The organism is Clostridium punense (assembly GCF_017874425.1).
GTDB classification, from domain to species: domain Bacteria; phylum Bacillota; class Clostridia; order Clostridiales; family Clostridiaceae; genus Clostridium_J; species Clostridium_J punense.
On sequence record NZ_JAGGLL010000022.1, the window covers coordinates 1 to 83,803 of the forward strand.

Genomic DNA, 83,803 nt, shown 5'->3' on the forward strand with positions numbered 1-83,803 from the left:
TTTTTTTACACAAACTCTCAAAAGCAACAATTCCAAGGCCTTCCAGGCATTTTGCTAGCGCAAAAAAAGTTGAATTTCCTATATAATAAAAAAAGATTGGCATTAAACCAATCCTGAAATTCTAACTATAATCTCTCAAAAATAAAAAAATGGCTCCGCGAAGAGGATTCGAACCTCCAACCTATCGGTTAACAGCCGAGTGCTCCACCGTTGAGCTATCGCGGAATATTATGCCTTACAAGATATATTATATCAACTTTCTCAAAAATTACAACACTTTTTTGAAACTTTTTTTATATTTTTTATAGCATTTTTCTATATCTGTTATAATTACAGAAATATCCCCCTACTTATCACTAAAGGACTCACTAAACCCTGTTATGATGATTTATAATTCACAAATCGCTACGGTCTTTTGTTATATATGTTTTAGTTACTATAATAAGCTAGCTACATATAGCTTCTCCAGATAAAGAGAGTTTATTCATCCTAAAAAAATTAAAGGGAACCAAGATGGTTGTCATATAACTAACCCCTATCTTCGGTTCCCTTCTTAGAATAACAGCTTAATTACTTAGCTACTATTTTATACTATTGTATTGGTTTCATTGTTGGGAATAAGATTACATCTCTTATTGAATAAGAGTCTGTTAAGAACATTACTATTCTATCTATTCCTATTCCAAGACCTCCAGTTGGTGGCATACCAACTTCAAGAGCATTCATGAACTCTTCATCTATCATGTATGCTTCATCATCTCCAAGTTCTCTTTCTCTTAATTGTTGCATAAATCTATCTCTTTGAACTATTGGATCATTAAGTTCTGAGTAAGCATTACATATTTCTCTTCCATAGATGAAACCTTCAAATCTCTCAGTAAACTCATCATTACCACGCTTTTTCTTTGTAAGTGGTGATATTTCTACAGGATAGTCGCAAAGGAAGGTTGGCTGAATTAAATGCTCTTCTGCATATTCTTCAAATAAAGCATTCAATACATCTGCCTTTGTACAATCTTTTAATTCTTTTTTGAATTCTAAGTGTTTTTCTTTAGCAATAACTCTAGCATCTTCATCAGTTTTAACTTGTGTAAAGTCTACTCCAGCATACTCCTTAACAGCATCTACCATAGTGATTCTTCTCCATGGTGGAGTAAGGTCTAATTCTGTTCCTTGGTATGTAATTTTAGTTGTACCATGAACCTTCATACATACATGAGCTATTAAATCTTCAGTAATTTTCATCATATCATTATAATCAGCATAAGCTTCGTAAAGTTCTATCATTGTAAACTCTGGGTTATGTCTTATATCAATTCCTTCATTTCTGAAGTTTTTACCCATATCATAAACTTTTTCAAAACCACCAACTATACATCTTTTTAGATATAACTCAGTAGCAATCCTTAAGTACATATCTATATCTAATGCATTGTGGTGAGTAGTAAATGGTCTTGCCGCAGCTCCACCAGCTATAGGCGAAAGAATAGGAGTTTCAACCTCTAAATATCCTCTACTATCAAGGAACTCTCTGATACCACTGATTATTTTTATTCTCTTCATGAAAGTATCTCTAACCTCTTGGTTCATAACTAGATCTACTTCCCTTTGTCTATATTTTAAGTCAGGATTTTTTAATCCATGCCACTTTTCAGGTAGTGGTTTTAAAGATTTTGCTATAAGCTGAACATCAGTAGCCTTTACAGATATTTCTCCAGTTTTTGTTCTGAAAACTTTTCCTGTTACTGATAAGAAATCCCCAATGTCAAAAGTCTTAGCATCTTTAAATTGCTCTTCTCCAACGCCATCTAATCTTATATAAACTTGAATTTTTCCGTATCTATCGTGAACATCACAGAATCCAGCTTTACCTTGGATCCTCTTGGACATAAGTCTTCCTGCTATAGTAACAGTTTTTTCTTCTCCAGAAGCTTCCATAGCTTCAAACTCTTCTTTAGCCTGCTGAGAAGTATGAGTTCTTTCAACTTTGTACACATCAAATGGATCTTTTCCTTCAGCTTGTAATTCTGCAAGCTTTTGTCTTCTAATCCTTACTTGTTCATTAAACTCAGCTTCTTGATGTTGTTCATTTTCAACTTCTAGCTCAGGTACATTTACATTGTTTTCTCCTGTAGACATCTAAATTCCTCCTATGCTCTTTTTATTTCTAACACTTCATACTTGTTTATTCCATCTGGAACAACAACCTCTACTATCTCTCCCACTTTTTTACCTACAAGGGCCTTACCTACTGGTGACTCATTAGATATTTTATTTTCCATTGGATCAGCTTCTGCAGAACCAACAATATGATATTCTTCTATCTCATCAAACTCATAGTCTTTAACTCTAACTACTGCACCAATGCTAACTACATCTTTTTCTATTTCACTTTCATCAACTACCGATGCATTTCTAAGCATATTTTCAAGTTGAATTATTCTTCCTTCAACAAAGGCCTGCTCATTTTTAGCTTCATCATATTCCGAGTTCTCACTTAAATCTCCATATCCTAAAGCAACCTTAATCTTTTCAGTTATTTCTTTTCTTTTAACGGTTTTTAAGTATTCTAATTCTTCCTCAAGCTTCTTTATTCCCTCATAAGTCATTACATATTTTTTAGAATCGCTCATTTTTCTCTCCCCTTTAATTATATAATAAAGCTACATTTTCAATAGAAATTTCATTGAGACCATGTAAAACTTAATTTAAAATGAATCAATTTTGGTTACTTTAAAATCTATTTAAAAATGATATACCTCTATGATTTCTTTAATATTATACTTTATAAAATAAATTATTTATTCTTTCTTTTAAATGCTTTAAGTTATTATAAAACACACTTACTGCATTGTCAATAATAGGTAAGGGAAACTCTAGAAATTACCCTCGCCCTCTATTAGAGAACTTTTATAGTCATTCAAAATTCCTAATACATCTTCATATTCAGTTGAGGAATTAACTCTATCCTTTATTTCAGTACAATATCTTAAACCTTTAATGTACCAAGCAATATGTTTCCTCATTTCTCTAACAGCCTTTATTTCTTCAAAGTACTTCATGGCTAATTCAAGATGCAAAATACACATATTTACCTTATCTATTGGAGAAGGTTCTATAATAGCCTTACCCTGTAAACCCTGCTGTATTTGCTTAAATATCCAAGGATTACCCATAGCACCCCTAGCTACCATTATTCCATCACAATCAGTGTATTCTTTTAATTTCAGAGCAGCCTCAGCAGAAAATACGTCTCCATTACCTATTACAGGAATACTAACGCCTTCCTTAACCTTTTTTATTATATCCCAATCCGCTTTACCTTCATACATCTGTTCCCTAGTTCTTCCATGAACAGCAATGGCATCCGCTCCCGCTTCTTCTAAAGCTTTACCAAACTCCACCGCATTAACATTATTCTCATCGAAACCCTTTCTAAACTTCACTGTCACAGGTTTCTTTGATACCTTTTTCATTTCTCTTACTATTTCAGCTGCAAGCTTAGGATTTCTCATCAATGCTGAGCCTTCTCCATTTTTAACTATCTTTGGTACAGGACATCCCATATTCACATCTACAATACATATATCTTCCATAGTATTAAAAACTTCACAAGCATGCGCCATAATCTTAGGATCACTCCCGAAAATCTGAAGCGCCACTGGCTTTTCCTCTTCTGATATCCTCATCAGACTTTCGGTGTTCTTACTATTATAAAACAATCCTTTAGCACTAACCATTTCTGTGTATACTAGACCACAGCCCATCTCTTTACAAATTCCTCTAAAGGCAATATCTGTTACACCAGCCATAGGAGCTAAGGATACTTCATTTTCAAAATAAAGACTCCCTATTTTCATTTTCTCACCTATTCTTTAGTCTTTTTAGAGTAATCTTATTAATAAGTTACATTTATCTTTCTAAGTATTATTACAGTTAAGTCTTTATTTTAAGCACAGCAACAATTGCCAAAAACTTAGAAATCTATCACTACTAACTTAAAATCCTTCTACTTAATCAGCTTTACAATTAATCACGCTTTTCCAAGATTAGTATTCAGTATACCCATTTTAGAAAGCAACTTGCTTTATTTCAAACACGATTTTATTATATATAAGTAATAATACTACTAGTATAAAGTTATTATTACAAATTTATCACTCTATATTTTTTTGATAAATTATTCTTAAGCCATCTAAGGTTAAGAATGGTTCAACTTTATCAATAGTATTTGAATCTTTAGCAATTAACTTAGCTAGTCCTCCAGTTGCAACAACTATTGGCACTTCTTCTCCTTTAGCTTGCATTTCCTTTTTCATCTTATCAACTATATAGTCCACTTGACCAATATAACCATAAATTATTCCGGCTTGCATACTAGCTATTGTATTTTTACATATTACGGTATCAGGTTTAACTAGTTCTACCCTTGGAAGCTTTGCTGCTCTTTCAAACAATGCTTCTGAGGATATTTTTATTCCTGGACAAATAGTTCCACCTAAATAATCTCCATTTTTTGCTATAGCACAAAAGGTTGTAGCCGTTCCAAAGTCAATTATAATCAGCGCCTTTTTATAAGTATCATAAGCTGCTACAGCATTGACAATCCTATCGGCTCCAACTTCTTTGGGATTATCATATTTTATATTAATTCCGGTTTTAACCCCCGGTCCAACAATTATTGGAGTAGTATTAAAATATTTTCTTATCATATGTTCTAAGGAGTACATAATATTAGGTACTACAGAAGAAATTATTACCCCTTCTATACTCTTCATATCTACTCCACTTTGATAAAACAGTTGAGTTACCTGTATTGCATACTCATCAGCAGTTCTTTTATAGTCTGTAGACAATCTCCATTCAACTAGTAATTTTTTTTCCTGATAAATACCCAGTACAATATTTGTGTTTCCAACATCTAAAACTAATATCATTTCAATTCACCCCTATATAATTAAAAGCAGCTATTAAGCTGCTTTTAAAAACTAACTGTTCATTTAAAATATCAATTTAATTGTAACAAGTAAATCTCATTTGTCAAGTTGCTTATATCATTACCTTAGCCAGTAATTGTGGATTAAACTTTCTATATTGAGATTTTCTCCCTTTAAGCATACTTTAAACTTAAATTGATAAAACAATCTACTTATATAGTCGTATACTAATAACCGTACTTAAAACTAAAATACTCCACTCCCCCATTTGCATAAACAAATATATTAATCACCGCTCTTTGAAGAAAGTTAAAATTACTTGTGGTTTCTAAACTTAAAAGTCTCTGATGCCACAACTTTGCAATTATCTTTTAAGCCAAAATTTAATTTTTCTATAATTAAATCCATTTATCTAAAATATTTTTTAAGTCAAAATTCTTTATGTATATTAAAGTGTCTACTCTACTGCCCACTGTTTTTCCGAATTTATTATGTCTATTATATCTACTTCATCTTTAAAAATATTAAATACTTCTTGTTTAATAGTACCTTCTCTTTCATTATATAAAAGATCCATATATAGCTTCTTTAGTGCATTTTCACTATTGGTTATTCTCTTGTTCCTTAAAACTTGCTCCTTGTGGCTACGGTTTTCTTTATACATTTTAACTACCTCCTTAAGAGTTTTTCTAAAGTCCAAATGTGGTTATTGTGCCTTTCAATGAGTGTCTTTACTGTATCATACTTAGGCGTATTTTCAACAGTTTTTAAGTATTCCTCATACTGATTAATCAGTAAGGTTTCCTTCTCTATAAGAGAAGTTATTACAGAAGCTTTCTTTGGAATCATATTAGTAGCACCTCCTTTTCTCATATACTATCCATAAAAAAAGAGTCTATACTTGCTAAAGCCTAGTATAAACTCTTTTAAAAGATTATTAACATTTGAACAAAATTTGCTCTTTAACTTAACCACCGAAAAGTGACAGCAGAACTCCTGCCGCTATTGCACTACCAATAACTCCAGCTACATTAGGGCCCATGGCATTCATCAATAAAAAGTTACTTGGATCTGCCTTTTGCCCCTCTATTTGAGACACCCTGGCTGCCATAGGTACTGCTGAAACTCCAGCAGACCCTATAAGAGGATTAATTTTCCCCTTTGTAATCTTGCACATAATCTTACCAATAACAAGTCCTCCAAAGGTTGCAAAGGCGAAAGCGAGAACACCTAAGCATATTATTTTTATTGTGTCTACCCTTACAAATACGTCTGCTTTTGCAGTTGCCCCTACTGAGAGTCCTAAAAATATAGTTATTATATTAATCAAGGCATTTTGAGCTGTATCAGTTAATCTTCCAACTACTCCTGATTCTCTAAATAGGTTACCAAGCATCAACATTCCTATAAGAGAAATTAAAGAGGGAATAAACAAAACAACTAAAATAGTAACTAATACAGGAAATACTATTTTTTCTATTCTTTTTACTTGTCTTAATTGTCCCATCTTTATTTTTCTTTCTTCCTCTGTTGTCATCAATCTCATAATTGGCGGTTGAATAACTGGCACTAAAGCCATATATGAGTAAGCTGCAACTGCAATTGGACCAAGCAAATGTGGCGCTAATTTATTTGTTAAGAATATTGCTGTTGGTCCATCTGCTCCACCTATAATCCCTATTGATGATGCTTCTTGTGGTGTAAATCCTAAAAGAATAGCCACAGTATAAGCAAAGAATATTCCGAACTGTGCACCAGCTCCCATAAGAACACTGGAAGGGTTGGCTAATAATGGACCGAAGTCCGTCATAGCTCCAACACCTAGGAATATAAGGGGAGGGAATATCTCCCATTTTACCCCTCTCGAAAGATAATGTAATAATCCACCCGGCTCTCCATTTACTGGTGCTGCCATAATATCTACTACTGGTAGGTTAGTAAGGAGCATTCCAAAGGCTATTGGAAGTAATAGTAATGGTTCAAACTCCTTTCCAATAGCAAGATATATTAATACTAAAGAAATACCAATCATAATTAGCTCATTACCCTGTATGTTAGCAAAACCTGAAGTACTTATCAAATCCTTTAATACGTCAAAAACATTCATTAAACAACCTCCTACTCTTCAACATATTATTTAAAGCTAAATCTAAACTAGTCCCTAAAATGTTGAATAAAATTAATCCATTTAGCATTTACTTCACCATAGCTAAACTCACCTCAATACTCAAGTAATGATGAAATTTATTAATAAGCTATACGTTAAATAAATGCCTTACTTTGTAAGAAACCAAGGCTATGACTTAAACTATATCTAAGCATCCCTTGGTTTCCTTAATGTTTTTATATATGAATAAGTAGCTTATCAACTTATAATTCTAAATAGAAAGTTAAACTCCCCACTTAGTCTGTCTAAGTTTTTTATTTTATTATTTTCCAAGTTTTTAAAACTAATTTAGACTTTTCAAATCTAAATTAAATGCATTATTAGGATATTACAACAAGTAAATCTCCTGAGTTAACTGCTGCACCCTTTGCTACATTTACTTGAGCTACTGTTCCATCTACTGGAGACATAATTTCGTTTTCCATTTTCATTGCTTCTAATACTACTAGTACATCACCTTTTTTAATTGTAGCACCTTCTGTAACATTAACCTTAACTATAGTTCCAGGCATTGGGCACTCAATTTTCTCTCCTGAAGCATTAGTTGCTTTTGCAGCTGGCTTTGGTGCTTCAACTGGAGCTGGCGCTGGTGCTGCCGTTTGTTGTGGTGCTGCTACAGGCTGCTGAACAGCAACTGGAGCTGGTGTTGGGGCTACTGGTTGTGTAAATTCCCCTTTAACTTCCTCCACCTCTACTTGGTATGTATTCCCATTAACAGTAACATTATATCTTTTCATAATCTAATCCTCCCTAATTATTTAACTTCTCACCTATAGAAGTTTTCTGCCAATTCGAGCTTAAAGTATTTACTCTCTTTATACTTTTAATATTTAATCCTGATGCCGGTACATCGAGGTCTGCAGATAGTGCCGCTATTATTGCCGCTACTATTTCATATTCTTTGCTCATATCTATAACTTCTACAACTTCTTCTATTTTTTCTTCTTTCGCTACATTTAAGCTTTCACTTTTTTCCTCATTAGAGTCTTTTCTCACTCCTAATAAAAAGCTTTGAGATCTAATTACAAGCCATAGTATTATTAAAATTGAAAATACTATGATCATAGCAACAAAAGAAACATTTAGTGAAGAAGCAAATTTGCTTGCTATCGATTCATTCATGTTAATCCCTCCCTAAACTAATGTGCTTCCGTGTTTTTTAGGGTAGTTTAACTCTCTCTTACTTTGCAGCATATCTAATATTGCAAATACTCTTTGCTTAGTTTCATTTGGATTAATAATATCATCAACTAATCCTAACTCTGCTGCTTTAAATGGGCTAACTACTTCCTCCATATATCTTTCTACTACTTCTTTCTCTTTCACCTTTGGATCTGGTGAAGACATTATTTCAGCTCTATACATAATCTTTATCTGGTCCTCTGGATTAGTTAGAGAAATTTTTGCACTCGGCCAAGCAAGAGTAACATCAAAAGCAGCTTCTTTTCCTGCTAATGCTACATAACCAGCTCCATTAGCTTCTCCAATTATAAGTGAAACCTTTGGCACAGTTGCATCTATTAAACTATAAAGTAACTTACCTGCATTTCTTCCAAGCCCTTTTCTTTCTTCTTCAAGACTTACAGCAAAACCATTAGTATCTACTAAAGATAAAACAGGAATGTTGAAGCTGTCACATAATCTAACAAAGCTAGCCACTTTCATGATTCCCTCATTAGTTATCTTTGATTTTACAAAACTATTCCATATTGCTCCTACAGTTAATCCATTTATTTTAATTAACCCAGTTTTAAAACTTTCAACGAATTCTCTATTCACTTCTAAAATACTGCCTTCATCAGCAAGATTACTTATGATTGTATCCATTGAATAATTATCATTAGCTACCATTTCATCTAAATTAGCTTTTGAAAGATTTAAATTGTTATCTTCTTCTCCAAGCCATGGTGCTTCTAGATTGTTACTTGGTAAATAATTAATTATAGTTCTTCCGATTTCAAAAGCTTCCTCTTCATTTTCAGCTAAGAAATTGGCATTTCCACTTTTGCTTCCATAATTTCCATCGCTAAACATGGATGAATCTATGTATCTTTCTTCCATAGAACCTATTTTCTCACCAGTATTAACTCCAATTTCTCCAATATTATTAACAGCTACAGTAAAATCAGTCATTGTAGCTCCAAGTGCTGCTATTCCATAGCATGGTCCGCATATAATTGAAATTTGTGGAATAACTCCATTAAGTTTTCCTATTCTTTTTAATACCATTCCATAAGAAGATAAAAGCTCTATGCCTTCACTTAGTTTAGCACCTATAGAATCTATTATTTGAATTACTGGAGCTCCCATTTTTCCTGCATGGTCAAGTAAATTACATATCTTCTTAGCCATAGCTTTATTAAAAGCTCCACCCTCAACAGTGTAGTCATAACTATAAACATAAACTAATTTTCCATCTACAGTTCCATAGCCTGTAACCACTGCTGCATCTCCTGAAACTAAGGCACCTAACTCTATAAAAGAACCTCCATCTAATAATAGGGCAATTCTCTCTCTTGCTGTAATTTTATTTAAATTATGTTGCATTTGGATTTTTTCATTTCCTCCGCCTTGGTGTGCTTTATCCCTAATTGAATGGAACACTTCAAGTTTATTCATTTCATTGCCTCCTGACTTTTATTACTTTTTCCCTGTATAATAATAGCATAATTTCTGGTATTTGTACATAAGATTGCAAGTTTAACTTCATTTTTCTGTGAATTCCTTTATTTATGTAGAGGTCGTAAATATAAAAAATCACATTTGAAATCTACTTAACCACTTATTTTCTAATCCTTTAAAATAACTTTTATTTATTATTTATCCATTCTTAATTTTTGCATATCCCAATAATTTATACCTAAAACTAAATTATTAAGTTAAAATACAAATTCGTCTTTCTCCTCTAATAGAAAGTATGTATACATTTTATTCGAATAAGCTTCAATTAATTGTACTTTTTAGGATATGCCATAAATGTTTCCACTCTTAGTATCTTATCAAAGTTTCTTCTGCCCCAAAATGTTACTCCTATATAAATGTTACTCCATAAAACAAAAGAGACTAATAAAAAGTAATTAAAACCTTTTAATATAGTCTCTTTGAAAACTTATTATTTTTTTATTTTTATATTAAAATAATCCATAGATAGTTCCATCTTCTTCAATATCTATCTTTGCAGCTGATGGTACCTTTGGAAGTCCTGGCATAGTCATTATAGTACCAGTTAACGCTACAACAAAACCAGCTCCATTAGAAAGCTTAACTTCTTTAACCGATATATTAAACCCTGTTGGTCTTCCTAGTAAACCTGGATTGTCCGAAAGAGAATTTTGCGTCTTAGCAACACAAATTGGAACTTTATGAAGCCCTAATCTCTCTATTTCCCCAATTTGCTTTTTCGCAGCTGGTGAAAACTCTACACCATCTGCTCCATATATTTCTTTAGCAATAGTTTCTATTTTTTCTTTAATACTTAAATTCTCATCATATAAAACCTTGAAATTACTCTTCTCAGTTTCTATAGTTTTAAGAACTTTGTTAGCAAGGTCCTGTCCACCTAATGCTCCCTTTTCCCATACTTCTGTAAGAGAAACTTCTACCCCTAAGGACTCACAGAAGCCTTGAACAAATCCAACTTCTTCATCACTGTCAGAAATAAATTTATTTATAGCTACTACCACAGGAACGCCATATTTTTTTACATTTTCAATTTGCTTTTCTAAATTTACAATCCCTTTAGCTAAAGCTTCTACATTTGGAACATTTAAGCTATCTTTTTTAACTCCACCATGATGCTTAAGAGCTCTAATGGTGGCAACTATCACTGCACAGCTTGGCTTTAATCCTCCAAATCTACACTTTATATCAAAGAACTTTTCTGCACCTAAATCTGCCCCAAACCCTGCTTCTGTAACCACATAATCTCCAAGCTTTAAAGCCATTTTAGTAGCAAGTATACTATTGCAGCCATGAGCAATATTAGCAAAAGGTCCTCCATGGATTATTGCAGGTGTATTATCAAGAGTTTGTACAAGATTTGGCTTAATTGCATCTTTCATTAAAGTAGCCATTGCTCCTTGAACCTTTAAATCCTTACAGTATACTGGATTTCCATCTAAATCATAGGCTACTAGTATACGTCCAAATCTCTCTTTTAAATCCATTAAATCTTTTGAAAGACATAATATAGCCATAACCTCTGAAGCTACCGTAATAGTAAATCCATCTTCTCTTAAGAAGCCATTTGGTGTTCCTCCTAAGCCTACTACAATACTTCTCAATGCTCTATCATTCATGTCTAAAACTCTCTTGAAAATAATTCTTCTTGAATCAATTCTAAGTTCATTGCCTTGATGTATGTGATTATCTATAGCTGCCGAAAGAAGGTTGTTAGCTGCTGTTATTGCATGCATATCCCCCGTAAAATGAAGATTGATATCTTCCATTGGAACTACTTGAGCATACCCACCTCCAGCTGCTCCTCCCTTTACTCCAAATACTGGACCTAAAGAAGGTTCTCTTAAAGCAATTACTGCATTTTTTCCTATGCTGCATAATGCTTGTCCAAGCCCTATTGTAACAGTAGATTTTCCTTCTCCTGCTGGTGTAGGGTTTATAGCTGTAACTAAAATAAGTTTTCCATCTTCTTTGCTTTCATTTCTTTTTAATACATCCAAAGAAATTTTCCCTTTGTATTTTCCATAAAGTTCAATATCATCTTCTGTTAAACCAATACTTGTACCAACCTCTAATATTGGTTTCATTTTAGCCTTTTGTGCTATTTCAATATCACTAAACATCTGTGCATCCTCCTAAACTTAATAAATTTTAAAGCTTGCTCATGAATTTTTCAATATTCACAATATATCTAATGTGAGTTCCCTCACCAATTAGCCCTTTTCCGTCCCATACCTGAACCGAAAATAATATCTTTTTCCCGTCTATATTATCCACCACAGCTTCACACCTTACTTTACTTCCTACAGGTGTAGCTTTTAAATGCTTTATACACACCTCAGTCCCTACAGTAGTATACCCATAACTCAAGTGCAAATCCACAGCACTTTTAGCTGTATTTTCCATAAGTGCAATCATAGCAGGTGTTGCGTAAACCTCTATGCCTGTGGCACCATATTTACTTGCAGCCTCATTTTCGCTAACAACCTTTTCTATAATAGCACTAATACCTTCCCTTAATTTATTCCCCATACCCTTAAGCTCCTAACTTTGAATTGTGAACCTTCTGAATGTTAATGTCATAATCTGTTAATTAACTATTTTATTATATCACAATTTTAAAACTAGAGTACACACTTGTAGAAGTAGGTTTAACGACTTTTTTCGAGTCTACATCCCTCGTCCTCGTTAAACGAACATTTTTCTCATATTTTTATTTTTTGTTCGTATTTATTTCTTGCACTTTTCTTCTCTTAATTTTCTCACATTGCCACCATTCATCAAATTTACTAAACTACTAAATCTCCAAATTTAATTTGATTTATTATAAAATAAAATCTATTTTCTACTTCAACATTTAAACTATTACTTTGAATATAAGGATTCTTGAAAATAGATAGAAAAGCTGAACTTGATGTAAGTGTATAGATTATTTAAATTGCAAATAATTTTAGATTTAAAAATATGCCAAGTATTAAGTTTACTTACCAATATAGTTCTCCTCAGTGGAAGTTTAATTTATTCAACCTGCCCCCCCTCAATAGAACCAGAGTATGATTCATGTATAAGTTAAATTTTAACTCCTATTTCTATAGCATAAAAAAACTCCCATACAGAATGTATAGGAGTCCATTATTATTGATTGTTTTCTTGATTATTCTCTTCCATAGAAACTTCTTCATTTATACTATCTATGGATGCACCATCAATAACTTTCATGTTATCTTTTATTAAGTTCTCCGAAGTCGGAACAGCTTCAAGAGAGTTTTCTAAACCTTCTCTTGCTTTCTCAGAGCTATCTTTTATAAGCTTATCAACTGCAATTTCATCAAGAGACTTGCCTTCCATAATAGCATTAAATTCTTCAGCAGTAAGCTTCTCTTTTTCCAATAATGCTTTAGCTACATCATGTAACTTATCAATATTTTCATTAAGAATTTTTTCTGCTCTTTGGTAAGCCTCAGTAATTAGTCCTCTAATTTCTCTATCAATAGTTGAAGCTACTTCATCTGAGAAGTCTCTAGCTCTTCCAATATCTCTTCCTAAGAATACTTCACTATCATCCTTACCAAAGGATATTGGTCCTAGTACATCGCTCATACCATATTCCATAACCATCTTCTTAGCTATAGATGTAGTTCTATCAATATCATTTTTAGCTCCAGTACTGATTTCTTTTAATATAATAGCTTCAGCTACTCTACCACCTAAAAGACCAACCATTTCATCCTTTAGTTTAGATCTAGAAGTATAAGAAGTATCTTCATCTGGTAAATGTAGAGTATAACCTCCAGCCATTCCTCTTGGAATTATGCTTATTTCATGAACAGCATATGAGTTTGGAAGGTACTTAGAAACTACAGCATGACCTGCTTCGTGATAAGCTGTTAATCTCTTATCCTTATCACTTATAACTCTTGATTTTTTCTCTGGTCCTGCAATTACTCTTGTAATAGCTTCTTCAAGCTCTACCATATCAATAACTTTTTTACGATTTCTAACGGTTAAAAGTGCTGATTCATTCAATAAGTTTTCAAGGTCTGCTCCCGTAAAACCTGGAGTTCTCTTAGCTAGTATATCAAGTTTAACTTCTGAACTTAAAGGCTTATTTCTTGAATGAACCTTTAATATTTCTTCTCTTCCCTTAACATCAGGTGCACCTACTACAATTTGTCTATCAAATCTTCCAGCTCTTAATAGTGCAGGGTCAAGAATATCTGGTCTATTTGTTGCAGCTACCATAATAATTCCTTCATTAACTCCAAAACCATCCATCTCAACTAAAAGTTGGTTTAAAGTTTGCTCTCTTTCATCATGTCCGCCACCAAGTCCTGCACCTCTTTGTCTTCCTACTGCATCAATCTCATCTATAAAGATAATACAAGGTGCATTTTTTTTAGCTTGCTCAAATAAGTCTCTAACTCTTGAAGCTCCTACTCCTACAAACATTTCAACAAAGTCTGAACCAGATATGCTAAAGAATGGAACTCCCGCTTCACCAGCTACTGCTTTTGCAAGCAGAGTTTTTCCTGTTCCTGGAGGTCCAACTAAAAGTATTCCTTTAGGAATTCTTGCTCCAACTTCTATATATCTCTTTGGACTCTTTAAAAAGTCTACTACTTCTTCAAGTTCTGCCTTTTCTTCATCAGCTCCAGCCACGTCATTGAAGGTTACCTTTTTCTTATCTGGAGTAGCCATTTTGGCTCTGCTTTTACCAAAGTTCATAACTCCACGGCCGCCACCGCCACCGCCACTTGATTGGTTCATGAACATGGCCCAAAACACCACTACTACTAAAATCAGAAGCAAGCTAGGTAAGAAATTTAACCACACTGGAATTGAAGTTGGTGGTGTATAGTTCTCTCTTAGATTTTCATTTGGATATTGCCTAACAATATCTAAATATCTTTCTCTAATTATATTTACACTAAACTGTGTTCCATCATCTAGTTTACCAACTAAAGTTCTCTCAGTATCTGATAATTTAACTTCAGTCACCTTTTTATCTTTCATATAAGTTTCAAATTCTTTTACGTCAATGGATTTAACATTTCCAGCTCCATCAAATAGGGTAAGGGCAGAAAAAATTACCAATATTAAAACTAGTAACCATACTGTTGCGCTAGAAAATTTTTTCATTTAAGGTCCCCCTCTCTTTCTAGTAATTATTTTACTTAAAAATTCTAACATAGGAAATTTTGGTTTACAACAATATATTAGGATTAATACATTATTTTAGGCATTTGAAAATAAATAACAAGTCAAAGATGTGAAGGATATTTTGGGTTCACAAGCAAGCTTGTGCGGCAAGGAAACAGGTTCCGCAGATAGTAGAGCTATCTAAGGGTTCTGTTGACGCAGTATAACTCAAAATAGACAAACATACTGACTTATTTATTTTTTGAAAATGCCTTATGTAAATTATTTCTTATAAACCTTCTCATCTAAAATTCCTACAAAGGGCAGATTTCTATAGTTTTCTGCATAATCAAGTCCATAACCCACAAGGAAGTAGTCTGGTACATCAAAGCCTAGGTATTTAACCTGCAATTCTTCCTTTCTTCTTTCTGGTTTATTAAGCAAACATGCTATTTCTAAACTATTAGGGTTTCTAGCTGATAAATACTTCATTAAGTATTTTAAGGTAATTCCAGAGTCTATGATATCCTCAACGATTAGCACATCCTTACCTTTTATTTCAAAATCTAAGTCCTTTATAATTTTAACGATCCCCGAAGATTCAGTAGCATCCCCATAGCTAGATACTGCCATAAAATCCATTTTACAAGGGATTTTTATCTCCTTCATTAAATCTGACATAAAGAACACTGAGCCCTTAAGGATTCCTAGAACTATTAAATCCTTTCCTCTGTAGTCCTCAGTAATCTTAGCTCCCATAACTTTAACTTTTTCTTTAATAACTTCTTCACTTAGAAGAACTTCTTTGATTTGGTTATTCATAAACTTCCTGCCTTTCCACCTTGAATGTATCAATATTATTTTTTATGTCAATACATCTTACTTCTAATATATTATTAGTATGTTTATCAATTTTAAATTTATCACTAACTCTGTACCCAATAATCCAACTTATTTCTTCTTCAAAACATAAAAGAGGAATTAAATCTCTTTTTTCTCTAGGAATTTTCAAATCCATAAAAATATCTTTAAGCTTTTTACTTCCTTTCATTCCTAAAGGTGAAAATCTATCTCCTTCTTTTCTAAATCTTATCACAACATTACCTTTTATTTTATCATAATCAAAGTACTTTAGTGTATCTCCACTTTTAATCTTTGAATAATCACGGTTTTTTATTACTGTTAAAATAAATTTTTTATTAATTTCATCAATAATATTTTCCCCTATATGTAGACTTATTGACATGTCTTCATTTTCATTTAAGTTTTTTAGTTCATTGTTGCATAATTTAAAATTAATATCCTTACTTTCCCCACTCTTGAAATTCATAGACTCTAGTCTATTATCTCTTATTTTTTTTACTTCCTTTTGTAAATGTATATCTTTGTACACATTTGAGCAAATTATGCCACCAGGAAGCCTAGTAAATTTCCCTGTGGTAGTTTTTTGTATGTCTAAAACATTTTCTACGTGCTTGCTTTCTAAATTATATAAATCTCCTTTAACCTTTAAAACAGCCTTTCTTAGCAATCTATTAAGAAGTGCAGGATGAAGGTTAAAAGCATCCTTATATATTATAACCTTTTCCTCAGTAACGTCACAGTACTTTTGAAAATTTTTAGAAGATTCTTCCTCCAAATAATCACTATCTGTACTTAACAATGCTGCCATTCTACTTAAAGTATTAATAATATCATCATTAAAGTTGTTTTCTATGTAAGGAATTAGTTCAAGTCTTATTTTATTTCTTGTATATATGCTTTCAAGGTTTGTCTTATCTATTCTTACAGGAAGATTATTCTCACTACAATACTCTTCTATTTCTCTTCTACTAGTTTGTATTAGAGGTCTTATAAAAATATGTCCCCTTACAGGTTTTATTCCTACCAGACCTTCCACTCCACTACCTCTCATAATTCTCATTAACACAGTTTCCGCTTGGTCATTCAAATTATGGGCTAATGCAATTTTATTTCCTTTTAAATCTCTTATAAGTTCCTGAAAAAACTCATATCTTGCTTCTCTCCCAGCCATCTCATGAGATATATTCTTTTCTTTAGAAACTCTATCTATATCTACAGCCCTCGAGAAAAATTCAATGTTATACTTTTCACAAAACTTCCTGCTAGCTCTTTCGTCATTATCTGAGTCTTCACCTCTTAACATGTGATTAACATGAGCCGCATAAAGAGTTAATTCATATTGTTCCCTAAGCATATAAAGGCTATGAAGAAGGCTCATAGAATCTGGACCTCCAGATAAAGCTACAATAACTTTATCTCCTTTATTAAGCATATTATATTTTTCTATTGTATTAGTAACTTTTTTCAGCATGGAAACACTTCCTATAATATATTTTTTAACACATAATACCATAAACACTATGAAAATTAAATATTATTATACAAAATTAAATTTTATTATATTATTCATTTTATTCTTAGTAAAATTCCCAATATGTATTAAACTATATCAATTTTATGTATGTATTAGAATACTTTATCACTAAAACTTAAAAATAAAATACGTTTTCACATATTTTTTATAAGCAGTCTCGCTCAAGTTAAATCATTTTTAAAGTCCTTCTTCTAAATTAACTTATTTATTATTAGATAAATATTACCCACAAATAAAATCACTATCTAAAACCTTAGTTTTGGATAGTGATTTTAATCATACCTTTTCAATGTGCTTATTTCTAATATTAAGCCGCAGCACCATAAATCTTTGAAACCACTACTGTCATATCATCCTTAACTTTATTGCCACTCAACTTTTTAGCCTCAGCAATAATTCCTTCTGCTAAATCTCTTGGAGTTAGACCATCGTTTCTACAAATATAATCTAAAACCCAATCTACCTTACCACAACTTTCATCATCATAGTCAAGAACACCATCACTAAGCATAACAACTATGTCTCCGTGCTTAAGTGTCTTCTTATGAACTTCAATGTCAGCCTTATCTAAAATTCCAATGGGTAGTGTTTTCGATTTTATAATATCTACAGTATCATCACTTTTAATTATACTAGCTACTGCTCCAACTTTCATAAAGTCAATCTCTCCAGTATATAAATCAATACTACTCAAATCTACCGTAGAAAACTTTTCTTCTTCAGAAAACTTTAGAGTCATTATAGAATTTACTGTATTAATAGCTGTTGTTTTACTAAAGCCAGCGCCAGTAAACTTTTCAATAAGTTCCACAGCCGCTTCACTCTCACGCCCTGCTTGTGGCCCCGAACCCATACCATCACTTAATACTACCATGTAACTTCCATCCTTAACTCTCCCAAAACTAAAGCTATCCCCATAAGTAGTTTGTCCATCTTTACATTGTCTTGCTGCATAGGTTTTAACTTGAAACTTAGTAGCTTCTTCAAAAGTAGCTGTGCAATGTTTGGTTACTGGATCAATTCTACAACCATCATCTTTAAACATCATAACTTTTCCTAGACTGTCGTTTATAAGAGGTAACATAGTTTTTACACAAATTCCTATTCCATCACAGCTTTTGGTAGTAAGCTGAATAGTCAGTCTCCCTTTTTTATCATTAATACAAAATACATCATTGTATTCTATACCATGTTTATCTAACATTCTCATAATATTTTTTTCTGATTCCTTGTCCTCTTTTAAATCAGTAGCAAACTCATCTACAATTTCCTCTACTGACTTAGCCATATTGTTAAATTGATTTGCTAATAACTCTCTTCCTTCAGCCAATCTGCTTCTCCACATTTCACTAATAATGTATTTATTTACAATATCCTCAGCATTTCTAATTAATGATGCCTTTTTTATGCATTTTCTTTCAAGCTCCTGAGGAAATTCTCCCCCACCACTTTGCACTACCTCTAGAAGATCCCCAAAAGCAGAATAGGTATGGTGCATTTCTCTATTCCAACAAATGCAATTGGTGTTACAACTTCCGCAAACCCTATTAGCAAGATTTTCAATTAATGCACTGCTCTTACTCTTCATATCTAATTTGTCATTATCAGCTAAATTATTTAGTATACTAGACATATTTATAAGAACTTCGGAAAACTGATCTAATCTATCAACAAATATACCTCTTATTTTATCTACATAGTTTTGGTCAATTGACTGACCTTTTTTCTCACTATCAACTTCATTAACTATCATTTCATAAATTTTTTCAGGTATTGCTAAAAAGGCAACAGCTGCAATTACTGCTTCTATAATCATTAACTGAGTATTTCCTTCAAGACTATAACTTACAGTATATATCTTCATTATTGCAAATACCACTAAGGAAGAAAGAAGAGTGAGAAGTTTTCCACCTTCTTTAAATAATCCTCCAACTAATCCACAAATCCCTAACATACTTGCATAAACAAATATAGTGTTGTTTGACATTCCAACTATTACTCCCATAGATATACCTGAAGCTGCACCTACCGTTGAGCCGCAAACATAACTAATCCCTAGTACAATAAGTAGGCTAAATATGTTTAATAGGGAAATTCCAAAAACATTTATGTTCCACATTCCTGCTACCATAAAAGAAGCTAATATACTCATAGAAATAAGTTCTTCATTGGAAAACAAATGTTTTGTCTTTACTTCTCTAAAGCATCCAACACTATAATCTATAATAAAATACACTGGGACAATACAAAGTGACTCAATAAAAGTTACTCCTAAAGCCATTAGTGTACTGTATTCTCTTATAAAAAAGTTATAACCTAAAATGGTTACCAAAGTCACAAAACCTAAAAGCATTCTCTCTGTAGATTTCTTTAGAAAACTATTTGTTATTATAGCTACTAAGGTTATAGTAGGAACTAAGGTTATATACATAAAGGTATTATCTAAAGTACCTCTAAGTGTTATATATCCTAGAATAGTTCCTAAAGATGTTATCAAAGATAATCTATTATCTTCCATTAAGAGTACCACTGCTAAAAATGCCACACCAAAGGGTGCTGATTTATTAATAAGCATGGTTCTACTAATTAAAATAGACATTACCAAAAAGGTAATACTTTTTGCCAAAACCCTATTGTAAGCTTCTGACTGGTTCTTCTTAACTTCCTTTGATTTATTAATTCTTTCATATGCCTTTAACTCTGCTCCGTATTGCATAAAATAATCACCCACCCCTTTAAATTACAACTTCATTATAACAAAGGTTATTGGTAATAAATGTCATTTCATGTGGTCAGTTTCCAAAAACTGTATGACAATAAATTGTAATTTTTTTACATATAATTATTTTTATGCGCTTCTTTATTTTTCCATTTTATTACAGAACACTACTTATCAAAGGTTTTTCATTAAAAGTTATTAACATCCAATAATGAGTTAATAAAAATTTGTTGATAACTTCTGTGAATAATTCTGTCGGTATATAATTTTTTTAAGTTTTTCATGATGAAAACTTATTTTATAAAACTTGAAAACTATGCATATACTATTAATTTAGACTACTATATATAATTTTAATTAGCGAAAGACTAAAAATACTTATTTCCAATATTTAACCTATTTGAGGATCAATGTCTTTTATTATATAAACTGCTTATCTTTGGTTATACAAGAAAAATTAAAAAACTCACAACTAAAGTTGTGAGTTTTTGTTTGGTAGCGGAAATAGGACTTGAACCTACGACACTTCGGGTATGAACCGAATGCTCTAGCCAGCTGAGCTATTCCGCCATGTATGGTTGCGGGGGCAGGACTTGAACCTACGACCTTCGGGTTATGAGCCCGACGAGCTACCAGCTGCTCCACCCCGCGACATTTGGTACTGAAGACCGGAATCGAACCGGTACGGTGTTTAACCACCGCAGGATTTTAAGTCCTGTGCGTCTGCCTGTTCCGCCACTTCAGCATATTAAAGGCAATTAGAATTATGGTTGCGGGGGCAGGACTTGAACCTACGACCTTCGGGTTATGAGCCCGACGAGCTACCAGCTGCTCCACCCCGCGATATTTTGGTGCTGAAGACCGGAATCGAACCGGTACGGTGTTTAACCACCGCAGGATTTTAAGTCCTGTGCGTCTGCCTGTTCCGCCACTTCAGCAATTCATTTACAGTAACAGTAGTTACCGTGACTTCCTACATTGTAGGATATATAAAACTTTCAACCAAATATATTGATTAGAAATATGGTAGCGGAAATAGGACTTGAACCTACGACACTTCGGGTATGAACCGAATGCTCTAGCCAGCTGAGCTATTCCGCCATGTTGGTTGCGGGGGCAGGACTTGAACCTACGACCTTCGGGTTATGAGCCCGACGAGCTACCAGCTGCTCCACCCCGCGATATTTGGTGCTGAAGACCGGAATCGAACCGGTACGGTGTTTAACCACCGCAGGATTTTAAGTCCTGTGCGTCTGCCTGTTCCGCCACTTCAGCTAGTTTTATGTTTCCGTCACCTCTCAGCGACAATATTTATTATAAGTCATAGCATCATATCTGTCAACACTTTTTTATAGTTTTTATTTTATTTAAAAATTACTAGGGAAAACCTCTGATTTTCCTTACTTTTCACAAGTTAATGCTATAGAAATAACCTATTTTATTACCTTATAAGTTTTCTTAGTCTAAAATAAACTTATTTAAAAACTTGTAAATTTCAGAAATACTATAATTATAACTTTTAAGACTAGAAACTTTAGCAGAATGTTTCTTATATAATTCAAGTCTTTATTCAGAATCCCCATCCAATCATACATGATGAGAACTCATTTTATTCATCATAAAACCTTAGGTTAACTGTTGTCGTTATACTGTTAAGCTAAAATCACATCGTGTAGCCTTATGCTATTAATATTATAAAAGTCAAAAGAGTGCTAAAGATTAGCACTCTTAATATGAAAATTGAATCAGGCATCTGATAATAAATAATAAGTCAAAGATGTGAAGGATATTTTGAGTTAGACTAGGAAACAGGTTTCTTAGATAGTGGAACTATCTAAGGGTTCTGTTGACGCCGTATAACGCAAAATAGACCATCATACTGACTTATTTATTTTTTGAAGATGCCTTAATAACTTGAACCTTTTTTACTATATCCACGACCTTTTCCATCTTGATGTTTCTTTAGGTCTTGGAATCTTTCTTCGCTATCTTTTAAAAACTTAGACATCCTATCCTCAAAGCTTCCTGCTGAAGAAACTTTAGTTTTCTCTTTTTCCCAATCAATTTCTACTGGTTTTACAGATTTCTTAGGAACTCCTGCCTGTTTTATGGATAGGCTCATTTTACCGTTATCATCCACAGATATAATCTTAACTTTAACTATATCTTCTTCTTTTAAATGATCTCTAACATTTTTAACGAAAACATCTGATACCTCAGAGATGTGAACTAATCCTGTTTTACCCTCCACTTCAACAAAAGCACCAAAATTAGTTATATTGACTACTTTACCTTCTACAATACTTCCAGCCTTTAAGGTCATATTAAAAAGACTCCTCCTTAAAATTAGATGATTATATAATTATATATAATGACATAGTTAGAATTAATTTGCTAACTTATCAAAATAACTTTATTTATTTCCACTGTTATTAATTACAGGAGTCTCTCCTTCTTTTATTAGCCCTAACTTTTCTCTTGCTAACTTCTCAATATATTTATCACTTTGAGATAATTTAACTTCATCCTGTAATTTCGAATTTTCTTCCTTAGCTTTTTGAAGCTCCACAGTGTGTTTTTTAAGTTCAACTTTTTGTTTGTGCATAATAATTTGCTGATTTATAAGAGTATAACAAACATATCCACCAATTAATAGTAATAACAAGTTTTTTTTCTTAAACTTCTTCATTTCATCACTCATCCTTCTTTCAAATGAATGAGTTAACTTAGGTACCCAAGTCAAGTGACTTTTGTGCACCTTATTACTAAATGTTAAACTCATAAGTATATTTTAATTTGTATTCTACATTTGTTCAAGCTATTTTATATTATTATTTTTAATTTTTTCTGAGTATTTTATAAAAACATACCCTTAACGGATAAGTTATAATGTAAAATCCTATTCTAATTGTTGTAAATAGAAATATCAATAGCCTATGAAGGGTTTTAACAAAACCTTTACTAATGAGCTTTAAATATATTAACAATCCAAAGGCGATATAAACAAAAACATTAAAACTCATATATGCATAGCTTGTGTACATCATAAAAACGAAGATAATAATTCCTGTTAGAATCCAAAATAACAAATCTTCTACAGCAGTGATAAACTTATTTAAACTTTCAAAACCCCTTAATATTCTGTATATGTCAAATAAGGTTCCTATGAGCATGCCCCCTAATAAACTAAACACAAATAGGTTTACCTGCTGTGACATAGAAAAAATCATAGCTTACCTACCTAAACAATCTAGCAATTATGCCATTTTGTTTTCTGTGTTTTTTCTCTTCAGTGGTATAAACAATGTACCCAATATTACCGCTAATTATTACGTCTCCATTTTGTACGTCTAGCTTGTTCATTTTTAACTCTTCACCACGGATGTCCATATTACCTAATACAGTTTTAAGTAGTATTTGCTCATCATTAAAGCTTATAATTTCTGTAACTCCATCAAGACTCATTTTCTTTCTATTTTCTAAAGCCAAAAAACTTTTCTTATTTTCAACCTTTACCTCTTTATTCTGTTCCATATTATCCTCCTCACAAAATAACGTACTAAAACATAGTAGGCTCTCTGAAGGCTTTAAAGGAGATTTATCTCTTATTTATCTTTAAAAGCCTTAAGGAAACCAAGGCAGGTTGGTATTAAAAATTACTCTTTAGAATTGGTTTCCTCTAATAAAAAATATATGCAAGGAGGAAAATTTTATGACTACTCTGTATCTTCTTCTCCTGAAATTATTTCATACATGTTTTTTGCATTTTCTTTAGTTACATGAGCAGCTATATTAACTATTTTTGCTCTAAGAGTTTGTTTTGCAAATTGAATTTGAATGATATCTCCTTCATTGACTACAGTCCCTGCTTTTGCTACCTTGTCATTAATAGAAACTCTTCCACTTTCGCAAACCTCTTTAGCAACAGTTCTTCTTTTTATTATTCTTGAAACCTTTAAATATTTATCTAGTCTCATAATCATCACCCCAATAAACTTATTATACTATTTAAAATCAAAATAATTCATAAATTTTTATAAAGAATCAAAATGGAATTTACATCAATACACGACCTACACCTGTTCTTATAAGTCCTTAATAAAATTAAATTTCACTTTAATATTACATAATAGAATAAACTATAATTTTATAAAGAAAAAAACCTAGATAAAAATCCAGGCTTTTTAAAAATTTAAGACTATTTGTTTACTATGTCCTTAAATTCTTTTCCTGCTTTAAATACTGGAACCTTTGAAGCTGGGATTTGTATTTCCTCTTTAGTTCTTGGGTTTCTTCCAGTTCTTGCAGCTCTTTCTCTAGTCTCGAAAGTTCCAAATCCAACTAATTGAACCTTCTCACCTTTTGCTAATGCTTCCTCAACGCTGTCTATGAAAGCTTTTAAGAAAGTTTCAGTTTCCTTTTTAGTTAGACCAGATTTTTCTGCCATGCTTGTTACTAATTCTGACTTATTCACTATGGTACCTCCTTAATCTTAACTGCAATGTCTAAATTCTAATGTTTAACCACCTAAATACAAACATCGCATATAGAATATCTAATAGCATATTCTTCAAGTAGTTTAAAAATCCTTCTAATCAGCTATAGTTTTAACAAATTTTTGCTAAATTAAACATTTTTTGCTTCATTCCACAACTGATCCATTTGTTCTAGGGTCATATCTTTAAGATTTAACCCTTTTTTTATCGCAGTTTCCTCTATATATTGGAAACGTTTGATAAATTTATCTATAGTATAATTTACTGCAAACTCAGGGTCAATGTCAAGGAGTCTAGCAACATTTACCGTTGCAAAAATTAAATCTCCAACTTCTTCTTGTATTTTTGCCTCATTATTAGTTTTATATACATCTCTTACCTCTTGCAGTTCCTCCAGAACCTTCTCCATTGCAGGGGCTACATCAGCCCAGTCAAAACCCACCTTGGCAGCTTTCTTTTGAACCTTTTCTGCTCTTAAAAGTCCCGGAAAATTTTTAGGTACATGTTTCAAGGTATCAGTATAAGTTTTAAAATCTTTTTCTTTTCCTTTAATCTCTTCCCAGTTAGTTAATACTTCATCACTGTCACTAACCTGTACATCTCCAAAAACATGAGGATGCCTTGATATCATTTTTTCCGTTATTCCTTTAATTATGTCATTTATATTAAAGTATCCCTCTTCTTTTCCAATTTGACCATGGAACACCACTTGTAGAAGCACATCCCCTAGCTCTTCTACTAGCTTTGTATCATCTTCTTCATCTATGGCTTCTAACACTTCATAACATTCCTCAATTAGATACCTTTTCAATGATTCATGGGTTTGCTCATAGTCCCACGGACATCCATCTTCTCCCCTAAGTACTTCCATAACCTTTAATAAATCATAAAAATCCTTAGTGTTATCTAAATCCTTAGGGATGTATATAGAGGTTAAGTAATCTATATCCTCTTGTCTGTCTAAATCATAAAGTTTTATTTTCCTTATGCTTTCAAGCCCCTTAACTCCAGCTGCTCTAACAAAGTATATATCCGTATCATCTTTATAATATTCTAATAGAGCAAGCTTTGTTTCCGATGCTATAAGAGGATTATAAACTTGAGTAATTATAAGTCCCAATCTTTTATCCATAACTTGATTTGCAATATCAAAGGCATCAACTATTTTTATACCTTCTATAGGATCAATTTTTAAACTTTCCATTACAGCATCAATAAAGCTTACTGCTGGAAGTATTTCTGTTTCTATACCTGTAGCCTCACATTCCTTTAGAAGTAAAGTCACAGACTTTTCAGCTACTAATGGATGGCCAGGAACAGCATAAACTAGCTCTTCGCAGGTATTATGTTTATCTATAATATCCTTTGAAATAGCACTATATACTTCATCAAAAGAATCAAACCTCTCGTAAAAAGAATCATATGTATCAAACACTACTCCTAATGACTTTAAATAATCCACGTTAGGATGCTTCTCAGTTCTTAAAAGTACCTTATGAGAAGACTTTAATAGTTCTAACGTCCCTATGGTAAGTGCATCCTTTGCCCCTGGCCCTAGACCTACTATTTTAATCATACTGTATCGCTCCTTATATCCTTGGTATTGTAAATGTTATTCATAACTCTACTGCATATGTTTATGTAAATACATAAACATATATTAATGATTTAATTGTAATTTAAAATAAAGTAAGCTACCTTTAATTTAGAACAAATTATTATTTGTTGCTATAAACAAATATATACGTAAATAAGTATATGCGAATTCTCTAGTGAAGCTTATCAATAAAAAAAATCTTAAGGGAACCAAGGCAGAGCCTATATGAGTTAACTACTGACTTTAGTTCCCTATATACAGTTGAATCTTTAATATATAAATTTTAAACCATCTTAAAACCAAAATAACCTAGTGTAAAAACAAAGTCTAGCCTAACTTTACTACACATTTTTCAAAGCTAAGTTTTATTTGTATCTAAATACTTTACTAATTTAAAAACAAAACCTATTTGTTAATTAGATCTTTAATGAGAGTTAAATAGAGTATAATCTTAAGTTTACAAAAACTAAGTTAATGCCTCATAAATTTTCCTCTTATATCCTCCATTGAGAATACTCCTAAAATTATTATTAGCACAGAAAATACTGCTACCCCCACTATTATGGAAACCAAGCAGGAAATTCCATTACTCATTGTATAATTATAGACATTATTATAGCTAAATACAACAAGAATTATCATAATTAGGGATGCCATCAAAGGCTTTAATAAAACCTCTAGAAGACTAAATTTGATTTTTAAAATTTTAGAGACTTGTATATAATTTAGTAGTGCAGTGGTAATATATCCAAAAATAGTCCCTATAACTGCTCCATATATATTTACATTGCTTTGTGCCACAAATACGTAAGATAGTATAACCTTTACGATACAACCTACTCCAAGATTATACACAGGAAGCATGTATCTTCCACAGCTTTGTAAAAGCGATGTAGTAGTTTGAGTAATTATTATAAAAGGTATTGATATAGATAAGAATTTAAGTATTTCAAATCCAGCCACATCCTTCATAAATACTAAGGCCATTATTGGTTTTGCTAAAAAATATAAACCTAAAAAGCTTGGAATTCCTATTACAAAGGATAGCTTATAAACCATTTCCACTCTTCTTTTTAATTCTACAGTTCTAAAAGTAGCATAAGCCTCTGAAACTATAGGAACTAACGCTGCACAAAGAGCCATAGATACTGCTAAAGGTATATTCTGTAGAGTTACAGCCTTTCCAGTAAGCTGCCCATACAAAACTGCACTATCTTGAGCCGAGTAACCTGCAACCAAAAGTCTCTGTGGAACTACTACTGAATCTATTAATGACATTATCGTTCCTACTGCTGCTCCAATGGATACTGGAAGTGCTGCTTGAGCTATAAGCGGGATCATGCTATTACCTCTTTTTCTCGGAAGCTTAGGAAACTCCTTTCTAACCCTAATATAATTTATCATAAGATATAAACTCCCTAGCATCCCTCCAACTACTGTACCAAAAGCCGCTCCTCCTGCTGCATATTCTATGCCCTTTGGTACTAATAGATATGCAAATAAAACTCCACATACAACTCTCCCAATTTGTTCAACAATTTGAGAAATTCCTGTATAGGTCATATTTTGCATTCCCTGAAAAAAACCCCTAAGAGTACACATAATGCAAACAAATATTGGTGCAATAGAAATAACCATAAAAGAATAATAGGACTTAGAATCCCATTTTAAAGCTGTTATTATTCCCTTTGAGAAAAATAGCATTATCATTGATGCTACAGCTCCAATAGGAATCATAATCATAAGTGTTTCTTTCAATATTTGCTTTACAGCATGTACATCATTTTTAGCATTAAATTCAGCAATAAGCTTTGACATAGCAATTGGAACTCCAGATGCCAAAGCAACAAAAGTCATGTAAAGTGGGTAGGACATTTGATAATAGCCCATACCTTGATCCCCAATTAAAGCCTGTAAGGGTATTCTAAAAAATAATCCTAAAAACCTAGCAAATATAGTAGCTGCACCTAAAATCATTGTTCCTTTTATTAAAGACTGCCTTTTCATATACTCCCCCCATAAAAGCAAGCTCTATTTTATATAGTGAAAGGCTTGCCTATATTATAAATATTTATTTTATAGAGGGTTTATTACTGATATAGGAATCTAGGATGAAAATTTATTTTATTTCCCTTCAAAACGCTTTAAAGTAGCCCATGTGAGTTTCTTATGAAAGTTAAATTTTCACTTTAGTTCACAATAGATTTACTGATGAATAAATTGATTTCGAACCAGGAACTCCAAATACAAATAAATACAGATAATTATTTTTCTAGGAATATAAGAGTATAATAAAATTAAAAATCTATTAAATTTATATTAAATTGTTTATTATAATAACTTTTGGATAATATTGAAAAGGGAAAGAAAATAGATGGACTTAAAAATGTACAATAATCATTTTTTCTTCACTCTTTAATTCAAGTCGCTATTTGGATAAAAACTTGAAATTAAAGAGTAATGGCGTAGCTACGCCACGCCATTACTCTTCCATCTGTTTTCCTAGGAATGCAGATGCTGTTTCAGCTAGTTTTAGTTCTAAGTCTCCAAATTTCACACTACTATCCTTAGAAACTATCATAACAGCTCCAATAGCATCTCCTCCTGCCATTATAGGTGCTATAACCTGTGAGTTATATAATGTTTCATCCTCATCACTGTAAAGTGGTACTGACTTTTCTGAACCTTCCCCTAGTATAACTGCCTTACGACTATTCATTATTTTTTCAAGTTCAGAACTTACTTTTTTCTCTAAATATTCTTTTTTAGGACTACCGCTTACAGATATTATATTATCCTTATCACTTATGATTACTATGTGTCCTATGGTTTGCTGTAGTGCTTCACTATACTCTTTAGAGAATTCACTTAATTCTTCTATTGGTGAATACTTCTTAAGAATTACACCACCCTCTCTATCAGTGAATATTTCAAGAGGATCTCCTTCTCTTATTCTAAGAGTTCTTCTTATTTCCTTAGGAATTACAACACGACCTAGGTCATCTATACGTCTTACTATACCAGTTGCCTTCATTTACTAATTCCTCCTTAACTCACTAAACTTATACTAGTGCTATTATTATCTTTCTTAATTCCAAATTTTATACACATTAGTAAAACTTTAATTAAAAAGAAATTTAATTAACCATTTGATAATTCTCCAAAATAAAGAAACTGTCCCTAATATAATTAAAAAACTCTAATTCCAAGGTTTTGATTTCATTATTTTCCATTGAAAAGTTTAAATTTTCTATAAAAAAATAAAGAAGCTACTTATAATGTATAAATATACACTATGAGTAGCTTCTTTGTTGATTATTTAATTATTTTAGTTTATCGTCATAAACTGTAATTTTAGCTTCATCTTGCCATTTTTTCATAGTATCCTGCCAAGTTTGATATTTCTTTTGATCCGATAAAGACGTTTTAATTTGCTCCTTAACATCTTCAAACTTTTTAACAGGGTATTCTTCTTTATCTAGAGCTTTAATAACATGATACCCAAACTGTGTTTGTATTGGCATCTTTGTATATTCACCCTTTGGTACACTAATAGCTGCTAACATGAATGTTTTGTCATATTGTTTAGTATCATATTCAATCCAACCTAACTCTCCGCCATTGTCCTTAGTACCATCAGTACCTTTTTCCTTAGCAAGAGCTGCAAAGTCTTCACCCTTATTTAATCTCTCAATAATTGCTTTAGCTTCATCTTCAGTTTTAACTAAAATATGAGCAGGTTTAATTCTGTTTGGTTTTTCTGTATATTTTGTTTGGTTTGTATCATAGTCTTGCTTAACTTCTTCATCAGTTGCAGCAACATCCTTAACTACATGCTCATAAACAATATTTGTTATAACAGAAGGTCTTAACTCTTTTAAAAGACTTTCTTCTGTCATTTTAGCTTGTGTTAAAGCTTCTTTAAACTTATCTTCATTCTCAAAAGAGGTTTTTATGTCTGCAAGTTGCTTTTGAACTTCTTCATTAATCTTCTCTTCACTAGGCATGATTTTAAGTTCTTCAGCTTTTTTCTTTATGATTATATCATTTACCATAGTATCTAAGATATTTGTTCTTTGTTCAGCTAAATATTGCTTCGCTTGATCATTAGTTTCATAGCCTTCTCCAAACTGGGCTTTCACATTTTCAAGTACTGGCGCAAGCTGCTCATCCACTTGACCTCTTGTAATTTTTTTATTATAAACCTTAGCTACCACAGTTTTGTTTACACCTTCTGGTGTTTTCTCAACAACTCCACATCCTACTGCTGATAGAGCCGTAGCAGTTATTAAAGCTGCAGCTATAACCTTTTTCACGTTTCTCAATTTTTTATCCCCCATTCTGGCTATTTTCTATTATAATACATTGTAGCATAAAACAACTGTTATTGTACACACCAACTATAGAGAAACCACTTCAACATTGTAATTTTTTCCCATTGGAATATTTTTTACTAACACTCTACACAAAATCAAATTGCTGTAAATATATAAATTGCTTAAAATATCAATAGGTTTTCAGATTCAAAAACATGTCCATTACTGAACTTTTTTATCTATAAGTGTTAATTGTATACAATGTATATGCATAACATACATTATTTTATGCTTTTACTATGACAGTGCAGTGACAAAGTTATGAACTTTTTATTAACTTGTTTAGTTATTGTTTAATTTCACCTTTTACAGCAGCTCTCATATCCTTAACAATTTGAATTAAATGCTTTAAAACAACCTCTTTCTTTATTCCCTTAAACTTCCACCCCAAGACAGGGGTATCACCCATTTTAAAGGCAATTTCTTTTCTATATTTTTCTAAAACAGTTTTTACTAGTTCTGGAGTAAGATAAGTTTTATTTTGGAAGGTAATAAGAATCTCACTTCCTGTTTCTTTAATCTCAACTATACCAATTTCCTTTGCAAGAGCTCTTACATAGGCTATATCCATAAGATTATATACAGTATTTGGTATATCCGAAAATCTATCTTCTATTTCCTCTTGAAGTTCCATCATATACTCATAAGAATCAATTGAAGCAATTTTTTTATACACTTCAATCTTTTGAGTCTCATCTACAATATAACTACTTGGAATATAAGCGTCAATCTTAATGTCTACTGTAGTTTCAATAGGTTCATTATCAATATCACCTTTAATAAGTTTTACCGCATCCTCAAGCATTCTACAATATAAATCATATCCAACTGTAGCCATATGTCCATGTTGTGCTGAGCCCATAATATTGCCCGCTCCTCTTATTTCAAGGTCCCTCATAGCAATTTTAAATCCTGAACCAAGTTCTGTAAAATCCTTAATTGCCTTAAGTCTTTTCTCTGCTACTTCTGTTAAAACCTTATCCTTCATATAGGTAAAGTAGGCATACGCAATTCTATTAGTTCTACCAACTCTTCCTCTTAGCTGATAAAGTTGAGAAAGCCCCATCTTATCGGCATCATAAATGATCATAGTATTAGCATTTTGAATATCTATGCCCGTCTCAATTATAGTTGTACAAACTAACATATCATACTTTTTATCAATAAAATCTAGTATAATTTTCTCTAGCTCTCTTTCCGTCATTTGCCCATGAGCTACTGCAATTCTAGCTTCTGGAGCTAACTTAGATAGGTAACTAGCCATATCATTTATAGTTTCTACTCTGTTATAAACAAAAAACACCTGTCCATCTCTATTTAATTCTCTCATAATTGCATCTCTTATTAACTGATCATTGAATTCAACCACATAGGTTTGAACAGGATATCTCTCCTCTGGTGGCGTTTCAATAACACTTATATCCCTAACTCCAGTTAAAGACATATGTAGAGTTCTTGGAATTGGTGTTGCAGAAAGAGTTAATACATCTATATTTTTCTTTAAATCTTTGACTTTTTCTTTATGGGTTACTCCAAATCTTTGCTCCTCGTCAATAACTAAAAGACCTAAATCTTTAAACACTACATCTTTTTGAAGAATTCTATGAGTTCCAATTAAAATGTCCACATTCCCTTCCTTTAAAGCCTTTAACGTAGCTTTAACTTGAGCCGGCGTCCTAAATCTACTTATCATCTCTACCCTTACTGGAAAATCAGAAAATCTTTTTTTCATATTTTTATAATGCTGCTCTGCAAGAATTGTAGTAGGTACAAGCATTGCTACCTGCTTACTATCCATAACACATTTAAAAGCAGCTCTTATAGCAACTTCAGTCTTTCCATAACCTACATCTCCACAAAGAAGTCTATCCATAGGCTTATTGCTCTCCATATCCTTTTTTATATCCTCTATGGAGGTTAACTGATCTGGAGTTTCCTCATAAGGAAACTCTTCTTCAAATTGCTTTTGCCAAACAGTATCCTCTGAATATTTATGTCCTTTTAAAGTAGCACGAATTGCATAAAGCTTAACTAGGTCTTCTGCAATATCCTCAATGGATTTTTTAACCTTATTCTTAGCTTTAATCCACTCACTGCCCCCTAGTTTATTGACCTTAGGAGCCTTTCCTTCACTTCCAATATATTTTTGAACCATGTCAAGCTGCTCAGCAGGCACGTATAAAGTATCCCCTGAGTTATAAGAAAGTTCTAAAAAATCCTTTTTATGCCCTTGAACCTCTAGTTGTTTAATTCCTTTATATATACCTATTCCATGATTAACATGAACTACATAGTCCCCAAGTTTAAGTTCTGTAAAGCTCTTAATCTTTCCAACACCTTTTTTATTTCCTCGTCTTACTGACTTTCTTTTAGATTGTCCAAAGACCTCACTGTCAGATATTACACAAACCTTAAGCTCTGGGTATTCAAAACCTTTGGATGCATTTCCAAAAGTAACTACCACTTCCCCCTGAGCAATACTAGAAACAACATCTCTATAAGTAGCCTCAATGCCCCTATCTCTAAGAGTATCAATAAGCCTTTCCCCTCTTGTTCTAGTGCCTGAGAGAATTAAAGTTCTATAATTCCTAGCCTTTTTGTCCTTAATATCCTCAATAAGTAAATCTAATTGTCCATGATAATCATGAATGGTTATTTGAGAAAAAGCAGCAATAGTTCTTGGCGCTAAATGCTTAGTTGTTTTAGTGATAGCTTCTAAAGTCATAACCTTGCTTAATTCTAATTCTTCAATAATTCTATCCTTGGAAAGTAGTAATTCTCCTTGTTTTGGAAGGATGTTACCCCTTTTTAAAAAATTCTCATAATTTTCACTGAACTCAAACTGCACACTTTCAAGCTTTCCAACACACCTTTGAACATCATCTATAACCACAAAACAGTTTTTCATATAATCAAACAAAGTTGAGGTTTTATCATAAAAATAGCTAATATAACTATCTATAGTCTCAAAAGACCAGGTTTCTTTTAAAAGCTCTAGATTATTATTAATGGTAGAAGTTAACCTTTCTATGGCTTCCTTATCTTTTTTCTTTTTAAAGCCTTCTATACTAGAATTAAAATCTTCTTTTATACTAGTATAAGCCTTATCTATGTGGTGATTTGTTAGGATGACTTCCTTTGCTGGAAAAACTTCTATAGTTTGTACCTTTTCGATACTTCTTTGGGTATCAGTATTAAAGGTTCTTATAGAATCAACCTCATCATCAAATAACTCAATTCTAAAAGGAAGTCCACTTGTTGGAGGATAGATATCAATAATTCCTCCCCTTATTGAAAACTGACCTTTAGTATCTACTACTTCATTTCTTTCATATCCTGCTTCAATAAGTCTTTGAGATAACTCTCTTATATCAATTATGTCCTCCACAGAAATATTAAAGCTATGACTAGTAAAAAGCTCTACCGGAGCATAAGTTGAAGCTAAAGCTTCAGCTGAGGTGACAATTACCTTTTGCCCTTCTTCTAACATCTTTTTTATAACCTTTAATCTTTCCCACCTTAAATCACCTGATATGGCATCTACATTGTAAAACACCACTTCTTTTGTAGGAAAATAGTAGACATCGTTAAGATAAAAAGACAAATCCTCATAGATATTTTTAGCCTCCACATCACTATGGGTAACCACTAACATTTTTTCATTTATTTCATTTAAAACCCCATAAAGCAGATAACTTTTAGAGGACTCAGAAAGACCATAAACACCAATAGGATACTTCCTATTGTCTATGGCCTTAGAAATCTCTTTAAATTGTTCACTTAGAGTTAGGGGTGTCATTAAACCCTTTAATCTCAAACTTACCACCTCTCAAAATTAAGCATCTTCAAAAAATAAATAAGTCAATCTGCTCGCCTATTTTGTGCTATACTGCGTCAACAGAACCCTTTGATAGCCCCACTATCTGCGGAACCTGTTTCTTTGTCTATCACAAAATAGCCTTCACATCTTTGACTTGTTATTTATTTTCAGATGCCTTATCTAAACTAATAGCAATTACTCCGCTTTAAAGCCATTAAACTTATTCATAGCCTCAGAAACGCCTTCTTTAACTATAACTTCTATAGCTTCTATAGATGCTTTAAATACATTTTCAACCAATGCTCTTTCTTCCTTTGAAAATCTTCCAAGAACAAAAGGAATTAAATCTTCTTTTGGTTGTCCAACTCCCACTTTAATTCTAGGAAATACATCAGTGGATAAATGCATAATAATATTTTTTATTCCGTTATGCCCCCCTGCACTACCTTTTCTCCTTATTCTTAAAGTTCCTGGTTCCAAGCTTATATCATCATAAACTACTATTATCTTATCATTAGGAATTTTATAAAAATCACATATTTCCCTTACGCTCTCACCACTTAAATTCATAAAGGTTTGAGGCTTTAGAAATAGCACCTTTTCTCCATTTATTATGGTTTCCCAATATATACCTTTAAATTTTGTCCTGCTAGGCCCAAAATTATACTTATCTTTACATAAATCAATTACATCAAATCCTACATTATGTCTTGTCTTATCATATTTATCTCCTGGATTTCCTAGTCCAACTACTAAATACATCCTATTTCTACCTCCAAACTTCTACGTTTTACTTTCTGTATATAAATTATAATTATCCCACTAAACTAAGTTTCACCTATAATATCTATGGTAAAACAAAATATATTTTATTAAGTTTATAAGAATAACCCTGAATATTCAATTATAATTTATACAAGGTACATATTCTGATTTATCAATTATTATTTTTCAACTCATATTATATATTATACTATAGTGGAACAAAATCAAGGCTTAACTTTTTTCTAAACTATTACTTGATAATTGTAGTAACCTTGTTCGCTGCAACTTATCATATTACTCTTAAATAAAAATAGCATACATAGTGCTTCAGTCAGTAAGGATGTTCTCACTCTTTCAAAAACTGTATAATTTCCATATGCTGCAGTTTCCATATTTTTCCTACTCGTATTCACAAAATTGAAATAGATATTTACCGTAAAATATTTAGAAAATAAATACATTTCACACTTGACTGCCAATTCCACATATTGTATACTACACTTGTTGAATATAAAATTAGTGGAGGTATTAACATGTCACTTAAGCATGGTTTATTGGGACTTTTGAATTATGGACCTATGACAGGATATGAGTTGGATAAGGCGTTTAGAGTCTCTCTTTCGTTTTTCTGGCAAGCAAAAACCAGCCAAATTTATCGTGAATTGGATGCTATGGAGCTCTGTGGCTGGTTGACCAGTGAGCGCATTATCCAGAGTGAAAAACCAAATAAAAGAGTCTATACCATAACAAACAGCGGTAAGGAAGCACTCGCCGATTGGCTATCCCTACCAGGATCAGATATTGACCACGCCATGCGTGTTAAAAGCGCATTTCTAATGCGAGTATTTTTTGCCGGAGAAACAAGCACTGAACAAGCTCTAAAAATGCTTCGTTCATACCGAGAAAATTGCCTTGAAAGAATTAAAGGAATGAACGATGCCTATGAAGCAATCTCCGAATACGGAATGGTCATAAGCAATAATAAAAAGTCAAAATACTGGGAGATTGTAGCACTTTATGGAGATGTATTTTTTGACGCAGGACTTGCTTGGGCGGATAAAGCAATCGCTCTTTTAGAGGAGGAAAAGTGATGAGAATTTTAGTTTTGAACGGTTCTCCTAGAGGTGAATCCAGTAACACTATGCACCTTACGCGTGCATTTTTGGACGGCGCACAATGGCAGGATGCAGAAATTATAGATGTAACAAAATCTGACGTGAAGCCCTGTTTGGGGTGCTTCACTTGCTGGAATAAGACTCCTGGAAAGTGCGTCATAGATGACTCAATGAATGTAATTCTTTCCAAAATCATGGCTGCTGATGTGATCATTTGGTCCTTTCCTTTATATTATTTTAACATTCCTGGGGGCCTTAAAAACCTCATTGACAGACAGCTTCCACTTGAACTGCCATTTATGGCGAAAGATACTGAGAGCGGAGGCCATCCATCTCGCTATGATTTAGCGCATCAAAAACATATCGTCATTTCTACTTGCGGCTTTTGGACAGTAAAAGGAAATTATGATGCCATAATCCCAATGTTTGATCGCCTGTGGGGAAGAGGAAATTACACCCCAATTCTTTGTAGCCAGGGAGAATTGTTTAGCATACCGGAACTGAAAAACCGCACAAATACCTATCTTGAGATTGTTCATCGCGCAGGGGCAGAATATGCTACTGGAAGAATTCATCCCAAGACACAAACGCAGCTTTCAGAGCCGTTATATCCACAGGATGTATTTGAAAAAATGGCAGATGCTTCTTGGACAGTTACTAAAAGTCAAGATTCAGAAATTTTGCCAGATGACAGCCTTAACTTTACAACGCAAATGGCAGCTCTATATATTCCAGATGGCGCGAAACGTGTGCTAGAGTTTTATTACAACGACATTGATAAGTCTTATCAAATACTGATGACAAAGCAAGGAGCTACAGTTGTAACCGACGATTTCAAACCCTATACCACAAAAATTGAAACACCATACACACTCTGGCGCTCCATATCTCGCGGGGAAATTTCTGGACAAGATGCCCTGTATCAGGGACTTTATAAAGTTCTTGGTGATTTTAGCTTGATGCTTAAATGGGATGATCTTTTTGGCTCCTCAGTTCCTCCTAATGACACCAATGTATCTCCTAAGTGTAAAACCAACATGACGATTCTTCTCTTTCCGTGGATTGTAATCTGGGTAGCAATAGCTATAAATCCCACTTTCGGTGCTTTATTTGGAATTGTCACGGCGTCATGCATTCCATTATTATGGCTTAAATTTCGTTCAGTGGCTTATGAGCAAATCAGCATCCCAATTGTCATCGGGCTTTCATTGTCAGTTTTATTTGGTGCGAGTACAAGACTTATCATCTCTAGTAGCTATTTAATCTTTGGGCTGATGTGGACAATTGGCGCATTTCCTAAAATACCACTAACCGCATATTACAGTGCAGCGCGCTACGGTGAAGAAAGAGCCTTTGCAAACCCCCTTTTTATAACTACAAACCGCATATTGACCGTTGCTTGGGGGATACTATATCTTGTTACACCGATTTGGACTTATATTCTAATGGGCACAAGTTTTTCGCCCTACATAGGTCTAATCAATTCTGTACTACCTGCGTTGATGGGCGTGTTTACATCATGGTTCCAAAAATGGTACCCTGCACGATGGGCGAGAGGATAAAAGCCGAAGAAAACGAGCAAGGAAAAGTTTTCACCTGCTCGTTTTGCTATGTTGATTTTTATTATAGCTTCCATACAGTAATGACTTGATGGTGTTAGCACAACTAGTAGGAAGGTCAAAAGCTTTTTATGTGTACATCCTTATCAGAGAATGCCTAAATCATACTACTTTTATTTCTTCACACCATTTACTTTAATATCTAAACCTCTGTAATATCCATTTCTAAATATTTTACAGGTAACTACCTCCTCAGCGGCGATCCTCTTTATGGCTTTATCCATATCTTTAATGTACTTTATCTTTTCACCATTAAACTCTACAATTATGTCAGTAGGTCTCAATCCCGCTTCATAGGCTTCACTTTCCTTGCTTACTTCCTTTACATAAACTCCCTGGATTCCTTCTTGAGTTTTAGGCCGCGCCTCCTCAGCATAGATTCCTAAAACTGTTCTAAGTAAACTTTCTCCATTAAGTATTTCACTTGCAAATTGCTTTGCATCCTCTACGGTCATGTAAAAACTACTCTTAATAGTTCCCTTAGAATGGTTCATTTCAATACTGTTAATACCGATGAGTTCTCCTTTAGTATTACACAAAGCCCCACCACTATTAATTGAACTTGGAAGAATAGTTGTTTGAATAATATTCAAGGCTGAATGTACTCCAGTGCTTTTATCCACTGTGATTAATGGTTCACTGATACTTAATACAGTTCCTTGCTTTATATTTTCATGAAAAGCCCTTCCCATAGGGTTTCCTATACTTAAGACTTCACTACCTTGTTCCAACCCTACTGCACTACCCATTTTAATAGGTTGTAAAGTTTCCGCTTGAATCTTTATCACAGCTAGATCATAGGTGTTATTAACTCCAATAATACTTGCATCATAGACCAAATCATTATAAAGTTTAACCTTTATGGATTTAGCTCCATCTACTACATGCTGGTTAGTTAGGATATAGCCGCCCTCTTTAAATATAATTCCCGAGCCACTATCTATTTCCATAGGCCTATCAGTTTCTCCAACGACTTTAACAATTGCTACTATGGATTTTGATACTTTATTTGCTATTTCGTTATAGTTCCCTTCGCCGTTAGTACTAGTTATGGAATTATCAATATTTTCAGCCATGTGTTTTTTTGACACTGTAGTATTATTTATAAAAAAAGCAGTGCATACTCCTGAAATAGCGGCTACAACTAAATACAATATAGTAAAAACTATAAACCTTTTTTTGTAACTTTTCTTTTTCTTATTAAATTTGATTTTGCCACTATAATCTTCTTCTCTGCTATTTGATTCTTTAAAGCTATCCACAGTGTCACCTCACTAAAATACCTTCATAAATTTGTATGGTTTATGCTTTCTTTCCCAAAGTCAATGTAAAAGTAAACATAACTCCATTATCTTTATTTTCAACCCATATTTCCTCATCAAATAAGGCAATAATTTTTTTCACAATGGAAAGCCCAAGTCCTGTGCTAACCTTTTGAGTTCTTGACTTATCTCCCTTGTAAAATCTATCCCATATATGTTTTATGTCTTCCTCAGGTATAGCCGGCCCTTCGTTGAATATGGATACAAATGCTTTCTTTCCCTTACTTCTGCAAGATATAGTAACTAAACCACCTTCATCTGCATACTTAATAGCATTATCTAAGAGATTGGTTATTACCTGCATAATTTTATCTTCATCTGCCATAGCAATAAGTTCATCCTCTTCAAAGAATACTTGAACATTAAGCTTTTTATCTTTAACCCTTGCTTCGTTTCTAAGTATACAAAGTCTTACTACTTCATTTATGTCTAAGGCTCTCATTTGAAGCTTAAACTTTCCTGACTCTACTGCAGAAAGGTCTAGAAGCTCATTGATAAGCCTAGTAAGTCTTTGAATTTCTTCATAGGCAATTTTTAGATAGTATTCTTCTTTTTCCTTTGGAATAACACCATCTAAAATTCCGCCAATAAATCCCTTTATAGAAGTAATAGGTGATCTTAATTCATGAGATACATTAGAAAGAAACTCTTTTCTGTTTTGCTCCACCTTCTCCAAGGAATCCGCCATTACATTGAAAGATTCTGCAAATTCACCAATTTCATCGTGGGATTGAACTACAACCCTTTTATTTACATCACCTGCAGCTATTTTTCTAGCAACTACATTCATTTCCGAAATAGGGTTTACAATTATTTTTTGTATAAAATAGTAAATTACAATACTTGATACAATAACTGCTATAACTGTAGAAACCCAAATAATTTTAAATACATTGCTTAATGATTTATTAAGAGTTGACATAGATATATTAATAATTGCAGCTCCATTAAACTTGCTGTCTTTCCCTTTAATTGGTTCTCCTAATACATAAAATTTCTCATCAAAGTTATCATAATTGTTAAGGGTTTGAAAGTGCATTCCTTGACTCAAATTATCTAATTGATCAACAAAAAGCTGCTTACCTATAAACCCCTTAAACTTATTAGAAGTAATCACATATACATACCCATTTCTATCAAGAAGTAGTATATCTTCATTAATGTATCCTGAAATAAATCTCATGGAACCATTTAATTCCTCATAAGGTATTGCCCCTTCTATATACTCATTGGCAAGTCCTTCAATTATAGTAATTTGATTGCTTAACTGTTCTTTTCTATTTTTAATAAAATAATCTTGAATCCAAAAGGATAAAAAAGCCGCTATAATGGTAAGACTGATGGAAATAATTATAGTATAAGTTATTACCATTTTAGTGAACAAGCTGTTTTTAACCATTATTTCACCTCGAATTTATAGCCTACACCCCAAACTGTTTCTAATTGCCAAGTATCCCCACCTGCAATTTTTTCTCTTAACCTTTTTATGTGAACATCCACTGTTCTAGAATCTCCTGGATAGTCATAACCCCAAACCTCGCATAAAAGCTGCTCTCTTGTGAAAACTCTATTTTTATTGCTTGCAAGGTAATATAAAAGTTCAAACTCCTTAGGTGGCATTTTTATTTCATTGCCTTTATAAGTTACATTGTAAGAATTTACATCAATAACCAGATTATCAAAGGATAAGGTTTCCTTATTATCTACTTCAGAAGTGTATCTTCTAAGCACTGCTTTAACCCTAGCCATAAGCTCCTTAGGCTCAAAAGGCTTAACTATATAGTCATCTGCCCCTAATTCTAGGCCTAAAACCTTGTCAAAGGTTTCTCCCTTTGCAGTTATCATAATAACTGGAGTTTCATGCTCTTTCCTAATCCACTTTAATACATCTATTCCATCCATATATGGAAGCATTACATCTAGAAGAACTAAATCTGGTTTAAAAGCCATAAACATCTCTTGAGCTTCTCTTCCATCATTTGCAACTCTAGTTGTATAGCCTGCACTTTCTAAGTACATTTTTAACACTTCAGATATATTTTTATCGTCATCCACAACTAATACTTTTCCAATAGTACCTTCCATTTTAAATCCTCCACTCAAATAAAAAATTTTATACAAACTTAACACTATCTTCTATTTTACACCATTTTTACTTTGTATTATATAATAATACAAAACAAATTTGAGAAATTTTCTGTAAAATTAATATAATTTACAAAATATTTATAAAAAACATGGGCTACAACTAATGCAACCCATGTTTTTTTATAAATATAAGCTTCCATTATGAAAACCCATTCTATTCATCTAAAAGAGCCCTAAGGAAACTATGATAGTTTATACTCATAAATTAAGTCTTAATCTTTGTTTCCCATATATATTTCAAAATTCTTAATCAAATAATTTACTTACAGATACATCTTCATAAATTCTCTTAATTGCTTCTGCAAAAATTGGAGCTACAGATAAAATTTTGATTTTATCTATTGCTTTTTCTTCTGGTAAATGAATTGTATCAAGCATTACTAATTGTTTTATAGCTGACACTTCTATTCTTTCAATAGCAGGGCCTGATAGCACAGCATGAGTACAGCAAGCATAAACTTCCTTAGCTCCCATTTTAACTAGTGCATTAGCTCCGTTACAGATAGTTCCAGCTGTATCAATCATATCGTCTATTAAGATAACTCTCTTACCTTTAATATCTCCTATAACATTCATTACCTCTGCAACGTTTGCTTTTGGTCTTCTCTTATCTATAATTGCTATTGGTGCATTTAATCTATCAGCAAATTTTCTAGCTCTAGTTACACTTCCAAGGTCTGGAGAAACAACAACTACATCATCTTGATCAGCAAAGCCACTCTCTACAAAGTAATTACTTAGTATTGGTGCTCCCATTAAGTTATCTACTGGAATGTTAAAATAACCTTGAATTTGAGCTGCATGTAAATCCATAGTTAAAACTCTGTCAGCTCCAGCAGCAGTAATTAAGTCAGCTACTAACTTAGCAGTGATTGGATCTCTTGCCTTAGCTTTTCTATCTTGTCTTGCATAGCCATAATAAGGCATAACTGCTGTAACTCTTCCTACAGATGCTCTTTTAAACGCATCAATCATTATTAATAACTCCATTAAGTTATCATTAACTGGCGCACTTGTTGGTTGAATTACAAACACATCAAGTCCTCTAACAGTTTCCGCAATATTTACAGATATCTCTCCATCACTAAAAGTCCCAACTTGAGATTCACCAATTTTAAGTCCTAATCTGTCTGCAATGTCCTGAGCTAGCTTTGGGTAAGAGTTACCTGTGAAGATTTTAATGTTTTTTCCATGAGTTATCATTATGTATAGTCCTCCTATTTGTTTTTATTTCCTTTCCCTATGTAAACCAAGCAGGGGAACCTAATCCCCGCTATTTTTTATCTTTTATTATACTTATCATAGACCCAGTTTTCTTTGTTAACCTGTTTTGCTCTTGCAATGGCAAGGGAGCCTTTAGGTACCTTGTGAGTAATTGTAGAGCCTGCTCCGATATAAGTATCATCTTCTAAAACTACTGGAGATACAAGGTTTGAATTACATCCAATAAATACCTTGTTTCCTATAACTGTTTTATTCTTATGCTTACCATCATAGTTTACAATTACTGTACCACAACCAAAGTTGCAATCGGTGCCTACTTCTGCGTCTCCTATATAAGTTAAGTGTGATACCTTTGTACCATCTCCTATAGTGGATTTCTTAATTTCTACGAAGTCCCCTATCCTTGCATTTTTACCAATATTAGAATCTGGTCTTATATATGCAAAAGGACCTACTGTAGTATTCTCTCCAATATTGCTATCTAGAACTACTGAATTTTGCACTGTAACATTGCTCTCAATAACAGAATTATCAATCCTGTTATTTGGATATAAGGTACAACCATCTTTAATTACTGTATCTCCTTGAAGTACATTTCCTGGATAAATAACAGTATCTCTTCCTATTTTTACGTTCCAATCTATATAAGTAGATTTTGGATCAATGATTATTGCTCCATTTTCCATATGCTTCTTGTTGATTCTTTCTCTCATAATAATTTCTGCTGTTGCTAATTCTACCTTTGAATTTACTGCAGTAATTTCCTCTACTGGTACATCTATTGCTCCAACCTTTTTACCCTCTTTTTTAAGAATCTCTATTACATCAGTTAAATAGTATTCCCCTTGATTGTTGTTGTTATTAAGTTTTGATAGAGTATTTAAAAGGTTTTGGATATCAAAACAATACATACCTGAGTTAATTTCCTGAACTTTTACTTCTGCAGGAGTACAATCTTTAAACTCTACTATCTTCTCCACTTCTCCATTGGCGTTTCTGATAATTCTACCATATTTTGCAGGCTCTTCCATAATAGAAGTTAAAATTGTAGCACTATACTCACCTTCTTCATGAAAATTCACTAGGTTACCTACAGTACTTTCAGTAATAAGTGGACCATCTCCTACAAAAATTGCTACGGAACCACTTTTTCCTTTTAAAAATTCTTCTGCACACATTACTGCGTGGCCAGTGCCTAATTGGTCTTCTTGAACAGAATAACTAATATTCCTGCTCTTAGTACCTTTTCTTACCTTTTCTGCACCTTTACCAATTACTACATTTACATCTTCTATATTGCAACTTCTTATATTATCTATTACATGGTTTATCATTTCCTTACCACACACTTTGTGTAGTACCTTTGGTGTATCAGAATTCATTCTTTTTCCTTCACCAGCTGCTAAAATAATAGCACATTTATACAATCTCAACACCTCTTTAACGAATAATATATAGCATTGTATCCAAATTATTAGCCATGAACATATATAACATACTTCTTTATTATATTTTATGTGACAAACTTTTTCAATAACTGGAGGCTTTATTAGAAAATTCAATTAACAGTGGCTTAATTTTATTTTGTTCGTATTACTTTCAAATTTGAATAAGTAAGAACTAAAAGTCAAGAGAAAATAAGTATTAAGTAATAAGTACTAAGTAAGAGTAAATACTTAAAAAGCACGGCTAAAACCCATACACAACTTTTTCAATTTTATCCATAACATTGCTTTTTCACTTTTCCTCTTAACTCCTTTTTTCTTGTTCAATTATCTTGATTATTGAACAATAAAAAAAGGAGATGAACACTCCTTTTTTCTTAGTTTCCTATTTCATCTACTAAAGGCTCATCATTCTTAACTTTCTCATACTCATCAAGAATTGCCTTTTGTATTTTCTCTCTAGTTTCAGTATTGATTGGATGTGCTATGTCCTTAAATTCTCCATCTGGAGTCTTTCTGCTTGGCATAGCGATAAAATTTCCATTTTGTCCTTCTATAACTTTTATATCGTGAACAACAAATTCATTATCTAAAGTTATAGACACGATAGCTTTCATCTTTCCTTCGCTAGCTATCTTTCTTATTCTTACATCAGTAATTTGCATGTATCCCACCTCCAAGATGTTGTTGACTTACTTATTCTCCATTTCCAATGAAAATCCTTCTAATATTCTGAAAAATTTAATATTTTAAGTCAATTTACCACATAAATTTATCGACATTTATGCAATATTATTCCATAACACGTTTTCTTTTGCCTTTCCTATCAAAAAATGTATATATTTTTTATTTATATAAGTTGCATTATTAATTTAAAGTCATAAAACCTCTCTAACGCAACTTAAACTTAAGTTATCTACTAACACCTAAGTATTGATTTAGATAATTCTTATGAAGCTATTTCCTTTAATAAAAACCGTTCTTTTCTCTCCCGCCCCAAACTAAAAGGGAACTTAAGCAGAATTATACATAAAGTAAATTCTGCTTAAGCTCCCTATAATTATGCATCTTTAGCCGGACTAACTATGGCCATTCCCTCTTCATCTATTCCTGAAAACTCCACTAAGGAAACGTAATCTTTTACAAGTTTATCCTTCATTTCTACATTGTCAATTAAAAAGCCACAACCTAAAAGTTCGCTGTCGAATTCGTTTAACAACTCTTTTATGCCCTTAGCTGTTCCTCCTGCTCTCATAAAATCATCAATAAAAATACACTTGCTGTTTTTATTCATTGATTTTCGTGAAAGAGACATAGTTTGAAGTCTATTACTTGAACCTGATACGTAATTAATACTTACTGTAGTTCCTTCTGTAAACTTAGTGTCATGTCTTACTGTAACTAGCTGTATTCCTAATTGTTTTGCTACTTCATAAGCAAGTGGGATACCTTTAGTTTCTATAGTAACAACATAATCCACCTCTAAATGCGAAAACTTTGAAGCTAGTGCTACCGCTGCATTGTGTATTAGCTGTGGATTGTAAGCAATGTCTGTAATATATAAAAAGTTTCCTGGAATCACTCTCCACTTTTCTCTAAGTGCATTGCAAAGCTCCTCTAAAAGTCCGTCTTTTTCATTATCTGATATGTTATTTATAAACTTAACACCACCGGCAGCTCCTGCTACGGTTTCAACCTTTCCCATAGATAACTCTTCTAATATTTCTCTAACTATTACTATATCTTCACTAACTGTTGATTTTGCAGCATTAAACAATTCTGTAAAAGTACTCAAATTCACTACTGTATTAGGGTTCTCTGTTAAAATCTTAGTAATTCCAACTACCCTTTCATTCCTGCTAAATTTATCCTTATCTTTTCCCATGGCTATACAAAACCTTTCCAATCTTTATTATTGTTTTATACGAAGAGAATCATAATTAATATTCATCTTATATCTAACCATACCTTGATTCTCACAAGGCTTTTTATAATGAAAAAATAAAATTTCATTACTAAAGCCTATATATAAATAAAAATATTCCTATTTGTTGTTTAGCTAATTAATTATTGCGAATATCCTAAATGTTCATTACCTATTTTATAGTTTTTTCCTTCACTTTACAATTACTTTCGAAAAGTATATTTTAAATTTATTATGTACTTAAGTACTAGGATATAAACCTGAACTTATTTATTTTTAGTAAAAGATGGCTACCTGAAGATATATCTTTAGATAGCCATCTTTTACCTATACAAAATTTCATCTTTATATGAAACCAAAATTAAGACTTAACATACACCTTGAACTCACCTTGGTTCCCTTAAAACCTATATAAAATGAAGCATACAATCCTTTATTTCATGCTTTTTATCTTAAATATACTTTTTATTAAATAATGAACAAGTTCATTTTGTTAACAACTTTGGAAGCAGCTTTTAACTGCCACCAAAGTACATTTTCTAGGCTCAGCAACTGCCACTTTAGAGGATGGCAGACTTGAAGCATCCAAAATGTTGTTAAAGTATATGGCAAGCCACATAGTGGTCTTTCTCTATTTCTCTAAGTTTCGGAAGTTCTTCACTACAAATCTTTTTCGCATATTTGCATCTTGGTGCAAATCTACACCCTGGTTTTGGATTTATGGGGCTAGTTACTTCCCCCTCTAAAGGTATTTGAACCTTAGATTTCCCCACTATTGGGTCTGCAATTGGGATAGCAGATAGTAAGGCTTGAGTATATGGATGAAGCGGCCTTTCGTATAAGTCATTACTTCCACCTAGTTCAACTAAAGTTCCTAGATACATAACTCCTACCCTATCAGATATATGCCTTACCATAGATAGGTCATGAGCAATAAAAAGGTAGGTTAAGCCCATTTCCTTCTGTAAATCTATTAGTAGGTTTACTACTTGAGCTTGAATGGAAACATCTAGGGCTGAAATAGGTTCATCACACACTATAAACTCTGGGTTTATGGCAAGAGCTCTAGCTATACCTATCCTTTGCCTTTGTCCTCCTGAAAACTCATGAGGAAATCTTTGAGCATGCTCAGAATTTAAGCCAACCTTATCTAGCATTTCTTGTATTTTATCTGTTCTTTCTTTACCCTTGTAAAGTCCATGAATGTCAATTCCTTCAGCTATTATATCACCAACTGTCATTCTAGGATTTAGTGATGCATAGGGATCTTGGAATATTATTTGAGCTTTCTTTGAGAAACTTCTAAGTTCCTTAGGATTAAGAGAATGAATATCTCGTCCCTCATAGATAACCTCTCCACCAGTGGCAGAATATAGTCCTAAAATAGTCTTTCCACAGGTGGTCTTCCCACAACCGGACTCCCCTACTAGTCCTAAAGTTTCACCTTTTCTTATATAAAAGCTTACATCATCAACGGCATTTAGTGTAGCTTTTCTTCCAACCTTAAAATACTTCTTTAGATTTTTAACTTCTAACAATATATCATTAGGCTTTTTATCTTCCATTACTCAACACCCCCTGGTCTAAGTGGAGATTCTACCTTTGGAGCCTTTGGATGCATAAGCCAGCAGGACACTGCGTGAGTATCGCTAAGCTGTGTTGACTGAGGCATCTCTTCAAGACAAGCCTCCATACAATAATTACATCTTGCTGCAAAAGGACATCCAACTGGTGGCTTTAATAGGTCTGGTGGTGTTCCACTAATTGAATATAGTGAAGCTTTGTTCTTTGAATTTAACTGTGGTGCTGATTTTATAAGCGCCCAAGTATAAGGATGTTTAGAATTAAAGAATATTTCCTCTGTAGTACCACTTTCAACTATAAGCCCTGAATACATAACCTGCACTCTATCTGCCACAGTAGCAACCAAGCCCAAGTCATGAGTAATCATTATTATTGAAGTTCCAAACTTATTTTGAAGATCCTTCATAAGCCCCATTATTTGTGCTTGTATAGTAACATCTAATGCTGTAGTAGGTTCATCTGCAATTAATATTTTAGGATTGCAGGCAAGAGCTATAGCTATGGATACTCTTTGTCTCATTCCTCCTGAGAATTGATGAGGATACTGATTTGCTCTCTTTTCAGCATTAGGTATTCTAACTAGCTCAAGGATTTTTACAGCTTCTTTTAAAGCCTCATTTTTACTTAAACCTCTATGAATTATCAAACTCTCTGCAATTTGATGACCTATTTTAGTAGTTGGATTTAAAGAGGTCATAGGGTCTTGAAATATCATACTTATTTCGCCACCTCTTAAATCAGTGAGTTCTCTTTTACTCATTTTAAGTATATCTTTTCCGTCAAAATTAATCTCTGATCCCTTTTTGATTTCCCCTGGCGGAGTTTGAATTAATCTTAAGATAGCCTTTGAAGTAACTGTTTTCCCGCAGCCTGACTCTCCAACTATAGCTAAAGTCTCAGCTTTATCTAAATGAAAGCTTATCCCTCTTACAGATTGAACCTCTCCAGCATAGGTATGATAAGAAACCTTTAAATTATTAACTTCTAATAACTTTTCCATATGTGTACCCCCTTATTGACGAAGCTTTGGATCTAGAGCATCTCTTAACCCATCTCCAAGCAAGTTGAAGCATAACATTGTTAAGCTTATGAGTATTGCTGGGAATAATAACTGATATGGATGGAATAAGAATGTTGTCCTAGCATCTGCAGCTAAGGCACCCCAACTGGTACTAGGTGGTTGAATTCCAAGTCCTACAAAGCTTAGGAACGCTTCAGTAAAGATTAACCCTGGAATTTCCATAGTAAGTACAACTATAACAATGCTCATGATATTTGGAATAACATGTTTTGCAATAATTCTAAAGGGTTTTGCCCCTAAAGCTTTAGCTGCTGCTACATATTCAAGTTCTTTTATTTGAAGTACCTGACCTCTAACCATTCTGGCAGTTCCAATCCAACCCGTTATGGTTATGGCAATAATTAAGGAAATGAGCCCTGGCTTTAGTAGAAGTGAGATAAGGATTATAACTACCATGTCTGGTATACATCCTATGATTTCTATAATTCTCATCATTATATTATCTACAACTCCACCAAAGTACCCTGCTACCCCTCCATATACTAAACCAATTAATATATCGATTATGGCTCCAACTATTCCAATGATAATTGAAACTCTACCTCCTACCCAAATACGAGCAAACAAATCTCTTCCAACACTATCGGTTCCAAACCAATGCTCTGCATTAGGTCTTACATTTCTAGCCTTGGCATCAATTGCCGCAAAATCAAATTTAGCTATATAAGGTCCTATTACTGTCATTATTGCAATTATGATTAGTAAAACTAATGCTATCATGGCTACTTTATTTTGCTTTAATCTTCTTCTAGCATCTTGCCAATAACTCATACTAGGACGATTAATCTTTTCACTATTTAAATTGTTACATCCTATGATTACCAGTTTTTCTGAACTCATTTCAGACATACCATTACCCCCTATCTTTATTTCCTTGAACTCTGATTCTTGGATCTACTAGGCCATATATAATATCAACTATTAAAAGAGAGAATATATACAGAGCTGATATTAAAATGGTTTGACCCATTATCATCATATAATCCTTTGATGATACTGAGGTAACGTAATATTGTCCAAAACCCGGAATAGAGAAAATGGTTTCAATTACAAAGGCTCCTGTGAATATCATTGCAATTTGTGGACCTAAAATTGTAATAGCCGGAAGAATTGCATTTCTTATGATATGCTTCCAAACTAGCGAAATATCTGAAACACCCTTTGCTTTTGCAGTTAAGATATAGTCTTGATTTATTACATCAAGGGTACTAGACCTCATGTATCTTGCATAAACAGCCACAGAACGTAAGCCTAAGGCTATTGCTGGTAAAATCGTATATTTAAAGCCTTCATACCCCTGTATTGGGAACCACTTAAGCTTAAAGCCAAAGAAAAACTGAAGCAAGGCTGCAAATACAAAGCCAGGTATTGCAACTCCAAGAAGTGCTATAACCATAACAATATAATCTGGGTATCTTCCTCTGTTAAAAGCAGCAATTACTCCTAAAGCTATTCCTAAAGTTACCCCTAAAACTAAGCCCTCAGCCCCAATCTTCGCTGAGATCGGTGCATTTTTAACAATAATATCCTTAACAGTTCTTCCGGGGTGGTCAAAAGATTCTCCTAAATCAAAGTGAGTTACAATTCCTTTCAAGTAGTAAACATATTGTTCTGGTAGTGATTTATTTAGCCCATATTTTTCATAGTAATTTTGTTTAACCTGTTCGTTTAACTTTTCAACCTTATCTCCTAATGGATCTCCAGGTATGGCATGCATAAGTACGAAGGTAATTGTGATAATAACCCAGAGTGTGAAAACCATATATATTAATCTTTTAAATATATACTTTAACAAGCACATCCTCCCCCTCTTCTATATGAAGATATTGCAGCAGAGATTTTCTGCTGCAATACAAGAAATTCTATTTAGATCTACCTTCGATGTAAGCGTATTTCAACTCACAAATACTTCCAAAAGTAGGTCTCATAACACCTTTAACATATTTATATTGGAATTCACTATGCTTATTAAATACTGTAGGAGCAATAGTTGCATCTTCATAAACTAAAAGTTTTTCAGCATCTTTGAAATATTGTAATCTTTGTTTTTGGTCTGAAGTTGAACTAGCTTTATCCATTAACTCATCATATTTCTTATTTGCCCAACCAGTATTGTAGTTTGGTCTAGTTGTATACCACATGTTCATGAAAGTTGATGGGTCATTGTAATCCCCAATCCATGCAAGGTTAGATAATTCATAATCTAAAGCCTTAATTCTATCTCTCTTAACCTTACTTTCAACTGTATCAATTGCAATGTTTACACCTAATGCCTTTTGAAGCATTTGTTGATAAACCTCTGCATTTTTCTTGCCTAATGCTGAAGTGTTTCCAACTATATAGTGAACTGTGTATTTAGATGGATCTGTATCTCCTCCAAGCTCTTTTAACCCTTCAATTAAATAAGCCTTAGGATCTTTAATTTCTTTTTGTAATTCACTAACAGGGTCAAAGCCAGAAGCTTTTCTAAACTCTTCTCCATTTAATTGTAATCTTAATGGCACCCAACCTGTTGCAGGCACTGCTGCTCCATCATTAATCATATCAACAATTTGTTGTCTATCTAAAGCAACTGAGAAGGCTCTTCTAACCTTTGCATTGCTGAAAAGCTTTACTCCATTTATAGTTGCAGTTTGGTTAAAGTGGAAATAGGAAGTACTAGGCTCAATATTTTCTAGAAGGTCCATCTTTCCTGTAGCATTAAATTTTTCCTTCCAGTCTTGTTTAGTTACGTTAGCCATATCAAGACCACCATTGTATAATTCTTGCATTTCCGCTTCTTCTTCTTTTATAACTTTAATATTAACTGTGTTTAATTTAACTTTGTCTTTATCATAGTAATTTTCATTCTTTTCAAGTACTATCTTACTATCATGAACCCACTCTTTTAGTTTGAATGGTCCACAAGAAAGTAATGTACCTGCATCTGCGCCGTAGTTTTTAGCATTTTTTTCAACCATATCTTGTCTTTGTGGCATGAATAAAGTGAAATAAGTCAAATTCATAAAATAAGGAGTAGGCTTCTCAAGAGTAATTACTAAGGTATTATCATCTGGTGTTGTAATTCCCACATCCTCTTTTTTACCTGTTCCACCATTGTAAGCTGAAGCTCCCTTAATCATGTCTATTAACTGAACATAAGTAGCTCCTGTAGCAGGTTCTAAAGTTCTCATCAAGGAGTAAGCGTAATCCTTTGATGTAACCTTCTTGCCATCTTCCCAATTAAAATCTCTTAAGTGGAAAGTATAAGTAAGTCCGTCTTGTGATACATCCCATTTTGTAGCCCCTGCTGGTTTAATAACATCATTTCCTTTTTCATCCTGTTCAACTCTAGTTAAAGCTTCCATTGTGTCAGTTAAAACCATTCCTCCGTAAGTATCATCGTTGATGGATGGGTCCAAACTTCTTACATCGGATATGAAGCAGTAATTTAAAGTTTGATCCTTATCAATTCCACCCTCAACCTTCTTTGGATCATCTTTTCCACAGCCTGATAGAACTGTAGAAACTGCAATTAACGTAGCAGTAAGTAAAGTAAGTACTTTTTTGCTCTTCATTTAAAATCCTCCTTCAACATACATTAAATTTAAGCTGGTAGAAAGTATATTTCTGCCAGAGGTGAGCATATTTAAAATTTGTAAAAAATTGTTTTAAAGCATTTTTATAAATATATTCAATTTTCTTTTCTTAATTCCAAAATTTTTATGACATTCCTGTTAATAATTTACATTAAACTAGTTTTCGGCATATAAGAGGATTTATATATAGAGCTTTAGAATAAAAAAATCGATAATTTTAGTCAAAGGAATTTTCATAAAATTCACCACAAACCTTTTTATTATGAAACTTATTCTCCATTTTAAAAGCCATTATATATTTATATGAAATTAATGAGGCGATACTAAATTTTTTTGCAAATAAAAAAAAGGTTACCTGAAACTTTGTTCAGATAACCTTTCATTTTTACTTTGCCTCTTCCACAACTGTGTAATGAGCCTTTCTTTCCCAAGCTTCTAAGCTAAGCATTATAGCTGAAGCAATTATACATATGATTCCAACAATCTTCCAACCACCTTCGATGTTGGTGAAGTTTAAGATTCTTCCCATTCCAATAGGTCCTAGAGTATGACCTGCCCCAAAAATTATTGGAAGTACAGCACTCATTCTTCCTCTGTGTGAAGCTGGTGTATGATTTGCTATAAAAGGTGATGTACTAATAGCAAGTACAATTTCACCCAAGGTAAAGATGATTACACTTATAAAAAAATGTGGAAGGGCATTAAAGAAACCAAGCATACCAAAACCTATAGCATACAATAACCCTCCATAGACATTCTTTCTAATGCTTTTAACATTTTGTAGTAAATAGGTTATTACAGGTGTGCACACTATTACTACTACACCATTAAGTCCAGAAAGTAGTCCAAAGAATTTTGCCTTTCCCTCTGGATATAGTTCTAACACATGTAGAGGCATTAAAAAGGACCATTGAGAGTAAGAAAAGTTAAACCAAAATACTATAAGTGCAAAATAAATAAGTATCGGCCTTTTTCTAAGCACGGAAAATATTGAGCCTTCCTCTCTTCTTTCTAAGATTCTGCTTTCATCTTTAATTTCTTCCTTAGTCTTATGAATAGTTTCTTTTATGAAGAATGTAATTATTCCAAGAGAGATTAAAGCTGTAATAGCATCACCTATAAATACTAAATGTAAATTCTTTTCATAAAGGATTCCTCCAATAACTGGCCCTACAGCAAAACCTAAGTTCCACCCCATGTATGCTAAGGAGTAAGCTCCTTCCCTATTTTCATTAGTGGTTATATCTGCCAATAAAGAGTCATGGGCAGGTCCCGCTGCCACCATACAAGCCCCTGCTAGCATTATAGTGTAAACCATAGTAATACTAGGCTCCATAAAACTACAAGATATATAAAGTAACGCAGCAAGGAAATCAAATACCACTATAACCTTTTTTCTTCCAATGGTATCCGCAAGTTTACCTCCAATTATGGAAGCTGGCAGATATAAAAGACCTGAAGCACTAATATAAGCTCCTGTCATTTCATCTGATAGGCCTATGCTGTCCTTTAATATAATTGTTAATAAGGGCATAACAAAACACCCTAAGGCATTTACAACTTTTGAAAGGAATATTATATAAACCTCCTTAGGTAGCCCCATGTAAGGTTTTAATAGTCTTCTCAAAGCTTTCTTTAATCCTGTCATATTCTCATCACTCCTTTAAAGTTCTCCATTATCTGTTATAAAGTTATAAAACTCTAAGTTAGATTTATTTATGTTAATAATCAGCTAATTAATCCTCACTAAACACCTAAATCATCGTCTCCTAGTATTTACTAAGTAAGGTAAACTATATATGTTGCCTTAATATTTAGAGCAAAACTTCTACCAATTCATAAATCTACTTTAGCTTTCTGTATCTCCAAAGACATAGATAATGTATAATAACAATTTTATAAGGCATCTGAAAATAAATAATAAGTCAAAGATGTGAAAGCTATTTTCCGTTCACAAGCAAGCTTGTGTTCACAAGCAAGCTTGTGCCGACAAGGAAACAGGTTCCGCAGATAGTGGAGCTATCAAAGGGTTCTGTTGACGCAGTATAGCACAAAATAGATGCGCAGATTGACTTATCTATTTTTTGAAGATGCCTAAAATAAAAAAGCCATAAAATCTCCTATGTACCTTTACCATAGAAACATTTCATGACTTTCCAATTTACATTTTTAATAAGCAGAATTATTCTAAACCTATTTAGGCTTACTTTTTAACTCACTTAAACTTAATCTTATTAACACACTGTGTTTTTAAGACTTTATAAAAATTAAAAAAGTCATAGGGCTACAACAACCCCATGACTGAAAAAGCTAAATTAATTATAAAACCCGCTCATGAAGGCAGTGCACATTATTAAGTAATACATCATAATTCTTCTTATTAAAATTTAAAATACTCATTAGTCACAACCTCCTTTTTAGAAAATTTACAATAATATAAATATACTATATTTTTACAACTAAGTCAATTTAGTTTTTACATTTTTTTCTTCTATTTCTGCTTACCTTCATAATTTATTCTTTGTTTCAAGTTTTTCTATTCTGTTTCTACTTATTTATAACAGCTTGTGCCTCTTTTTCTTCTCTTTTGCTCTCTTCTTTCTTTTCCTCTGATAAGCCACAAGGTTCTTTATTTACTAACCATATGCCCAAACAAACTAGAACTAGTGCAATTAAGTTTTTAATTTCTAGTATGTTTTCACCTAAAAAGATAGCTGAAAGTATAGCTCCAAAAATAGGAACTAAAAAATTATAAACTGATACGGAACCAACTTTATTATATTTTAATAGTAAAGACCATAAAGAAAAGGCCACGGAGGATAATACAGCCATGTAAAGAAGTAATACAGAGGCTGTTAGAGTAAAGTGAGTAACCCGTCCCCCACTAACTAAACCTAAAGTCATTAAGAAAATTCCTCCTAAAAATAAGCTACATCCTGTAACTATCATTACATCTAAGGTTTTAGTTAATTTCTTACCATAAATTGCTGCAGAAGAAAATATTAATGCAGCAATTATTATGAAGCCATCCCCAGTAAAATTGAAGGACAACTTCAGTAAGTCAATACTAAAGTTTACTATCATAACTCCTAAAAAACCTATAGTAGAACCTATAATTTTTTCTTTACTAAGCTTGTCATTATGATATATATAATGGGCTAAAATTACACTAAAAAAAGTTCCTATGGAATTTAATATGGATCCCTTTACCCCTGTAGTATTAGCAAGCCCTATATAGAAAAAGATATATTGAAGGGTAGTTTGAGTAATACCTAAAATGAGTACCCTAGAAAAATCCTTTGAAGATAGAGAAAAAATTCTTTTACCAGAAATTTGCGCAGCTAAAAGTACAATGAACCCAGCTAAGGTAAATCTATATCCTGCAAAAACAATTTTAGATGGAATATCTGAAGCTGCTATGCTAAATAAGGTATATCCACTTTTCACTGCTGGATATGCACTTCCCCATAATAAACAACATAGGGCTGCAATAATCGCAACCACTCTTTTATCCCTAAAAACCTTATCCTTATCCAATCCCCCGCCCCCTTTTATTTTATATATTCATTATATTATCGAATTTCTTTAATATCAAAGTATTTTTTTCACTATTATGTATTTTTTGCAATAAAACAGCAACTAAACTATAAATTTAGTTGCTGTTTTTTCGACAGTATTTTTAAATTTCCTGTACATCTATAACCTTAGCTACATAATCATCCATACCCGAGGTTGCTAGCACGGTCAAGGTTTTACTTCCATTGATCTTAGCCACATAGCCCTGTGCCTCATTTGCATCAGAAGCTTCATCTCTAATAACCTCAATACCGTTCTTATTTCCCACCTCGTACTCTTCCAATATATTAGCAATTTTTCTTTCTACCTGCCCAGTAGGGCATTCCATTACTTTTAGTCTTTCTATGGCATTTTTTAAGTTTTCCATATGTTTACCTCCGTTATGCGAAATTCTATCAATAGTATAGTGTTTCCCATATAAGAAGAATTACTTAAGCATTTATCAATTTCTATTATTATCTTGTTGAAGATAATCTTTAAATAGAGTAATAAAATCTTTCAATCTTATTTTGCTTGAGACTTGTTTTTAGGGAAATTCTTCTTCCCCACCATTATAAACAAGGAGTAATCAACTTCTTGTCCTTCAATTGCTTTCTTTCCATTAAAGAAAACCTTATAGGTTATATCCTCTAACCCTACTTTATTAAGTAGACTTTTAAGCTCCATTTCTTCAAAGCCATTATGCCCACTAAAATCCTTTTCATTCTTATGGAAAGTTCCGTCATCCTTAGTTAAATCTACAATGCATAAGTATCCGCCATCATTTAGCATGGCTCTCAAGTTTTTTAGGGTTTTCTCTAAATCATTAATATGATGAAGCACCATAGAAGTATAAATTACATCATACTTTTCTTTAAGAGGTTCATTATTTATATCTTTCTCATATGCAATCATGTTGGTTGCATTGTAATCTTTTATTTTTGAGTTAACTACCTGAATCATACCTTTAGAGGTGTCAACAAGAGTTACATGTTTAAACTCTTGATAGAGATTAAAACTAATAAGTCCTGTGCCACAGCCAAACTCCAAAGCAGCATATTGCTTATTTATTGGAACAGTGTTTTTTATTTCCTGCGCAATAATTTTTGCTCTACCCACTCTATATTCATCATCCCACGTTAATGCTCTTTTATCAAAATTCATAATTTTACTCCTTTTTACAAATATTAATATATCTATCCTCCTCTGCTAATATTCAAGGGGGATAATCATAATTTTAATGATGTGCAAACCTTCTCACCTTAGTTTATACATAAACTAATAGAATAATTTAAAAGTACCCTGTACTCATGTTTTTCATTATTTATTATATCTTATAACTAAATGAAATTGAATATAATACCAAATCATTTCCAATATAAACCCTATATCCACTATTACCATAATTACTTGTTTACTTTCAGTTATAGCCCTAATATGTTACTATTTAACTGTAAAGTACTTGTACTATGGGAATATATTGTAATGTATAGAAAAGGGGGAGAAAACTTGATGAACGATATATTTATTAACCTCTTATTACTTGTAGCCGCAACCTTTGTCAGTGGTCATTTGTTAAAGGATATATCTGAAGATATTATTAATAGTTTAATTGGGAAAATCGTATTAGGTATTGGTGGAGGATTACTAGGCATTTTAATGATGATATATACCATTAAGATACAAGATACTACAACCTTACTCGACTTAAGAGTATTTGCAATTATGATGGTTTCATATATAGGTGGGCTAATTCCTACCATTGTTTGTGGAATTATTATGTGGATATTTCGTACAACACACTTTGGTGTAAGCATATCTTCTGGAGTTTTTCTAATACAGGTAATACTATATATAATATGCTTTTTTATAATTGATAAGAAAAATAAAGACTTTTTAAAAAGGTGGATTCTAAAAACTCTTACTTCTCTATTTATTTTAATTACTTTTTTTGCTTACCTATTAAAGGATGTAGAAAATGTGATTACGATACTTTTTTTATTTTCTTTGGTTATTATATTTGTTGCTATACTAGAATATTACCTGCTGGAGTATGTTCGTAGTTCTAATGAACTATATAGGAAATATAAAAAGGATTCTACGAAAGACTTTCTAACTGGACTCTATAATACAAGGCAATTCGACTCCATGTTAAATACTTCCTTTGAAAGAACACTGGAAAATAAAGAGAGGTTATCCTGCCTAATGATAGATATTGATCACTTTAAAAAGGTTAATGATACCTATGGCCACCCTATAGGCGATATTGTGCTCAGTGAAGTTGCAAAGGTCATAAGAAATACGGCTAGGAGCATTGATGTTGTTGGTAGAATTGGTGGTGAAGAGTTCTGTGCTCTACTTACAAATTGTCCTAAAGATTATGCTATGGAAGTAGCTTTAAGAATAAAAACGGCAATTGAAAATTACCATATTCCAATTGGAGAAGGTAAATTTATAAAGGTTACTGTATCTGTGGGAGTTTCCTCATATCCTGAGACATTAACTAATTTGAATGACTTAAAAGAGCAGGCTGATGTAGCTCTTTACAATGCAAAGCGAAGTGGTCGAAATAGAGTTTGTGTTAATGATTTTTGTAAAGATTCTTAGACCATGTTATAGGGAACTAAAATCAAGACTTAATTTATATATTGCTTTTACTTTGCTTCCTATAAAGGTTTTAAAAGATGAAATTTCACCATGTAAGTTTATAAAAACATAAGGCATTTGAAAATAAATAACAAGCCAAACATACTGACTTATTTATTTTTTTAAATGCTTAAATATAAATAATAAAAGTATGCTAGTTTCTTAGGGTCTCCATACCTACTAACTTAACAGAGTTAACTGGTATGGGCACCCTATGATTTTTTCTAGCATACTTTTTTATAAAAACAACAACTAAAAACATATATTTCTTTAATTGCATGCCACTAATTTTGCCATTGGATTACTTCTTGTAAACTCATTAACTTCTTCTATGTTTCTTGCTTTAAAAATAAGCTTTCCCCCATTTTTATTTAAGACTCCTCCACAAAGAAAATGCTTAGAGGCTTCCTTCATTGTATTCTCTATAAAAGACATTCCTTCAAGTCCTTGTCCATCCGCTTTGTACTTTAACTCTATTAAAAAATCTACGTTACCCATTTTCTATTCCCCCTAGTTTGTTTCCACAATTAACTATTTACAGTATATCGAACAATTGTTCGCATGTCAATAGCAATCATAAAATTTTATTTTGGTATTGTTAATTTTACTAGCTTGTCTTACAATACAATATGTATGCTTAGAGGATAAAAAATATTACTAAAAAATTTTAATTATTAAAATTTTAGTGGACCACTCTAGTGTATATAATATAATTTCAAATAATATTTCACTAAACCAGCTAATAAGGAAATGTATCAATAAAAATCTAGTACTAACTTTATTACTTTTAATTTTAGTTACATAAGAGAATTAAATTATCCTATAAACACTAAGTTTTTATTTTTCTAAGAACTTAGTTCAGATTCAATTTAAAATTACATACCTATAACTAAGGAGGATATTTTTATGGGAAGAAAATCTTCAACAATGCCAATCTTTGCTGGTATCACTGCATCTTCTATCTTTGGACTTAGCTTTATGTTTTCTAGTGTAGCCTTAAAAATAGTGGATACTTTCACTTTGCTTTCCTTTAGATTTTTATTAGCTTTCGCTATCATGTCTATATTGGTACTAACAAAGGTTATAAAAGTAGATTACAGTGGTAAAAACCTTAAATCGCTTTTTATTCTTGGATTAATGCAGCCAATAATCTATTTTATCTTTGAAACCTATGGAATCAAAAATTCCTCTAGTTCTATCGCCGGAGTAGTAATTGCCCTAATTCCCATAACTGTAGCTGTTTTTTCAGCTTACTTTCTTAAAGAAAGGCCAACTTCACTTCAATGGATGTTTATCATTACTTCCGTTGTAGGTGTAATTTTCATCATACTAATGGGAGGAAACTCATCTGGTTCAGTAAATTTAATAGGTTTCTTATGTTTACTTATAGCAGTAATTTCTGCTACAGTATTTAACCTTCTATCAAGAAAGCTTTCTAAGGAATTTACTCCTATAGAAATTACTTATTATATGATGGGGCTTGGCGCTATAACTTTTACTTTAATGTCAATAATTCAACATATAACCAAAGGAACTCTAGCACAGTTTTTTCAGCCCCTTGGAAATAAAAGCTTTGTAATTGCTTTACTATATCTTGGAATACTGTCGTCTATAATTGCTTTCTTATTTATCAATTACTCTTTATCGAAACTTGAAGCTTCTAAGTCTGCAATTCTTGGAAACTTTTCAACTATAGTTTCTATAATTGCTGGTGTAGTATTTTTAAAAGAAGACTTTAGGTTTTTCCACTTGATTGGTTCTGCCCTAATCCTTATAGGTGTTTTTGGAACTAACTATATTGGAAGCAAAATTCCTAAAGAAACTCTTGATATAACTACTGAAGATAAAACCTTATAAAGTAAAACAACTCCTCATGACTTTTTATCCATGAGGAGTTTTCTATAAGCTGCATTATATAATTATATATCTATTGCTCCCTCTCACTAGCTATTTTAAGGTTTTCTGGTACAAAACCTTCTTCTGAGTATTTGTAAGTGATTTCAAATTGTGTTAGAGATGAATTTGGATTTGTTCTTGCATCAACTTTTGTCTTAATTTTATTGTTCTCTAAATAGTGAGTTATAAAAGTACCATATGTTAAATTTTTAAACTCTTCCTCCGCAGTGCTACTAGCTTTATCCTCTAAAGAATAACTAAAATCTTCTCCATTTAAGGAAAATACCACTTTATCAGAAGACAAATATGTTTTAACATTATTCTTTGTTACCTCCACAGGATCATCAACCTTCACCTCATCCATAGTTTCTAAATCTACAACATGTATCTTTTGTTCGAGGAATCCAGTGCCATATCCCGTTGTAACTATAGTAGCTAGTTCTTCTTTGCCATCATCATTCAAGTCACAAAGCTGCATATTCGGTGTCTTCATCACACTCTTCCAATTAAATTCCTTATCTACTCCATCCTTATGAAGTAAAAACCTATCGTAACCTGCTTTTTCTCCATCTTTGCCAAGTAAGTAAATATTCCTATCTGGCATATTTCCAATAACTTTGTAACCTTCCGGAATTTTAAAGGAGTCAGCAGCTACCGCCTTAGTTTCTGTTATTGAAGAACTACTTAATTGAGTTTTACTTTGGCAGCCTGTAATGATTACTGTTGCTGCACCAAATGCCATGAGTACTTTTAAGCTTTTTTTCATCTTTGTCACCCCTATAACTCTTTAGTCATGAACAAGCTTCTTTAAACAAGTTCATTCTTAAATAAAACTTTGAAAAAACTTAACCTAAAATAATATAATATCTATTTAATCTTTATTGTTTTATAATAGGGTAAAGCTTATACTTCCAAAGCATCATTAATTTTCCACACTTTATAGTTATATGGGTGTTTTTACTTTATATTCTATTTTGCTAGGTTCTCTAAATTAATTTAAAAGTTGTTCACAAACGCTCCTTTTGCACTCAATGCTCCCTTTAAAATAATAATGTTAATTATTTAAACTTAATATAGTAAGAGACTCATATCATCGGAAACATATATTACTGATGAACTTTGTTCTTATTTATTACTACTATAATTAAATTAATTACTCCTACTACTATAAACAAACAGCCTACTACATAATAGTATTTTAAATAACTAGAACTTGTACCAGCAATTTCGAATACTCCCTTAAGGAAACTAGCAAAATTTAATGTAGCCACTCCTGAATTGTGCATATTGAAAAACCCTCGAAACCCATGGTTTCCATTAATATGAGGAAAAAGCATATTAATTATCAAATAAAAAAGTGCTCCTCCTAGTAGTGGATATAAAAACATCCAAGTCATAGCTGGTGAATCAACTCCATGTCCAAAGATATCATAAATCTTATCTGCAATTATAGCCACTAGGGATAAAACTACATATACCCATATTATTTTTGCAAATTGTTTTTTACTATTTCCCTTATTAATATCCAACATAGACAATGTCACTCACCTTTCTTTCTCCAATACTCTTACCGCTAGTAGGATTGTTTATAACTTCTCCATTAAAATACATAGTTGAAGATCCTCCACCATCTAAATTATAAGCAGTGGTACAGTTTCTCTCCTTAAACTCCTGAGCAAGTTGGAGAAGGGAAAGTCCTTCACTATCGCTAGTTCGTCCATCTGATACAATTACAACATAATGAAGCTTAGAAATCTGTCCAATTGCAGTTCTTGGATTACTTGACATAGCTTGCCCCACTTCACTAGAGCTGTTTACAACAATATTCCCATTCTCTACAAGTCCAGGACCAAAGGATAATACCTGCCATGCTCCTTTATTACTTAATGAATCTAAAGCCACTTCACTCTCAGCGACAACTGATAAATTTCCCTCCTTGTCTATAACTAGTGCTTCATTATCACCACTTCTAGCTATATTTCTGTAGGATATACCATTACGCAGTACATATCCACCATCTCTAAAGCCATAAAAATCCCCATTTACAGCAAAGATAGCCTTATTACTTTCGGCTATATCTGAGGTTGTAGCAGTTATGTTTCTTCCATAGGTATTATTTGCAAGAGCAGTTTTTAAGTACTCAGCATTAGAGATCTGTATATCTGCAACATATATATTTGAATTGTATTTTCGTACAGTTTCAATAGTAATTTTAATATTTTCATCTACATAAGATTTGTCCGTAATTGTTGCTGTTTCCTGAGTTTCTGATTTCATTGAACTATCCTTTGTTGAGGATTTAGAGTTTGAAGTCGACGGTGTTGATCCGATAGTTTTTGATTCAGTTGCCTTTGCTGAAATATTTGTTATTGACTTTGGTAGCACAAAAGTGTCTACGAGTGTAAAGGTAATAGCTCCAGTAAGTATGATTGAATACAACGCTGCCCACCTATAGGGCTTAGATAAAATTTTTTTCATTTCCTCTTTCATCCTTTCTTTTTTAATGTACAAATCTATTTTTAAGCCACAATTTCTAGCTTAATAACTTTTAGAACTTTTGTTAAAAAATATTTAAAAAGTCCCTAAGTTTTTATTTAGGCATCTTCAAAAAATAAATAAGTCAATCTGCTCGTCTATTTTGTGCTATACTGCGTCAGCAGAACCCTTTGATAGCTCTACTATCTGAGGAACCTGTTTCCTTCTCTGCACAAGCTTGCTTGTGAACACAAGCTTGCTTGTGAACACAAAATAGCCTTCACATCTTTGACTTGTTATTTATTTTCAGATGCCTTACCAAATACAAATTTTCTTTGAGACCAGTAACTGAAAAAGAAAATTGTTATTTCAGTTAAAATTTTAGCTAAGAATAAAGATAGTCCTACGACGCTGTAATATATATCAATTACTCCATAGTTTAAAAGCATTATAATGGCCACAAGTATAAAATACCTAGGGAGGGAAGTTTTAATAGATACATGCTTTAACTTTGAAAATACATAAAGTTTATTTACTGTGTAATTAAATATTGCACTGCAAATTCTTGCTCCTACTACTGCTAGAAATAAATTTGAAGTAAAAAGCTGTATTAGTCCTAAAAGTAGAAAATCAAGTACTCCTGATAGAAGAGAAGACATACTGAATTTAATAATAGGTAGATAAACCTTTAAAGAATCCTTTAAGGGGTGAAAATGAGAAGATTTATTTTCTTCTATATACACTGTGTCTATATCAATCTCATAAAAGTTGTAACCAGCGGAGGAGGCCCCCAAGAGCATATTCATTTCATATTCAAATCTATCACCAGAAATCTCACAAAGCCAAGGTAGCATTTTCATCGAAAAGCCACGAAGACCTGTTTGGGTATCATGAACCTTAGTGCCACTAGCAAAAGAAAATATAAATCTTGTTACACTATTCCCAAGCCTACTACGTAGAGGAACCTTTCCAACAAATCTTCTAGTTCCAAGCATTAAAGAATCCTTGTGCTCTTTTATAGCCTCTGCAACTCTTATAATATCCCTTGGTAAGTGTTGTCCATCGCAGTCGGCAGTAACAACTCCAGTAACTTCTTTAGTTTGCTCTATATATTTAAAGCCAGTTTTTAAGGCAGCTCCCTTTCCTCTGTTTCTCTCATGGGTTAAAATAGTACAACCAAGACTGGAAACTTCATCAAATATATGTTTATATTTTTCCCCACTGCCATCATCTACTACTACAAAGCCATATTCACACTGATCCTTTAAATCTCTTACTAACTTAATTAATTTTTCACTAGGCTCATAGGCTGGGATTAAAACTATCATAACTTGCCCTCCTCCACTTTTATCTATGAGCTTATTTTATAAAATCAACCTTAAACATACCTTAAATAAACTTTCTGATGAAAACAGGTTGCTGTAAAACTAATACTTATTAAATTAAGACAAAAACCCTGCATAGTAGAGAGCTAGTCTCCATTATGCAGGGTTATAATATTAAGTTGAGTTATAAAAGTTAATATTAGATTTATTGGCTTGAATTTATAGAAGTTTTTCTATTTCTTAAACTCTTCAAGATCATAGTAATCTATAAATTTCAAAACTTTATCTAAACTCGCAGTACTATTTACCCAGATATCTGGAGTAAATCCATTTAACTCAAAGTTATCAATATCAGGACAAACATAAACTCCTGAAGGAACATTTAACCTAATATTGGAATTTTGCAGTTTATACCTGATAGGGTTGTAGGTAATGTTGGCTCCATTAGTATTTGTTCCTACTAATATTACATTTTTCATATTACAAAGTCTTCTTATAAATCCTTCTCCTGATGAAGCCACATTAGTATCTATTAACGCAATTATCAATTTATCATTATCTGCTAAAGCTGTATCAACTTCAAACTTGCTTTCAAACACGAATCTATCAAGATTATTACTATAGTCAGTGTTATCCCCATAGAAGTATTTTCTTTGAGATAAAACGGGTTCACTATATAATTCACCCATTACACGTTTTTCAGTATTAGGTATGCCCATTTTTTCAGTAATTCTATTTAATGCTAAAAATGCACCGCCATAATTACCTCTCAAATCCATCACAGTTATGTTATATTCCTTCAACTTATCTTTTGTTTCGTTTATTTTTGTAACCGCTATATTCTCATCAATCTTATTAAAGTTTACCACAGGAATATTATTGCTCATGTCAAGACTAAAGCAATCTTTGAAGTCATAGTTAACTTCCTTTTCCGTTTTAAAGTTTACAGTGTCCTCAAATTTTTCACCTTTACTTTCATAAGAAATTTTTATTGGCAATTCAGGTGTTTCCACAGTATACTTATAACTTTGTTTCATATATTCTAGCTTTACTTTGCTCCATGTAGTAAATCCTAACTCATATGTTAGCTTTCCTTCCTCATTTATAGTAAGCTTAAGATAATCTTCAAGGTTATCTTTTGAGTCTACTGATTTTAAATAGTATTTTTTATTATTACTAACTTTATATATTCCTTTATCATCTCTAAGAAAAGGCTCTTCTTCATAAGAATAATATAAATTTAACTCATCTTCTTCGCCAATTTGGAAATGGCCATCCTTTATAAAAGTTAAATTACTTCTCAACAACTTAACAAAATCTCCATTACTTATTTCCTTAGAAGTATTTATTTTATCAGTTATTTCTTCTTTTGCTTTATTAAAGGTAGTATCCCCTCCAAAGTAATTGTAAAGAGAATAGGAAGACTTAAGCAATTTAAAAAAGGATTCTACATCTGTTATAGCTTCATTTCTTGTTAATAACTTACTCTCCTCAAAAGGCTTCATATCTTTACTTGGAAGCATAGCTTCTATTTCTCCTTCTTTAAATACCACCTTATCTCTAGAAGGATTACCAGTATACTTATTAATATCAGGTAAAGGCTTTTTATGAAATGCCTCTCTATTTTCATTTATATTTTTCAATAAACCTTTAAATTCTTCCTCCTTTGCTAGAGGTTTTTCATGACACCCTGTAATAATACTCATTGATAAAATAAGCATTGCTGCTAGAACTTTTTTTATCCTCATCATTATATAAAATACTCCCATACCCTTATTTGTTTATATGTATATAAATTTTATTACTTAGATATGAGTGCTCTCTTATTTTTTTATTATAAGTTTTCTTGAGAAAATTCTTATGTTATAAAAGTACGTTGTATTCACAATTCGTCAATTATCCAGGGATTCTTATTGTTAACAATAAGAATTGTTAACAATAAGAAGAAAATCCTATACAGCTTCAACTGCATAGGATTTTTCTTAGTTAGTTTTTACAGGCTTACTTACTTGAATTTTCACTGCTGAAGATTGTGGTGGAATTGAAAATGTCATTGCTGGATTAAGTTCTATAAAAACATTATCCCCTTTTTCAAATTTAATCTCATTAACCTCTTTACCACAGCTTGTGGCAAGCTTAGTATCCTTAGAAACAACTGCAACTAGTTCCTGTGGAAATACATCACAGCTTTTTAAGTAACCTTTAACTAATAACATCGTATTCTCTTGCTTAGAGTCCATAGTTACCTCTACTATTTCTCCAAGAAACATATTATTAGGAGCAGACCTTGCAAATGCAGTCACTGTAAAAACCATTATGAAAATTGCTGCTAAGCTAATGATTCTTTTAACTTTCATAATTAAATTCACTCCTCAGATAGTTTATTTTCAATATTAGCCTTCTCTATAATTAAAAACCTATGCATTGTAATTTAAGTGAATTATAGAGTACCTACTGAGACAAATTAGTAATTACTCTCTTTTAAGTTTTACTTTATAAATTCACTTTATTATTTTATAATATATTTATACTAAATTTTGAATATTTGCAATTATATAACTTATCAATTTAGAAGGTGGTTAATATTAATGAATAGTAAAAAACTAAAGGTCTCTATTTTTTCAGGTGTTTTTTTAGTAGCCATGCTGTTAGGTATATATTCCCTTGGTGATATTAAATACTCAACTAAAGGCGGCCTTTCCTATGAAGAAAAGAAAGCAGATGTAAAATACTTAATGGATTTTCTTGAGAAAACTTATCCTTACTTTGATGAAGTAAAGGAAGTTACTGGACAAGACCTTTTGAAGGAAAAAGATAAAATAGTAAGCTCTATTTCTAAAACTTCATCAGATGATGAATTTTATAAAGAAATCAGTGAGCTATTTCAAAGATTTACCTATGGAAGAACGGAACTTAACATTCCTACTAATAAATATGACAGTGAGTACACTTACTTATATGAAGGTCCAAAAACTTCAAACAACACTAATCCAGAAAAACTCAAGGAAATCACTTCAAAGTGGGAAGCTATTCAAAAGGAATATAGAGATAATTTATCTAAATCTCAATATACTTGTAACATTGCTGCTTCCTATGTTAATGGAGGTTATTATATAGTCATGAGTCAAACTCCTGAAGTTCATGTTGGTGATGAGGTAATTAGCATAAATAGTATGTCTGTAGAAGAATATGGAAAAACCTCCTTATTTAATGGTAAGTATTATAAATATAATAAAGTTTACGATTATGACTATGAAAAATATATATTTCCCTCTCCCTTTGAACTCAAAAATAGTCCACCTAAAGAAGCTGTTATAAAAAATTCCTTAGGGGAAGAAAAAAAGGTTGAAGTTGTTCCTTTTGATCCTGAAAAACCAATGTTAGAAGATGGCTTTAAAGCTTTTCGAGGAAATTCTGTTTTAAATACTGAGGATAAGGTTCAAGGGAAATTCTTAAATACTTTTGAAGATAATAAGGTTATGGCTTTAAACTTCTCTGCAATTGGTGGAGATACTGAGTATATGAATTCTCCAGAAGGAATGAATAAGTTGTTATCAAAAATAAGTGAAAGTGATTATCTTGTACTAGACCTTAGATTAGGCTATAGTTTTCAATTAATACAGGATATATTATCCTTTGTTTTGCCTGAGGATGTGAGTTATTATGATTATAAAATAGTAGCTAAAAATGAAGTCAATAATGCCTATATTGATTATTACAAAGGTGGAACTCATCCTTCTGTAACTGAAGTTACATCTTCTACAGGTTCCTTAGAAAAATTGTATCCTTTATCTAAATATCAGATTTTTAAAGATAAAAAAGTTGACCTTAAGGGAATGAATAAATATAAGGGAAAGGTTTTTATTTTACATGATAAGTCTATTAATGTAGATTCCATTAATGAATTACTTAAAGAAGTGGTAGACCATAACTATTGTACCCTTATAGCTAATGGAAAGTTTGCCTTAATGGATTATCCTGGCAGTTCCTTTGCTATCTCCACAGTTCTTCCAAATTCTAACCTTTCTATCACAGTTCAAAATGCAAGATTAGTAGATGAAAATGGAACTTATGTTGGTAAAGTAGTTGTGACGCCACAAGTAATAATAAAGGATGATACCCTAAAAAAAATAGATAATCTAAAAAAAGGCGAGGGCTATTTTTTGAAAATGGGACAAGAAGATAAATATACTAACAAAGATGAATATTTTAATGAAGTGATGAAGTTAATAAAATAACTAAATGGATTAAAACTCTTATCAGGGAAATCTTAGTGTCATGGTGCTAAGCTTTCCCTGTATTTATTTAGCTATTCTTATTAAGCCTCTCCTCTTACTTGTCTATATATACTTCATTACTTATGATAATCAGTTTCTTATTACAGGTTTTATAATTAATGTACTCTTTTATTAAGTAACTCTTTGGAGGCTTAGGTAATGACACTGTCCTCTTTCCTATTAATTAAAGTCTAGCTTTAAAAGAAATATAAGGTGAAAAAATCCGCTTTTGCAAAGTTTAATGATGCACATAGTTTATTATTTTTTAATATATATATACATATATTTGTAATTTGCATTTTATTACATTAAAAGGTGGTTGGGTTAATGAGTACTAAAAAATTAAAGTTTCTAATCCTATTAGTGATTTTCTTTGTGGTTTTACTATTGGGGCTCTATTCTTTTGGTGACATTAAATATTCATCTAAAGGCGGGCTTTCTTATGCTGAAAAGAAAGCAGATGCAGAATATTTGATGAGCTTTCTCGAGAAAACTTATCCTTACTTTGATGAAGTAAAGGCAACTACAGGACAAGATCTTCTTAAAGAAAAAAGTAAAATAATAAATTCAATTTCAAAAACCTCCTCGGACAAAGAATTTTATTTCCAGATAAAAAAAGTCCTTAGAAGATTTCTTTATGGGCAAATTAATCTGGGCACAGATAGCAAAAGTGATTCCTACCTTCATTTAGATAAAGTCCTTGAGAATCAAAGGAAGGGTTATTTTGATAAACTGAGTGTAGCAAAACAAAAGTGGGCTCCTATTCAAACGGAATATATAGACAGTTTAAGTAAATCCTTTAAATACACTTGTAATATAGATGCAATGTATATCAATGGAAATTATTATATAACTATGAGCCAAAATCCAGAAGTTCACCTTGGTGATGAAGTAGTTGGTGTAAATGGTATGCCTGTAGAGGAATATTTAAAAACTATTCCAAGTGATAAGATGTTTACCTTCTATGATTATACTCGTGATAAATATGTAGCTCACCACCTATTTTGTTTTGAAAATCATATTCCCCAAAATGTAATTATTAAAAATAGCAATGATGAAGAAAAGAAGGTACCCATTGCTTCTTATACCTCTACAGAACCAGTATTAGAGGATGGGTTCAAGTCCGTTGGAACTAATTCTACACCTGCTAGAAATAATAAAGACCAAAGTAATTTCTTAAATATCTTTGCGGAAAATAAAATAGTCGCTTTAAATTTTTCTCAGCTTAGTGACGATGCTAATAATGCAGAAGAACTAGATAAATTATTTACCGTACTAGATGAAAATGATTATGTGGTCCTAGATCTTAGGGGAAATTCTAAGGAATCCTTAGCAAGAGATATTCTAACTTTTGTATTGCCTATGAACTCAAACTGTTCAAATTACAACATAATGGAGAAAAATGAAATTAATGATGCTTTCATTGAGCATTACAGAATAAGCAATCACCCCTTTACTACTGAAATTACCTCCCCAATACCTTCAATAGAAAAACTATATCCTTTGTCTAAATATTATATTATTAAAAATAAAACAACTGACTTCAGCGGTGTGAATATTCAAAAAGGAAGGGTTTTTATTTTATATGATAACTCAGTTTCTAGTGTGATAAACAATGAAATACTCAAAACAGCAATTGATGGAAATTACTGTACTGTTATAGCTAATAACAAATTCACTTTGATGGATTATACGGATAGTTCTTTAGCAGCCTCAGTAATTCTTCCAAATTCTAATCTAATTGTAACTGCTCAAAACGTAAAAGTTGTAGATAGTAATGGAACTTTTATTGAAAAGGCAGTAGTTACACCTCAAATGATAATAAAAGAGGATACTGCTAAAATAATAGATAAGTTAAAAAAAGGTGAGGGTTATAAATTAGAAATGCCACTAGAAGATAGGTATACTAGTAAGGATGAATATTACAATGAAGTATTAAAACTAATAAAATAATATTCCTAATAGGTAAAGTTTGTCTTATCACCTCTTAGTACCATAGATCAATTAAAATAAATTTGCATATAAATTAACAGCTGGGTAACTTTTTTTTAAAACAAGAGAAGTATCAAGAAATAAAAGCCTTGGTACTTCTCTTGTTTCATGTATAAGATTAAGTTACTCATTAATATGGTTATGGAACATTCACTTGTTCCTTCCCTCTCAGGATTATATCAGCCAAGGCTTCTGCATTTTTATAATAATAATCAAAGCCTTCATCTCTTTCTATAGCTTCATTATTTAATTCTCTTTCAATAAATTCAATGCACTCATTTAAACATGAAAGTATTACATCCCAAATAAACTGTTTATAATTAGGTTTATTTATTAATCTTTCATAAACGCCTTTTACAAAAATCTTTCTATATTCATCGGTCATGTAAAATGGAAAAGGAAAAAACTGCTCTGAACCATGGCTTATCAACCGAGCAATATCTAAAGAGTAAGGCATAACCCCTGCAAAAGCCCAATCTATTAAAATTATAGAACCCTTATTTTCTATTGCATTGAACTGCAAAAAATCCCCGTTACACACTGTTCTTGGACATACTAACTGCCTATCTAAAAAAACTCTATAGGCAGAAGATAACTTGGGCTCATTTTTAAGGCATTGTGCTCTTTTATTAATTCTTGTCCAATATCTTTCAAATCTATTATCCAGCTTATTCTCTTGGAAGCCGCTTTCTTGCCAGTAAGTATTGAATATTTTAGCAAGGCTTTCAGCACAACCATGTGCCATACCTTCATTAAAGTTTCTTAAATCTTGTCCCTCAATATATTCTATTAGTATCCACTTAGTATTATCAACACATGTCCAGCCCTCTAACTTTGGTACAGGCAGTTTTTTATTTAATAGAAATTTTTCATAAACCTCTATTTCATTATCCTCTGACTTCTTAAGAATATATATTTCCTCTCCTGATATTATCTTATAAACATTATAAACCCTATCTACACCTTCCCCATCATCATGGAATTGTTCCATAGATAGCTTCTCTGTAGTTTCTGGTTTAATCTTTGCTAAGATACTCTTAAGCATATCTATCTTATTTTTACCTGTGATTTTCTCTGTGTATAATCCCCTCATGTTTTCCCTTCTTCCCACATAAACCTAGCATTCCGTTAATTGTGCTAGATTTGTCTTGCTCTTTACTTTTACTTTGTTCTATAAGAATTCTCTCTTTGCTCTTTCAATAACCCCTTGAATAAACTGATCCTTACCACTTGTATAAGAAGACCTATCTTCCTTAAACTGCTCCGCTAGCTTATCCTTAAGATCAGAATACTCCTTTGCCACTTCGCTATATTTTCTTAGATAATCTCTAAATAAAATATTATTATTCCACTCTTTACCCATCCATTGGACTATGTGAATGTGATGAGTTCTTTCCTCCTCAGACCCCTTTACAAATAAAATTCTTTCCTTAGTGCTTGCATTAGGTCTATGAATGTATCTCCCCTGCTGTAGTTTTTCAATAATTATCTCTAGGTCATTAAAGTTCTTAACTCCAATTATAATATCAATAATTGGCTTAGCCTTAAGCCCTTCTACTGAAGTGCTACCTATATGTTGTATATCTGTGAGATACTCTTTTATTAAATTCTTAAGAGTTTGTTCTTCTATTTGATATAATTTATGCCATTCATTCGTATATTCTTCTAGTTCTACATGTCCTCGCTTTAGCCCTATCATTACTTTCTCTCCTTTGCTAATTATCAACTTATTCTTTTTCCAATAATAAGTTGTAGTTTTCTACTACAAGTCTAAGTCCTTTAAAAGCTCCCTTGCCAATTCCTCATCTTCTTTTACCACTTGTATTTCTATGGGGATCATAAATCTTGGCATATTCATGAGATGCTCACCCTTTATAAAATGGGTTATGTCTTCAGATTCCAAAATTGACTTAGCTAAAGGCACTAAGAAATAATTAGTAGTGGTAGCAACTGTTATTAATTCTCGATATTCAACTACTTCATCTTCCGTTATATGCTGCTTTTCAACTAATGCTTTACCACAATTAGGACATATTTCAATTCCCTCTATATACTCTGCTTTACATTTATTACAATACATTTACTTAGCCTCCCTAATGTATTTACTTAAGTGAGTTTATTTGTTATATTCCATAATGAATTAGGTATTTATTTTTTGGTATGCTCTTATTATTAGATTTATTAATGTTTCAAGTTCCTTTGAATTGTAGGTCATCATTGACAAGTATACAGTTATATTTCTTTGGTTCATAAGTATCATATCTTTCCTTGTGCTTAATCTTATCTATTATGCCAAATTCATGAGTAGCCAAAAGACCCCTCCTCTACAATTAAAAACTTATATGCCATAACAATAGTTTACATGAAAATTATACCATTTATTCCATATGCTTTGATAGTCTATTCTAAACTAAAAAAGGAAGAAGCCTAGCTCCTTCCCTAATTGCAGTTATAAATCATAAAGTGTTCATAATTTGTTAATCTCCCCAGGGGTGTTACTCACAATTATAAATTACAGTGTGAACTTTGTTTTCTAATCTATAAATTTTCTCAATGTCTTCTGTAATGATGTCTTCTATACTATCCTTCATAGAAAATTTAACTCCTATACCACAATTTGAGCTTAACTTTCTTGGTACTGGCATGGTTTCATTGTTGATTCCCACAGAATTTAGGTATCTATGATATTTAATGGCTCCAGAATGAGTGAAAAATATTGCAATATATTCCATTTATTTTGAAGCCTTTAATAGATAATCTTCATTGATATTTTTAACTTCTACTCTAAATCCTGCATTTTTTAAGAATCTCATTACATTTTCTTTAGCTGTATTATTGTCTACTAAAATTTGAAACCCTCCAGGGTTACCTTCTGCTGTCTTTTTTGCTATTATCACTGGTTGAGGGCAACTCATCCCTCTTGCATCTACCTTAGTCAACAGAAACACCACCTTTAACCTTGAAATTCATAGTTTTTTCTATATTGAAGTAGGAAATAAGCCCCAGTATTACAAAGCCTATAATTACAGCTATCTTGCCATTAGCTGTTGGTCCTTGTGCACTAGCTGCTAGTTTGAAGTTGTGTGCAAAGGCTGCTCCAACTACCATTCCCATGATAGTTATAGCAGAGTCCACATTTCCTTCTCCTGCTAGAATAAGTTGTCTTAGTGGACACCCCCCTAAAAGTACAGAGGCCCAGCCTGCAAGAGCCATACCTAAAAAGTTCCATAAGCCATCTGCATGAGCTATTGATTGTTCAGCGAATCCTAGTTTAAAATATCCTAATATTAAGTTTCCTATTAAAGTAAATACAAAAATGGCAATAAACCCTGATATTAAATAAGTATCTTTAAACATGATTAAATCTCTTATTCCGCCAACCATACAAAGTCTTGTTTTTTGAGCAGCAACTCCAATAATTAATCCTGCAGCTAATGCTATATAAATTGGAGCATGCTGTGAGCCTGGTCCTTTTTGGCTTAATATTATAAAAGCTGGTGATATTATTGCTAGTGCTAGTAAACCTACAGAAATTAATGGTAATGCATAACCTTCAATGGTAGTTTGAGTATAATTTCTTTTTAAGCTAAAGCCTTTATTTAAGAATTGAATTCCTAAGAATATTCCTGCTGCAAAACCTAGTAATCCAACTAAGGCATTTAGGTCTCCCCCCGCAAGTCTTAATACCATTCTAAGTGGACATCCAAGGAACATTAAAGCTCCTACCATTACAACAAAACCAAGAATTAACCTTAAAAATGGAGAAGATCCTCCCTTTACCTTAAATTCTTTTGATCCTAAAGAAATTAAAAAAGCTCCAAGAATCATTCCTATAATTTCTGGCCTAATATACTGAACCACTTCTGCTCTATGTAATCCAAGTGCTCCAGCAGTATCCCTTATAAAACATGCTACACAAGCTCCCATGTTTCTAGGATTTCCAAAGTAAACTAATAAAACAGATAAAATACCTATGATTGCTCCAGCAATGATAATGCCTCTTTTTTCTTTCATATCTTTACTCTCCTTTTATAATATGTTAATATTTAACTATACATATAAATTTTAACATATACTGTGTTAAACCTTAAATTGCAATATATAATAGAAATTTTTTATCTATTGTTTCTCATAATTTTGTCATATTTATAAAGGAGGGCTAATATGAATAGGATTTATTTGGACAATGGTGCCACTTCCTTTCCAAAGGCTCCTGGAGTTGTAGAGAACATAACAAAATATCTTGTAGATATAGGTGGAAATGTTAACAGAGGAGCTTATGATGCTTCCTATGAAGCTGAAAATATAGTTTTTGAAACTCGAGAATTACTATGTAAGCTATTTAATTTTCATAGAGCTGAAAATGTAGTATTTACTAGAAGTATCACTGAAAGTCTTAATGTTATATTAAAGGGATACTTGAAGAAAGGTGATCACATAATTATTTCCTCCATGGAACATAATGCAGTGATGAGACCTCTTAGGTCTCTCGAAAAACTAGGAATAACTTGTTCAATTGCAAAATGCAATACTCTTGGAGAATTAGACCCTAACTGCCTCCCCTCACTAGTTAAACCAAATACTAAAGCAGTGGTGATGACCCATAGCTCAAATGTGTGTGGAACTATTCTTCCTTTAGAAGAGGTAGGAAGATTTTGCAAGGATAATAAACTTATCCTTATAGTAGATTCAGCCCAAACTGCAGGTTTTTTAGATATTGATATGAACAAGATGAATATAGATATTCTCTGTTTCACAGGTCATAAAAGCCTTCTTGGACCCCAAGGTATTGGTGGTTTTTTGATTAGGGAGCACCTTGTTGAAAAGGTTTCACCACTTATTGAAGGGGGAACTGGAAGCTTATCTGAATATGAAGTCCAACCAGAGTACATGCCAGATAAATTTGAAAGTGGAACTTTAAACATTCCAGGCATATACGGACTTAATGCCTCCTTAAAATATATTTTAAATGAAGGCATTAAGAACATAAAAGCTAAAGAATTAGAGCTAACACAAGTATTTTTAAAAGAAGTAAGTAAAATTCCTCAGTTAGATATAATAGGACTTAAAACTATTGAAAATAGGACTGCAGTGGTATCACTAAATTTTGCTCATCAAGATAACGGCGAAATAGCTCATCTGCTTTCCAAGGACTACGGAATATCAACTAGATGTGGACTTCATTGTGCACCTTCTGCCCATAAAACTCTAGGAACTTTTCCAGATGGAACAGTAAGATTCAGCTTCAGTAGCTTTAACACTAGTGAGGAAGTACATTACACAGTAAATGCTATAAGAGCAATTATAAATACTTTTATTTATTAAACTTAAAACATTGTATAGTATTAACAACTTAAGATTTCATGATGAATTTCATCCTCATACCCTTGGTTCTACTTTGTGGCTAAGGCTGGAATTGTAAGTCTTGGACATGCTTCAAGTTGCCTTATTATATTTACACCACAAAAAAATTTGAAAGGAGAATTTTAAAAATGAGCAAATACGAAGATGCAATGAAACTTATGGAGGAACTTTGCGGAAATGGCAAGGAGGAGGTTATTGCACTTGCCACAATATCATTATCCCCAAATGCTTCCGGCAGTCCTCGCCCTGCTGCCCGTATGGTTTGTGCCTATTATGAAAATGGTATGTTTTATGTTTCTACAGATGCAAAAAAGAATAAAATGCTACAAATTGAGAAGAACAATGAGGTTTCTGTTGCGGGGTTAGGTTGGTACACTTTCCACGGGAGGGCTGAAAACCTTGGTTGGGTTAAAGACGAGAAGAATGCAGAAATCAGAGCTAAATTTAAAAAAATCTTTGGCTGGTTTGATGAAGTTGGTGATGAGGACAACCCTAACTCAATCGTTCTGCGTATCACTCTCACAGAAGGTATAATTATTGACAACGCAGAAAAATACGGTGAAAAGAAGTATGAAATTAACTTTATCGATAAAACAGTTAGGCATCTGAAATAAATAACAAGTCAAAGATGTGAAGGCTATTTTGTAATAGACAAGGAAACAGGTTCCGCAGATAGTGGGGCTATCAAAGGGTTCTGTTGACGCAGTATAGCACAAAATAGACGAGCAGATTGACTTATTTATTTTTTGAAGATGCCTTAAGTAAAATATTACTTATAATTTGTTTCCTTGATTCAAAATCCATATAAATTATATTGCTAAACAGCTAAGAAAAAGCGCTTCTACAGCTAAGAAAAAGCGCTTCTACAGCTATTTGCCACCCATTGATTAGCTAATTATTAATATAAGTTATATAAATAAGATACACCTTCTCAAAAGGTGTATCTTATTATTTGGGCAGAGTAATAAGCGCTAAACAAATTTTGCTCATGATTTTCATATTTTTCCAAAGATTAATCTTTAACCACTGCTCTTCTAATTAAAAGAAATATAAATCCTGAAAGTATTACTGCTATAATAAAGAAACTAAAAACTGCAGCATAAGGATTATAATCATTAAGCCCAAAAGCATTCACTAAGAAATTTCCTACTCCATTCCAAAACTCTTTTGGAAATAAGTCATGAAAGTTACCAATTAAAGTTATTAAAACAAAAGGGGCTACTGAGATTATAACCTTTAAAACAGTGTTACTTCTGTAGTATATCAGGTTTATAAAAATTCCAAGATTAAAGGTCATGGTGTATAAAAACACTAAAAACAACACAGTTCCAAACAATGTGCCTAAACTATTACTTTGACTCCAAACACTTTGTCCAAAGCCTTTATCATATAACATGTCATACATAGTAGGACATACTACAAAGAGATTATACATTCTATTTAGTATTACATCTGCTACAGCCATTAGTGCTGCTATTGGTAAAGTACTTATCATTACCCCCTTAAAAAAGGTTTTTCTTGTTATATTATTCCCTTGAGTAAACTTAAAGCTATTTTTAAAGGAGTTTAGCCCTGCAATAAAAATAAATATTGCTGTAGAAAACTCTACCCCTGAAGACCTAATCTCGCCTCCATTAGTGCCTGCTAACAAGGTCATTGATGCAAATATAACTATTATAATAGCATAATACACCTTTATTGAATTTAAAGCATCAAAGAACTCATACTTTGCTACCTTTAAACTTTTCATTGTTAGTTCCCCCCTTCGTTAGTTAAGTGGATAAATAGTTTTTGAAGTTCCACTTTATTAATTTCTAATTCTAAAGAATTAATTGTTTCTCTATCTTTTGCTGAAAGTTCACCAAGAATTGTAGCACTTTTAAAGCTTCCTAAAACCTCTGTATTAATAGGGTTTTTATCCTTTATAAATTCATCTACCTTACTGGCTGCTCCAGCTACAGAATAGGCTCTTTCTAATAGGTTCTCCACACTGTCATCCACTGCAATGCCCTTATCCTTTATTATAATTACTCTTTCAAGGATATCTGAAATTTCTTCTATAATATGAGTAGATAAAATTATGGTCTTTGGCTTATCAATAAAATTCTGTAAAAGCTCCTTGTAAAATAACTCTCTATGGTTTGCATCTAAGCCTAATATTGGCTCATCAAACATTAAAACTTCTGCATTAGAAGCTAAAGTAATTATAAGCTTCATTATAGAATTTTGGCCTGTAGAAAGTGCCTTAATCTTCTTATTTGTATTTAGTGAAAACTTTTTACTTAATGCCATGGCATATTCCATATCAAAAGAAGGATAAAACTCTTTAGTCCACACAAAGGCTTTGCCTACCTTCATTGCTTCAGGATAAAGGTCCTTCTCTGTCATATAAAACATTTTTCCTATAGCCTTATCATTTTCAAGAACGCCCTCTCCATCTATGGTGATTTCCCCTTCTGTTGGGAATAACCTGTTATTAATCAGATTTAAAAGAGTGGTCTTTCCTGCTCCATTTCTTCCAAGGAGTCCATAAATTTTATTAGGTTCTATTTTAAGTGATATATCCTTTAAGGCACAAAAGTCTCCATAGTATTTTGACATATTCTTAATTTCTATTACACCCATGATTATTTACTCCTCTCTAACATTTTAATAATTTCATCAATAGAAATATTTAGTTTTTTACCTTCTTCAATTAAGGTTTCCACATAACTTTTATAAAAGCTTTCTCTTCTTTTGTCCATTAACTTTTCCTTAGCCCCCACAGTAACAAACATACCTACACCCCTCTTTTTATAAATGATACCTTCATCAACTAATAAGTTATACCCCTTTCCAACGGTGGCTGGATTAATCTTATAAGTTACAGAAATCTCTGTAGTAGATGGTATCTGAGTATCTTCCTCATATATACCCTTTAATATTGAGTCTTCAACAGACTGTGCCAGTTGCAAATATATAGGAATTTCACTATTAAAATCTATTTTCACTTCATCACCTCATTGGTTAATTACTTATATAACTAAGTATATGACCTGGAATTTACTTTGGCAACTACTTTTATTGTAATTTACATTTTGTTAATATTTTACACATTATTTATCTATGCCATTTAGTGAGCTTTTACATGCTAAGTTTTAATTTATGGTTTCATATTACCCTCTCATCCTAATGAGTTAAGGAGTAAATTTATTGTCAATATGTTGTTAGCTATACTAATCATTATTAAGGCAAAAAAATAAAAGGTAGTCCTGTTAACTACCTTTTAGCTCATTGTATATATGATTTTAAAAATTATTAGGATTTATTTCATTAAGGTTATGCACCCTAATACTAATTTTTACTCCATATTTGCTATATTAATAGTTATCTCTACCACTATAACTATAGCTTCTTAGAATATTTCTAAAACAAGTGCTAATCCTACTCTTCTATTGCTATTTGACCTACTTCTTCCTTTTTACTATCTATTAAGCAAAGTCTATACATTAAAATTGCTGCTAAAATTGAAATTCCACCAATAAATAGCCATAGATTTCTAATGCTTGTATACTTAACATATAGTCCTGCAATAATAGGTCCTACCATAAAGCCTAGCTTTCTTATTATTGGGAAAATAGAATTGAATCTTCCCCTATGTGAAGCTGGTGTATGCTCTGCGATATAAACATTGGTGTTAGTAGAAATTAAAATTTCTCCTATAGTCCAAATCATTGTTGAAAGAATAAATAGTGGGTAACCATTAATAAAGAACATCATGCCAAAACCTGTAGCGTAGAAGATTCCCCCTACTGCAATGCTTAAAGAAGAGTTTAACTTTTCTGTAACTGCAGTTAAAAACATTGGAATTATGCTGCACATCACTGCGTTTACTGTCATTAAACTTCCAAAAATAGTTGCAGATTTCTCCCCGAAAACCTCTCCAATTTGAAGAGAAAGTCCGAAATTGAATTGAGAGAACACTATAAAGTAAATAACAATTATAAAAGAAAATAATAGTAAGGTAGGTCTTTTGATTAAAGCTTGAAGAAGAGTCCCTTCCTCTGCCTTTTCTAGCTTATTTACCTTAAGTTTTTGAATTTCATCTTTAGATGGCATAGTCTCCGGTATAAAGAAAGCCACCAAAATCACTGAAATAAAGGTTGTAAGAGCATCACCTAAGAAAAGCCACACTAAATAGTTGTTATATAAAAATCCTGCAAGTAAAGGCCCCACAGAAAATCCTATATTTAATGCCATATATTGAAGAGAGAAAGCTGTTTTTCTTTGTTCTCCCTCTGTAATATCTGTAATGATGGTGCTGTAAACCGGAAGAGAGTATCCTCCTAAAAAGTTTGATAGTATAAGTAAAGTTGTTAAAATAATTGGATCTTTAGTAAAGGCACATAGGAGTATTGCTATAGCTGAGGTTGTTCTAAAAATAATAAATATTTTCTTTCTTCCTATGACATCAATTAGTTTTCCCCCATGAGCAGAAGCTATTAAGCCCACAAAACTGTTTACGGCTACAATCACTCCTACAACTCCTACATTCATTCCTATAGAGTATGTTAAAAACATGGTCAAAAAAGGTGCCACAAAATTACCTAAGTTGTTTATTATAGATGCAAAGAATATAATGTAAACACTCATAGGTAAATTTTTATAGGGCACAAATAGTTTCTTTAAGTTATTCATTTCCCCATCCCCATTCTGTTAATAAGGCTTCCCCCAATTCCCTTTATAAATAAACTTAACCTTGAGAGTTTCATCAACATAGTTTTCTATAATTTAGATTCTTACTATCTGAGATTACTTAATCCTTTAAAATAGCTTCTTTCCAACTATTTTTAAGGCAAATCCCCTTCAGCATTAACTCCTAGATTTTAGTATCTTTTCTAAAGTTTCAATGTGTTTAACCCTATTACTTATTATATCAGATAGAATTTCATAAGTCTTTGTATAAGTATCTTTTATATCTTTTACAAATCTTCCTTGAATATCAATGAGCAAGGAATACATATCTTTTTCTAGATTTAAAGAGAATTTTATATAATCCCCTACATTGTCAAAACTTACTTCATATTCTTTTTTGTTATACTGATTTATTAAAAAGGAAATTTTATCATAAGTCCAAAAATCAATTTCCTCAAGCTCTATGTTCTTAAGCTCTTTATTTAAATCTTTATAATGTTTAATAGTCTTATCTATATTTTTTATTAAAACTTTTGACATTATCTTTATAGAAGAGTGTTCCTTCTGCTGCTTCCCTATATTTTCATACAGCTTTTTTCTTCTTTCCTCCATATCAATGGATTTATTTATTAAGTCAATTACATTATACGCCATTTTTACACCTTCCAACTTTAAGTCTATTTATATATTACGAAAAAACACTTAGCTTTTATGGGGTACTTATTTATAAATATTAAATATTATTTAGAATTTCAATTTCATTAAATTTATTTAACCCTTACATAGTATTAGTTAAAGCCTCAAGTTTAATTAAAATTATAACTTGTTTACACTCATAAAAAAAACAACTTCTTTATTATAACTGGTTAAAGAAGTTGCTTTCCAGTTTATTCTTTACTAATCTTAATATATTTTCCGAAGATTCCTCTTAATCCTCCAAAAATAGTTTCTAATAAAATTATCGTTCCAAGAAAGTGCCAAATATCCCTAAAAATAAACTCTAAAATTTCTAACATAATCTTCCCCTATTAACTCCCATCTATTAAATATTTAATAAATTTTATTCCCCTAGAATTTTATTATTCCTATAAATTTTATTTTTTTAATTATAGGAAGTCCTATAACCTATTCAAATACCACTGAAGCTTTGGTTCATATATAAGTTTTACTTAGCTCGCTTATTAATTAAATAGTGTTAGATAGTGATTATTCCTATTCAGAAGATAAATCAATAAGTATTTCTTAATTAGACTTAAGTTAAAAGCTAGAGTAAAGACCTTTACTCTAGCTTTTAACTATCAAACTATTCTTATCTACGTAAGAATTATACATAATACCTCCTATAATGATAAGTCCACCTAGTACTTTACCTATAGAAATGTTACCTAAGGTTAAGTAATCTATAAAAATTCCTGTGAAAATTTGCCCTATAAAAATTAACACCGTTGAATATACTGCTGATATTTTAGGTATCACTATATTTGAGGCTACAACTACAATTACTCCTACAAGACCTCCTAAGTAAGCATAAAATGGTATCCCATTAAAACTACTCATTTCAAATTTTCCTATAATCGCTAGTAAAGTCATTATAATTAAAGTTACTGTTAATCCTATAATATAGTTTATAAGCCCACCTTGAAATGCTCCTAGCTTTTGTCCTAAATTTGCATTAATAATAATTGAAACTATTGTTAGTCCACCACATATGAACGCTAAAATCATATATATCATCTTATCACTCCTTATTTATATAGTCATCACAATTATACCTGCTAAAATTATTCCAAAACCTATTAGCTTTTTCTTTTCAAATTTATAAACCTTCATATAAAACAATCCGAAGTGGTCAATAAGAGCTGCTACAAGCAATTGCCCAAAAACTCCTAAGGCTAGGGTTAGGGATGCACCAAGTTTCGCATAACATAAGTTATTTAAAAATACCATAATTACTCCTATCGCTCCACCACTAAACAGGTAAAAAGGTATATTTTTCTTTAATACCAACTTCTCTCTTTTCGCAGCTAAAATAATTGTCAATGTTATAAGTCCCACTACATGAATTACCAATAATGAAAAATAACTACTTAAATAACTGTTCAATATTCCATTGAAACTTACCATGACAGTAATTAAAACACCAATGAGTATTGCATAAAATTCATTCATAAAAAACCTCCATATTAATTGTTCTTCTTAGAAACTAAAGTCAAAGCTTTATTCACTTTCACTTTTATCAAGCTTAACTTGTACCTTTCATTAAGAAATAAAGTTAACTCCTATACTGAAATTGCATAGTTTATATAAAAAGTAAAGTTTTGCGCCTCTTATAGTTTTATCATATCAAATAATAACCTATTCAATATATGACATATGTCATATACTATTACATATAAATAAATTTAAATATCAATTTACAATGTATGTAATAATAAAAGTACTCTTAAATTTCAACCTCCAACCACTTGCACACAATGCCTAAAACCTAGGGTTTCTTATCCTAGTGTTTGTCGAATTTATTGAAAGTGGTTATATGCTATTTCATTATGAAAGGGGCACCTTATGAAGAAAATAAATGATAGAGACAAATTAAGGTTTTATATAGAAAAGTATAATATAAACAGTATGTTTACCATTGATATGTCTTCTTATATGGATTTATACCTATTTAATAAAGATGAACATATATATAAGGCTGGCTGCAAAATGGAATACTTCTACTTCTTTGTGGAAGGTAAATCTAAGGTCTATATTCTTCTAGCTAATGGAAAATCTCTGCTCTTAATGTTTTGTAATCCTTTAAGAATAGTTGGTGATGTAGAATTTTTATACTCTGATATTGCAACTTGCAACCTTCAAGCCTTAACTGAGTGCCTATGTATTGGTATTTCTCTTAAAAATATAAGAAAATATGCTGCTAATGACCCCACTTTCTTAAGGCACATGTGTAGAAGTCTTGGGGAAAAACTCACTAACAATTCTATTTTAAGTTCCATAAATCTTCTTTATCCTTTAGAAAATAGGCTTGCAAGTTACATTTTAGCTATTATTCCACAAGGGAAAACTTCTCCCGCTGAGCAGCTATTCACTCAAAAGCTCACAGAAGTGGCTGAGCTTCTCGGAACAAGTTATAGGCATTTAATTAGAGTTATAAATTTACTCTGTGATAAGGGCATTATAAAAAAAGAAAAAGGTGCAATTAAAGTTATAAATAGAGGTGAACTTGAAAATCTTGCAGGAGATTTATATAGTTAGAATTGGTATGGAGCTTAGAGTGTTTTATGAATCTAAATCCTACAAATAGGACTTTAATATATAAACTTACTTGCTCTTCGTAGTGAAAAATTCTTAAATATTAATATGATTTTTTATAACTCATATTCCGAATAACTTAATTTTCCAATTAAGCAATTAATTTTCTGTATATTTTTCAGTTCAATTTGTCTATGATTTTTATATAAACCAT

Annotated in this window: 76 protein-coding genes and 9 tRNA genes; 9 read left to right on the forward strand and 76 right to left on the reverse strand. The window is 32.1% G+C overall.

Features of this window, described 5'->3' with window-relative positions; genetic code table 11:
* Nucleotides 1-150 precede the first annotated feature (150 nt).
* The 38 genes from J2Z44_RS13835 to J2Z44_RS14020 form a co-directional block, all read right to left on the reverse strand.
* Nucleotides 151-225 (reverse strand) — tRNA-Asn (locus J2Z44_RS13835).
* Nucleotides 226-591: 366 nt separating this feature from the next.
* Nucleotides 592-2,139 carry a lysine--tRNA ligase gene (gene lysS / locus J2Z44_RS13840; protein WP_021281704.1) on the reverse strand — a complete coding sequence of 516 codons (1,548 nt, stop codon included), beginning with the start codon at nt 2,137-2,139 and terminating at the stop codon, nt 592-594.
* Nucleotides 2,140-2,150: 11 nt separating this feature from the next.
* A complete protein-coding gene (gene greA / locus J2Z44_RS13845; RefSeq protein ID WP_021281703.1) occupies nt 2,151-2,633 on the reverse strand; it encodes a transcription elongation factor GreA in 483 nt (160 codons plus the stop codon).
* A 243-nt stretch (nt 2,634-2,876) separates the two neighbouring features.
* Nucleotides 2,877-3,860 carry a tRNA dihydrouridine synthase DusB gene (gene dusB / locus J2Z44_RS13850; RefSeq protein WP_209649689.1) on the reverse strand — a complete coding sequence of 328 codons (984 nt, stop codon included), beginning with the start codon at nt 3,858-3,860 and terminating at the stop codon, nt 2,877-2,879.
* A gap of 297 nt (nt 3,861-4,157) precedes the next feature.
* The gene (locus J2Z44_RS13855; RefSeq protein ID WP_021282521.1) at nt 4,158-4,937 is read right to left on the reverse strand and encodes a type III pantothenate kinase; all 780 of its coding nucleotides are present in this window, start codon (nt 4,935-4,937) and stop codon (nt 4,158-4,160) included.
* A gap of 457 nt (nt 4,938-5,394) precedes the next feature.
* The gene (locus J2Z44_RS13860; RefSeq protein ID WP_021282520.1) at nt 5,395-5,601 is read right to left on the reverse strand and encodes a hypothetical protein; all 207 of its coding nucleotides are present in this window, start codon (nt 5,599-5,601) and stop codon (nt 5,395-5,397) included.
* A 5-nt stretch (nt 5,602-5,606) separates the two neighbouring features.
* Nucleotides 5,607-5,786, reverse strand: a complete 180-nt coding sequence (locus tag J2Z44_RS13865) for a hypothetical protein (protein ID WP_021282519.1) — start codon at nt 5,784-5,786, stop codon at nt 5,607-5,609.
* A gap of 118 nt (nt 5,787-5,904) precedes the next feature.
* A complete protein-coding gene (locus J2Z44_RS13870) occupies nt 5,905-7,044 on the reverse strand; it encodes a sodium ion-translocating decarboxylase subunit beta (RefSeq protein WP_021282518.1) in 1,140 nt (379 codons plus the stop codon).
* A gap of 380 nt (nt 7,045-7,424) precedes the next feature.
* On the reverse strand, nt 7,425-7,841 hold the full coding sequence (locus J2Z44_RS13875; protein WP_021282517.1) for a biotin/lipoyl-containing protein: 417 nt from the start codon (nt 7,839-7,841) through the stop codon (nt 7,425-7,427).
* A 13-nt stretch (nt 7,842-7,854) separates the two neighbouring features.
* Nucleotides 7,855-8,226, reverse strand: a complete 372-nt coding sequence (locus tag J2Z44_RS13880; RefSeq protein ID WP_021282516.1) for an OadG family protein — start codon at nt 8,224-8,226, stop codon at nt 7,855-7,857.
* A 12-nt stretch (nt 8,227-8,238) separates the two neighbouring features.
* On the reverse strand, nt 8,239-9,723 hold the full coding sequence (locus tag J2Z44_RS13885) for an acyl-CoA carboxylase subunit beta (RefSeq protein WP_021282515.1): 1,485 nt from the start codon (nt 9,721-9,723) through the stop codon (nt 8,239-8,241).
* A gap of 512 nt (nt 9,724-10,235) precedes the next feature.
* A complete protein-coding gene (locus J2Z44_RS13890; RefSeq protein WP_021282514.1) occupies nt 10,236-11,906 on the reverse strand; it encodes a formate--tetrahydrofolate ligase in 1,671 nt (556 codons plus the stop codon).
* A 28-nt stretch (nt 11,907-11,934) separates the two neighbouring features.
* The gene (locus J2Z44_RS13895) at nt 11,935-12,315 is read right to left on the reverse strand and encodes a thioesterase family protein (RefSeq protein ID WP_021282513.1); all 381 of its coding nucleotides are present in this window, start codon (nt 12,313-12,315) and stop codon (nt 11,935-11,937) included.
* Between the two features lie 603 nt (nt 12,316-12,918).
* Nucleotides 12,919-14,922 carry an ATP-dependent zinc metalloprotease FtsH gene (ftsH, locus tag J2Z44_RS13900; RefSeq protein ID WP_021282512.1) on the reverse strand — a complete coding sequence of 668 codons (2,004 nt, stop codon included), beginning with the start codon at nt 14,920-14,922 and terminating at the stop codon, nt 12,919-12,921.
* 282 nt (nt 14,923-15,204) lie between these two features.
* Nucleotides 15,205-15,744, reverse strand: a complete 540-nt coding sequence (hpt, locus tag J2Z44_RS13905) for a hypoxanthine phosphoribosyltransferase (protein WP_021284266.1) — start codon at nt 15,742-15,744, stop codon at nt 15,205-15,207.
* Nucleotides 15,737-17,257, reverse strand: a complete 1,521-nt coding sequence (tilS, locus tag J2Z44_RS13910; RefSeq protein ID WP_021284265.1) for a tRNA lysidine(34) synthetase TilS — start codon at nt 17,255-17,257, stop codon at nt 15,737-15,739. Before tilS ends, hpt begins: the two co-directional genes overlap by 8 nt.
* 370 nt (nt 17,258-17,627) lie before the next feature.
* Nucleotides 17,628-20,036 (reverse strand): stage II sporulation protein E, encoded by a 2,409-nt coding sequence (gene spoIIE / locus J2Z44_RS13915; protein ID WP_021284264.1) that lies wholly within the window; start codon nt 20,034-20,036, stop codon nt 17,628-17,630.
* A gap of 496 nt (nt 20,037-20,532) precedes the next feature.
* Nucleotides 20,533-20,609, reverse strand: a tRNA-Met gene (locus J2Z44_RS13920).
* 5 nt (nt 20,610-20,614) lie between these two features.
* Nucleotides 20,615-20,690 (reverse strand) — tRNA-Met (locus J2Z44_RS13925).
* A gap of 5 nt (nt 20,691-20,695) precedes the next feature.
* Nucleotides 20,696-20,784, reverse strand: a tRNA-Leu gene (locus J2Z44_RS13930).
* Between the two features lie 22 nt (nt 20,785-20,806).
* Nucleotides 20,807-20,882, reverse strand: a tRNA-Met gene (locus J2Z44_RS13935).
* Between the two features lie 6 nt (nt 20,883-20,888).
* Nucleotides 20,889-20,977, reverse strand: a tRNA-Leu gene (locus J2Z44_RS13940).
* 86 nt (nt 20,978-21,063) lie between these two features.
* A tRNA-Met gene (locus tag J2Z44_RS13945) sits at nt 21,064-21,140 on the reverse strand.
* 4 nt (nt 21,141-21,144) lie between these two features.
* Nucleotides 21,145-21,220, reverse strand: a tRNA-Met gene (locus J2Z44_RS13950).
* A gap of 5 nt (nt 21,221-21,225) precedes the next feature.
* Nucleotides 21,226-21,314: transfer RNA gene (locus J2Z44_RS13955), tRNA-Leu, on the reverse strand.
* 631 nt (nt 21,315-21,945) lie between these two features.
* Nucleotides 21,946-22,362: a S1 domain-containing RNA-binding protein gene (locus J2Z44_RS13960; protein WP_021284263.1), complete on the reverse strand. Its 417-nt coding sequence runs from the start codon at nt 22,360-22,362 to the stop codon at nt 21,946-21,948.
* A 90-nt stretch (nt 22,363-22,452) separates the two neighbouring features.
* On the reverse strand, nt 22,453-22,728 hold the full coding sequence (locus J2Z44_RS13965) for an FtsB family cell division protein (RefSeq protein ID WP_209649691.1): 276 nt from the start codon (nt 22,726-22,728) through the stop codon (nt 22,453-22,455).
* 148 nt (nt 22,729-22,876) lie between these two features.
* Nucleotides 22,877-23,269 (reverse strand): spore cortex biosynthesis protein YabQ, encoded by a 393-nt coding sequence (yabQ, locus tag J2Z44_RS13970; RefSeq protein ID WP_031271700.1) that lies wholly within the window; start codon nt 23,267-23,269, stop codon nt 22,877-22,879.
* A gap of 7 nt (nt 23,270-23,276) precedes the next feature.
* Entirely contained in the window at nt 23,277-23,573 is a 297-nt protein-coding gene (yabP, locus tag J2Z44_RS13975) for a sporulation protein YabP (RefSeq protein WP_021284260.1), read from the reverse strand.
* 182 nt (nt 23,574-23,755) lie between these two features.
* A complete protein-coding gene (locus J2Z44_RS13980; protein WP_021284259.1) occupies nt 23,756-24,016 on the reverse strand; it encodes an RNA-binding S4 domain-containing protein in 261 nt (86 codons plus the stop codon).
* A 221-nt stretch (nt 24,017-24,237) separates the two neighbouring features.
* The gene (locus tag J2Z44_RS13985) at nt 24,238-24,513 is read right to left on the reverse strand and encodes an HU family DNA-binding protein (RefSeq protein WP_021284258.1); all 276 of its coding nucleotides are present in this window, start codon (nt 24,511-24,513) and stop codon (nt 24,238-24,240) included.
* Between the two features lie 152 nt (nt 24,514-24,665).
* Nucleotides 24,666-26,111, reverse strand: coding sequence for a bifunctional methyltransferase/pyrophosphohydrolase YabN (gene yabN / locus J2Z44_RS13990; RefSeq protein ID WP_209649693.1), 1,446 nt, complete (start codon nt 26,109-26,111; stop codon nt 24,666-24,668).
* 492 nt (nt 26,112-26,603) lie between these two features.
* The gene (locus tag J2Z44_RS13995) at nt 26,604-28,139 is read right to left on the reverse strand and encodes a putative polysaccharide biosynthesis protein (protein WP_209649696.1); all 1,536 of its coding nucleotides are present in this window, start codon (nt 28,137-28,139) and stop codon (nt 26,604-26,606) included.
* Between the two features lie 475 nt (nt 28,140-28,614).
* Nucleotides 28,615-29,166 (reverse strand): stage V sporulation protein T, encoded by a 552-nt coding sequence (gene spoVT, locus J2Z44_RS14000; protein WP_021284254.1) that lies wholly within the window; start codon nt 29,164-29,166, stop codon nt 28,615-28,617.
* Nucleotides 29,167-29,455: 289 nt separating this feature from the next.
* A complete protein-coding gene (locus tag J2Z44_RS14005) occupies nt 29,456-30,448 on the reverse strand; it encodes a peptidylprolyl isomerase (protein ID WP_242833431.1) in 993 nt (330 codons plus the stop codon).
* A gap of 346 nt (nt 30,449-30,794) precedes the next feature.
* Nucleotides 30,795-34,325 carry a transcription-repair coupling factor gene (mfd, locus tag J2Z44_RS14010; protein ID WP_209649698.1) on the reverse strand — a complete coding sequence of 1,177 codons (3,531 nt, stop codon included), beginning with the start codon at nt 34,323-34,325 and terminating at the stop codon, nt 30,795-30,797.
* A 198-nt stretch (nt 34,326-34,523) separates the two neighbouring features.
* Nucleotides 34,524-35,090 (reverse strand): aminoacyl-tRNA hydrolase, encoded by a 567-nt coding sequence (gene pth, locus J2Z44_RS14015; RefSeq protein WP_021284250.1) that lies wholly within the window; start codon nt 35,088-35,090, stop codon nt 34,524-34,526.
* A gap of 245 nt (nt 35,091-35,335) precedes the next feature.
* The gene (locus J2Z44_RS14020; protein WP_021284249.1) at nt 35,336-35,485 is read right to left on the reverse strand and encodes a hypothetical protein; all 150 of its coding nucleotides are present in this window, start codon (nt 35,483-35,485) and stop codon (nt 35,336-35,338) included.
* A 141-nt stretch (nt 35,486-35,626) separates the two neighbouring features.
* On the opposite strand from J2Z44_RS14020, the gene J2Z44_RS14025 reads away from it, so the two are divergent.
* Nucleotides 35,627-36,184 carry a PadR family transcriptional regulator gene (locus J2Z44_RS14025; protein ID WP_021284248.1) on the forward strand — a complete coding sequence of 186 codons (558 nt, stop codon included), beginning with the start codon at nt 35,627-35,629 and terminating at the stop codon, nt 36,182-36,184.
* A complete protein-coding gene (locus tag J2Z44_RS14030) occupies nt 36,184-37,770 on the forward strand; it encodes a flavodoxin family protein (protein WP_021284247.1) in 1,587 nt (528 codons plus the stop codon). Before J2Z44_RS14025 ends, J2Z44_RS14030 begins: the two co-directional genes overlap by 1 nt.
* Nucleotides 37,771-37,940: 170 nt before the next feature.
* Here J2Z44_RS14030 and J2Z44_RS14035 read toward each other — a convergent pair whose 3' ends face one another.
* The 16 genes from J2Z44_RS14035 to J2Z44_RS14110 all read right to left on the reverse strand — a co-directional run bounded on the left by J2Z44_RS14035 (nt 37,941) and on the right by J2Z44_RS14110 (nt 56,852).
* Complete coding sequence (locus tag J2Z44_RS14035; protein WP_021284246.1) at nt 37,941-39,089, reverse strand: S1C family serine protease; 1,149 nt, start codon at nt 39,087-39,089, stop codon at nt 37,941-37,943.
* Between the two features lie 40 nt (nt 39,090-39,129).
* The gene (locus J2Z44_RS14040; protein WP_021284245.1) at nt 39,130-40,548 is read right to left on the reverse strand and encodes a sensor histidine kinase; all 1,419 of its coding nucleotides are present in this window, start codon (nt 40,546-40,548) and stop codon (nt 39,130-39,132) included.
* Nucleotides 40,548-41,234, reverse strand: a complete 687-nt coding sequence (locus J2Z44_RS14045; RefSeq protein WP_209649700.1) for a response regulator transcription factor — start codon at nt 41,232-41,234, stop codon at nt 40,548-40,550. The genes J2Z44_RS14040 and J2Z44_RS14045 overlap by 1 nt, the downstream gene beginning before the upstream one ends.
* A gap of 309 nt (nt 41,235-41,543) precedes the next feature.
* A complete protein-coding gene (locus J2Z44_RS14050; RefSeq protein WP_021284243.1) occupies nt 41,544-42,500 on the reverse strand; it encodes a ribose-phosphate diphosphokinase in 957 nt (318 codons plus the stop codon).
* A 77-nt stretch (nt 42,501-42,577) separates the two neighbouring features.
* Entirely contained in the window at nt 42,578-43,948 is a 1,371-nt protein-coding gene (gene glmU / locus J2Z44_RS14055; RefSeq protein WP_021284242.1) for a bifunctional UDP-N-acetylglucosamine diphosphorylase/glucosamine-1-phosphate N-acetyltransferase GlmU, read from the reverse strand.
* Nucleotides 43,949-44,343: 395 nt separating this feature from the next.
* Nucleotides 44,344-44,631 (reverse strand): septation regulator SpoVG, encoded by a 288-nt coding sequence (spoVG, locus tag J2Z44_RS14060; protein ID WP_021284241.1) that lies wholly within the window; start codon nt 44,629-44,631, stop codon nt 44,344-44,346.
* 395 nt (nt 44,632-45,026) lie between these two features.
* A complete protein-coding gene (gene purR / locus J2Z44_RS14065) occupies nt 45,027-45,851 on the reverse strand; it encodes a pur operon repressor (RefSeq protein WP_021284240.1) in 825 nt (274 codons plus the stop codon).
* A gap of 635 nt (nt 45,852-46,486) precedes the next feature.
* Complete coding sequence (locus J2Z44_RS14070) at nt 46,487-47,455, reverse strand: ABC transporter ATP-binding protein (protein ID WP_021284239.1); 969 nt, start codon at nt 47,453-47,455, stop codon at nt 46,487-46,489.
* Nucleotides 47,455-48,474: an ABC transporter ATP-binding protein gene (locus J2Z44_RS14075; RefSeq protein ID WP_209649702.1), complete on the reverse strand. Its 1,020-nt coding sequence runs from the start codon at nt 48,472-48,474 to the stop codon at nt 47,455-47,457. The genes J2Z44_RS14070 and J2Z44_RS14075 overlap by 1 nt, the downstream gene beginning before the upstream one ends.
* A gap of 12 nt (nt 48,475-48,486) precedes the next feature.
* Nucleotides 48,487-49,404 carry an ABC transporter permease gene (locus J2Z44_RS14080; RefSeq protein ID WP_021284236.1) on the reverse strand — a complete coding sequence of 306 codons (918 nt, stop codon included), beginning with the start codon at nt 49,402-49,404 and terminating at the stop codon, nt 48,487-48,489.
* Between the two features lie 4 nt (nt 49,405-49,408).
* Complete coding sequence (locus J2Z44_RS14085) at nt 49,409-50,350, reverse strand: ABC transporter permease (protein ID WP_021284235.1); 942 nt, start codon at nt 50,348-50,350, stop codon at nt 49,409-49,411.
* A 67-nt stretch (nt 50,351-50,417) separates the two neighbouring features.
* On the reverse strand, nt 50,418-52,112 hold the full coding sequence (locus J2Z44_RS14090) for a peptide ABC transporter substrate-binding protein (protein WP_021284234.1): 1,695 nt from the start codon (nt 52,110-52,112) through the stop codon (nt 50,418-50,420).
* A 406-nt stretch (nt 52,113-52,518) separates the two neighbouring features.
* Nucleotides 52,519-53,781 carry an MFS transporter gene (locus J2Z44_RS14095; protein WP_021284233.1) on the reverse strand — a complete coding sequence of 421 codons (1,263 nt, stop codon included), beginning with the start codon at nt 53,779-53,781 and terminating at the stop codon, nt 52,519-52,521.
* An 899-nt stretch (nt 53,782-54,680) separates the two neighbouring features.
* Nucleotides 54,681-55,670: a DMT family transporter gene (locus tag J2Z44_RS14100; RefSeq protein WP_209649704.1), complete on the reverse strand. Its 990-nt coding sequence runs from the start codon at nt 55,668-55,670 to the stop codon at nt 54,681-54,683.
* A gap of 142 nt (nt 55,671-55,812) precedes the next feature.
* Entirely contained in the window at nt 55,813-56,076 is a 264-nt protein-coding gene (locus tag J2Z44_RS14105; RefSeq protein ID WP_021284230.1) for a hypothetical protein, read from the reverse strand.
* A 137-nt stretch (nt 56,077-56,213) separates the two neighbouring features.
* Nucleotides 56,214-56,852, reverse strand: a complete 639-nt coding sequence (locus J2Z44_RS14110; RefSeq protein WP_021284229.1) for a class I SAM-dependent DNA methyltransferase — start codon at nt 56,850-56,852, stop codon at nt 56,214-56,216.
* 348 nt (nt 56,853-57,200) lie between these two features.
* Between J2Z44_RS14110 and J2Z44_RS14115 the strand changes: the two genes are divergently transcribed.
* On the forward strand, nt 57,201-58,295 hold the full coding sequence (locus J2Z44_RS14115; RefSeq protein WP_209649706.1) for a GGDEF domain-containing protein: 1,095 nt from the start codon (nt 57,201-57,203) through the stop codon (nt 58,293-58,295).
* A 309-nt stretch (nt 58,296-58,604) separates the two neighbouring features.
* On the opposite strand, the gene J2Z44_RS14120 is transcribed toward J2Z44_RS14115, so the two are convergent.
* The gene (locus J2Z44_RS14120) at nt 58,605-58,832 is read right to left on the reverse strand and encodes a hypothetical protein (protein ID WP_021284224.1); all 228 of its coding nucleotides are present in this window, start codon (nt 58,830-58,832) and stop codon (nt 58,605-58,607) included.
* A 408-nt stretch (nt 58,833-59,240) separates the two neighbouring features.
* On the opposite strand from J2Z44_RS14120, the gene J2Z44_RS14125 reads away from it, so the two are divergent.
* A complete protein-coding gene (locus J2Z44_RS14125) occupies nt 59,241-60,191 on the forward strand; it encodes a DMT family transporter (RefSeq protein WP_021284223.1) in 951 nt (316 codons plus the stop codon).
* A gap of 70 nt (nt 60,192-60,261) precedes the next feature.
* Here J2Z44_RS14125 and J2Z44_RS14130 read toward each other — a convergent pair whose 3' ends face one another.
* The 6 genes from J2Z44_RS14130 to J2Z44_RS14155 all read right to left on the reverse strand — a co-directional run bounded on the left by J2Z44_RS14130 (nt 60,262) and on the right by J2Z44_RS14155 (nt 66,387).
* Nucleotides 60,262-60,996 carry a hypothetical protein gene (locus J2Z44_RS14130; RefSeq protein WP_021284222.1) on the reverse strand — a complete coding sequence of 245 codons (735 nt, stop codon included), beginning with the start codon at nt 60,994-60,996 and terminating at the stop codon, nt 60,262-60,264.
* Between the two features lie 340 nt (nt 60,997-61,336).
* A complete protein-coding gene (locus J2Z44_RS14135; protein WP_021284221.1) occupies nt 61,337-61,762 on the reverse strand; it encodes a hypothetical protein in 426 nt (141 codons plus the stop codon).
* Nucleotides 61,749-62,708, reverse strand: a complete 960-nt coding sequence (locus tag J2Z44_RS14140; protein ID WP_021284220.1) for a phosphodiester glycosidase family protein — start codon at nt 62,706-62,708, stop codon at nt 61,749-61,751. Before J2Z44_RS14140 ends, J2Z44_RS14135 begins: the two co-directional genes overlap by 14 nt.
* A 293-nt stretch (nt 62,709-63,001) precedes the next feature.
* Nucleotides 63,002-64,033, reverse strand: a complete 1,032-nt coding sequence (locus J2Z44_RS14145; RefSeq protein ID WP_021282350.1) for a bifunctional glycosyltransferase family 2/GtrA family protein — start codon at nt 64,031-64,033, stop codon at nt 63,002-63,004.
* Between the two features lie 230 nt (nt 64,034-64,263).
* On the reverse strand, nt 64,264-65,781 hold the full coding sequence (locus J2Z44_RS14150; RefSeq protein WP_021282349.1) for a S41 family peptidase: 1,518 nt from the start codon (nt 65,779-65,781) through the stop codon (nt 64,264-64,266).
* Nucleotides 65,782-66,012: 231 nt separating this feature from the next.
* A complete protein-coding gene (locus tag J2Z44_RS14155; RefSeq protein ID WP_021282348.1) occupies nt 66,013-66,387 on the reverse strand; it encodes a hypothetical protein in 375 nt (124 codons plus the stop codon).
* A 231-nt stretch (nt 66,388-66,618) separates the two neighbouring features.
* Between J2Z44_RS14155 and J2Z44_RS14160 the strand changes: the two genes are divergently transcribed.
* Together J2Z44_RS14160 and J2Z44_RS14165 are read left to right on the forward strand one after the other, a co-directional pair.
* The gene (locus J2Z44_RS14160) at nt 66,619-68,268 is read left to right on the forward strand and encodes a hypothetical protein (protein WP_021282347.1); all 1,650 of its coding nucleotides are present in this window, start codon (nt 66,619-66,621) and stop codon (nt 68,266-68,268) included.
* Nucleotides 68,269-68,634: 366 nt separating this feature from the next.
* Nucleotides 68,635-70,260, forward strand: a complete 1,626-nt coding sequence (locus tag J2Z44_RS14165; RefSeq protein ID WP_209649708.1) for a hypothetical protein — start codon at nt 68,635-68,637, stop codon at nt 70,258-70,260.
* Between the two features lie 178 nt (nt 70,261-70,438).
* Here the strand turns inward: J2Z44_RS14165 and J2Z44_RS14170 are convergent, their stop codons facing one another.
* From J2Z44_RS14170 to yedE, 7 genes are all read right to left on the reverse strand, one after another.
* Entirely contained in the window at nt 70,439-71,392 is a 954-nt protein-coding gene (locus tag J2Z44_RS14170; RefSeq protein ID WP_021282344.1) for a phosphotransferase, read from the reverse strand.
* A 78-nt stretch (nt 71,393-71,470) separates the two neighbouring features.
* Nucleotides 71,471-71,998, reverse strand: coding sequence for a GrpB family protein (locus tag J2Z44_RS14175; RefSeq protein WP_209649710.1), 528 nt, complete (start codon nt 71,996-71,998; stop codon nt 71,471-71,473).
* Between the two features lie 63 nt (nt 71,999-72,061).
* The gene (locus J2Z44_RS14180) at nt 72,062-72,379 is read right to left on the reverse strand and encodes a putative signal transducing protein (RefSeq protein ID WP_021282341.1); all 318 of its coding nucleotides are present in this window, start codon (nt 72,377-72,379) and stop codon (nt 72,062-72,064) included.
* A gap of 109 nt (nt 72,380-72,488) precedes the next feature.
* Entirely contained in the window at nt 72,489-72,611 is a 123-nt protein-coding gene (locus tag J2Z44_RS21860) for a hypothetical protein (RefSeq protein WP_021282340.1), read from the reverse strand.
* Between the two features lie 183 nt (nt 72,612-72,794).
* Nucleotides 72,795-73,031 (reverse strand): putative Se/S carrier protein, encoded by a 237-nt coding sequence (locus tag J2Z44_RS14190; RefSeq protein ID WP_021282339.1) that lies wholly within the window; start codon nt 73,029-73,031, stop codon nt 72,795-72,797.
* Complete coding sequence (locus J2Z44_RS14195; RefSeq protein ID WP_021282338.1) at nt 73,032-73,238, reverse strand: sulfurtransferase TusA family protein; 207 nt, start codon at nt 73,236-73,238, stop codon at nt 73,032-73,034.
* On the reverse strand, nt 73,231-74,313 hold the full coding sequence (yedE, locus tag J2Z44_RS14200; RefSeq protein ID WP_021282337.1) for a YedE family putative selenium transporter: 1,083 nt from the start codon (nt 74,311-74,313) through the stop codon (nt 73,231-73,233). Before yedE ends, J2Z44_RS14195 begins: the two co-directional genes overlap by 8 nt.
* Before the next feature lie 150 nt (nt 74,314-74,463).
* On the opposite strand from yedE, the gene J2Z44_RS14205 reads away from it, so the two are divergent.
* Together J2Z44_RS14205 and J2Z44_RS14210 are read left to right on the forward strand one after the other, a co-directional pair.
* Nucleotides 74,464-75,624 carry an aminotransferase class V-fold PLP-dependent enzyme gene (locus J2Z44_RS14205; RefSeq protein WP_021282336.1) on the forward strand — a complete coding sequence of 387 codons (1,161 nt, stop codon included), beginning with the start codon at nt 74,464-74,466 and terminating at the stop codon, nt 75,622-75,624.
* Between the two features lie 167 nt (nt 75,625-75,791).
* Entirely contained in the window at nt 75,792-76,277 is a 486-nt protein-coding gene (locus J2Z44_RS14210; RefSeq protein ID WP_021282335.1) for a pyridoxamine 5'-phosphate oxidase family protein, read from the forward strand.
* A gap of 398 nt (nt 76,278-76,675) precedes the next feature.
* Here the strand turns inward: J2Z44_RS14210 and J2Z44_RS14215 are convergent, their stop codons facing one another.
* The 8 genes from J2Z44_RS14215 to J2Z44_RS14245 form a co-directional block, all read right to left on the reverse strand.
* On the reverse strand, nt 76,676-77,413 hold the full coding sequence (locus tag J2Z44_RS14215) for a hypothetical protein (protein WP_021282334.1): 738 nt from the start codon (nt 77,411-77,413) through the stop codon (nt 76,676-76,678).
* Nucleotides 77,414-77,415: 2 nt separating this feature from the next.
* Complete coding sequence (locus J2Z44_RS14220; protein ID WP_209649713.1) at nt 77,416-78,288, reverse strand: ABC transporter ATP-binding protein; 873 nt, start codon at nt 78,286-78,288, stop codon at nt 77,416-77,418.
* Between the two features lie 2 nt (nt 78,289-78,290).
* Nucleotides 78,291-78,653, reverse strand: coding sequence for a GntR family transcriptional regulator (locus J2Z44_RS14225; protein ID WP_017414804.1), 363 nt, complete (start codon nt 78,651-78,653; stop codon nt 78,291-78,293).
* Nucleotides 78,654-79,086: 433 nt separating this feature from the next.
* The gene (locus tag J2Z44_RS14230) at nt 79,087-80,340 is read right to left on the reverse strand and encodes an MFS transporter (protein ID WP_021282332.1); all 1,254 of its coding nucleotides are present in this window, start codon (nt 80,338-80,340) and stop codon (nt 79,087-79,089) included.
* A 174-nt stretch (nt 80,341-80,514) separates the two neighbouring features.
* Nucleotides 80,515-80,991, reverse strand: a complete 477-nt coding sequence (locus J2Z44_RS14235) for a hypothetical protein (RefSeq protein WP_021282331.1) — start codon at nt 80,989-80,991, stop codon at nt 80,515-80,517.
* A gap of 233 nt (nt 80,992-81,224) precedes the next feature.
* Nucleotides 81,225-81,353, reverse strand: coding sequence for a hypothetical protein (locus tag J2Z44_RS21865; RefSeq protein ID WP_021282330.1), 129 nt, complete (start codon nt 81,351-81,353; stop codon nt 81,225-81,227).
* A 268-nt stretch (nt 81,354-81,621) separates the two neighbouring features.
* On the reverse strand, nt 81,622-82,071 hold the full coding sequence (locus J2Z44_RS14240) for a DMT family transporter (protein WP_021282329.1): 450 nt from the start codon (nt 82,069-82,071) through the stop codon (nt 81,622-81,624).
* Nucleotides 82,072-82,086: 15 nt separating this feature from the next.
* A complete protein-coding gene (locus tag J2Z44_RS14245) occupies nt 82,087-82,506 on the reverse strand; it encodes a DMT family transporter (protein ID WP_021282328.1) in 420 nt (139 codons plus the stop codon).
* 393 nt (nt 82,507-82,899) lie between these two features.
* On the opposite strand from J2Z44_RS14245, the gene J2Z44_RS14250 reads away from it, so the two are divergent.
* Nucleotides 82,900-83,592 carry a cyclic nucleotide-binding domain-containing protein gene (locus J2Z44_RS14250; RefSeq protein ID WP_021282327.1) on the forward strand — a complete coding sequence of 231 codons (693 nt, stop codon included), beginning with the start codon at nt 82,900-82,902 and terminating at the stop codon, nt 83,590-83,592.
* The last annotated feature ends 211 nt before the right edge of the window (nt 83,593-83,803 follow it).

Bases quoted from the DNA above. Each gene is read 5' to 3' on its own strand.
- lysS (WP_021281704.1), bottom strand. From the start codon at position 2,139: ATGTCTACAGGAGAAAACAATGTAAATGTACCTGAGCTAGAAGTTGAA.
- greA (WP_021281703.1), bottom strand. From the start codon at position 2,633: ATGAGCGATTCTAAAAAATATGTAATGACTTATGAGGGAATAAAGAAG.
- dusB (WP_209649689.1), bottom strand. From the start codon at position 3,860: ATGAAAATAGGGAGTCTTTATTTTGAAAATGAAGTATCCTTAGCTCCT.
- J2Z44_RS13855 (WP_021282521.1), bottom strand. From the start codon at position 4,937: ATGATATTAGTTTTAGATGTTGGAAACACAAATATTGTACTGGGTATT.
- J2Z44_RS13860 (WP_021282520.1), bottom strand. From the start codon at position 5,601: ATGTATAAAGAAAACCGTAGCCACAAGGAGCAAGTTTTAAGGAACAAG.
- J2Z44_RS13865 (WP_021282519.1), bottom strand. From the start codon at position 5,786: ATGATTCCAAAGAAAGCTTCTGTAATAACTTCTCTTATAGAGAAGGAA.
- J2Z44_RS13870 (WP_021282518.1), bottom strand. From the start codon at position 7,044: ATGAATGTTTTTGACGTATTAAAGGATTTGATAAGTACTTCAGGTTTT.
- J2Z44_RS13875 (WP_021282517.1), bottom strand. From the start codon at position 7,841: ATGAAAAGATATAATGTTACTGTTAATGGGAATACATACCAAGTAGAG.
- J2Z44_RS13880 (WP_021282516.1), bottom strand. From the start codon at position 8,226: ATGAATGAATCGATAGCAAGCAAATTTGCTTCTTCACTAAATGTTTCT.
- J2Z44_RS13885 (WP_021282515.1), bottom strand. From the start codon at position 9,723: ATGAATAAACTTGAAGTGTTCCATTCAATTAGGGATAAAGCACACCAA.
- J2Z44_RS13890 (WP_021282514.1), bottom strand. From the start codon at position 11,906: ATGTTTAGTGATATTGAAATAGCACAAAAGGCTAAAATGAAACCAATA.
- J2Z44_RS13895 (WP_021282513.1), bottom strand. From the start codon at position 12,315: ATGGGGAATAAATTAAGGGAAGGTATTAGTGCTATTATAGAAAAGGTT.
- ftsH (WP_021282512.1), bottom strand. From the start codon at position 14,922: ATGAAAAAATTTTCTAGCGCAACAGTATGGTTACTAGTTTTAATATTG.
- hpt (WP_021284266.1), bottom strand. From the start codon at position 15,744: ATGAATAACCAAATCAAAGAAGTTCTTCTAAGTGAAGAAGTTATTAAA.
- tilS (WP_021284265.1), bottom strand. From the start codon at position 17,257: ATGCTGAAAAAAGTTACTAATACAATAGAAAAATATAATATGCTTAAT.
- spoIIE (WP_021284264.1), bottom strand. From the start codon at position 20,036: ATGCAATACGGAGCAGAGTTAAAGGCATATGAAAGAATTAATAAATCA.
- J2Z44_RS13960 (WP_021284263.1), bottom strand. From the start codon at position 22,362: ATGACCTTAAAGGCTGGAAGTATTGTAGAAGGTAAAGTAGTCAATATA.
- J2Z44_RS13965 (WP_209649691.1), bottom strand. From the start codon at position 22,728: ATGAAGAAGTTTAAGAAAAAAAACTTGTTATTACTATTAATTGGTGGA.
- yabQ (WP_031271700.1), bottom strand. From the start codon at position 23,269: ATGATTTTTTCTATGTCACAGCAGGTAAACCTATTTGTGTTTAGTTTA.
- yabP (WP_021284260.1), bottom strand. From the start codon at position 23,573: ATGGAACAGAATAAAGAGGTAAAGGTTGAAAATAAGAAAAGTTTTTTG.
- J2Z44_RS13980 (WP_021284259.1), bottom strand. From the start codon at position 24,016: ATGAGACTAGATAAATATTTAAAGGTTTCAAGAATAATAAAAAGAAGA.
- yabN (WP_209649693.1), bottom strand. From the start codon at position 26,111: ATGATTAAAATAGTAGGTCTAGGGCCAGGGGCAAAGGATGCACTTACC.
- J2Z44_RS13995 (WP_209649696.1), bottom strand. From the start codon at position 28,139: ATGAAAAGGCAGTCTTTAATAAAAGGAACAATGATTTTAGGTGCAGCT.
- spoVT (WP_021284254.1), bottom strand. From the start codon at position 29,166: ATGAAGGCAACTGGTATAGTAAGACGTATAGATGACCTAGGTCGTGTT.
- pth (WP_021284250.1), bottom strand. From the start codon at position 35,090: ATGTATTTAGTAGTTGGACTAGGAAATCCAGGAGATAAATATGATAAG.
- J2Z44_RS14020 (WP_021284249.1), bottom strand. From the start codon at position 35,485: ATGGAAACTGCAGCATATGGAAATTATACAGTTTTTGAAAGAGTGAGA.
- J2Z44_RS14025 (WP_021284248.1), top strand. From the start codon at position 35,627: ATGTCACTTAAGCATGGTTTATTGGGACTTTTGAATTATGGACCTATG.
- J2Z44_RS14030 (WP_021284247.1), top strand. From the start codon at position 36,184: ATGAGAATTTTAGTTTTGAACGGTTCTCCTAGAGGTGAATCCAGTAAC.
- J2Z44_RS14040 (WP_021284245.1), bottom strand. From the start codon at position 40,548: ATGGTTAAAAACAGCTTGTTCACTAAAATGGTAATAACTTATACTATA.
- J2Z44_RS14045 (WP_209649700.1), bottom strand. From the start codon at position 41,234: ATGGAAGGTACTATTGGAAAAGTATTAGTTGTGGATGACGATAAAAAT.
- J2Z44_RS14050 (WP_021284243.1), bottom strand. From the start codon at position 42,500: ATGATAACTCATGGAAAAAACATTAAAATCTTCACAGGTAACTCTTAC.
- spoVG (WP_021284241.1), bottom strand. From the start codon at position 44,631: ATGCAAATTACTGATGTAAGAATAAGAAAGATAGCTAGCGAAGGAAAG.
- purR (WP_021284240.1), bottom strand. From the start codon at position 45,851: ATGGGAAAAGATAAGGATAAATTTAGCAGGAATGAAAGGGTAGTTGGA.
- J2Z44_RS14070 (WP_021284239.1), bottom strand. From the start codon at position 47,455: ATGGAAGATAAAAAGCCTAATGATATATTGTTAGAAGTTAAAAATCTA.
- J2Z44_RS14075 (WP_209649702.1), bottom strand. From the start codon at position 48,474: ATGGAAAAGTTATTAGAAGTTAATAATTTAAAGGTTTCTTATCATACC.
- J2Z44_RS14080 (WP_021284236.1), bottom strand. From the start codon at position 49,404: ATGTCTGAAATGAGTTCAGAAAAACTGGTAATCATAGGATGTAACAAT.
- J2Z44_RS14090 (WP_021284234.1), bottom strand. From the start codon at position 52,112: ATGAAGAGCAAAAAAGTACTTACTTTACTTACTGCTACGTTAATTGCA.
- J2Z44_RS14095 (WP_021284233.1), bottom strand. From the start codon at position 53,781: ATGACAGGATTAAAGAAAGCTTTGAGAAGACTATTAAAACCTTACATG.
- J2Z44_RS14105 (WP_021284230.1), bottom strand. From the start codon at position 56,076: ATGGAAAACTTAAAAAATGCCATAGAAAGACTAAAAGTAATGGAATGC.
- J2Z44_RS14110 (WP_021284229.1), bottom strand. From the start codon at position 56,852: ATGAATTTTGATAAAAGAGCATTAACGTGGGATGATGAATATAGAGTG.
- J2Z44_RS14115 (WP_209649706.1), top strand. From the start codon at position 57,201: ATGAACGATATATTTATTAACCTCTTATTACTTGTAGCCGCAACCTTT.
- J2Z44_RS14120 (WP_021284224.1), bottom strand. From the start codon at position 58,832: ATGGGTAACGTAGATTTTTTAATAGAGTTAAAGTACAAAGCGGATGGA.
- J2Z44_RS14125 (WP_021284223.1), top strand. From the start codon at position 59,241: ATGGGAAGAAAATCTTCAACAATGCCAATCTTTGCTGGTATCACTGCA.
- J2Z44_RS14130 (WP_021284222.1), bottom strand. From the start codon at position 60,996: ATGAAAAAAAGCTTAAAAGTACTCATGGCATTTGGTGCAGCAACAGTA.
- J2Z44_RS14135 (WP_021284221.1), bottom strand. From the start codon at position 61,762: ATGTTGGATATTAATAAGGGAAATAGTAAAAAACAATTTGCAAAAATA.
- J2Z44_RS14140 (WP_021284220.1), bottom strand. From the start codon at position 62,708: ATGAAAAAAATTTTATCTAAGCCCTATAGGTGGGCAGCGTTGTATTCA.
- J2Z44_RS14145 (WP_021282350.1), bottom strand. From the start codon at position 64,033: ATGATAGTTTTAATCCCAGCCTATGAGCCTAGTGAAAAATTAATTAAG.
- J2Z44_RS14150 (WP_021282349.1), bottom strand. From the start codon at position 65,781: ATGATGAGGATAAAAAAAGTTCTAGCAGCAATGCTTATTTTATCAATG.
- J2Z44_RS14155 (WP_021282348.1), bottom strand. From the start codon at position 66,387: ATGAAAGTTAAAAGAATCATTAGCTTAGCAGCAATTTTCATAATGGTT.
- J2Z44_RS14160 (WP_021282347.1), top strand. From the start codon at position 66,619: ATGAATAGTAAAAAACTAAAGGTCTCTATTTTTTCAGGTGTTTTTTTA.
- J2Z44_RS14165 (WP_209649708.1), top strand. From the start codon at position 68,635: ATGAGTACTAAAAAATTAAAGTTTCTAATCCTATTAGTGATTTTCTTT.
- J2Z44_RS14170 (WP_021282344.1), bottom strand. From the start codon at position 71,392: ATGAGGGGATTATACACAGAGAAAATCACAGGTAAAAATAAGATAGAT.
- J2Z44_RS14175 (WP_209649710.1), bottom strand. From the start codon at position 71,998: ATGATAGGGCTAAAGCGAGGACATGTAGAACTAGAAGAATATACGAAT.
- J2Z44_RS14180 (WP_021282341.1), bottom strand. From the start codon at position 72,379: ATGTATTGTAATAAATGTAAAGCAGAGTATATAGAGGGAATTGAAATA.
- J2Z44_RS14190 (WP_021282339.1), bottom strand. From the start codon at position 73,031: ATGGAATATATTGCAATATTTTTCACTCATTCTGGAGCCATTAAATAT.
- yedE (WP_021282337.1), bottom strand. From the start codon at position 74,313: ATGAAAGAAAAAAGAGGCATTATCATTGCTGGAGCAATCATAGGTATT.
- J2Z44_RS14205 (WP_021282336.1), top strand. From the start codon at position 74,464: ATGAATAGGATTTATTTGGACAATGGTGCCACTTCCTTTCCAAAGGCT.
- J2Z44_RS14210 (WP_021282335.1), top strand. From the start codon at position 75,792: ATGAGCAAATACGAAGATGCAATGAAACTTATGGAGGAACTTTGCGGA.
- J2Z44_RS14215 (WP_021282334.1), bottom strand. From the start codon at position 77,413: ATGAAAAGTTTAAAGGTAGCAAAGTATGAGTTCTTTGATGCTTTAAAT.
- J2Z44_RS14220 (WP_209649713.1), bottom strand. From the start codon at position 78,288: ATGGGTGTAATAGAAATTAAGAATATGTCAAAATACTATGGAGACTTT.
- J2Z44_RS14230 (WP_021282332.1), bottom strand. From the start codon at position 80,340: ATGAATAACTTAAAGAAACTATTTGTGCCCTATAAAAATTTACCTATG.
- J2Z44_RS14235 (WP_021282331.1), bottom strand. From the start codon at position 80,991: ATGGCGTATAATGTAATTGACTTAATAAATAAATCCATTGATATGGAG.
- J2Z44_RS21865 (WP_021282330.1), bottom strand. From the start codon at position 81,353: ATGTTAGAAATTTTAGAGTTTATTTTTAGGGATATTTGGCACTTTCTT.
- J2Z44_RS14240 (WP_021282329.1), bottom strand. From the start codon at position 82,071: ATGATATATATGATTTTAGCGTTCATATGTGGTGGACTAACAATAGTT.
- J2Z44_RS14245 (WP_021282328.1), bottom strand. From the start codon at position 82,506: ATGAATGAATTTTATGCAATACTCATTGGTGTTTTAATTACTGTCATG.
- J2Z44_RS14250 (WP_021282327.1), top strand. From the start codon at position 82,900: ATGAAGAAAATAAATGATAGAGACAAATTAAGGTTTTATATAGAAAAG.